This window comes from Aestuariibacter sp. A3R04 (assembly GCF_018860805.1).
Classification (GTDB): Bacteria; Pseudomonadota; Gammaproteobacteria; order Enterobacterales; family Alteromonadaceae; genus Alteromonas.
Genome location: NZ_JAHKQR010000011.1, coordinates 259,341 through 374,683, shown reverse-complemented (window position 1 = coordinate 374,683; position 115,343 = coordinate 259,341). Strand labels below are relative to the sequence as shown.

Genomic DNA, 115,343 nt, shown 5'->3' with positions numbered 1-115,343 from the left:
GTGGTAATGCACTCATGGGTAAGCGCTGATCCCAGCGATGCGGGATGTCCGGTCTGCGCGAGCTTACCATCAGGCTTTATGCGTAAGCCCTCTCGCTCTACACCGTGTTTAATGTCCTTTAATGCTGTCTGAAAGCGTACAGACTTCATCGCCTCCAGGCGATAGCTAAAAGTTGGCTTTGATGAGATCAACATGTTCATCCATAGTGTGGGGAAGCTCCTACAAATGGGGAGCATCCCACTGTTTTCAATAGCGAATTGACTCTGTAATTAGTTCAGCGACAAAATTTCTATCGGCAAGCCCAGAGTTTCCAAAGGTTTCATTAACGTCGTTTTATCACCAACCACGATAATTTGCATCTCATCTGCGTTCAATTGTTCCCTTGCAACGGCACTGAGCTTCTCTACTGTCACCTCATTTATCAGTGCCGTTTGCGCGTCCCGGTAATCTTTAGGTAAATCATAGGCTAATAACTGTCTCAAAAAAGCCACTTTGCTATTGGGTGTTTCATATTCCAGCGCATCACTCAGAGTAAACGCATTCTGCATAAAACGAAGCTCCTCCTGTGTTGGGCCGTTTTCCTGATACTCGCGAATTTCTGAAAGAAACTCTTGTATAGCGTCGACGGTATTTGCCGCAGTGACTTCTGCTTGGGCTTCAAACCATCCTGCGGTTTTTCCCCCAATAAAAGAAGTAGACGCCCCATAGGTATACCCTTTATCTTCACGCAGATTTAAATTTATACGACTGTTAAACGCTCCACCTAATGGAAAGTTCATCAAACGGGCATAAAAGTAGTCTCCGGTAGCGTCAAATGGCATAGCTCGCTTGACAATATGCACAGCAGACTGCACTGCATCGGGGTTATCTATCAGGAACACCCGGCTTCCGTCGTATTGAGGAAAACCGGATAAAACAGGAACGGTATAAGGCTGAGCTGCCCAGTCAGACAGAAATGCCAATGATGACTCCACCTCTTGTTGAGAAAGGTCACTAACAATCACTAAGCTCGCCTTCGCAGGATTGTAGTAACGCTCATAAAACGCTTTGATATCAGCCAGTTCAATATTGGCCAGGGTCTCCAACGACCCATTGGCCGGCAAACTTAAACGGCTGTTTACCCCAAACAATACCTGGTCTTTGGCCCGGTCGGCGAGGTAACCCGGATTACGCAAACTTTGCTGCATACTTTGAGTTAATCTCGATTTCAGTCGCTGAAAATCGTGCTCACTAAATGCAGGGTGAAATAGTTTCTCTTCCAGTAAAGCCAGCGTTTGCGGTAGATTTTTAGTCAGGGATGACACATAAACCTGAGAATACCGACCAGAAGCTCTAAAGCTTATCGAACTCCCCAGCTTGGCCAATGCGTTGGACAAATCTTCATTCGTGTAATTTTCAGTAGACTCATTCATCATTGAGGCGGTTAAAAATGCCACACCGGCTTTATGTGGAGGGTCAAGTAACATGCCACCTTCCAGGTTAAGTGTTAACGTCACCGTCGGCGTTTCGTTGCTGGTAACGCCCAGCATCTCTATACCCGCTGGCAGCGTCGTTTCCCAAAACTCAGGCACATGAACGGTAGGAATCGGACCTGCGGTGGGTACGACGTTGCGATCGAAACTGTCGGTTATCGTTTTTTGTTGAACCGGCTGACTCACCAGTTGAACATCGCCAATAGCTCTCTCGCCTAAAGTGAAGTTTTGTGGCTTTACCGCCATATCTGCTTGTCCGTTTGGCACAACAGAAATGGTGACCGCGTGTTTGTTCTTTATATACTTATTGTAGACGCGCATCACATCTTGTGCTGTAACGCTGTTGTAGCGCGCAATGTCATCAGCGACTAAATCCGGTTGCTCAAAAAACGTTTCTCCACTTGCAAGGGCACTTACCTTTCCACTTACGCTTTGCAAACCAAATATAGTAGATGCTTCTATCCCGGCTTTTGTGCGCGCCAGGTCATCTTCATTAACTCCCCGCTGTTCAAATTCTGCCAATGACTGCATTACCACGTCATTTAACGCCGCGAGGTTGGTCACGACTTGCGGATTAGCCAGTGCAATAAGCTGAAACTCACAAGCCAGCTCACGACAGGGGTGTGACACCCCGGCCTGTACCGCCAGTCCTTCTTTAACGAGGTTTTTATAAAACAATGAGGTTTTGCCCCCCCCTAAAATATCAGACAACACATCTAAGGGCGCCTCGTCTTCGTGTCTTGCATACACTGTGGGATAAGTGATTTGCAGCAAAGGAAGGTGAATTTTGTCTTCCAGGGTAACATAGCGGTTCTCGGGCAGTTCGGCGGGCTGAGGTATTTGTTTCTTCACCTCCGGACCTCTGGGAATAGGTCCAAAATACTTTTCCACCCACTTTTTCGTTTGCGCCACGTCGATATCGCCGCCTATGGTCAATACGGCATTGTTAGGCCCGTACCAACGCTTGAAGAAAGCTTTTAAGTCGTTAACAGTAACCCGGTCCAAATCTTCCATATAGCCAATAGTCGACCACGAATAAGGATGACCAGCCGGATAGAGCGCCTCGCCATTTTTCTCAAAGCGCAGTCCATAGGGCTGGTTGTCCACCCGCTGAGCCCGTTCGTTTTTAACCGTATCTCTCTGATTCTCGAATTTTTTTTGTGTTACTGCTGGAAGTAAAAAACCCATGCGGTCAGCTTCCAACCAAAGCATTTTTTCCAGTTGATTCGCCGGCACAGTTTCGAAATAGTTGGTGCGATCCGTATTTGTCGTGCCGTTTAAGGTACCGCCTGCCTCGGTAATGATTTTAAAGTGTTCTTCGTCATCTACGTGCTCCGAACCCTGAAACATCATGTGTTCAAAAAAGTGAGCAAAACCACTTTTGCCAACTTCTTCCCGGGCACTTCCCACGTGGTAGGTCACGTCAACATGGACCAAGGGGTCGGAGTGATCTTCGTGTAGAATAACGGTCAAACCATTGTTAAGGGTGTACTTTTCATGGGGGATATGTACTTGTTGCGGAGGTAGTTCGAGAGCAGCGATGTCGTTGTTTTGTTGGTTCTGACAACCTGCCAGACTGAAGGTAACGCCCGCGAACAGGAAGATTTTTGCGGCCAGAGATTTCGCCATCAGGCATCCTTTATTGTTTGGGTTGAACTGCAGGTACATCATTTATCAATTTCTACAACCAATTCAAAGAAGGAAGAAATGAAAAGCGCTGTTAATACCTGTGATAAACATTGTTATTCTCAGCCTACCAGAAAAACGAGATAAAAACCTCTCTCTGGCAACCGGCTTTGTATCAATTTATTACATTATGAAATACACTGACAACAAATACGTTTAGGAGTGATTATGGATTCTTCTGACACGCTAATTGATCTCAAGTTCGGTTTGTCACAACTCAGCGGTAACAGCGAACTTTTTCTGCGTTTGTTACAAAAATTTTCCGACGAATACGTCACCGCTGAAGACAAGCTCAGCCTATTTTTCAATCAGCACAACTGGGATTCGGCGCGTACTTATTTGCACACAATAAAGGGCGTCGCAGGTAATCTTGGTATTACTAAACTGCACCATGCAAGCCGACAAGCGGAAAACGAACTCAAGAGTGCATCCGAACCACCGGCTTCATTTCACCTTTTTTGCGATACGCTCCGAGCTACATTAACGTATATTCAGACTTTACAAGCCAGTCCTGTTTTGTTAAATGGCGACATACCCGCCGAGCAAGCAGACGAGTCGGAATTGCAAAGGAGCAGTGAAACCACTGCTCCAGACGATTTTATCCGCGCTCTGGCACAAAATGAGTTTATCGCCCAAGAACAGCTCGACGCCTGGCTTGCCGTATCAACGCCAGATAGCGGGAAGCAACAACAAATTCGCGATGCTATTGATGATCTCGATTACGACAATGCGCTGGCGTTGTTAAAAAACTAGTTAGGTTTGCGACGCGACTCAAAGATGAACAGTTCGAATACATTGCCTGATGTGGTGTTCGACCACCCCGATTTTGTGGTAATAAACAAACCCGTAGGCGTCCCTATGCACGACAGTGAAAACGGCATTGTTGTGCGGGCAAAACACGGCTTGGGCTTACCTTCGCTGTATTTGTGTCACCGCTTAGATACCGTCACGTCCGGTTGCTTGTTGCTGGCAAAACATGCCGAGGCTGCAGCTGAACTCAGTGGTCTGTTTGCAACCCGACAAATACAAAAATTTTATCTGGCTTTTCTTGCTAACAAGCCAGCTAAAAAACAGGGCACGATTTCCGGCGATATGAAAAATCGCCGACGGGGACAACACATCCTGCTTAAAAGTAAAAACAACCCAGCCGTGACCCAATTTTTTTCACATTACATTGAATCTGTAGGACGAATTGCCGTTGTCAAACCGCTAACGGGAAAAACCCACCAAATAAGAGTAGCCATGAAGAGTATTGGCGCCCCCATACACGGCGATACACTCTATGGTGCTTCACCGGCCGACCGCGTGAGTTTACATGCTCATAGTCTATTCTTTGAGTATAAAAAAGAGACCGTTTCTGTTGCAGCCCCTCCCACAGAAGGTTCGCTATTTACCGCAAAGCCATGCCAAAACTGGCTTTCAGCGCAATCGCAAATGACGCGTTTACCCTGGCCTGAATATAAATTCCCCCGGGTCAAGGCCCCCGAAGACGCCAGCCATGGATAGCGCAAAAATTGCGATTATTGGTGACGGAGCCATCGGTTCTCTGGTTGCGTCCGGTGCGCAAAAAACACATATTCCCTTCCGTTTTCTCCTCCGCGGTGACCGCGAAAGCGTGTTACAAGTCACAGGCACTGAACGCCAAACCATACGCCTCACACCAACACATTTTGACCGGCTCAACGATAATGACCTGCTCGTTATTCCGGTAAAACACTATCAACTGGCTGACGCTATTCGTCAATGGCACCCTATTCTATCGAACAGCACTGCGGTGGTACTCCTCCAAAACGGTATGGGGGGAGAAGCAATCTTATCTGAATATCTCAAGAGCCAGCCAGTGTACGTCGCCACAACCAGCCATGGGGCTTTAAAAACGTCCCCTCTACAGGTCCGGCACACTGGTTTGGGAAGCACCTTGTTGGGACGTAGCCAGGAATCGACGAGTGCTGCCTATTCCAGCGCCAAAGACCGCCAAGTAACCGAGTTACTCTGTCAGTGTTTCCCCCCTGTCGCATGGCGTTCCGACATCCGGTTTGCACTGTGGCAAAAGCTCTCAGTTAATCTGGTTATAAACCCCCTCACCGCGCTGTACAATGTACCCAACGGCGCACTCAGCGAGCCTCGTTTTTCAGACTCGATTACCCGAATTTGTGATGAAACTTCACGGGTCATGAATGCCTTGGGATATTCCACTACCCAAGAAGCACTCGAACAAAATGTACGTCATGTGATCTCTGCAACAGCCCACAACTTCTCCAGTATGCATCAGGACATTGCGCACAAGCGCAAAACGGAGATAGACGGTATTACGGGCTATCTCATCAAACAGGCAAAAAAAAGCGGTGTTGATGTTCCCATCAATACCGCTTTGTATCAGCAAGTTACTGCACTTTACGAACCGTAAAATACAGCGGTTGTGTATTTATTCCTGACTGTCTGAAGTCAAGGGTTTCATATGTGGGAACAATATCACATCCTTGATGGTAGAACTGTCGGTGAACAACATAGCCAAACGATCTATACCAATCCCCTGCCCCGCAGTAGGCGGTAAACCAAACTCCAATGCGCGAATATAATCTTCATCGAAGTGCATGGCTTCATCATCACCGGCATCTTTCTCTGCCACTTGTTTGCGGAAACGTTCAGCCTGATCTTCCGGATCGTTTAATTCGCTAAAGCCATTGGCAAGCTCGCGGCCACCCACAAAAAACTCGAAACGATCAGTAATAAATGGGTTGTCATCGTTCCTACGCGCCAAGGGCGATACTTCCCAGGGATATTCAGTAATAAACGTAGGTTGAATGAGTTTTTCCTCTGCAGTGGCTTCAAATATCTCACATAGATATTTACCCGCCCCCCAGATCCCGTCCACTTCAGGCTCTTTGATATGCAGCGCTTTAGCCATGACTTTTAGCTCGTCCAAGTGTGCTTCGGGGTCACGGATAGCCGCTTCATTCGCCTCAGGCCAGTATTTCAGAATGGCTTCACCCATACTCAAGCGGTCAAAAGGCTTGCCAAAGTCATAGTGAGTTTCTTTGGTTACATTGCCTTCACTGTCCCGCTCAGTATTTACCAACTCAGAAGAACCTAAAATGTCCTGCGCCAGAGTGCGCAGCATGTCCTCGGTCAAGTTCATAAGATCGTTGTAATCAGCGTAGGCCTGATAAAATTCCAACATGGTGAACTCTGGGTTGTGACGCGTCGACAAACCTTCGTTACGGAAATTCCGGTTAATTTCAAATACCCGTTCGAAACCGCCAACAACCAAACGTTTGAGATACAATTCTGGTGCGATACGCAGATACATGTCGATATCCAGCGCATTGTGGTGTGTGACAAAAGGTTTGGCCGAGGCACCGCCAGGAATGACCTGCAACATGGGCGTTTCCACTTCGATAAAGTCACGCTGGGTCAGAAACTGACGAATTCCGTTAATAATAGCGCTGCGAATTTTGAAGTTCTTACGGGTTTGTTCGCTGGTGATCAAATCCACATATCGCTGACGATACTTTGTTTCCTGATCACTTAAACCGTGGAATTTCTCGGGCAAGGGGCGCAGCGATTTGGTCAGCAACTGCCAGTTTTCCATATTGACGTACAAATCGCCTTTACCGGATTTATGCAACGCCCCCGCTACACCAATAATATCGCCTATATCCAAGCTACCAAATTTCGCTTTGATTTCCTTCTGCACGTCTTTGCTGGCATAGGCCTGAATTCGCCCCGACATATCCTGAAGCAATAGAAATGGCCCACGCTTAGCCATTATGCGGCCGGCAATAGAAACCTGGTTGTTTTCGCTTTCCAGGGTTTCTTTGTCTTTTTCCCCGAATTGCTTTTGTAATTCTTCAGCGTAGTTTTCGCGGCGGAAGTCGTTCGGAAAGCCATTTGCACGGCAATTTTCCCGAATCGCGCTCAATTTAGCCCGGCGCTCGGCAATTAGTTTATTTTCGTCGAGTTGTTGATCGCTCATAACCTGTTCACTTTTGGGTTTTTTACAAACCAGACTTCAAACTGGCCTGAATAAATTTATCTAAATCACCGTCGAGAACGGCTTGCGTATTACGGGTTTCTACGCCCGTGCGCAAATCTTTAATGCGGGAATCATCCAGTACGTAAGAGCGTATCTGACTGCCCCAACCAATGTCTGATTTGCTGTCTTCCATCGCTTGTTTTTCGGCATTTTGTTTTTGCAGTTCAAACTCATAGAGCTTGGCTTTTAACTGCTTCATTGCCTGATCTTTGTTCTTGTGCTGCGACCGATCATTCTGACATTGCACCACGATACCGGTGGGTTCGTGGGTAATACGTACGGCAGAATCGGTTCTGTTAACATGCTGACCACCTGCGCCTGAAGCCCGATAGGTATCAATGCGCAGGTCGGAAGGATCGATATCAATCTCGATATCATCATCAATTTCGGGGTACACGAATGCTGATGAAAATGACGTGTGTCGTCGGTTACCAGAATCGAAAGGCGATTTTCGCACTAAACGGTGAACACCGGTTTCAGTGCGTAGCCAACCAAACGCATATTCACCTTGAAAGCGAATGGTAGCACTTTTTATGCCCGCCACATCACCGTCTGACAGTTCGATAATTTCCGTTTTAAAACCGTGGGCTTCACCCCACCGCAAGTACATGCGCAGTAACATATTGGCCCAGTCTTGTGCTTCTGTGCCGCCTGAACCAGCCTGTAAATCGATATAGCAATCACTGGCGTCATTGGGACCAGAGAACATACGCCGGAATTCGAGCACTTCCAGATCATCAATGAGTGAGGCCAGTTCGGCTTGTGCTTCTTCGAAGGTTTCTTCATCTTCCGCTTCCACGGCAAGTTCAAGTAAACCCTCTACATCTTCCGCACCTTGTTCAAGTTTGTGAATGGTTTCTACCACCTGCTCCAAGGCAACCTTTTCTTTCCCTAATGCCTGAGCCCGTTCAGGTTCATTCCATACATCAGGGCTTTCCAACTCGCGATTAACTTCTTCTAATCGCTCTGACCTCGTATCGAAGTCAAAGATACCCCCTAAGTGCTTCGGTGCGCACACGGATATCTTCAATGGCATTTTTCACCGGGTTTATTTCAAACATTCTCTCGTCACAGCTAATTGAAAAATAAGACCGCGGATAGTACCGAATTTGATGCAATTTTGATAGCACCTGCAGTGATTTTTGTTCGTTTAACGCCGTGTATCCACAATTGCCAGCGCCACCCTCAATTTAAGCTTGCTAGGTTCATCTTCACCCACACTCAAAAACTGTGACAGACATTTGCTCCCATCACGCGTGACAAACAAAAAAACTAAGTATACAACTGCAGGCCCAATCGTTGTCGCCCCCCTGCTTATACACTTACTTCGCGGAAAGCTTGTCCAATAAAAAAGGCTGACAGTGACGTCAACCTTTCTTCGCTCAATAGTCTTGCAGCCGAGCCCTTACATTTTTTCCAACGTCTCAATACCCAGTAGCGACAAACCGTGCTCCAGGGTTTTGGCAACCAATGCAGATAGCTCAAGACGACTGTTGCGCACCCGCTCATCAATACCATCTTTTAAGATGGGGCAGGCTTCGTAGAATCGCATGAAGGCACTGGCCACATCATACAGATACGTACATAGAACATGGGGGGTTGCTTCGCGGGAAACCACGGCAATCACCTCTTCAAACTGCAGCAACAGAACCGCCAAGGCATGTTCCTGAGTTTCCGTCAGCACCATAGCGCCGGGCAGATCAGTCATGGCAATACCTGATTTGCGAAATATGCTCTTAACCCGGGTGTAAGCATACTGCAGGTAAGGCGCAGTGTTGCCTTCAAAACTCAGCATCGTATCCCAGTTGAATACATAGTCTGTGGTACGGTTTTTACTTAAATCTGCATACTTAACCGCGCCAATGCCAACTTTACGAGCAACTTCTTCGAGCTCACCTTGTGATAAGTCGCTAGCACGTTCCGCGATCAACTTACCTGCGCGCTCTACCGCTTCATCCAGTAATTCCACTAGCTTCACTGTGCCGCCGGTACGGGTTTTAAACGGCTTACCGTCACTGCCCAGCATCATTCCAAAAGGGCAATGCTCATAGGTTTGGGTTTCTTTCATAAAACCGGCTTTGCGGCCAACGATCTCTGTTTGCTTAAAATGCAGTGCCTGACGTGCGTCGGTTAAAATGAGAGTACGATCAGCGTTCAGTTTGCCACTGCGATAACGCATAGCAGCCAGATCCGTGGTGGAGTAAAGGTAACCACCTCCGGATTTTTGTACGATGTACACCGCCGGGTTTCCCTCTTTGTCTGCCAACTCAGAAATGAACACCACCTGGGCACCCTGATCTTCAACTGCAATCCCTTTGTCCTTTAATTCGCGTACCACATTGGCCAAATCGTCGTTATATGCCGATTCGCCCATGATATCTTCACGGGTCAGCGTAACATTTAACTTTTCATACACTTCTTCGCTGTGTTGAATTGAAATGTCTATAAACTGTTTCCACAAGGTTAAACAGTGCGCGTCTCCACCCTGTAACTTCACTACATATTCACGGGCGCGATCTGCAAAACCTTCTTCTTCGTCGAAACGCACCTTGGCTTCGCGATAAAAGTTCTCCAGATCTGACAACGCGGTTTCCGCTACTTCGCTTTCTAGCTTATCGGACAGGTGCGCCAGCAACATACCAAACTGGGTGCCCCAGTCACCCATGTGATTTTGACGAATGACTTTGTGGCCTAAAAATTCCAGCACTTTCACCACGGCATCACCGATAATGGTAGTCCGCAAATGGCCTACGTGCATTTCTTTAGCAAGGTTAGGTGATGAGTAGTCAACTACCACGGTTTTCGGTACGTCTTTCGCCACGCCAATACGGGGGTCGTGCAGGGCCAGCTCGCATTGATTTGCCAACCAATCGTCACTGAGGTGGATATTAATAAAACCGGGGCCTGCCACCTCAAGTTTACCGGCCACATCGCCCAGATTCACCAACTCAAGAATTTTCTCCGCGATATCCCGAGGCTTTTGGCGCAATTGTTTCGCCAACGCCATGGCACCGTTAAACTGATACTCGCCGAACTCGGGACGTGCACTTCGCGCCACAGGTACAGGCGCGTTTTCGACCCCCAGTTTATCTAAAGCTTCGGTAAAGCGGCTAACTAATAAAGCATGTATATTCATTGATCGTCTTTCTTAATGTTCGCGAGTTTCTTTAAATTCTATATCGGGATAGCGCTCTTTCGCCAATTGCAAATTAACCATGGTAGGGGCAATGTAGGCCAAATTATCGCCGCCATCTAATGAAAGATTTTGCTCGGCTTTTCGTCGGAACTCATCCAGTTTTTTGGCATCTTTACTGTATACCCAGCGCGCGGTGCTTACACTTATGTGTTCGTAAATCGCATCAACATTATATTCGGCCTTTAGCCTGGCAACCACTACGTCAAACTGCAGTACACCGACAGCGCCAACGATGAGATCATTGTTTATCAAAGGGCGAAATACCTGAACAGCACCTTCTTCTGACAACTGAATCAGGCCTTTCAAAAGCTGTTTTTGCTTTAATGGATCTTTTAAGCGGATGCGCTTGAATAATTCTGGCGCAAAGTTCGGAATACCAGTAAAACGGAAGTTATTGCCAGAAGTAAAAGTATCACCAATCCGAATGGTACCATGGTTATGTAAACCGATTATATCTCCTGCATAAGCTTCCTCAAGTAATGACCGATCTCCAGCCAGGAACGTCAGCGCGTCAGATATACGAATGTCTTTGTTGATACGACTGTGGCGCATCTTCATGCCTTTTTCGTACTTACCGGAAACAATGCGGCAAAACGCAATACGGTCACGGTGTTTAGGGTCCATGTTGGCTTGAATCTTAAACACAAAGCCACTAAATTCAGCAGCATCGGCTTTCACTTCGCCGTCTTCAGTTTGCCGCCCTTGTGGCGCGGGCGCCCATTTTACAAGGCCATCCAGCATGTGGTCTACACCGAAATTCCCCAACGCCGTACCAAAAAATACCGGGGTTAATTCTCCCTCTAAAAACAACTCTTCGTCAAACTCGTTTGACGCACCCTGAACCAGTTCCAATTCTTCTTGCAGTTGTAATAACAAGCCGCTACCAATGGCAGCTTCAAGTTCCGGGTTATCCAGGCCTTTAATGGTCCTCACGTCCTGGATCATATGTCCCAGGCCAGACTTATAAAGAATGACTTCGTCGCGGTGTAAGTGATAGACACCTTTAAACTCCTTGCCACACCCAATGGGCCAGGTAATCGGTGCACAAAGGATATCAAGCTCAGTTTCCACTTCGTCAAGCAATTCCAGCGGGTCGCGGATATCGCGGTCAAGCTTATTCATAAAGGTGATGATGGGTGTGTCGCGCAACCGCGTAACTTCCATCAGTTTGCGGGTTCTGTCTTCTACACCCTTCGCGGCGTCGATAACCATCAAACAGGAATCAACTGCCGTCAATGTTCTATATGTATCCTCAGAAAAGTCTTCGTGTCCCGGGGTATCCAGCAGATTAACAAGGTTATCGGCATAGGGAAACTGCATCACGGAAGTCGTTACGGAAATCCCCCGCTCCTTTTCCATTTCCATCCAGTCAGATTTCGCGTGTTGACCGGACTTTTTGCCTTTTACTGTACCGGCTTTTTGTAATGCTTGTCCGAAGAGCAAGACCTTTTCCGTAATAGTGGTTTTACCCGCATCCGGGTGCGAGATGATAGCAAAGGTCCTTCGCTTATTGATTTCATTGAGAAAATCTTGGTTTGCCATGTATAAATTCTTTTAGTTTGTACACGGATTTGTACACACTTTTGGAAGTACTCTCTTTTCAGTTCTTCGCTTGTCAAATCCGTCGTGTTAATCGTAATTGGTCGCTATTTTCGCTGATCTTGACTTTATAAACAATCAATGGTTATCTAATCGGTTACCATTTACTCTCAGCGTGCGCCAATGCTCAGTTGTAGCTGTTTGCAATCGTTGCTTCTTCAGCTCATGAACAACTGTGGCTAAACCACAAATTCCTTCGCTACCAAAAATCGATGATAGCTTGTTTAACAACGCCAATAATTGAGCAGTTGCCGTTGATCGGTATTGCTGGATATTGTGGATTGAGAGGCTTCAAATATTTTTGCTCACCATCCAAGACTAATTGTTTAAAGGTTGCTTCTCTTGAATCATCAAGCCGCGCTACAACCAATGAACCAGATGAGTAAGGAGCATCAGGATCTACAACTATAACAGCACCTTCTGGTATTGATTTTTTGCCGCTTGGATTTTCCATACTGTCGCCTTTTACGCGAAGCGCGAAACAACCTTCATGTGCTTTCCCAGTGACTTCACGCCACTCCTCTGCATCTTCAAAGGCAAATCCCTCCGCTATTTCAGTCCAATCCCCAGCCTGAACCCAATTAATAAGAGGAATTCTCCCTTTAATGTCAGGCCCTGCTTCTACATTACCGACCCCTAATCCAATTTCGCCATCACCTGTGGCGAGCCAATGAGCATTCACGCGAAGCGCCTCCGCGATCTGCATGGTGTAACGAGACCTAGCCGATTTACCAGAGCAAATCTGGCTGATCGACTGCTGTTTGATACCAATGCGACGAGCCAACTCAGACTGAGTCACCCCAGTAAGCTGCAAGGCATGGTTTAGTCGTTCGGATAAAGTTTTCATAAGCCCGTATTCTACAAATAAAACTGTAACATTCAATCTTGTAACAGTTATTATTGTAACAGGAGACGGTATGGAAGTGTTCAACACGACACAAAAACATCTCCGCCGTGCCATTGATTTGGTCGGCGGGCAATCAGCATTAGCACGAGCCATCAACTCAAAACAGCAAAACGTCTGGTTTTGGTTGAATAAATCAGGGCGTGTTCCCGCTGAATTCGTTTTACCCATCGAACAAGCTACGCAAGGACAGGTAACCCGATCTCAGTTAAGACCGGACATCTACCCCGAATGCCCAAGCGAGCTGAAAGCCAGTAACCAGTAGGATTAAGGGCAAGAAATGGTCAGCATTTTACGTAAACACAAAAGCGAGTTCCTCCATGCGTGATTATGGCAAGGTCTATACCCGCTTTGGCTAAAGCAAAACGTTTTGTCCTGGAGTGACTCAGCGAAGTTGCTAGGGCTGTATTTGCTTACATGCCCACATTGTAATTTGCTTGGCTGCTTTCGATTGCCGGTTGGTTACGTTGCTTCTGACTTGAACTGGGATGAGCAACAGGTTGCCAAGGCTCTAAATGAGTTAGAACAAGATCAGTTCCTCATTCGTTGCGAGAAATCCGGTTGGACTTTGATTCGGAGCTTTCTGAAGCACAACCCAATCGAAAACCCGAACCAAGGTAAGGCAGCCTTTCGGTTGCTTAAAGATGTACCTGCCGACTTCGTTGGTATGGCATCGCTTTTGAAATCTCTTGCCGCTTTTCAAGCTCGGCTTCCAGAAGAATTTTCATCATTGTTTATGCCTGATGGCAACCCGGTAAGGGACTCTCAACGGTCGGATGACTCTGAGAGAAGCAATAAGCTAACAGTTAAAACTGTTAACCAGATACAGTTCGAAGACTTCTGGGATGTACAAATACGCAAAGAAAAAAAAGCGAAAGCCAAGGAAGAATGGCTGCGCATGGGCCTCAATGAAGACCATGAACTCGCCTTGGAAGTCCTAACACGCTGGAAAGAGCAACGAGACAACCGATTGCAGTATCAAGATCGGACTAAGACCCCAATGCCACATAACTGGCTTTTAAACCGGCAATGGGAAGACGAGTACGTTCGCATTGATGAAATACAGCAATCATCGACGAGCCTAAAGGTCAGCAATCACCAATTGAATATTGAAGAAAGCAATCGCCGCATTGCTGAAAGCTGGGCCGGACCAGGTATTCGGGAGGTTCGTTCAAGTGCAGGAGGTTGATAAACGCGAGTTTGCTGAAGTTTGGGGAGCAGCTTGGGCCATGTATGGCAAAAGCGTATCACCACAATTGCTATCCATCGCATTTGAAGCCCTTCGTGCTTATAGCATTGAAGAAGTGCGAATCGGTCTGACTCGGCATATTCAATCACCGGATACAGGGCAATTTTTTCCAAAGCCCGCTGACGTCATCAAGCATATTGATGGCAACTCTGGCTCAAGAGCCATGGTTGCTTGGAACAAAGTCGACAAGGCTATTCGTCAGGTTGGCGCTTGGACATCCGTGATGTTTGACGATGCGCTTATTCACCGCGTTATTTCAGACATGGGGGGGTGGGTTGAACTCTGCAAGGTTGACGACAGGGAATACCCCTTTAAGCAAAAAGAGTTTTTAGCACGCTACCAGGCTTACTTGCTGCGGGACGAAGTGGGTGAATACCCAAGGCTATTACAGGGTATTGCAGACCATCAGAACCAGCAAAAAGGATTTGATATGCAAGCGCCTGTTGCCGTGGGCGACTGGTCAAACGCGGCACAAGTTTATACGAGAGGCATCGCTGACTTTAGCGCAGTGCCTTTAAAAAGAATAAGCCCGAAAGCCATTCAGACGCTTCTCGGAAATCAATTAGAGGACAACAATGAAAACGATTAAAGCAAAAACCATTGCCCTGGTGATAGCCATGTCCGCAATCACTTCAGTCTATGCGTTTCCGGGCTATCAGTGGGAAAAAGCAGCACAAAGCGTTGGTATTGATCCAGTCATGCTCTACGCCGTTGCCTTAGCTGAGTCGGCCTCACATCGTGGTCTTAACATGACCAGTCCATGGCCATACGCAATTCGCAATGGTTCAAATGCAACCTACGCGAAATCTAAGACAGAAGCTGAGCAACTGTTAAACCAGGCACTTCAAGAGAGTGAAAAATACCAGCTCGATATTGGGCTAATGCAAATCAATTTGCATTGGCATGGGCATCGGGTGAGCTCAGCGACGGAACTGCTAGACCCCATCACCAACCTTACCGTCGGCTCAAGTATTTTGGCCGAAGCAATCAAGTCTTCACCAAACGATTTAGAGCTTGGCATAGGCCGCTATCACAGTTGGAACGAAGAGCGTGCACGCTGGTATGGGCAAAGAGTACTTTCTATCTATCGCAATATTTTACATGAACTGGAGGTCCGTCAATGACAACCAATCAACAAGACTTCTATCAATTAAATTTGGCGTACCTACACGCAGCACGAGAATTAGCGCGAATTGATCCGCAAGAGGCGGTCTTGCGCTTTGGCCTTACACGCGATGTGGTTGATGCTCTGATTAATGCTGGTGTTGACGACCTGCAACGAGTGGCGACCTCATCATTCATGCTGTTTCAACCAAGGGGTAACCAAAGCCAACTGATTGAGATGGTGAAGAGCAAAGGCACAGGTATCCCAAGAATCGCTTATTTATTATCAACCCTAAACAACAAGGGGGATGCATGATTGATAACCTGTCCAAAAGTGAGCTGTTTACCCGAGCCTCGCTACTTATTAAATACGGATTTCGAACAACCATTATCGCGCTCGATACTGGTTTGCCAATCCACATTATCAGAAGGCTTCACAAAGAAGTGACTGGCAAGTCACCTTGCCCTGGTCAATTGCCAGAATCTGATGCCATTGTTAAAAGCAGAAGAGCCTTAGTTGAAGGCTCCCTGCTGATGGCGCTTTATGTCAATATTGGTGGTGATAATGTCTACAAGCAATTAAATATTGATGCTTTGATGAAAGCTTACGATGCGTACTTGGTTGCAAGGGAAGAAGCAGATCTTCCAGCTGAAATCCCCTGGAAAAAACTAACCATCAATGAAGGTTGGGTTCTAGCTCGTGATTTAAGATCACAGCTTGCATCCTTACACCGGTGTCGATGCGGCAGTCTGTATTTGACGGTATCACAACAGCGCATTCAGCTTAAATGCCCTGTGTGTGAGATTATGGCCGAGCAAACCACTAGAGCACTTTTTGAGAACTAACATGCTGATGCATGATTTGATTGTGCACCGCCCGTGCACTTTGAGAGTACTAAGAAGATGACAAACTTACTTAAATCTTTACCAGCACGCTGCTGGTTTATATCACTGGGGCTTTTTCTGGCGACTTTGGCTGCGGCTCATTTTTTTCCATCAGAAATATTAACGACATCTGCCAAGTTAGCGGCTTTGCTATTTCTGTTCTGCACCGTCTTTTTTTTCAGCTACTTGGGATTCAAAGCGACCTGTAATCCCATCGGACTTATAGCCATAATCACTATGCTTGTAGCAATCGCATATTGGCAAGCGAGTTGGACAATTGTTGGTTTGGGACTCTTTTTCTTAGCTATTTGTACTGGAATTAGATTCTTGAGTAGCCAAGTTAAAGATTCGGGTAGAACTTTGAGCATTGAAGAAAAATGGTATTGGTATAAGCTCCATTCGTTTTTTGATGGCTTTTATCCAAGGTATCCCAAAAAGCCAAAAAAATAGCCAGCCAACCACAAGCTGGCTACCTTCTATTTTCAGTTCCTCCCTGATGCCTGGTTATAAGCCCTAATATCGATCAAGTTGTTCTGAGCATAATCTCCCGCAAGCGATGCATTTGAGATCACCGCTATCTGCTTATCCACAAATGCTTTATCTTCTTCGGACACACTGTCAGGAATGTAAGCGCCACTCTCATCCTTTTGACGATACTCATTTAGCATTTGCTCCCTTAGACCTAGCATTTCAGGCGACCAACTCGATGAGTCTTCAGAGTTGAATACGCGCCCCGCCAAACCTTCATTGAAAGCTTGAGCGAACACTTGACTTTGAATCGGGGTCAATCCCATTCTCTGCCCTTCGCTGTATGCTTCCTGTTTAAAATCATCGGCGTACTGTTCTAAGAACTCACCGTATCGATTGTTAACTGCCGCACCGAATGCCCCAGCCAACATGGCTTCAGACTTAGTGCCCCAGTTAACTTCGGAGGCATACTGCGAACTCGATCCACTGTATGCATCATTAAACGCCGTCAAAGGATTTTCCAAAGAGGTTCCGGCATCAACGGCTGCTTTTAACCCATCCCATGTTGATTTGCTGGCCACCGTTGCATTGTGCAAGAAACCTCGTGAGCCAGGTTCTTCAAGCGCTTGCTCCTTGTAACTCTCATAGTCTTCGCCAAAATGATTCAAGGTATGCAGTGCAGCATCAGTATGCTTGCCACTGAAATCACCAATAGCACTGGCGCTGTTGAAGAACATTTCAGCTCCAGAGACTCCGCTATCATCAGCCATAATGCGAGATCGCCACTGAGAGCCAGCTTCACTGTTTAATCCAGATTGATAGGTACTTGTGTCAGAAACTACGGCCTGTTGAGCTTGTTGCTGATGCGCATTCAGCTGTCCATCTACACCAGACAAATTGGTTTGGTAAGCCGATTGAGCTGCGTTGAACTGAGTTTGAACTGTTGCTGCATCCTCGTAGCCGCCCAATACACCCGATTCAACTTGGCTTTGAATACCACCAAAAGTAGGTGCAGTTGATGACATGCCTTCATTAGAGCGCGGCTGAATTGATCGTAAATCGGCTCCGGTAGCCATGGCCATAACAGTCATTGCTGCTTGATAATCATTGTCGCGTTCAGCGGGCGTTGAAGAGTTGCTATAGGTCAAAGACTCCATAGCTGCGGCCACATACGCCTGATTATCATCAGGTAGCAAGCGCTGATACATTGGAAGGTTTTCACGTAATCGGTTACCGGCTTCAACATGCTGGTTCATATAGCGACCTAAAAAATCCATGACTTCAGGATTATCCGCCGCTAATCGGGTTAACGTCGCACCATCAGTATTTCTTTGTCCTGATAGACTGTAGCTGGCCTGATCAAGCTCACTAAAGCGGTTTGATGCCGTGATAACGTCTTGTGCTGAACTCTGAAGTGACTGATAGTCTTGATTAGACAACGACATCTCAACGCCAGAACGTCTTGAATCTGAAAGGTCCTTAACCATTGCATCGCGATACTCAGCACGTCGTGAATCACTTGATGCCAAGCTTTGCATCTCCCCAGTGAGCGTATTTGCGGTCGTTGACCGAGAACTGCCTTCTGACGACTCAACTTGGCCACTAAAGTTACCACCTAAATCCAAGCCTGCTCGTAACCGTGATATTTTTGGCACTCTTGATGATTCAGGCTTATCCACTCCTGGTAGGTTGCCTTGTGGGGAGTCATTCCCCCCTGTACCAAGTAATCTTCCCAAGAACCCTTTATCTGCTACTTCTTTATCACCGGTATTTGTAATGGTTCCATCGCCACCAACCCTTAGTCCGCCAGATAACACGCCCGATACCAAGCCACGTACAGCGTCTTTTTTATCGTCTCCGAAACCATATCGTGTTTGCAGGTCATCAGTGACCTGATTAACAACGGCGCTAGATGCGGAATTAGAAGAACCGATCTGACGTCCAACCGAAGAAAGGTTGTCGTAACTTAGCTTTTCACCAAAAGTTCGACTCATGGTATTGCCAACCTGACGGCTAAAGGCTTGAGTTGCCTGAGTCATGGATTCTTTTGCAGAGCCGACCATTGAACCCACTGCGTTTCCGACAGAGTAACTGCTTAGTAAGTTTGACGCACCGGTCATTGCAGAACCAGTGAGGGCTGAATTTTGGAACATTGACTGTGATTGCATCACCGGTGCATTTTTCGCGACATCTGGACTTGCCATCTTTTCATCAATGGCATCACCGTTTTGAAGACGTCCAGCCAAGTGGGTAGCGGTTATTGCTGAGCCATACACGAGCATGAGCGAAATCGCCGGAACACTCGACGCCAACATGCCACCAGTAGCTATCCAGGTTTGCAGCACTGAATCCATCTGCATCATCCCGGCAAAAGATGGCACTTCTGTACCTGCAAAGGCATCAAGAGCCGACATTTTCCCTGCAACGGTTAAATGAATATACAGGTTAATGATGGCCATGACAGGCATCCAAAGTTGAATCCAAAGCAGGATTAACAAGTACTTCCCGGCCATTCGCATCCCGATTTGGCCAAGGGCTATCACAAAGGCCATCAAAGGGGTGATGGCGTAAATGAACCCCTCAAAAAACGTCATCATCGGACGAACGATACTTTGGAACAGGGTCTGCTCCGCCGCCCATTGCGTATTGCGCTGCTCAATCGCTTGATTAACCATAACGGCTGCGGTGAAAGCTTGATCATCCATATATTTGCCCGTCACGCTTTGCTCATAAATAGGCAAAAGCACCGACGCGGTCATGTACTCTTGGGTGTTTACTGAAGCCAAACCAAGGTTATTCAGTGCATTTCGGATCACGTCATCAGTGTCCGTTGCTGACGAAGTCCCCAATGAGGCTGACAGAACCTGTTTAAGCCTTGGAATGAAGGTTGATTCTGTCATGAGTTTCAGTTGGCTATAGGCATCGGTGCAGTCCAGATCGCTACTGCTACCACTGAGCATGATTCGAGTGCCATAAATGCGCGAATCAAACCTAATCGCAGTCATCGGGTTAGGATCACTCAGCACCTGATCGAGGTTCTTTTGGCCAATGTCGATACCAATCAAGGTGCACTCTTTGATGTAGTTAAACCACGATTGCTCGATGTCCGAGCCGCCGACACGATTTGCATCACCCAACCCAGAGCGATCCATCACCTGTTTTCTCACTTTAATCAGTGACTGTAAACTGGATGCAAAGCCGTATTCCGTCATCGCGGGAGTTGAGAAGGCGGCTTCAAACAATCGCGTGATTTGAAAGCCAACAGTCGAAATCGTACTGCCTGCGGCAGCAACACCGATGGGCACATTATCAACCACTCGAACTTGTCCCGTGTACGCATCCTCAATGCTCACTCGGGTACTGGGTCCAAACATGGTTGCAAAGACTAGCCATGAGACTAAAACGTGTTGAAAGTTAATCCCACGACCGCCTTGCATTAAGGCCTGGACAGAGACCATCAATACCCCAATGAGCAAGCCAATCCGAACCATTGAAGTAAAGTCGCCTGTACCAGTGATCATCGCGACAGCGTTCAGGACCTGCTCTAAAAAAGCCGAATCCCCGATGGAATAGATTTCCCACATGACCTATTTCCCCAGCGCCGTAGATTTAACGGTGTAATAACGCTGTTTGCGAATGGTCTGAATCACCTGATTAAAATGCGCCAGCAACTCTTGCTCTGAGCCGTATCTTCGCTGTAACGCGGCGTATTCCTCATTGATTTGGCGACGTGCACGTTCAAGGTCTTCCGTTAACAACTTCGCATAGGCATGATCTTCTACACCAGAGGTGCTTCTAGCTGCATTGAGCATGTCTTCAACCAATGCTCGGGCCATCTCAACAGCAATAAATGGCGCCGCTCGTGAAGCAAACGACCTAGCAGCCCCTTCATTTAATGCAGAAAGTGTTCGAATCATGCCGCCAATGCTCGCAGGAGCCGATGTCATAAAAGCCTTTTCGGTGGTGCTAGCAGCTCCTGTATTTCGAGCAAACTTAAAAATAATGCCGTTACTGGAACCTGTACCAAGAAGTAAATTTTCTACTTGGGTTGATAACCCCGTCAGGGCCACGTTAGTGATTGTCGGATTCAGACAGCCGTCTTGTGTCACTGTGTCACATCGGTACATAGCGACGTTACCGCCGTGAATTAGATGCTCAATAGTCACTTTATTGCCATTCAGTCTGGTCAGTTTCGGGGCTTTACCTTGGCCATCAGCGGCATTCGCTAAATCACCAACGATGATCGAACCAGTCACCGACATAACCGCTTCAAGAAAACGGTCATCCCCCGATGCAAACCAGCTTGATGCCGAGTGACGTTTCAGTGCTCGCCAGACCAAGTTACCTTTAATCGTTTTGTTCACATCCGATGCTGCGACACTTGAAGCATTCTCATAAGGGTTCTTACCGTTGGACTCACTCCAACTGGTAAAAATGTCACCAGCCCCTTTAAGAGAGCTCAACATGCTGGCCTCTGTTTGCCCCTTCTTACCAAAGGCGGCCAAGGTATCGTTCACGACTCCCTGAGCCATTTGACAGGAATTGCCGAAATACTCGTTCAACTGCTGGATTTTCTTTTGCAGAGTCTCCATGTGCTGGGAGCATTTCTCGCACATAGCACTGAGCGCCAATTGGAATGCATATCCCTTGGCGTTTGCAGCAACAGAGCGAAGTAATTGAACAAACTGATCCGCGTTAACAAATGACAAACTTCCCGCGAACATATCAATGCCGCCACAACCGGCTTGGAATGACGGAGGCACCATAGAGACGAGGTTCTCGTTCATGATTCTGTTACGGACAACAACACTTCCGCCAGATATAACCCCACGCCGCTGACTTTCAAATACGCCAGGCGCAGTGGTGTTGGTCATTGAACCAAACAACTGGTTCATCTCCTGTTGCAAGCTTGCTTGGCTCATAGACGAAAAACCAATCGCACAGGCGATTAGCGATACTCGTAATACTTTTTTCATCGTTATAACCCTCCTTGTGCACGCAGATAGCGAACAAGGAACTCAGGGTCCTGTAATATCTTTTCGTTAAGCTCTTGCGCTGACATCGCAAGTGACACGCCGGGTTGAACAGGCCTGGTGGCATAGTAAGTTTGATCGTCAATCCAACCGGCTTGATAGGCTGCGAGAATGATTCGATTATTGAGCTCATCAAGGCTCATTGCGCCTTGGCCAATCGGAGTGATGACATTAGGCGGATCAACTAAGAACACGGCAGGGACAGTCGTAACGGACAAGGATTGAGCTTGTCCTGAATCGACTTTGTAATTAGGAAACTCTCCACCAGGTAAAGGCAAGCCATCGACAGCAATAGCAAACACCTCGAACCCATAGTTCAAGGCCATAGATTCGATAATTGGCGCTTGAGCATGACAGTAAGGGCAATCTGAACGATAGAAAAAGAACAAACCAACCCGTTTTGCTACTTCACCTAAAGCAATATCTCGTTGAGCGCCAGCTTCTCGATCCATCCGATTGGCAGCATAGGTCGCCAAGGGTCTGCGACTGATTTCATCCAAAACTGGATCGCCCATGACCACCTGCTGACTAACATCAGCAAACTGTGAGCCCTTATCCATCATGACGCGCTGGAGATACAGATAGGCTCTGACGTTCTCATTCGTCGGCTCATCAATTGCCTTGTCCATGAACGACTGCATGTGCTCACGAAACCAGGCAGCACTGAAAGGCTTTAGCCCGATCTGACTCGACTCTGCCGCACCAGATTCCAGCTTAATAAGCTCTTCAGCCTCCGCTGGCTCAGGAATGACCTGATACCAAAACCAGCCTTCCTGACCACGCTGATAGAATGGCTCGTCACTGGCATAGGCGGGTAAGATGAATAGAAAGAAAATAATGATTGGGATGGTCACCCATAGGATAAACCAAGGTAACAAAGGCGTTCTCATTGTCAGCTCCAGAAAATTTCATAGAGCTAACATGCTAAAGATCCCCGTAAGAGCGATTGGCAAGTTAGCTGAATAAATCTTTCGTGTTTCTGACTATCCGCTGTAAAACTGCTAAAACTCATTTGAGTCAAAGATAAAATTGATGCGATGATTTTCTGCTATGAGCTAAAAACTATGCGTATAAGTTATGTACCATGTAGTTGTAAGTAAATAATTTCTTTAAATTTCAAAAGCTACAGCTATCACCTTCAATTAAAAAGTATCTATTCGCACTATCTATAGGTCCAAATACTAATATTTAGTTTATGCATCTTTCCATCCAGAGGCACACGCACTATATTATTGGTTATTTGAATATCCATGCCATCAATCACTGCTCTGATATTTTTTTCCGCTATTAAAGAGTCTTCTACAGAAACTCTAGCGTTAAAGGAATCAACAAGATCAACCACTTGCACGACGGAAATAAAGTATTCGGTCTTGTCTATTTTTACGCTGACTTCAAAGCATGGCCAATCCAACGGAATGCAAGGTTGAATAGTCAGTTCTTTGCCTTCTCGATTAATACCCAGAATACCTTCCATTCCTGCTCGATACATCCATCCAGATGATCCAGTGTACCAAGTCCAACCGCCTCGTCCTGTGTGAGGTGCGACGGCATATACATCCGCTGCAACCACATAAGGTTCGACTTTATAACACTCAGTATCTTCGGCATTCAGGGTGTGATTAATTGGGTTTAGTAAATTAAACAAACTGCTAGCTTTGTTGCCATGACCCAATTTTGCATAGGCTAGAATCGCCCACATAGCGGCATGAGTATATTGCCCGCCGTTTTCTCGCAAACCCGGTGGATAGCCTTTTATATAACCAGGATCTTGGCTGGTTTTATCAAATGGCGGCGTAAACAATAACGCCAGTTTTGACTCTGGTTGAATCAAGTATTGCTCGACCGAATCCATGGCTTTCGCGGCGCGCTCTGGGTCACCCGCTTCGGATAAAACTGCCCAAGATTGCACAATAGAATCAATTCGGCATTCATCATTGTCTTTTGATCCTAACCAGGTGCCGTCGTCGAAACTTGCTCGACGATACCATTCGCCGTCCCACCCTTTCTCTTCAATCGATTCTCGGGCTTTACTGGCATGAGCCACCCACCGCTGTACTCGTTCGTCTTCATTACGAGCTTGCGCCAAGGGTGAGAACAAATGAATGGTACGAATCAGCAACCAGCCTAACCAAATACTTTCCCCTTTACCGCCTTCGCCGACACGGTTCATGCCATCGTTCCAATCGCCTGTGCCCATTAATGGCAGGCCATTTTCACCAGTCAGTTCAAGACATTGATCCAACCCGCGAGCACAATGCTCAAATAAGGTCGCAGACTCATCCGATTTCGTAGGATAAAAATACGCGTCATGCTGATTCGCAGCCAATATTGGCCCTTCTATAAAGGCGATGTTCTCATCCAAGATGGACATATCACCCGAAGTTTTAATGTAAATTGCGGTGGCATAAGCTAGCCAGACTCTATCGTCAGATATATGCGTACGTACGCCCTGTCCTGTGTGAGGCAACCACCAATGCTGTACATCTCCTTCAATGAATTGACGGCCCGCTGCACGTAAAATATGTTCTCGAGTCATATCGGGACGACGAAAAGTCATCGACATACCATCTTGCAATTGATCCCTAAAACCATAAGCCCCACTGGCTTGGTAAAACGCCGAACGAGCCCACATACGGCATGCGACTGTTTGATAAAGCAACCAACCATTGAGCATGATATCCATCGCTCGATCTGGTGTTTTCACCTGAACCGCGCCTAACAAGGTTTCCCAGTACTCGGTTACTTCCGCCAGAACCTGATCCAAATCAGCATTTCGATATTGCTCTATCAACTCCCGAGCTTTGCTGACCGAATCACATTGTCCAAGCAAGATCACCACCTCCACTGATTCATTTGGTTTTAGCTCAACGACACATTGTTGCGCACTACAGGGGTCCTGCCCTCCGCCCGTGCTACCAGATAACGGAGAATCTCTTAGCAAAGCGGCAGGCGCACTCATCCGACCATTACGTCCTAAAAACTCCGAACGATCAGTCGTCCACGACGATTGCATCCCGCTCATATCAGTAAATGCAACACGCCCTGGAAACGCCACACTCCAACGATTGCAAGCGAATAATGCATTTGACCCTGCCGTATCTAAATCTGTGGTAACAAAAGGTGCGGTTGCTCCGCGGGCGGTGCCTAATACCCATTCGATATAGGAAGTCACCGACAAACGACGGTGCTTTCCTGATTGGTTATGTAGCGTTAGGCGAGATATTTTAATAGGGTCTGAGAGCGGTACATATTGTAATAACGTTAAGCCCAAGCCATCGATTTGATGTTCAAAGCGACTGTAACCGTATCCATGATGGGCAATATACGCCTCCTGATCATTCGGATGCGATCGAAGAGGGTCTGCCGTAGTGCTAAACAACGCTAAGCTGTCTTCATCGCGTACGTAAATCGCTTCGCCCGATGCATTAGTAACAGGATCATTGCTCCATGGAGTTAGCTGATTCTCTCGGCTATTTTCTGCCCATGTATAACCCCCTCCTTCCGCAGCCACATGAAAACCAAAGTGTTGGTTAGCAATAACATTAATCCAAGGAACAGGGGTAAACGCGCCTTTTTCGAGAATAACAGTATACTCGCACCCACCTAAACCAAACCCACCTAAACCATTAAAAAACTCGAGCCCTTCTTTCAGCTCAGTTAACTGTTCTTTTACGCTTGATTTACGCGATTCAAGCGACATATTGTCACCATCAATGACGTCATACGGGACTTTCAAAGCAGGCGGCCAAATCGGCGATGAAGGTAGGCGTTGGATATGTTTACTGATGGAACCACGACGTGCAAGAAGCACGACTCGAGCAACAGATTTAAGTAAATCGCAAACCGACACATCCACTAAATCTGCACGCAGAACATGTACATTACCATGCACATGATCGCCATTGAATTTATCAACATGCTGAGGACGAGACTGGCTCCTTCGCACTGCGGCTTCAATGGCGCTTTGCAAGTCTTGTAAATAAGAACACGAGTGCTCGTTGATTATTACAAGGTCCACCGCCAGCCTTTTCATACGCCAGTATTCATAGGCGCGCAATAATTGCTTAACTTGTTCAATGTCTTCGACGTCATCAATACGCAGCAGCACAATGGGTAAATCACCACTAATCGAATGCGGCCACAACAAAGACTGACTCGCCATGCCACGATGAATGAATTCGGGTGAAACACGAAAACGCGGGTCTGCGTAAATAATCGGTGCCGCTAGTCGTTGAAAATCATCCGCCTCGGTTGGACTAATATCCAAATGACGCAATTGCACTTGCGCCTGCGTCCACGCTAAGGTTTTCGCTCGATCATAAGCGCTGCGGTCATGATGTCGATCAACAAGATCCATTAATTCTTCACGAGAAGACGCAACGACTGTCCAAAACGACACTCTCACCACACTGCCTGCTGGCACATGTACGGCATAGCGCAACGAGAAAATAGGGTCTAGAACAGTTCCGATTGAATTATTGAGATCGACACTCTCAACCGAAGAATCGTCACAATCAAACGCCGCCGCAGTGGCAATGGAATTACCTCGCCCAATAAACAAGGCTCGGTTGGTCTCATATTGAGGATCGGCTGTCACTTCCCCTTCGACAATAGCAAAATGCGCAGCCCAAATTGAAGGTTCTTCAGTAGCACGTTTGCGTCGGGTCGCAATTAGCGCATTATATTCAGGGACATAGTCAGTTTGCACAAACAGCTTAGCAAAGGCCGGATGAGCATTGTCAGTCGCTGGCGTTGTTAACACCAATTCAAGATAAGACGTTAGTTCAATGTCATGCGCTATGCGACCATTATTGCTCAATGAGATACGACGCACTTCACAATCGTCTTCACCAGATACCAAAACATCCATCGCAGTGGTGAAATCGCCATCATGGCGCACAAATTCCACATGATCTTCTTCAAACACACCCGCCGGATAATGATCTTCATCTTGCAGAGGCTGGGCAGAGCTCGACCAAAGATGACCTGTATTTTTATCTCGCAAAAAAATGAAACTACCATAATCATCACTTGTGGAGTCCTCCTGCCAGCGCGTTACAGCAATGTCGCCCCAACGACTGTAGCCCGCGCCAGTGGCGGTCAACATCACCACATATCGGCCGTTCGATAACAAATGTGTAATGGGCGAGCCTTCGGCAGTTGGACTTAGGCATCGTACTATCGGCGCAATCAGCACTAGAGAAGACGCGTAGGTTTTCACTTCTTCTGCTCTAGGATGACTAATGCAAACATCCCTTGGCATACGTTCTTGTAATAAGAGCTCACATGCCTGAATCATGGGTTCTTGATGAAAGCGTTGTCTAAACACGCCTTCCAGTAAGGCATTGGCAATGGCGACAATAGTCATGCCCTGATGATGCGCCATGAAACTGCGTACAATGGCAACTTGGCTTTCCGCAGGCAAACGTGCAGGCGTAAAGTCCAACGCCTCGTAAAAACCATAACGGCCACAAGCACCCATGCTGGTTAAACGATCGTAATTATCAACCGCCGCCTGAAGGTCAATCATAGTGGCAAGCCCCGTGGCATAAGGTGCGATCACTCTATTTCCCGCCAAGCCGCGTTTTAGACCAAGTCCCGGCACACCAAAGTTGGAATATTGATAAGTAAACTCGATATCACGCGCATTATAAGAAGATTCCGACACACCCCAAGGGATGCCAAGTTGTTTACCGTATTCCTGCTGACGCCCAACGATCAGCCGATTGGTCTGTTCAAGTAAACTGCCTGTTGGCGCTCGCATAACCAGCGACGGCATCAAATATTCGAACATGGAACCCGACCAAGAAATTAGAACCGAGCCGTTGCCCATGGGTGTTGCTGCGCGACCAAGACGAAACCAATGCTTGGTCGCCACATCGCCTTTGGCGATAGCAACCAAACTCGCCAATCGTGCTTCCGAAGCCAATAAATCGTAGCAATTTGGATCGAGACAGTTTTCGGCAAGAGAATAACCAATCGACAAAAGTTTGCGTTCAGGGTCAATGAGAAAAGCAAAATCCATCGCTAACGCCATGTCACGAGCTATGCTCACGAGCGCATTTAATCTAGCCAGCAAAGAGTCGTTAGATTTGCGTAGCTCAAGAGTATCGCGCTCCTGCTCAACCATCAGCTTATTTGCCGCTTCGATCCAATAAATGAAATCAGCATGACGACCCTGTGCAATTTCTTCGCCAGAACCTAATGGTCGTTCACGTGCAAGCTTGGAAGCTTTATTAGTCAATCGAATTAAAATTGGCGTTAAGGTCTCGATAGTCTGGCGGCTGTTTAATTTACTCGCTATATCGTCCAAAGTCGCAAGCAATGGATGCGAGCTATCCGTTATGGAGATGTTAATATCTCTAATATCTGGACTAACAGGGTTAGTTAGTGGTTTTGATTCAACCACTAAGGATTGTCTAGCCAATGCAATATTGTCCATAAAACCTGAGCGCACCATTGAGTTTGGATTAGCGGTTAAAGTGTCTTGAGATGGCCCAGCCACGAATTCTTCGCACCATTGCTTGCAGCTATTTGCCAGCGTTATCAAATGCCCAGCAAGATTGCCGCTGTCCACCGATGAAATGTATTCCGGCAACAAGGTATGCAAGCTTTGTGTGCCGTACCAATTGAAAAAATGGCCGTTGTGTTTTGGTAATTTTTCCAGTGTGACAAAGGTCGTTTCGAGTCTCTCAATCGTTTCGAATAACCCAGCCCAACCAAAATCTCGCGCCGCCACTGAAGACAACAGATACAAACCAATATTGGTCGGCGAAGTACGATGCGCCACCACAGGTTCTGGGTCTTCTTGGTAATTATCAGGCGGTAAAAAATTGTCTTCCTCTGTCACAAAGGTTTCAAAATAGCGCCACGTTTTGCGCGCAGTAAGACGTAAAGTGACCGCGCCAACATCGAGTTCATCAGGTCGCAACACTTCCGGTGATCGACTAACAAACAGGGCGACCAAAGGCGCAAGACACCAAAGCAAAGCAAACGGGAACAACAGCAGCCACACTGCCGGATTCACAACGATGACAAACAAGCAAACCGCCAAAGCAAGCAAGGTGCCACAGGCCATATTTTGATAAAAACCCGTCACCTTGGGTCGCGGACTCGCATGACTCTGCGCCGCGGTTTCCCATTCCAAACAACGTCGATGCGTCACACCTAAACGCAACAAGGTGCGTGCAATCGCATCCAAGGAGCGCCAGCTTTGATCAGGAAGAAAAGTGATAGACAAAAAAGTCTGACTTAAAGCAAGACGTAAATCCCCTAACCAGAGTTGAAAATGGTTGCTGGTGTCCACGCCAGAACGATGAGGAATCATCGAAAAAACACAAGGCAGCAAAGGCGGAATAGCCATGACAGCCAATAACACAACCGTAAAAAACACCACCGACGACGGAAATAACAGCCAACTTAACACCAAGGATAACAAGGTTGTTGGAGCCACCAGCGACCGCCTTAAATTATCGAGTAGCTTCCAACGCCCCAGACTGGAACCCCCCTGTTCTGTCGGCTTGCTCATAATCCACGGCAATAGCTGCCAATCGCCTCGCATCCAACGATGCTGGCGTTTCGCGGCGACATCGTATCGGGCCGGAAACTCTTCCACCACTTCCACATCTGAGACCAAACCAGCACGAGCAAAAATACCTTCGAACAAATCGTGGCTCAGCATGGTGTTATTCGGCACACGATCCGCCAGCGCGGCTTCGAACATATCGACATCGTAAATGCCTTTGCCAGTAAAAGAACCTTCGCCGAAAAGATCTTGATACACATCTGAAATCGCCGCCGCATATGGGTCTATACCGCCAGGAGCAGAAAAGATACGCTGGAACAAAGAACCTTCCGTACCGACTGATAAAGACGGTGTGACACGAGGTTGAAGAATCCCGTAACCCGCGACAACTCGCTGTTTGACTTTATCCAAACGTGGACGATTCAACGGATGCGCCATTTTGCCGATCAATCGCAACGCTGTTTCTCGTGGCAAACGCGTGTCAGCATCAAGGGTAATCACGTAACGAACATCACTCGGCACACTAGGCGCTTTGCCCTGAATAGCAATAAAAGTGGTGTCCGTTGCGCCGCGTAATAATCGATTAAGCTCATGCAACTTACCGCGTTTTCGCTCCCAACCCATCCATACATTTTCACTCGGATTAAACAGTCGACGGCGATGCAGCAAGATAAAACGTGGACCAGATGGACCCTCTTCGTAGCGCTGGTTTAATTGTTCTATTTCAAATGCCGCCCGTTCCAACCACACCGTATCACTTTCTAATTCTTCCAAATCAGCATCTTTACCATCAGTTAATAAGGCAAAGCTCACATCACCGCCGATGCCGCTAAGATAATGCACTTCTAGGCGTTCAATTTGTTCTAATAAATCCTCTTCTGAAGTGAGCAAAGTCGGCACGGCGATTAAGGTTCGTAACGAGCTCGGTACGCCAGCTTTTAGCTCAAGCCCCGGTAGCATCACCGCACCAAATCGCCATGTCACTAAACGATTGACGATGGCAAACGCCACTTCTGTGGCAGGAATAAAGGCCACCACTGCCCACAGCAACCAAGGTTGTGCGTGAAACGCTAGGAATCCTGCGAATAAAATACTAATGGCAAGAAAAGCCAAGGCGACAATGGCAATCGTACTGCAGTAACCCGCGACGCCTAGGCGTACGTGAAAGCGCCTAACTCTTAACCGCATGGTCGGTGTATAGGCGATGGATTTTTCGAAAGCCAAACGCCCTTGTTCAATCAGATAATAACCCGGGTCACCAAGACGTTTTTTTTCAACATCAGCTTCTTCCGTTAACGTTTCTGTCGCTTCTGCATTGGTTGAATCAGCACTCTTTGACTCAAAAGACTTTACGCTGTCTTTCGCCATTTCTACGGCGCGCTGGGCAATGTCTATTTCCGAATAATCACAGCCTCGTGCTAGTTCCTCTACGGCACTGCGATACAAGTTACGAGTCGGAAAATCCATTTGGGCATAAAGGTCATAACGGTAAAATTCTTGATCGACCAGACTGACTTTCTCAAACATTTCCGACCAATCAATATCAGAAATCAAGCGCATACTGGTGATCACATTGCGAATGGTGACGTTCGATGCACCTTGGCGTTGCTGGGCATGTTGCACAACGTCTTCAACAGAAAGACCTTGTAGCTGCAAACGCTGTTCTAGCCATTCATGCGCGGGCGTAGTTTTCGGGTCTTGGTCACGTAATCTCTTTGCCAGTTGCGCAGCAAACACTTCCGATAAAGGCCCCGATGATCGTGCGGCGATATCTTCTTGTAACGCCGAATAAGCACAACCTTCCACTAAAAGTCGTACTGTTAACTGATCTGCGTCTTGGCGTGCTTTTCGACCAACGGCAATTTGATCGGCTAAACGTCGCAAGTTTTCAATCAATACAATACGCAGCGTGATCGGCACCGCCCATAATTCACCGATGGTAAGCGGTTGCACAGTCTGATAAGCATGAATAAAACGCACGAGAATCTCTGGATCAATATGACTATCTGTGTGAGCTACAAACGCCCAGGCTAGACCAAATACTCGCGGATATCCGACAAAAGGTCCGCTAGCCAATTTGGGTAATTGACGATAATAACTGTCTGGTAGATCGTCTCGAATTTCGCGGATTTGTTCTTCCACTAAATGATAGTTATCTAGTAGCCATTCTGCTGCGGGAACAACACTACGTCCTTGTTCGAGCTCCGTCGCACAGCCTCGATAAGACTTCAACAACGATCTAGCATTATCATCCAACCTCGCTTGTAACGATAAGACAGACGTTTTTTTGTCGAGAACCTGCTGAGCCTTAGCCAAACTTTTTGCATGCTCTTCAAGCCGCGCTATACCAAATAAAGCCTCGCGAACGGGCGAAGTGCTATGCCATATTGTTTGGGAGTGTTGTTGCCCAAGTCGTCCAAATAAGGAAGTAACGGTATGTAACATAAGCATCTGCCCTTTAGGTAGGAAATCTTGTAATCAACCCTCTAGTTATACTAGTCAAGCCTTGGGATAGGTGTCTGTACGCAAGCGAACAGACATACATAAGCAGGAGGATCAAGGCAATGATGAGCTCTACAAAACCGACGCAGAAATAGGACGATGCATTATGTTACTCAGCATGATCGACTAAGAGAAATATGCACAAGCGAAAGCAAAGGAAGCTGAAGTAGAGCAAGCTGCTCCAACAATGGGCCAAAATAACTTCCTGTCACCAGCCCAGCCCCAGCACAGGGGCTAATGAATTGGCTTTATTCTTAGGCGTTAATAATTAACTCGGCTAAGACATGCTGGATTTTTACGGGTAGATATACGCTTAGTAAATAAACGAAGCGCCTTTGCAATGCTTAATGCCCTTTTAAATCTGCATATATGTTCGTTACTGCACAGAGCTGGCTACTGGTTTTTTATTACACTGGTGTCTGTAGTCTCTCATTCCCATTTTTAGAGCAAGGTACATTCGAAACCTATGACATCAGCCCGCTCGTCTAACAATATTGGCACCGTAATTTCGATTAGCGGCAGCGTCGTGGATATTCGCTTTGACGATCATCTACCAGAGATTCGTTCTTTATTGCGTACTGGCAAAGACAACAGCATTGCCATTGAAGTGTTTTCCCAATTGGATAATCAGCGGGTGCGCGGTATTGCGTTAACACCGACGCAAGGTCTCGCCCGTGGTATGAAAGTGGAAGACACTGGCAAACCGCTGCAAACCCCCGTTGGCAAGGGGATTTTGTCGCGCATGTTTGATGTGTTCGGCAATACGATTGATAAAAAAAACGCATCGACCGACGTTGAATGGCGCTCGGTTCATAACGAGCCGCCGCCGTTAGCAAGACGCTCCACCAAGACCGAAGTATTCGAAACCGGCATCAAGGTGATCGATGTCCTAATGCCGCTAGAACGAGGTGGCAAAGCGGGCTTGTTTGGCGGTGCGGGCGTGGGCAAAACCGTCTTGTTGACAGAGATGATTCATAACATGGTTGGCCAACACGCGGGCGTGAGTATCTTTTGCGGCATCGGAGAGCGTTGCCGAGAAGGCGAAGAGCTGTATCGCCAGATGAAAGAAGCGGGCGTGCTGGACAACATGGTGATGATGTTCGGTCAAATGAACGAGCCACCGGGCGCGCGTTTTCGCGTCGGTCATGCGGCTTTGACCATGGCAGAATATTTCCGTGATGACGAACATCGCGATGTCTTACTGCTGATGGACAATATCTTTCGTTTTATTCAGGCGGGCATGGAAGTATCTGGCTTAATGGGGCAAATGCCAGCACGTTTGGGTTATCAACCGACCATGGGCACCGAGTTGTCACAACTCGAAGAGCGCATTGCCAATACCGGCAGTGGCGCGATTACCTCGATTCAGGCGGTGTATGTGCCCGCCGATGATTTCACCGATCCTGCCGCCGTACATACTTTCTCTCACCTTTCCGCTTCCATCGTGTTATCCCGAAAACGCGCCAGCGAAGGGCTTTATCCCGCCATAGATCCTTTGCAATCCAGTTCCAAAATGGCGACGCCAAGTATTATTGGCAAACGCCATTACGATCTCACGCAAGAGATTCGCCGCACCTTGGCGCAATACAGCGAATTGAAAGACATTATTGCCATGCTTGGCATGCAGCAGCTCTCGCCCGAAGACCGCAAGGTCGTCGGGCGTGCTCGTCGTTTAGAGCGGTTTCTCACTCAGCCCTTTTTTACCACCGAACAATTCACAGGCATGTCTGGCAAATTGGTCAGTCTTGATGATGCCTTAGATGGCTGCGAGCGGATTTTGCGAGATGAATTTGAAGATTTTCCCGAAAGCGCGCTTTACATGATTGGCGCGATTGACGAAGCCCATGAGAAAAACAAACAAGCTGCTGTAGACGGCGATAAGGCAGATAAACCACAAGCCGAGGAGGACGAAGGTGCCACAAGCCTACATGACGCTTAAGGTTTTGCTGCCTCATAAAGTATTCAGCGAAGAACAAAACGTGCTGCGAATCGTCGCGACCACACCGCAAGGAGCGTTTGGCATTTTGCCAAATCGATTGGATTGTGTGGCGTCTTTGTCGGCGGGCATTTTAGTGATTGAAGTGGATGGCGAAGAAGAAGCTTACATCGCTGTAGATGAAGGTGTGTTGGTGAAAACCGGAGCCGAGGTGCGGATTTCCGTGCGTAACGCTATGAATGGCATGGGATTAGAAGATTTACGTCACGCCCTAGAAGACGAGTTTATTCAGCTTGATGAGCAAGAACAGAAGTTACGTTCAGCATTAACCAAGATGGAAAGCGGTTTTGTGCAGCGTTTAGTGGCGTTTAAGCAGGATGCGAGTGTGTCATGAAAGACGATGATGAAGACAAAAACCTGACTAAACCAGACCGTAATCTAAATCGCTCTCTCAATCACAAATCGAAAAACAACTACAGCAAGCAAGTAGGCTCGGTCGCGGCGCGTAAGCTAAAAGCGCAGCGACACGTGACCAAAACCGTTTGGTCTGGCTTGGGCATGATGGGGTTGGTTGGCTGGTCGGTTGCGATTCCAACTTTGCTTGGCGCGGCGTTGGGCATTTGGTTGGATGACCATTACCCAAGTGAACGTTCGTGGACGCTGGCCTTGCTGGTCGTTGGCCTGTGTTTGGGCTGCTTTAATGCTTGGCACTGGGTGCAAAAAGAAGACAAAGACATTCACCAACCAGAGGACAACGATGATATTAATTGATTTTAGTGACAACTTTTGGGGTGGTCTGGCTTATGCCATCTTGGTTGGTGTGTTATTAGGCGTTTTTTATTTTGCAGGGCTGTGGTGGACAGTGCGTCGATTGGGTTCTAGTCGTGTGGTCGCACCGTTGTTTTTGTTCAGTATGTTGTTTCGCATCAGCGTGGTGATGGTGAGTTTTTATGTGTTTCTGGGCAATGACTGGCAGAAACTATTGTTAGGTTTGCTTGGCTTTATGATCTTGCGTTTGTTCGCGACGCGGCTGATTCGTTTGAAAGACAATCCCGTCATTATCAAACCGATTCATACCCTTAAAGAAAAACATTCTCACACGGAAGAGCGTTTATGAACCTGACGCCAGATCTCATTGTGTATTGGCAAATGGGCTTTCTAAAGCTCAATGCGACCATCGTCTTTACGTGGTTGGTGATGTTGGTGCTGGTGGTTGGGTCGATTCTAATCACTCGAAACCTGTCCAACAATTTGCAACGCTCGCGCTGGCAAAATGCCCTAGAAGTGGTTGTGATCACCATTAATCAACAAATCGAAGAAGTGGGTTTAAGCCAGCCGCAGAAATACATTGGTTTTCTTGGGTCGCTGTTTTTATTCATCGCGTTATCGGCGCTTGGCACCATTATTCCGGGTTTTGAACCTCCGACAGGTTCGCTTTCCACCACAGCGGCGCTGGCCTTATGTGTGTTAATCGCGGTGCCTTTGTTTGGTATTCAAGAGCAAGGTTTTGGTTCCTATCTGTCTTCCTATACCAAGCCAACCATTATTATGTTGCCGTTTAATATTATCAGCGAAGTATCGCGAACCTTGGCATTGGCGGTGCGATTGTTCGGTAACATGATGAGCGGCGCGATGATCATCGCGATATTGCTGACGATTACGCCGTTCTTATTTCCCATTGTGATGACCTTGCTCGGTTTGTTAACCGGCATGGTTCAGGCTTACATCTTTTTCATTCTCGCTACCGTGTATATCGCCGCGGCGACTCGCTCCTCCAAAGCACGCACGCAGCAAAAAGCCGCTCAACAACCAGAAAACCAAAAAACAAACGAATCAAAACGATGAACATTTACGGAGTAACTATGGACAGCATGACACTGATTGCAATGGTTTCAATTATCACCGCAGGGCTAACAATTGCCATCGGCGTAATCGGGCCATCATTAGGGGAAGGTAAAGCGGTGGCAACGGCGTTAACCTCTTTGGCTCAACAACCGGATGCCTCGGCGACGATTACGCGAACCTTGTTTGTCGGTTTGGCGATGATCGAATCCACGGCGATTTATTGTTTTGTCGTATCGATGATTTTGCTATTCGCCAATCCTTTTTGGAATTACGGCATTGCTCAAGCGGCAGGTCAATAAATCATGCTGATCGATTGGTTTACCGTCATTGCGCAACTGATCAATTTTTTGGTTCTCGTTTGGTTGCTAAAACACTTCTTGTATCGTCCTATTTTGAACACGATTGACGCTCGTGAAAAACGCATTGCCGATGAACTGGCCGACGCCGATAGCAAAAGAGCCGAGGCCGAGCAGCAGCGAGAAGCGTTCCTGCAAAAGAACGCGGAATTCGAGCAACAACGCACTGCGAAGATGAACAAAGTCGGTGAGGAAGCGAAAGCCGAGCGGACGCGATTACTTGAAGAAGTCCGACAAGAGTCCGACGCGCTGCGCAGCAAGCTAGAGCTGGCGCTTAAAAACGAACAACTGAGCTTGAAAGATTCCCTAAGCCAGCGAGCACGAGAAGAAGTGTTCGCCATCGTGCGTAAAGCGCTTAGTGATCTTGCTAGTACCAGTTTGGAAGCCAGTATGGCAGAGGTTTTTGTGACGCGTTTAGACGCATTAGCGGATGCTGAAAAGACCAGTTTGCAAGCGGCTTTTCAAGATTCGACTAAACCTTTAATCGTGCACACGGCGTTTGATCTGCCTAAAAAACAAATCACCCAGATTACCAAGGCGTTACATGGCTTGTTGGGCGATGGCGTGGTGATTGAATTTGCCACGGATGCTCACGTGATCGGCGGGATTGAGGTCCATTCCCACGGCCAGAAAATTGGCTGGAGCATCGCCGATTACTTGACCACGCTGACCAAGCGAGTCAATGATGTGATGCTTTCTCATCGTGCTGTTCAAGATGAAAGCCCTGAGTCTGAGAAAAACCAAGAGCAGGCTTCATGATGTCGATGTTTGACGGATTATTTGCGGATTTTAAACAGGCTCGAGAATCGTTCGAACCCGCTTTGTCACCACGAGAAATTGGCAAGATTACCAGTGTCGCCACGGGAATTGCCAAGGTATCTGGTTTGCCCAATGTTGGTTACGACGAGTTATTGCTTTTTCCCGGTGATATTTATGGCATCGCCTTTAATGTCGATGAAGACGAAATTGGCGTGGTGTTGCTTGGCGAATACTGGCATTTGCAAGCCGGTGATGAAGTCGAACGGCTTGGTCACGTGGTCGATGTGCCGGTTGGCGATGGCTTGATTGGTCGCATTATTAATCCAATCGGTAAACCTTTGGATGGCAAGGGCAATCTGGCGACCACCGAGCGCTTGCCTATCGAACGACCTTCGCCAGTTATTATGGATCGAGCTGGTGTGAGTGTGCCGCTGCAAACGGGCATTAAGGTAATTGATGCCTTGATTCCAGTGGGACGCGGGCAGCGCGAATTGATTCTTGGTGACCGACAAACCGGCAAGACGGCGATTGCCATGGACACGATTCTCAATCAGCGCGGCAAAAACGTCTTATGTGTCTATTGTGCCATTGGTCAGCGCGCGTCTGGTGTTGCTAAAGTTATTGCCACGTTGCGCGAACAAGGCGCGATGGAATACACAGTCGTGGTAGTGACGGAAGGCAACGAGCCGCCGGGCTTGGCTTATGTTGCACCTTATGCCGCGACCAGCATTGCGGAATATTTTATGGAACAGGGCCGTGATGTACTGATTGTCTACGATGATTTGACGCATCACGCTCGTGCGTATCGTGAATTGTCCTTGTTGTTGCGTCGTCCACCAGGGCGAGAAGCCTTTCCCGGCGACATTTTTTATATTCATTCACGTTTGTTAGAAAGAGCGACCCATTTAAGCGACGAGCTGGGCGGCGGTTCGCTCACCGCTTTGCCAATTATTGAAACCGAAGCGCAGGATATTTCGGCGTATATTCCGACCAATCTTATCTCCATTACCGATGGGCAAATTTACCTTTCGCCGGCGTTGTTTGAGCTGGGTATTTTACCCGCGGTTGATGTGGGGAAATCTGTGTCTCGTGTGGGCGGTAAAGCCCAAAGAGCCGCGTATCGCGGCGTCACGGTGGATCTCAAATTGGCTTATGCACAGTTCGAGGAGCTGGAAACCTTCGCCCGTTTTGGCGCGAAGTTAGACGACGATACGCTGAAAATCATTGAACATGGTCGACGCATCCGAGCCTGCTTGAAGCAGCCTGAATTTGCGCCTGTGTCTATGGCAGAACAAATCGCCGTGTTAGTCGCCTTGACCGCAGATTTGTTTGACGACATTGAGTTAGACAATATGCCCGCCGCGGAGCAAGCTGTTCGGGATGCTGCTGCGAACATCCCCGATGAGATTGTTGAGCGTTTAGAAAGCACCGACAAATTAAGCAAAGAAGATAAAGCGGTGATTTTAGAACTTGCACGCCAAGCGCTTGACACCTTCAACACTGACACAGATTCAGGTGAGCCAAGATGACAGACAGTATCGCCAGCTTGCGTCACAAAATTACCAGTGCTCAAGACCTAGAATCAGTAGTGCGCAGTATGAAAACCATCGCGTCGTCGAGCATTGGTCAATATGAAAAAGCCGTGCATTCGCTCGACGATTATTATCAAAACGTGCAGTTGGGATTGTCGGCGTGTTTGTCGCAAAGTACCCAATTAGAACAGGCTGCGGTGATCGTGCATCGATCTCAGAAAGACGCACCCGCCATCGGCGTGATTGTGTTTGGCTCGGATCAAGGTCTAGTCGGCCAATTCAATGAAGTCATGGTCGAGTTTGTGGTCGAATCGTTGGCAACATTGTCGGGCAATAAAATGCTCTGGGCCGTTGGTGAGCGGGTTGAGTCTCGCTTGATAGAGACGGATTTAAAGACCGAAGCAAGCTTTGAATTACCTCATTCGATCAATACCATTACTGGATTAGTCGGTGAGATTTTAATTGAGCTGGAAGCAAAACGAGATCAAGGACGGATTGACCAAGTCTTTTTGTTTCATCATAAACCCGAAGCCAATTCGATTTCTCGACCCGGGAGTCAGCAACTTTTGCCTTTGGACGCGGCTTGGCAACAAGAGCTTGTAGCGATTGATTGGCCAAGTAATAACCTTGTGGAAGTGATGCCATATCAGGATCAAACACGTCATGCTTTTGTACGTGAATATCTGTTTGTCAGCCTGTTTCGAGCCTGTGCCGAATCCCTTGCGAGCGAAAATGCCTGCCGACTTGCCGCCATGCAGCGAGCCGAAAAGAACATTGATGAGATACAAGAAAATCTCAATCAAACTTTTCATAGACTGCGTCAAAGTGATATCGATGAAGAGTTATCCGACGTGTTATCTGGATTTAATGCGTCAAATTAGGATCTAGATCAGGATTTTAGTGAGTAAATTGCCAGATAAAGGTTAGTGTGTTCGTTAGCGCTCGGAACTTTGAATAATTAAGCGATAAATATGCTTTTCTATCGCCTTATTGCAGCATAATTTCCACTTGAAAATATTTAAGGATTATTCTATGTATGATTCTATAGATACGACCTATTCACCATTACAAAACTATCTCTTAGCAGCCTTACCTGAGCAAGTGCAAGCGCGTATATTTCCTTTTATTGAGTTAGAAAAACTGGAATTAGGGCAAGTGATGTATGAAGCAGGCGACAAGATGGCTTATGTGCACTTTCCTGTCGATGCCATTGTGTCTCTGCTTTACGTAATGGAAAGCGGCTCGTCAGCAGAAATTTCTGTTGTTGGCCACGAAGGTTTGGTCGGCGTTGCCTTGTTTATGGGCGGAGAAAGTACGTCTAGTCGAGCCGTAGTGCAAAGCTCGGGACATGCGTATCGCCTAAAGGGTAACAAATTAAAGGAAGAATTTAATCGACACGGTAGGCTACTGGAGTTGATGCTCCGTTATACACAATCCTTGATCACACAAATGTCGCAAACCGCTGTGTGTAATCGTCATCATTCGATTGACCAGCAATTGTGTCGGTGGTTGTTATTATCACTTGATCGCTTGCCAGATAACCATCTCACCATGACTCAAGAATTAATTGCCAATATGTTAGGCGTGCGCCGTGAAGGCGTTACCGAGGCCGCTGGTAAATTACAAAAACTCGGCGTGATTGATTATCACCGTGGTCACATCACCGTGCTAGACAGATCAAAACTCGAAGAATTGAGCTGCGAATGTTACGCCGTGGTGAAGACAGAAACCGATCGTCTGTTGCCTTATGGGTTGCCGAAAAAGTCAGCCTGATTCAATCATTTAAAATGGTGTTTTAACGTGATGACATCATTCATTGACGAGCTTCTGTGAGCCGATTGTTTGTTTGCTAGTTTCAGCGCCGCATAGGCTTCAGTAATTTCTTTGAACAAGGGCTCGCAATTTTCTTGCTCAGAAATATCTGGATGATATTTGTGGGCAAGCTTGCGGTAAGACTCCCTGATTTCTCTTGCTGATGCAGTGAGTTCAACTTCTAACGTTTTGTAATAATCATTGAATGGCATGATCAGTCTCCTATCTATTTAGAAAGATGAACTCAAATATTTTTTAAATCGTTGCGAAATCAATGACCACTCGCGACGGAACATCACCATTTTCTAAACGCTTAAAAACATCGTTAATGGCGGACAATGGCTGTAGCTCAATGTCAGCTTTTACTTTGCCTTCGGCGGCAAAGGCTAATGCTTCGGCCATATCTTGGCGTGTGCCTACAAACGAGCCGCGAATGGTGATGCAGTTAGCAACTACGTCGAATAACGGCACTGGGAATTCACCCGGTGGCAAACCAACCAGTACACAAATGCCACGTTTACGCGTCATGGCAACCCCTTGATTGAAAGCAATCAGCGAAGGTGCGGTGATTAATACGCCATGACCACCGCCGCCTGTTGCCTTGACTACGGCTTCAATCGAGTCTTCGTGTTTGGCATTGACCACAGCGTCGGCGCCAAGTCGCGTCGCGTGATCGAGCTTTTTGTCGTCGATATCCACCGCACAGACATGCAAACCCATGGCTTTAGCGTATTGAACCGCCAAATGTCCAAGGCCACCGATACCGGAAATAACTACCCAATCGCCCGGTTTTGCTTTGGTTTCTTTAAGGCCTTTGTAAGTGGTAATGCCCGCGCAGATCAGCGGCGCTGCTTCTGTGGCAGATAAGCCAGCAGGAATGTGAGCCACGTAATTTGGGTTAGCGAGTATGTATTCAGCAAAACCACCGTTTTTGGTATAGCCGCCGAACTCGGCTTCGCCACACACGGTTTCCCAAGCAGCAAGACAATGTTCACAGTGACCACAGGCAGAATAGAGCCAAGGCACACCGACACGATCGCCTTCTTTGACAGCGGTAACGCCTTCGCCTAATGCCACCACAATACCAATGCCTTCATGGCCTGGAATAAAGGGAAGAGAGGGTTTCACTGGCCAGTCGCCCGCTTCAGCGTGCAAATCTGTGTGACAAACCCCGCAGGCTTCAGTTTTAACCAAGATTTGGCCTGGACCGGGAGTCGGAATATCGACTTCTTTAAGAACGAGACCTTGGCCGAATTGTTCGACAACGGTTGCTTGCATTTGTTTAGTCATAATGAAATCCGTTTTGTTGATTTAGATTTTACCAAAGCCTATGCCTATTAATTTACGTCGTCAGTGCGTTTGCGAACATTGTATCTTCCTACCAATTTTATTTTTTAAACCTATGTTTTTTTGTGAACCATTATTTGTTTGCAGTAACAAATGGCCAGCGGCGCTATTGAGATACATTTTAAGATGGCCTTTATTTTTATTGCTTCGAATTTAATCGTAATGGCTAGGGCTAAGCCGTGATCAAAGACTTGAATGCGTTTCAAAGATCTAAGATCAGGGATGTGTAATTTGTTTTTGGAATCAAAGAAAGCGAGACCTAGCAGGCCTCGCATGGTAAAGTAATCAAAGTCGAGGTATCTCGGAATGCTGTTTCGCTTATGTGAACAGCATTAGGCCAAAGCCCCTTGGATCAGATATGAACTTTCGGAAAGCCCATGGCACCGTAAACATTCAGCACATCATTCCAATCCCAACTTTTCACGCCAAGTGACTTTGGTATCGGAGGGATCAGGACTTGTGTCAGGATGCCTTTCTGCCAGGCTTTTTTCATGAGTTCATTCGCTGCATTCAGGCCAGTCTCAGAGAGATCGTGGTCTGCCCAGATGTACAGCATTTTCACATTACTTGGTGGTTCAAACCTAGCCAGTAGCGTTGCATTCACAACCGACCAACATGTTTGCCCCGTTGCTCTGGTTACCGCTAAAGCCGTCTCTATACCTTCAGAAACGCCTAATACCTCACCAGGCTCACCTATCCTAATGGCACCACCAGTGATTGCTCTGTCACTTGGTATCGGCATCATCTTTTTAGGCTTTTCAACCGGTGCTTTGAATCCATCTTCACTTAGGTAGATCCGATGAAACGTGGCCGAACGCCCTTGCTGAGTAACGATTTTACCTAGCAGCGCTGGGTAGCTATCGATAAACAGGCCATCTTCATCATGGTAAGGCAAGTTTGGATGAAACCTCAGCACCGAATCCCATTCAGGACGAAGCCGAGTAACAATGCCACGACGATGCATGTAGTTCCAAACTGGTTGCGCACGAGTATCTGCAAGAGAAAACGTTTCTCCCCAGGTTTGATTCAAGCGATGGATAATCGCTTTGTCCTCTTCCTGCTTTTTAGCCTTCCAATCAACAGCGTTACTCGGTATTGGCCGAGTAGGCACTTGTATTTGTCCGGGTTGAATACCTAGAACCTGGCCGATTGCTTCAATAGACTGAGCAAAGTTCCATCCATTAATCCAAGACAACAGTTCAAAGCCATCATGAAAGATACCGCAGGTGTTACAAACGCCACCTCCGGTAGATTCAGCATCTTTGAACAGCCTAAAGCCATCACGACCGCCATGAACAGGACAAGCCACATGACGCCCTTTTCGAGCAATAGCGGGATCAAGTTCTGGCACCAATGCCGCCAAGACTTGAAGCCATTGGCCATTAAGATATGGCCTTACTGTTTCAATCTGTAAAGGTAACGCCATATAACCTCCTTAAGTAAAAAGCCGACTCCTACCACAAGTGATAAAAATCAGCTCAGGTCTTGCATTCAGCCGTTTGGTTGATGCAGGAACGTTAGTCAAGCTGGATACCATGTCGTCTTAATAGCCACATGATGGAATCACGAAGCACATCAGGATCGAAAACCGCAGCCATCGCACAAACACGAAAGCAAAATGGCGCTATTTCGTCATTTTGAATCCACGACAACACATCCTTGCGCAACCGAGTACTGACACGACCGTCCAGCAATACACGGATCGCATCCAATAGAATGCCTTCGCGTAACTGCCAGATTTCCGTGTCAGACCAAGTGACTGGGGCATCATCAAACTCAAATAGAAATTCGAGCTATGATGACGTGTGTTGATAGGACTGCTTTTGTGATGAAGGAGAATGGGCAATGCGCCCATTCATTAAAGATAACCGCGTTCGGCAAGCGAAACGCAGCCCTCGGATGCGACCACGACATGGTCAAGCGTTCGAATATCAACAAGTGACAAGGCGTCACGGAGTCGATGAGTAATGCGTTTATTAGCTTCACTGGGCTCAGGATCACCCGATGGATTGTGAACCAGTATCACTGCTGCTGCATTAAGTTCTAGCGCTCGTTTTGTTACTTCCCTTGGATACACGCTCGCCGCATCTAAAGTGCCTTTGAATAACTCTTCAAATCGAATAACGCGATGCTTTGTATCAAGAAACAGTACGCCAAAGACTTCGTGCTCATACTCGTGCATTAGTGTTTGCAGGTATGAGAACGCCGATGATGGATGTTCAATTTTGCGACCTTTACTCAATCGACCACGGGCAAGCTTGAGCGCCATATCTAAGATATCCGCTTCAGTCACTTGCTCAGGAACGATGTAAGTACCGGCTTCTTCGCCAGCTAAGAACTTTTTGTTTTTCATAGGAGTCTCCAAAAAAAAGCGGAGACGAACCCATGCCCTAACAGGGACTGAAGTCCCCGTCGGGTGGTGTGTTGATTGTGGTATGGCTGTGTATGTAAGAGTTCAGCTCGCTCTATCATTCGTACCCAGCATTGGCTACGAGTGAAACTGCTTTCTGATGCACTCGATGTAAGTGCATGAGAAAGGAGCCGAAATCGGCTCCAAGTGAACGTTAAAAATAAAATGAGCTCGGCGAGTCACCTGGCAGAACCAAGTTCTCTTGCTCAAGACTGATTTTGATTGGTGTTTCAACGGGCTGCTCTGGTTTATTGGTGCTGATGCGCAACCGCTCTTGTGGCGTTTTTCGGTAAGCGGCTAAAACCTGTTCATCCAGCTCGCCTAATTTATCGGTGGCCAATTGCTTATAGTCCACCGTACCTGCCATCATGTAGCGGCTGAGTTTGACCCCAGCATAGTCGGCATGAGCGTAGTTACCCATCATAGCGACCAATTTCGACTGAGCTTCTCGCATTTCCTCTTTCAAAGATTTAATGTGGTTTTCCAGTCGGACCACTTCGGCATGTGCTGAGCAATACTGTCGAGACAGCGATGTCCAACGGTATTGGGCTTCACCCTTGGGAACAAAACAATCTTGCTCAGGGCATTTTGACGGTTCTTTTTTGGTCTGTACTAACTCCCAAAACTGAAGCGCCGTTTCTTGCAATTCAGTTAAGAACAATGCGTCTCGTTGTATTTCAAACTCAATCAGTTGATCCTCAAAATAGAAAACCAACCTCGCGTGCTATTGGCGACCAGTATTTGATGCTGTACTTGCACCCAATACAACTGGTACGCCTCGCTTTGTTCTCGGTGAGCTTGCACATCCTCAAAAACTGACTGGCAAGGACATTTCAGTTCAACGGGTTCGCCCGCATCGTTGATGCCATCAAAGCTGGCTCGAAAGATTGCGTTATGATCGGCTTCTGCACATAACGGCAGAAGAAAGTCATTATGCGCATTCTCAAATGTTCGCCTTGCTTGAGGCTCCAACCTTATACCGCGAAGCACATTTGGATTATTCGACAGGTCTTCCGGTAATACGAATCCGGTTTTTTCTGCCCATAATCGCCAAGGTGTTTTGTAGGGTGAACGCCCCATAATAATAGGGGCTTCAGATGCCGTAACCCCTGCAATGCGCCACTGGTGCCATGCAGGAGTACGCTGTGATAGGTCGATAACCTTCATATTGCCTCCTTTGAGGGGAGACTCCCCCGAAGGAGAGAACTCCCCTTCAGGGTTAAGTGGTTACTTTGCAGCTTGTGCTAACGCTGTTTGGTGCTGAACAACACTTGCTTGAACCGAATCAATTGCCGCTTTACCGGCTTGAATCGAACCTACGACAAGGGCAACAACCAATACCAAGCGAAAAAGTGAGGCTGATTTAGTCATGGAAGATCTCCAAAAAAAAAGACGAGACCTTCCCCCTGACGGGAGAATAATCCCGCCAGGGTTCGTAAAATGAATGCGTGGCGCTAAGAAGCTAAAGGCTGTGTGAGCGCTTTGGCTGCTTGTTGCTGTGCATTAAATATTTCTTGTTTCGCAAACGTCAGTTCAACACCTTGAAAATGTTCATTGGCATATTCCAATGCACTATTCCAAGCGTTTGAAGCTTCCGCCCGCTCGATAAGCTTGTAAACAAGCCCTCGGGTTCGATCATCAACTTGCTCGGGTGGAATCAAAGATGGCTCAACAACGTGTGTTGCTTGGCCTTCGATAATTCGCTCCGCTTCGTCTTGATCGAAAATTCCCACAAAGCCAAACGCAATGCGGGAACACTGGATCATGGATTTATGTCTTAGCATTCGCTTCGTGTGCGTTTGCCATGGACCATCTACCCGGTAAGGGCCATTTTTGCCGTTACCTTCAAAAGGCGGTCGATAGACTTCATCCAGATACTCAGTGATTTTGACTGGGTGCGAACGGTCGCGCCGATAGATGATGCATTCCATCCATTCAGGGCACTCTTTTGCGCCATCCAGGGAGACTTTGTTTTCTGAAGCCTTAAACTCCATGCCATCAAACTGGTCGTGTTGATTAATGATGCGAGACCATCCATCGACACCTACCACTGGAATAATTCCAGCTTGTTTATCAGGGAACGCAAAAATCTCTTTGGTGAAAGGGTTCAAGCCGTACTGATCTGCAACCACCAAGAGCGCCATCATCTGCTCATTGGTCGGTGCACTACCGTCACGTTGTTTGAATGCTGTTGCTTTTAGGGTATCGAACAACTTGTTTGGATCGACACTAAAGCGCTCAGCAAAGCGTTGGATTAGCTTTGGTTTTTCCATTGTGGACTCCGACAATCAAAGTGGGAGTCTGCCCCTGACGGGAAAGTACTCCCGGCTGGGTTAAAGCATTTTTGCTCGGTTAAAAATCTGGTTCAGGATAAGTTTGTGCCCAATTAGCTTGGGAGCTCGCATCATCCGCCGGTAATGGCTCAGATGCTTTGTTCACACTATCAAGAAGCAGAAACTCGTCCGCGTCCACTTCGGTCAATCGATGCTTAATGCCATCTTTCTCCCATGAGCGCGTGCGCTGAGGCCCTTGAACAAAAAGCTTCGCTCCTTTTTGGATTAAATCTTTTGCCCTTAGCCCTAACTTAAGTCCACCACGATCTCGAAAAACGACCCGATGCCATTCCGTATGCTCTTTGAGCTCATTGGATTGACGGTCGCGCCATTTCTCAGAAGTGGCCAGTGAAATGCTGGTCACCAAATCACCTGATGGATAGGCTCGCGTCTCTGGCTCAGAGCCAACGTAGCCTATGAGTGTTACTTGGTTTTTCATGATGTTCTCCTCGTCTTAGTTGAACTCTGTGCACACAGTTGCTTCTACCCGGCTGGGCAAAGAAGACTGACGACGCAGATAGGTTGGTATTTCGAGTAAAGCCATGTCGTACTGATGTGGCTCTTTGTAAAACGCAGATGTCAAACGGGGCATACCAGGAGCTTTAGGCACTGCCATTGGACGACGTTTTGGTGTTGGTGTGAGCAATCGCTTGATTTGAGTAAGTACAAATCGAAACGGGCGCACGCTTTGACGAGCAAGCAATCGCAAAAGCGACCAGCTCAGTTTTGCAAGCAACATAATGCCTGCGATTTGGATAATAAATCCGAAGATATATTCCATTGGTGACTCCTTAATTTGGTTGTGAAGGAGTCACCCCCAACTGGGGAGAACTCCCCCAGTTGGGTGGTGAAAAGGCGAACCGTAAGGAACGCATGGTTGAGCATGTAAAAACATGCAGGCTATTTGTTTAAGGAGGCTAGCTACCTCTTAGTACCACTGAGAAAACTCAGCGGCGGGCTTCCTTTGAGCTCATGCTCTTAGGCGCAGATATCACTGAAACAGATCAGCAATATTTGATAGTCAGTGTAACCGTCTTATCCAGACAGGATAGTCAGAAAGATGCTCAATTCTTCCACCTAGCTGAAAGGCCATTACCTCACAGAGGATTAGGCTAGGGACTGATTATTGTCATATCAGGAGCAAACTTATGGCCCAAGCAAAACCCAATTACTCAAAACCCATCTTTGAACAATCATTCACAATTAATAGCTTACAGGCGCAACGTGTCGTTGACCGTGTTTTTAGACGGACGGTCAGTGCGCTCTACGGAATCGATGTCATCCTACGCATCATTGGCGATGAGAACGAAATTGATGAAGTACCTGACTACACCGATCCGATTACCTTCAACGCCAAAATCAGCTCGCCCCAGGTTGGCCAGTTTGTTGGCTTAGTGCGCAAACTCGATGCGTTGATGATCTCAATGGACACACTCTGGTTATCTAGCGTGCTTAGCAACAAGCAACGTGTTGATGGCAACTACGCATGGCAACAGCGCATTATCAAACTTGCACGACGCATTATTGATATCGAAATTCGAGCACGAAAATCAGCCCAAGCTAAGGGTAAAGAAGCAGAAGTTGAGCAAGCGGTGCCTTCAACCGATGACGATATCACTGAAGAGGAAACAGATAACCCCGCCAACTAGCCAACTAGGCTCCCATCAACCAGCCCCTCTCGAAGGGGCTGTTGATTTTAATACAAATTACGCTTAGTCTATTTTTTAGCCAATAGAAAACTAGACTTCGGTACTCGGGTGGCTTTTGAATAAGAACCGGCAAAAAAATAAGCTAATGTCAAAGGCCCGAATAGACCGATAAACATTAAAATTATTATTAACTTACCTATTTCAAAAAGCTCTTATGTAAGACATCTGAACAATCCAACTGTGCCAAAAGCAGATACAGGTTCAAAAACTATATTAAGGAAACTACTTCCGAATTCAGATAATAAGTGCACCACTCAGGGTTAAATGGTGAGAAGAGAGCGATTGTCTGTTGGTACTTTGTAATCGCCAAAAAAACAAGAGTATAACCATGAGTTACAAGTATTTGATCGAAGGGCAACTATTCCAGAACGAAGCCTACTTATGGGAGGATCTCAGCTACCGAGAAATTGGGCAGCATCTGAAGGTGAATCATAGTACGATTAGTCGTGAAGTCCGGCGCAATAGAATTCGAGATAATCACTACCTGCTTGAAGTGCCCCAAGCCAAGATAATTAAACGACGATGTCTGGCAACCAAACATTGTGTTCCTGCACTTACAATCACGTTTGTCGAATTCGGATTGAGCCAAAAATGGAGCTTTGAGCAAATTACAGGTGTAGGTAAGAGCGATAGTCAGTTTATTAGAGCGAAAGAGTAGGCTGTATCTGATACGTAAATTGCATAGAAAAAGTGCGGCAAATGTAAGTAGAGCTATGATAGATATGTTGTGGCGATATCGTAGCCACGTTCGCACTATTACAGCAGATAACGCCATTGAATTCTGTGACCATAAGTTAGTTGCAGCCCAGCTAAACGCGGACTTCTATTTCGAGAACCCTTACTCCTCATGGGAGCGTGGATTGAATGAAAACTTCAATGGCCCTCTGCACCAATACATCCGATAAAGCGCCTATTTGTGAAGGGTAACAGATACGCAGGTTGCTGATGTTGAGAGCGCCCTAAATGCCAAGCAGAGATAATGCCTAGGTTTTAAACAACCAGTAGTTGTGTTTAAAAAGTAACGCAGAGCAGCCTAAAGATTCACGAGTGGTTCACTTCAGACTTGTGTTCGCGCATAATCAACCTCGTAGTTTTTTTAGCTTAAGTAACCCACGAGAAAGCTTATGAATACCGAGCAACTTTTACGCCTAAAAAAACTGGTTGATAACATAATGTAAAACACCTCCAGATAGAAAATAATCCAACTCTCGCGCATTATCTATCCTAAGCTTAACGGGTATAGATTGCACTTTTTTAACTGATGTTTGGTGTAACGTTGGATCAGTAACATTCACAACAAGCATCAACGTTTGTTTGGGTATTAGTAAATGTTTCGTACCATTGACTAGCCATTCAATGGTAATACTCTCGCTTCCCTCCAGGTGCAAGTCAGTCAAGTTGAGATTTGAGGGTAATTGTAAAGGCATGATCCCCATCCCCACTAAATTACTGCGATGGATACGCTCAAATGATTCTGCTATAACCGCTTTAACATTAAGCAATAAGCATCCTTTAGCAGCCCAGTCTCGACTGGAACCCGTGCCATATTCCTTGCCTGCAAATATCACTAACGGAATACGTTTGGCCTGATAATGCTGGCTCGCGCTATAAATAGGAACTGCTTCGGTAGCACCCGACTCGTCATTGCTAAAAAAACGGGTGTAACCGCCTTCCATTGGTTGAACAATTTGATTCTTTAACCGTCTATTAGCGAACGTGCCTCGCATCATTACTTCGTGGTTGCCTCGACGCGAACCATAGCTATTAAACTGCTCTGGCGTAATACCTTGCTTCATAAGATATTCACCAGCTGGGCTAGTCTGGCTGATTTGGCCAGCAGGCGAGATGTGATCGGTGGTAATTGAATCGCCAAAAACACCCAATATTTTTGCGTCTTTAATAGAGGAAGGTTTCTTAATTAACTCAAAAAATGGTGGTTTACGAATATATGTAGATTCTTCGTACCAAGGGAAACAAACCGATTTTTCTATGTTAATTTGCTGCCAATTATCATCTCCATTTAAAATGTTTTCATATGATGATGCATAGAGTTGTTTGGTTATCTGAGTCAAAACGCCATCAACCAATTGCTGTGTGGGCCAGATATCTCTAAGAAAAACCGGTTGACCACTTTGGTCAAAACCCAATGGTTCGGTATCCAAATTGATGCGAGTGTGGCCAACCAGAGCAAAAGCAACCACCAGCGGCGGTGAAGCTAACCAATTCAGTCGTACAAAGGGGTGTATTCGACCTTCAAAATTTCGATTTCCTGACAGTACCGCACTGACTTGTAAATTGCCCTGCTCAATCAAAGCTTCAAGACCATTTTTCAAAGGCCCTGAATTTCCAATACAAGTCGTACAGCCAAAACCAACTCGGTAAAACCCTAATTGGTTAAGATAAGATTGCAAACCCGAATTATCCAGATAGTGAGCAACTACCTGCGAACCAGGGGCGAGGGATGTTTTGACATGGGGTTGTACGGTTAACCCCTTTTCCACCGCTGCCTTAGCCAATAGACCTGCGAGTAACATGACTTGCGGATTAGAAGTGTTGGTGCAAGAGGTAATGGCTGCGATCACTAGATCGCCGTCCATGATGCTTGACGGTTCTTCTAACTCAAGCGGAGCTTGATGACCGGCAAAAGCAATTTCATCCAAAGTTTTCTGTTTAATCGCGGCTATTGGCAAGCGGTCTTGCGGCCTTTTTGGACCAGATACACTGGGGACAATGTTATTCAAATCTATAGATAGCGTTTCTTGATAGACGGGGGAGTAACAAGGTTCGTCTACTCGATAGAATAAGCCTTGCGCAACGGTATAGTCTCTGACTTGCTCAATCAAATCTTCTGAGCGGTTAGTTAGGGTTAAGTAATCGATGACTTTTTCATCAACTGGAAACAAAGCGCAGGTCGCACCATATTCTGGCGCCATATTTGCAATCGTTGCTCGGTCAGCAACGCTCAGATTCAATACACCCGCACCATAAAACTCCACGAATTTCCCAACCACACCATAATTTCTCAATATTTCAGTAATGCTTAACACCAAATCTGTAGCGGTCACACCAGGTGTGAGCTCGCCCTCCAATCTAACGCCCAATATTTGAGGCGCATTTAAGTAGAGCGGTTGACCCAGCATCACCGCTTCAGCTTCAATACCACCTACCCCCCAGCCAAACACACCAAGCCCATTAATCATCGTTGTGTGGCTATCAGTACCTACCAAAGTATCGGGATAAAGCACGTCTTCGGTTTGACGAACAACTTGTGCGAAGTATTCAAGATTTACTTGGTGGCAGATACCTCTGCCAGGGGGAATGACGGTCAGGTTGTGAAATGAACTCTGCGCCCATTTCAAAAATTGATAGCGCTCCTGATTACGCTCCATTTCAGATTGGCGATTATGTTTCAATGCATCATCATTACCGGCCTCATCGACAATAATCGAATGGTCAATTACAAGATCGACAGGACACATCGGATTGACTTTTTCTGCATCACCTCCAGCCGCACGCACTGCATCTCGCATTGCTGCCAGATCAGCAATAGCAGGAACCCCTGTATAGTCTTGCATCAGCACTCGGCTTGGATAGAAAGGAAACTCATAATCATCCAATTGTCCGTTTGAACTTAAACCTTTGATAATAGTTTTGATCTCAGTACTGCTTGTAGTCTCTGTATTTTTTTCATAATGCCGCATAACATTTTCTAAAAACAATTTTACAATGAAAGGCTGCTCGCTTAACGTAAATTCAAAATCTTCTGCCAACTTCTGTAGAGACCAATAAGCTTTTTCACCATAATTCGTCTTTAACATTGTCAAATAGTGTTTATGCCATTGCATTTTATTAATAGGGATCATATATATTCCTTACTAAGGATTGCGGTTATTTTTACTCGGTTTTTGTTGCTTTAAATTATTTAACTTGTACTTTTTACAGCTGTAAAATAGCGTAACAAAGCAATACCGACTAACGCAGAGAAGATGGATGCCAATAAAATACCTAGCTTTGCCGCATTCAATTCCGTAGGGCTATAAGCCAAATTGGCAATAAATAGAGCCATAGTGAAGCCAATACCAGCCAATACCCCCCCACCAAAAATCATGTTCCAACGCAAATTAATTGGAAGTATTGCAATACGTAGCTGAACGGCAATCCAGCTAAACAAGAAAATACCAATGGGTTTGCCTAAGGCAAAACCAAGAAAGACGGCTACCGTTAATGATGAAGTAAAACTTATTCCATTTAATGGAATACCAGCATTAGCAAAAGCAAATAATGGCATGACAACAAATCCCACCCAAGGGTGAAGCAGTATTTCCAAACGCTCAACCGGAGACAGTGCCTCACGCGCCGCAGCTTCTGCAGTTCTCAACGCCTGTCTTTCGTTTATGTCATCGCCACGTTCGGAACCTGAAGGATAAGCTACAACAGAGTCCATAATCGTGTGTAAACGCTCATCACTCACCCATTTTTTCGTTGGTGTCAACAACCCAAGAATGACACCTGTTACAGTCGCGTGAATACCCGAAATATCAACGACAACCCAAATACAGATGCCAACGATATAAAATACAGTGATGCTTCGAATACCTAGAAAAGCCATTACTTTAACAATTGTAAACCCCACCAAGGCAACCCCAATAAAGCCCCAATTAAGTTCACCGCCATAGCCCACAGCGACAACAATAATTGCCCCCAAATCATCGACCACAGCCAACGACAACATAAATACTCGTAAACTTTTGGGTATCCTTTGGCCAAGTAACGCAAGACAGCCAATCACAAACGCCGTATCGGTTGCCATGACCGTTCCCCAACCATGCATACCCATCTCTCCAAACTGTAAGGAAAGATAAATAAGCGCGGGAACCAACATACCACCGAAGGCTCCGAACACAGACAGCATAGCTAATCTAGGATTACGCAACTCACCTAATACCAGTTCTCGCTTTAGCTCTAACGCGATCAAAAAGAAAAACAGGGTCATCACTGCATCATTAACCCAATGGTGCAGTGAGCGCTCATACTCAAATGAACCGACATTTATACCTATTGATAAATGCCAAAAGCTCGCAAAAACCTCACTGAAAGGTGAATTTGCCAATGCTAAGGCGGCCAAGGCCGACAGTAATAAGACAACGCCCGCAGCAGCTTCTATTTTCAGGAAGTGATAAATTGGTTGTAGTATCCAGTCAATATATTCTTTGGGTAATTGAGAGGAACTGCCTCGATTAGATTGCATCGAAGAAGCACTAAAAAGTGCTATTTTGCATCATAGAAAGCATTATTAGACCGTTTATCTGGATCAGCTCCGCCCTCTCCAGAATATTCATCATTATACAGTGTAAAATTGAATGCGCATTGAAGTTTTTTATATTCCCCCTTCAAATACAATAATTTAAAACACACCATCGAGCTAAAATACTTCGTTACAATAACAACGCAGTTGGTTTCCTTCATCAGTATCACTCCATGCCAATAAAATAGGCACTATCTTTAGCGTTAAATGTTGTTTTAATCGAGTTTGATCGCTGACTTTTCGCTCTCTGAGTCTAAGCTATTTAAGTACTGAAATAAGTCACTATTCGTAGACAAAACGAGGGTTGTATTGTTCGCAATAATGTCGGAATAAGCCTGCATCGTTCGGGTAAACTCAAACAGGTTCACAGCTTCTGCACTTTGATTGTAAGCGAGCGTATAAATTTCTGCGGCTTTTGCATCTGCTTGCCCCCTGATATCTTCCACTTGTCGATAAGCTTCTGACTGAATTCTATTTAACTCTCTAACGCGGTCACCCCGAATTCTCGCAGCTTCACCATTGCCTTCAGATAAAAACCGTTCTGCAATTTGGCGACGCTCACTAACCATGCGTTCGTAAATTTTTGGACGAACACTTTCGTTGTAATTGATACGTTTAAAACGTATGTCCAGCAACTCGATACCAAATACTCGCACTTTCTCGGCTGCTGCGGTAAAGATTTCATGTTCCACTCGTTGCCGACCTTTATTAATTGGAACTAACGCTCCAATTTTTGTATCAGTATCTATTTCACTTAAAAGCCCATCACGCAAAGGCTCTCGGCCCTTACTGGTACGTATAATCTCAATCAATTCATGCTTGGCCACAGAATTTCGAGTTTCGCTTCCCAAAATATCGTCCAATCTTGACTGTGCGCTTCGTTCATCTCTAAGCCTTAAAAAATATTGCAGTGGATCTATGATTCGCCATCGGGCAAAAATATTGACTGATATATAAAGTTTATCTTTTGTGGGCATATCTGACGGCTCGCCATCCCATTCCAACACACGCTTATCTATTGCATTGACATCTTGAACGAATGGCACTTTTACATGGAGGCCTGCATCAACTATGGGTTTACCTATGGGTTTACCAAATTGTGTAATAATGACCTGTTCAACTTCATCAACGGTATAGAGAGAGTTATTTAGAGTCAGCACAAGAACCGCAAGCAAAGCCAAGGCGCTTAGTGATTTCGTTACTTTCATGGTCTTTCTCCTGACATTCTATCTAGATTAAGTAAAGGTAATACATTATTGGCTCTCTCATCGATTATTATTTTGGAACGAATACCTGGTAGAACAGATTGCAGAGTTTCCAAATATATACGACGTTTAGTCACCTCCGGTGCTTTAATATACTCTTCATATAGTGCGTTGAATCGAGCGGCATCACCTTCAGCCTCATTAATACGCTTTGACCGATAACCATCAGCCTCTCGAATGCGTTGATCTTTTTCCCCTAATGCTAAAGGTATCACTTTGTTGTAGTCTCTGCGGGCCTCATTAATCAACTTTTCTTTTTGCTGTTGCGCTTGATTCACTTCATTAAAAGATTCCTGAACAGGTTGTGGCGGATTAATATTTTTTAGTTGCACTTGATCAATACTAAGCCCCATCGCATATTTTCTTGAAAGTGCCTGCATTTTAAGGAGTGCTTCAGACTCAATATCTTGTCTGCCTATGGTAATCACCTCATCAACAGTACGATCTCCCACGACCTCTCGCATCACTGACTCGGAGACATAACGTAATGTTTCACTGGGCTCTCTCACTTCAAATAAGAAGTTAACTGGATCGGAAATACGATATTGAACCACCCATTCTACTAAGGCCGCGTTTAAATCACCCGTAACCATCTGTGTTTCTTTAAGTCCTTCATTGATACGCGGATTTTGATAAGGATCGTTAGCACCTTGTGTAGAGAATCCAAATTCTTGTTTAAGCTGTCTTTTAACAGGTACAATTGTGGCACTATCTATATTGAGTGGTAATTTAAAATGTAATCCTGGTTGCTCAAGGGATGAAAACTGTCCAAACCTCTTTACAACAGCGATAGAATCGCTAGGTACTGTATAAAAAGAAGCCCATATTGCAAGTAGAATACTGATAGAAATAATAACTATTATAAAATTAATAGGGCTGCCACCTGGTAACATCGACTTGAAATTAGATAACCTTTTAAAGATATCTTCAAGGTCAGGTGGCGATTTATTCTCACCACTCCAAGGATTTTCTGGTTTACTGTAATGATTCATTATAAGTTTCTCTATTAAGCGTTACCTTACACCTTAATTAAGGCGTGCGTTTCATTTATTATTCCAAAATTAGGGAGTAACTTCAGTGATAAAAATTCTTTTTGATGTATGGAGAGGTCATTGCTGAGAGCAACCCCACGTAGTCAATCCTGAACTTTATTGTCTGACCAACCTTTAAAATATGACCCTCACTTTCAACGACTAAATGATCACTAGTACTCGCTACAATTTTTATCCCTATGGGTGGCCTTAATCCTGACGGATTAACATCTTGACGACCAATTGCTAGAAGGGCTTGATTAACCATCCCTCGCTCAACTATTTCAGGCATATCTCCAAATGCATTTTTATAACGGCACCCCCAAGGTTTAGAAGGTTTGACACTGGACTCAATTACTTCAGCGATTAAAATAATCGCATCTTTATAGGTCCCAGTTATGTGTTGTTTTTTTAAGGCTTCGACTCCAAAATAAATTGACTCACCCAACCTTAACTGATTTATGCGTGATGGGCGTTCTAATTTCAATGCCCACAAAATATTAGCAGAATTACCACCTGATATTATTTTCATTTTAATATCAAATCTTCTTTCAATATCGTTGACTAGATTTGATAATATATCCATATTTTTTCTATCTGGCGCGACACCATAACGACAAGTTAAATTAGCACCGATACCATTGATAATAATATTTGGCAGTTCAAGGACTTTTTTAATGATACTTTCGAGCTGATTTACCATAACGCCTTCCCTTAGATCGCCAAGCTCCACCATAATTATAACCCCATGGTAATAACCTATAGTTCTTGCGGCTTCTGACAAAGCTTTTATTACTACCAACTCTGTATTGAGACTAACCTCGCAACTTGACACAACTCTTTCGACCTGGCTCAACATCGGAGTGCGTATCAACATCATGGGGACTTTAATTCCAGCACATCGCATTCTTTCTATATTTTCAATACGTGAATCTGCGAGCATTACCGCACCAGATTCAACAAGCGTAGCTGCAATTTCTGGATGCCCCATAAAAACTTTTGTTACAGGCAAGATATCGATGCTATGACCTTTTAGCTCACGTATTATGAGTTTGATGTTCACAGCAATCTTACGACAGTCGATTTCTAAACAAGGAAAGCTCATTGTATGGTTGATATGTGTTTTTTAAGCATTGGAAATGCTTTAAACACCATATGGGTTAGAAAATCATTTGAGCGGCTTAATGCATCAGTAATTGGTATAGAAAAATTCTTCGAGTACCGATACATATACTCATCAATCTCGTCATCATTCATATCTTCGTGATTTATGCTTATGCCTATTACTTTTGTTCTAGCAAAGTGTTCGATTAAGTCTATTTCACTTTCGAGTGATGGTATTTCCATACCATGAAAATCAACTCGGTACTTACGATGAGGAGCATGTTGTATAATTACGGCATTAGGTGAACACCCTTTTATAATCATCGCGCTTGTACCAAAAGCTGGATGACTAAGGGCTCCTTGTCCTTCAATAATAATTATATTTGGTTTTTCCTTTGTATACGCTCTAACAATAACAGCTTCCAGTTCACCAGGACAAAATTGTGCAGGGATAGCATCCATCACTAAACCATAAGAAGAGCCTTGCATAATACCGGTTTGTCCTGTAGAGACAAAAACTACATTAAGTCCCAATCGGCTCAAAGCATTTGTAAGTATTGTTGCTGTAGTGCGCTTTCCAATAGCACAATCAGTCCCCATAATAACAATTCTAGGACAATCAACCTTATTAATAGCACCGCTAAAAGTTTTCAATTCGTTTTGTTGTTTAGGCTTACGTATATCAAAAATTTCCACTTTATTATCGAGAGACATTTTAAGGATTTCAGGATCATCATTTAAATATTCATGTAGTCCATTAACTATATTTAGACCAAAACTTATCGCCTCAACAATAACTTCTCTATGAACCTTTGGAAGCAACCCTTTAGAAGGCGCGATTCCGTATATAAATAAATCAGGTTTCTCTTCTGTTTTTTCAATTGCTTCACTTAAGCTATTATATATTGGAATTCCATTTTTCTCTCGCTCTAAAACACACCCTGAATCAAGCCCTGCTTTACTGCTATCAATGACAGATAAAATTCTAAAATTAGGGGAATAGCGAACGAGTCCATTTGCTGTTTTTCCATCTGTTTTCGAAAAGTTTCCTTCACAAAAAATTATGGCGCATGGTTTTTTTTTATTTATATAAGATAAAGAATTCTGTTTAAAATAATGGGCACCATTAAAATTACTATTATCTTCAGAAGTTGTTATTAAGCGTTGTAATGAATTCTTATAAGACATACTGACACCTTTAATTTCAGCACTTAATGGGCAAGTTGCGCATGCCGAGATGTCAGTTCGGGAGAGGTACAAATAGTCCCTACTAAGCAAGTTGGGAGTTTTAACTGTAGTACATTTTTTAATCAATTGATAGCTTATTCTCAATTAGTTGCTCCCCGAAATCTCTTCCGTAGCCTCCTGACGCAGTTTCTGTGCATCCATTCATCCAGATTGACTTGGCTCCAATCTACCTGGTTTAACTGACTCGCGGTCAATCCTTCACAGTTTGGAGATTTCGCACTGCCCCAGCCAAGGCCCAATTGCGGACGCACTTGTTCTTGAATGATCCGTGAAAGCGGCGAAGTAAAGCAGCAATATGACTGCCGTTTTTCAACACAGGCACCTAAGAACTTAGACTTGCAGTAAGAGCCCACGTAGTGGCAACTCTTCAATACCCGCTTGGCATTCATTTCAAACTCACTCTGCTCACATTTCCAGATAAGCTGAATGAGGATCATGCCACGAAATAATCGACCCATTAACAACTTTACACAATGAGCCAACCAAGGTTCCTTTTGGACAGGTCATTTCAGGGTATTTAATGGACGGTTTCGTCTCAGTCACCGTCTCCTTGTTGCCCGTCAATGAGAGTGTCGTTTTCCAGCCATTTGCCTTGGACGGCGACTCGGTGATTTTTATCTCAGTATTTTGATTATCAAACACTCTCAGCGTCGCGTTTCCAGTTTGCATAGTGCTGCTGTGCTGTGGAACAAAGCTGAGCGTTTCAGAGCTAAAGCAATCGCGCTCAATGGACCAGCTTTGTTGATGGGTTTCAGCGGATACACGTCGTTCTAACTGACACTCAGTAAGCGTGCTGATCTTCTCGCACACCTGGTAATCCGGTACATGCTTGGTTTCAGTAAATGGCGTAATCATCTGAGTAGGCTCACAGGCCTCAAAATTACTTGGCATAAGGTTGGATACCACACACTTTGGATCGCTGGTTTGCAATCCACAGTCATAGGTATCGGTAAAACGAATGCATTCACCTTTATCATTGGTTTCGGCACATTCTGACGACATGAATCCACAGGAAGGATTCTCTTCAAGCACTTGGCAGGCCTGATTTTCAATCCCCTTATAGCTTTCGTCATCCACACTGACTTGTACACGCCGACACAAAGGCGATATGCCAGCCACTGGGCTTGGGGCAAAATAGGATTCACAAACTGAAACACCATTGACCACCGTACATCCGTTGGTTGAAGAAGGCTGATCCGTGCATTGAATACTATAATCTGAAAACTTCGCCGGTATATCCGCTGCTTGTTCGATACAGGATTGCGGTGACCAACCATCATTCATCACCACCTTGGTTGGATCAAAGCGCACCTTGATGCGAGCATACCCCTCACCACTACCCGTAACCGATACGCGAATTTTTACCGGCACTTCTAAACCTGGTTCTACCGCTTTTAGCTTGGCAGTGAGATCGGTATTTGGATTGCGCTCCCAACTGGTACTGAGCTCGCAGCGACCTGCCGTTTCTGGTGGAAAGTTATTGTTCGGCCCAGACCAGACTTTCTGGTCGCCAAGCCACACTTGCATGTAGTCATCCCATTTGGCGTACTCAAGAACGGCTGAGGTAATCGCATCGGGGTTCACGACTTTGAGTGTGATGGCCTGTTCGAACACCTTACAACGGCCACTCCAGTAGTTGTCGCCAATTCGTCCTATCCAAACTTCAAGACACCCCTCACCACAAGAGCGAAGGTTCATCGGCCCTGAAACATGCTCAATGATGCCTGCCGTGTAATCGTGAGTAATAGTGCAGCTGTTAACCGCTGTATTGAGCCTGTCACATTGCTGGTAATTTGGGCTGCCTTCACCTTGAGACTCACAGCCGGGGAAGCTTTGTGTTAATAGATTTGGGTCAGTTTGAACCGCATCGGTTAATGCCCAAAGCGGATCATTGACCATATCTGGCCGCGACCTGTCTTTGATTTGCTGTAGCGAACGAAATGCTTCACCCGTAGCGCCACTTTCGGATGCCATGCTCTCTTGGCGCTGCGTCCCCAATTGATTCATACTGGCATCAGAGCCATAAACGCCCGTTAAGACATCCAATGAGCCCTGATCCATACCAGGAAAAAGCTCTTGCAAGTTAATCGTCTCATTTCCACTGCCATTCGGCACCGACAACGTATTGCCGTTAAGTGCGGGCATCGTCCAGTTTTGCAGTAATTGCTTACCTTCTTGTTGTCCGCTTAAGCCGGATTGGCGCTGCACATCAGCGGCGACACCATGTAGGGGCAAGCACGCCATAGTGATAGATAAAATACCCGCTAACACTCGGGTGAAAAGTGTTGGTTTCATGGTTAACCTCCCGAGTTACAGCAGTCTTGCCAGCGCCACAAAATATAGAGCGCATCTTCACCGGCACCTGGGATTGTTCGCCACTCTCCCCATTTCATGGTGCTTTCACCGATGACATGCGCACTTTCAGTTTCTGGTACAGGGAAGAACATACTCATCTTGTATTGGGATTTCGGCAGCATGGGTTCGATAACAGGTCGGCATAGCGCACTGTTCCCCATTGTTCACCTTGCAAGACCACGCCTGTGTTGAGCTGCGATTGCACGCGCCGCTAAATGGCTGGTGTTTTCTGCTAATGAGCCAAAGGCTAAGGTATGGCCAGATAACGGATAGAGATGCCCCCAACTGCCAGCACACCAAAACAACTGGTCGATGGGTTTACCAAGCGTTGATGAGGCAGCGTCAGCGGTACAAGCAGATATAGCCAATGGATTGGCAACGGCAGCCGCTTCAGGCTGAGTAAAAAAGGCCAGTTCATCGTTCAGCCATGTTGGGTCCAATTCCGACAAATACATCAAGTCAAAGTCCATGTAACCATCGGCATTGCAATTGCCATCCATGAACAAATCGAGCATGACCAAAAGCGGAAAGGCGTAATAATGGTAATGGTAGAAAGCGAGATCACCGGTGTCGTATTCACCCTCGCCATGACCACCTTGCAGTCGTCTATCACCTAACGGTAAACGAATCCCTCCCAGGGAAGGCGAACAACCTGGCGTTCTGACCAGTTCAATCAAACGCGCGGGCTCCCACATGCTGGTAACAATACCTGGCCTTGGCACACCTAAGTTGTCTTCACATAAGCAAAATGACTTGTTTGATGCGCCGCTTGGGACATTGCCAGAGCCAAGAGGAAGACCGGCAACCCGGATAGGAAAAATGCATGACCAGCAAACATCCGTCAGCAACTTGCCGGACAATAACCCCGCGTCTGGGCAGGTCAATTCGGCTTTTGCAGGAATAGATGCGCCCAGGACAAACATGACAACGAGAGTCCACAACAGACGATACGTATTATTGAGCTTTTTCATGAACAAGCTCCTTTGCTGGAATTTCTTCTATTTCAAACGCGAGTCCCTTTGCTTGAACAAACGATGGGGTGACTTGCAGATCAAAGCGCTGCCTTAGCGAGGCATTGAGAAGGTAAACCGGACTGCCCAATGTCTTTTCGAGCGCATTGAGACGATTCCAGCCTTGGGCACGGTCGAGCTGCGTGGTGATAAGCGTAATGCGGCGCAGTGTCCTATCTTGGCCCTCAAGCCAATGCGCTACTGCATCCACTTCTTCAGCGTTCGACGCATTAAACACCACGAGCTGCTGAGTAAATGGCAAGGCTTTGAGCGGGTTAATACGCGTTCCTGCTGGGATCAATGTTCGGCCATTGGCATCCAACAGTGGCCGCTGCATGAAGATGGTTGGATCAACCATTCTTATTCGATACTGCGTGGCTTTGGGTAACTCAGTAAATGTTTGGCCAGACCAGAAACGCTCAATGGCTTTTTTCTTTAACGCGCCCAGGTCAATCGACTGTAAACGCTGCATCGCCACTTGCATCAAATCTGGCTCTAAAATCGAATGAATAGGACCGCGTTGACCCAATGAACCGGCATTGCCAGTTTCAATTTGGCGCTGCAACCAGTCCTTGCTGTAAACCCCTAGTGCACTTGCAGTCACCTTGTCATCTTCTATGCGGAAAATGGCAGGCACGCTAGTCACCCGCCAGTGCACAAAGGCTTTCGGATCGATTCGAACCTGAGGAACAGGATCAAGCCCCGTCATCAGGGTATGCCAATCACGGATAGCCGCCCCCAAGGTCTTTCCTTCAGGAATTCCCCGAAACAACACAATAGCGCCGGTAGCACTGGCACAGGGAGTATTTGGAAGGTGTATTCTTTGGTTAACGGTAAAGCTTGTTTCAAAAGCTCATGGCAGTGCGGGCATCGTGGGTCAACAAAGACCACCACTTTCTTTTTGCCTTCACCCAGCGTCAGTGGATTCAAATCATCCATTTTTAAGCCAAGACGACTTAAGTCCAGCGTGTTCCCCGCTTCACGAATTTCTTCAAGGCTGGTAAGCGGCTTTTTCGACCAGGCATCATAGAGCGTGCCATCAATGACGAACCGGCCACTGTCTGACATGAAAACAATACGGCCATTGCTTTCGACCGCTTTCATACCCGTGACAGGTAAAGAAACCATGCCGTCAATTTTGCCAACGGGCGACACTTCAGACACAGGTTCAGCTTGAACCAATGGAGACAGCGCAAGCGCCAGAATAATTGGAGATAGTTTTCGCATGAGGAGTCCTCGTTAATGTAAATCGAGGCTCCAGTCTATGCAGTTGTCCTATGTGGACTCGGTTAGATAGATTGAAGAATTGGGTGCCTTGCTAGGGTGCCACTTGTTGTTACGCACTATTTGTGAAGGTATAGCTTTCATTCTGGCAGCCTTACAGGCTTCCCCCAATTCATCTAGTTTACCTAAACCCGCTTTTTCACACTCTGGGTGTTAAAATTCATCACTGTGTAAACTAACCAAGTCCTTTTAATCCCCCCCTAGAAACCAAGTCAACAAATTTGACACTTTTTGATGTCATTCTTGTAAACTTGTGCCCTACTAAAGTTAAGTCTACACTCATGACATGTTTAAGTGTCATCCTTGACAACTAGAGGCGTATTGTGAGAAAGGCTGAGGCAATTAAAAAGCTCTTAGAATATGACAAGCGTGGTCGCTGTGTTTTTACTAATTCAGATCTGGCCAAAATCTTTCATCAAGATAATGAACGAGCATTGCGTGCAGGAATTAAACGTTTGCAAGACGATGGCTTGCTAACTCGAATGATTAATGGTGTGTACTTATTCAATTTAGCGCAGTCGAAAGGCAGCGACACGTTGGAGCAAATTGCTAAAACTATTCGACGTGGGGAATGTAACTACATTAGCTTGGAGTCTGCTCTTTCTGATTATGGTGTTATTTCGCAAATTCCAGTAGATAGGTTAACTGTTATGACAACGGGACGTTCCGGTGAATTCAAAACACCTTTGGGTACAATTGAATTTACGCATACAAAGCGAAATCCGATAAACATTTTAGAAAATACCAGTTTAGTTGGCAGACCACTTAGGTTAGCAACGAAACAAACTGCATACAGAGACCTAAAACGAGTTGGCAGAAATACCCATCTAGTTAACGACGATGCTTTGCATAATAGTTGAACAACTGCTCTTGGGGCGCTCTGCCAAGCAAATTTCATCCAGCCAACTACAACCGCTTTTCCCTATCACAGACCCCAAAAGATAATGTGTATCTGTTGACTACACGCTAAAACCATTTAAACTGTGTATTAAATAGATATACAGAGGATGGTGTCATGGCTACAAAGACAGCCCCAATCAACATGCGAGTACTGCCATCGGTAAGAGACATCATCGATGCCGCAGCAAGTTTAAAAAAAGTTGATAGAACCGTATTCATTCAGCAAGCAGCGCTCAATGAAGCGCATAGTATACTGGCAGAACAGCGGGATTTTGTTCTTGAAGCAAAGGCTTTTGAAGCGTTTGATAACGAACTTCGTGCAGAGCCACAGACTCTTGAAGGTATGAAAGATCTGTTTAAAAGGAAAGCGCCTTGGGAATAAGTGCACCAACACTACTCGCTGATGAGCACCAGATTAACGCCTTTCAATGTGGCATCGAAGAACTCGATACTTGGTTAAGAAAGCAGGCGTTAAAGAGTCAAAAGCGGGGAACCGCGAGAGTGTATGTGGTCAATGACACTGAAGTCCATCAAGTGATTGGGTACTATGCCATTGCCATGGGATCAGTTTCCAGAGAGCAAGCTTTCAGTTCATTAAGAAGAAATAGTCCAGATCCCATTCCCATGGTGATTCTAGCCAGGCTTGGAGTAGATAACGCCTATCAAGGTCAAGGCATTGCGGCAGGTCTTTTAAAAGATTGTATCATTCGCTCAGTACAAGCAATGAACGCTGTCGGTGGAGCAGGAATCTTAGTCCATGCTATTGATGGTAGTGCGCAAACGTTCTACAAGAAATTTGGCTTCAAAGAATCGACGTTTGATCCTTTAGTACTCATGGCAAGGATCTGCGATATCGAAAAATCATTGTCGATAGACTGAGATGACGGCTCCCCTTGCACAAGAGAAGCCGTCTATATTATCAAGTGCCTAGTAAAACGGCGCTGATTGCTGGAACAGTTGTGCCAATAACTTCTTGAGTGCTGGCAACAACAGGTAAGGTTGCAGACATAACACTTTCAACTACTGTTGGTGTGTTGTAGAGCCCCATACCGCCACCAATGCCCAAGGCAAAAGCCATCAAGCTTTGGCGAGCGATACCGCCCACAATACCCACCAGAACCATGGCTCCCGCTACGATCCGTCCCAAAGTACCTTGGGTCCAATCTTTTAGGGTATCCCACACATCAGTGAAAGCATCACCACCGGTGCCCGCAAATGAGGGTGCATGTTCCGGCCCATTCCGATCACCCATTTCGGTTCAATCCGATCACTGATTTCCCCGACCGATCGGATTCACCGAAATACGCAACATCGAAATCCATAATGACGAACCCTTTAAATTCATAGCCTTACAAACAACAAGCTAGAGATGCTCGCATTTATTCCGCTTTTGTAATGTCGAAACCAAAGTACCAAAAGCAGGAGGTACTTTCTTCATCAAACCCAGTAACCAAAAGGCCTACAGCCAGATTTGTGTCATGGAAATTTCGCCAATGGCCTCTAAAACGGAATTTGTACTCAAGTTTGTACACACTTTCCGAGGTTACGTTTGAACATCATTGAAAAGCAAAGAAACGAGAAAAAGACAAAAAGCCTTTAAATTCAGTACGTAGAGATGTGATTGTGGTGTGCAATGAAAGGTGATTTTAAGCGTTGAAAGGCTGGGCGGCATCAGGGTGAGAGATGATAGCGAACGTACGTCGCTTATTGATTTCGTTCAGAAAATCGGCATTTGCCATGAATCTAATTTCCCATTTTGTACCAGTATTAGTACAAATAAATAAAGTTAACGCTAAGCCCCGATTTCCAAGTTGTCAGCCAAGGCCGGACGTCAGCACAGCCTCTTCTCAAGGCATTAAAAAATTTGAGCGCTATTCTAGCAAATTGGTTAAGTGTTATAAATCAAACCACCAGAACTTCTTTTAGGTTTTCTAGTACTTGTGTTTGCATCGGGGATGTTAGGGAGATTTACATGAGAGGCTGTTGACGAAACAAGCGCAACACTATGTTATTTTTACTCTGCAGGACAGCGCTATTCTTAACGTTTCTAACTAACGCTGTTAGATAGTAAAACGAATAGTGTTCTGATACAACCTCGTACGACGAGCAACACACCCGCCGTACGTAGGTCGTTAGCGTATTAAAATGCGTATTTTACGCTGGCTTTTACTGCCCGTGGTGAACCCGGCATAGTCCAGGCCTCAAAATAAGAGTTCTGGTAGTACTCTTCATCAAGTAAGTTATTGATGTTTAGATTCAGTGACAGTCGCTCTGTTAAATCCACATTCACAAACAGGTTGACCAGGGTATAACTGGGTAAATCAAAATCCTGTTCGAGAAAGTCACCCAACTGTTTGCCCACATATTGAATCACTACTCCGCCATTACCAGTATAATTGCCAAACTCTGCGAACTGACGAAGCATTAAACTGCCGCTGTGTTCTGGCACATTGCCAAGGCGTGCGCCTTCTTCAATCACGTAATAATCCCATAGCGTAATTTCTTTGGCATTTTCGGCATCCACATAGGCATAGGATAGAGAGAGTTGCAGATCAGGGGTAATACTGTATGACATGTCTAACTCAACACCCTGGCTTTGTGCTTCACCAATGGCTTCCGTCGTACCGTCACCAGCAGGGCTACTTGCCAGGATGTTATTTTTCTCTGTCGTAAAAATGGCTGTTGAGCCCTGGAAGCCAAGATCATTTAACTCCCATTTAAGACCAACTTCCCAGGATTTACTCTCCTCCGGCTCATGACCAAGTCCTTCAGCATTTACCCCTGAGTTTGGCCTTGCACCTTCTGAATAGCTAGAATAAATACGGGCTTCATCAGACAGTTCGTATACCAAACCTAATCTAGGGTTCGAGTAGGATTTAGAAATACTTGTTTTCGTGTCGGTGCGACGATTAGTGATGTCTTGCTCAAAGTGATCGAAGCGAATACCGAACATGACTTTCACAGTATCAGTTAAATCAATTTGGTCCTGGAAGTAAACACCTTGCCCACTTTGCTCTTCGAGATCATCTGTATTTGGTCCCATCTCTGGCAATACATCTGTGTAGGTTGGATTATCGTAATCAATGGCGAATGCATCAGCGCCATCTCCCTCTGCTCCTGAGTGACGATAGCGCAGGATTAATCTATCGAGTTCGTATTCGTATAAATCACCGCCGATAAGAAGATTGTGTGACAAACCAAATAACTCAGCACTACCACTAAATTCAAATCGACCAGAATAATCTTCCGCATCAAATTCCCGGTAACGGCGCTGGCGAACCACATAGTTGTTATCAGCGTCATACCAGCGAGGTTCAGAAACACTCCCTTCGAAGGTAGAAGTGCGCACACTCAACCCCGCGTTAAACGCCCAATTATTCGAGAAGTCATGCTGAAGTTCAAACTGATGGCCGATAGCATCAATCTCAACAGGGCCATCGGCTGGCTCTCCGTAAAAATTGGAATAAGAAAATGGCTTGTCTTCTACAAATACAACACCGCGATCCATATCAGCTTCTTGTTTCAAATATTCCAACTCGTAACTCAACAAAGTGTCGTCACTAAGTTGGTAAAGAAACGACGGCGTTATTACCGTTTTTCTCTTGTCTACCGTATCGCGATAGCTTTCTGAATCCTCAAAGGCGCCATTTACTCGGAACGCCAGCTTGTCTGATAGTGAATTTGTGTAGTCACCTTCAGTGCGAAATTGCGCAAAGCTTCCAGCAGTGAAACTAACGTAGCCCGATTCCTCGAATTCCGGTTTTTTGGTGGTGATATTCACCGTTCCACCGGGTTCTCCGCGGCCATAAAGTGCAGAAGTTGGCCCTTTAAGTACCTCTATAAAGGCAACGTTAGAGGTATCGCGATTGCCACTAAATCCACGACCGGCGCTAAACCCGTTGATTAGGTAAGCGGAGGGCAAATTTTCGTCGCCAGCAAAACCACGAATGGCAAACATATCCCACAAACCGCCAAAATCATTTTGTCGGGTTACTCCGCTAACCAGCTCGAGGGAGTCTGTGAGTCCAGTGATTCCAGTGATTTCCAGGGTTTCATTGGAAATGGTGGCAATAGCCTGGGGTAAGTCTTTTGCTTTCACGTTACCGCGGTAGGATTGACGCAAGCTTTTTACTTGAATCACTTCCAGACTATCTTCAGCCGACTCTATACTATCGGCTCCCTGGACGGCAAAAGGTATCTGTATAGCAACAGCAACACAGAAGCTCAGTGGTTTTAGCTGTTGCACAGGTATATGGCATTTCATAAATGCTGATTTCCTCGTAATCGTGGTCATTTTTTATTGAGTCGAATAGTCTGCAAATTTGGGTAATTCAGACATTTTTTCTACGCTGTATTCTGCTCTGGTAAACAGCAACGGGTAATAAAAATGCCGTAAAGCTTTGTGATAGGCACGAATATCCTGCTCGTATTGCATTGCCGCTCGTGTGTCTGTTTTGGCTAATGACGACATCAACCTTTGTATCAGCATAGGCGGCGACAGCAGTGAAAAGCGTCCTGCGAAGACATCTTTTTCCATGGTCGCCTGGCGATAGGCTTCTGAAAGCGCACTGACTTTCTGGTCGCCCACCTGTTGGAAGGCGTAGTACCATTTCCATTCAAAGGTAGGGCCCATCTCAATATGATCTTTCCATTGCGGGTGCGTGGCTAAGAACGCGTCCCAAGTTACTGAATCCGGTAGATCCCATGCGTCATTCACGGCTTCCCTTTGGGTTAGCAGGATCTCGCCGCCACTAGGGCTGGAAACCATGTTATCAATGACAACATCGCTGCCAACAGGGATTAACACACTTACAACTATCCACACAGACAAGAGTACCGACGCAATTTTCGTCGCACTCTGTTTTGTACTCAGTTTGCTCGACGTGTACCAAAGGATCAGCAAGGTCCAAAAAAGTATGTGCGCTACCACGACAATCACTGTCAATGTTGTTTCAACAAAGGGAACGCCAGAAATACATGCTCCAATAATAAACGGAACTAACATGGCCAGCGCCAATGCTGCACTCAACACAAATGCGCGACTAAGCCACAGATACTTTTGTTTAACTGCAGTGGTAATGAGTAAATCGTAACGTCCGGCTTCCCGCTCAGAAGCGCGAAGGTCATGCAGCAAAAGAATGACAAACAGCGGCAATAGAATGCTGACGATAAACGCAAAATCAAAACGTCCTAAGAATGAAAGCTCGGGATTATCAGCATCGGTTTCATATATCTGACCTTCAAGCGCCAGCATGCGAATGCGATGTTTCCACGGATAAACATCTCTTTGCCCAACCGCGGCAAAAGCAAGTGGGGACGGCTCTGAATACGTTAGATTAAACGCGTAATACGCCACCATGCCATAGTCTGATTGATGGGCGATAACGCTATCCCTATCGATTTTATCTTTTTCTTTTAATCGCTCTATGGTGGACAACTGACTTTGCGTTTCACTTATTCCGGACCATACTGCGAAAACAGATAGCGCAGCAACAATGGCCAAGATGCCTAACACGTACTTTTGCCTGAAAAGAAATCGGGCTTCCCGGCTTACATTTGGAAATACCTTCATCGGCGCATTCTCCGTACTGCAATATTAAGAACAAGAAGGACAAGCCCGACCCACAGGAGTAGCTGAAGAAAATAAGGTATGCTATTCGTTAAGCGCACAATTTGAGGGTCTGGCTTAAACGAGAACGTTGACAAGACTTGCCAGTTGTTTGCACTTACACGAGCGGCTTTATCATCGTTGTGACGATTCATATCCGCTTTGTAATCCAGATTATCCTGGTGGACCTGATTCAACGACTGAACAAAATCAAATCTGAGTTTTTCGGCTTCCCGTAAAAATCTATGGTGAGTTTCAAGACTGGTGCCAGCAATCATCATGGACAATGAGCGAATGGCTGTAGTAGGCGTAAGCCAACCAAATTGTCGGGCAATTTTTGCCTGTGACAGCTCTTCATCCATGCGCTTTTCGGCAAACTTGTTGAGAATATTAGTGAGTTGTTCCTCAGAGTATTTTGCAACCGTGCCGCGAAAGTTAATTGGTAATTCGTCAATACTGTCAACGTTATATTTTATCAGCAGGTTTTTCTTTAACTTTTCAAATGCAGGAGATGAAGCATTGTGACCATCGCCGAGCTTACGCACTTCCTCATAAACCGCTAAGTCCGTTTCCAACTTTCCAGGTGACGGTGCCAGCACAGCAGCACTTGAACTGCCAATTCTTGGAATAAGAATACAAAAGACAATCCACATACCAACCAGTGTTGCAAAACTCGCGCTGTTCTTTTTACTCAGCGCTGAAACGGCCAAGACAATGCCACTCCAAACCAGAATATAAAGCATGTACCCAACAACAAAACTCATTGTCAGTAACAGTGATTCACCCTTGGTCATTGCCCACAATGCAGCAAGCACAAGTGGCAACAACATAAGTACACCACTAACAACTAATGCCAGATATTTGCCCATCACTAGATGCCAGAGATTGACTCCCTGCGTTATCATGATATTGAGTGTGCCGGCTTCCCTTTCGCGACTAACACTGGCATACCCGATTAGTATGATAAAAAGCGGAACAAGGACTTGTAGCAAAAACCCCGGTGTTAAACTGCTAAAGCGTGTCATGCCTGAAGCTTGTCTTTGATCGGAGAAAACTGCACTGTTTTGCCTGTGCCCCTCGAGAAAAATCGAGGTACCTGTGTAGGCATCAACACCGGGTTCAATGACGCTGAGCGGCGATGGTGCGCGAAAGACGTAGTGACCATAGTGCACCATTCTGTGCGGATGGCGATCTGGCTGGTCTAAAAACTGCGCTTCTGAAGCAGCCTGGAAGTGCTCCCTTTCATGGCTGGCCTTTTCCATCTGCACACTATTAACCACAGCAGAAATAACAGTTAGCACAATACCGGTGACAAGTATGGTTGTAGCTGTTTTTGTTCGCTTCCAAAAATGCCATTCGTCTTTGGCTATTTGACTGATCACGCTCATCGCTTGTTTCTCGCAGAAAACGCAGTGTGAACGGCTTCAGTGTCGATATGAGATGCCTCACCACGTTCGAACATTCCTACAATTTTGCCTTGATCCAACAAAGCAATGCGGTGGGCAATCTGACAGGCGCCGTAGACATCATGAGTTACCATAAACACAGTCGTGCCTTCAGACGCCAGCGCAGCGATGAGTTGATTAAATTCATCAATCGCATTCGGGTCTAAACCCGATGTGGGTTCATCTAAAAATAACACAGGCGCTTCCCGCAATAGAGCAAGCGCAATGGCAACTTTCTGACGCATTCCCTTGGAATAATGGCTCATCGCACGGTTCCATGCTGCGGATTGCAGGGCGACGCGATTCAGCGCATCAGCTATTTCATCTGACGTGCGGGATATTTGGGCCAGTGAGAGAAAATATTCTATGTTTTCCACACCGGAAAGATGTCCGTAAAGGGTGACTGACTCGGGCAAGTAGGCGACTTTACTTCTAATAGTGCTTATCTCATCAGCAACAGACATACCCAGTACCATTGCGCTACCCGCTGAAGGCTGCACAGTACCAAGAAAGGTTTTTAACGTGGTAGATTTACCCGCTCCATTACCGCCAAGTAGCGCAAAAACCTCGCCTTTTCTAACGGCAAAACTAACATCGTCTAATACGGTTTGCTCGTTAAAACGAACACTCAAAGACGACGCTACAATAATTTCACTTTGCATTTATTCACTCTGTATCTGTTGAGGGGTGAAAACAGGGTCTTGCAGAATAATTATGATACAATATAACATAATGCTTTTACATGCTTTTTTTGTTTATTTTGCGGTTTCCGCATGGGTAATATCATCAGCGATGATTTGAAAGTCTTGGGATAAAATTGTGCGGAACAATCATCTTTCGATGACTAAGACGAAACAGAAACCGAGGGCGTGTTGGAGCAATGTTACGTTTTTTTGCCAGGAAAACGTCTATAGGCACTTTTTCATGATGAGGGCATCTTCCCTGCCCTCAGCGGCAGGATAATAGTGTTTTCTTATTTCGATAATCTCAAAGCCAAACGATTCATACAGGCCAATTGCCACAGTATTTCCAGCCCTGACCTCCAACCAAATTTCCTCGCTTTGCCTGTCGCGACAAGTTGCAATTACCTCATTCATGAGGGCTTTGCCAATCCCCGCCCCCCGTTGTGAAGCGCGAACGGCGATATCCATGAGGGTTGCTTCCACTGAAGCGAACAACAACAAAGCATAACCCGACACGCGGTTTTCCCGCAACGCCACCAAGCCCGCGTAAGGAGGAAGCGTACAATCCTCGAAAGTTGCCCATTGCCAAGGAGAATAAACACTTTGCTTGTGAATGTCGTAAGCATCGGCGAGATGCGAGTTTCCCATTGAAGAAGTCGTTACTGACATTCATTCACCGCACAACGTCATTAATGCCTGCCACAACTGTTTCTTATCACGGGATGTTACTTTCGGCGGAAGAGAAAGTACATCTGCTTTTATTTCCACCCTCTCACCCAGCTGCCACAGTTCAGATATATTGACCTGACAATGCGCAATTGCTCTTGCGATATCCTCAGCCATTGGCCCCAAAGCCGCCTTGTCATAAGGTTTTACTGAGTGACTTTTCTCAGCAACAACTTGTCGGTTTGGCGCTTTTGAAGACGACGTTAACTTCGTCGTAGTTCCCAATGTGGCTCGTAACTGTGCAATGCGCTCTGTTCCAGATATTTCCGATGGCGAGGTCACTACGCGCTGGGATGACGCTTCAGTGTCAGGTGTACTTCGAACACTCTCAACTCGCTGTTGCTCGAGCCACACTGGAATACCCATTTCCTGAAGCACTGCCTGCTGATATGGAGTTAGAAAAGAAGACATGGCCAATTCTATTGCAAATGATGGCAATACTATAAAGTAAAAAGGCAAGAAAATCACACAGAGGATAGCTCCAAAATTGTCACCTTGAGAAAGGGCGGTTTAAAAAGCACGCATTGCTTTTACTACGTCAATATAGGCTAAATTCCGCTACCGGACCAATCTGTGTGCCCGCTTATGGGTGCGATTCATTTAAAATCGTGAACAGCATATCTATCATGGCCTGCTGCTCTGCCACGTGATTATCACCGAATCCGTCTTCAGTGCGTCTTTCTGCTTCTACATTCACATATCGACGCCCTTGCTTTTCTGCCAGTACAGACAACGAGCCATCATCTTCAGCGGGATCCAGCGCAACGTCAGGATTTTGTAAAACCACGTTAAAAGATGCCTTTTTCATCGCCTCATAATCCGTGCTTTCGGTGATAAAAAACAAATCATCTTCATCTTTACCAGCATCATGCACACGGATCAGGTAGCTGGCACCGCTATCAAGTTTTTTCTGGTAACGTTTAATAGAAATAGTGCCACGTCCTTTGTGACCATCGTCGTCATATCCCTGGGTATTATTGTGAATAGCAACCCAACTGGATGCTTCATTCGCATTAATTGAGTGAAGGATAAATTCGGCTAGGGCCTGAGCACGCTTTTCAGCCATTGCCAGCAGCTGTGTTTGGGCGGCCAAATCAGGGTTCAGTTTCGTAAGGGTACTCATGCGTCCGCGCTTAGTAAATATTCGGTTTGGATCTGCTTGTAGCGCATTCCCGTCTACGGAAAGCGTGACATGACGTTGCCCGTGCTGTTTCAGTATCGCGAATACACCACCGAACTTCTCTACCTGTTGTTTTAGGTAAGCATTTCCCACATGTTCGTTTTCATGGGGGGCAACGAACGCCCACGGGCGCGATGCCTCTGATTTAGTCACATCAAGCTTAATATCAGGTTGCTGAGGAAAGCTCAGCAACTGACTCATCAACAAGACATAGGGGGTCACAATTGCTCCTTCGGGTACCGTAAAGATCGTCTGAAACTATCGTAAAAAACCTGAGGGAACAAACCTTATTCCAAGAGAATTTACAACGCCAGCGCCAAGGCTGGAATCAAATAAATGAAATAAGATAAAGATTACGCGCATGAGAAAAATAAGAGATGAAAAGTGGCAGGGGTGGAGGGACTCGAACCCCCAACCATCGGTTTTGGAGACCGCTGTTCTACCAATTCGAACTACACCCCTAGCGCGCAGTGCATTATACGTATGAGATAAGAAAGGTAAAGCCTTTTTGTGGGCATTTTATTTCCTTTGTCTAGCAATCACTCAAAGTGAGCAAAAAGCCGACAATTACATACTACGGTGGTACTCAATCGCTGCTTGCCACAGCATGGCAGTCATCTCAACCACTGGCACATGTTCCTTACACGCCTCCAGCACATCATCTTTTGGTAGCTGCGCAAGATCTGCATACTGACTAAACAAACTGTGTTGCGCTGATGCAGACAACCCATTTATGTGTGCACTAGCAGCTAGGTCAAAGTAGCGATTGCCTAACGCTGCGTATTCCCAGTCTGTGATCAGCGGTGTTTTCGCGTCGAGTATATGAGAAAAAGACAGATCGTTGTGACACAGTACCCAAGCAGGATTATTATCGTCAGCGAGATTGTGACGAACAATCAACCGCTCGGCTTGTCTCAGGATCTGAGCGGGTAATACAGGCTTAGCCAATTGAATATGTCGTCGCCACCGTTTTGCTAGATTGAGCGCTGGTGCCCGTACTCTGCATTGATGGATCTGACAAAGCCCGTATGCCAAAGCGGAAACAAGTGCATCGTCAGATAGCTTGTTAGGATCAGATACCCATTGCTCAACCCAAATGTCACGGCCAGGACTAAGCCAAACAGGTGTGGGGGCCAGCTTTTTATCGGCTACACGCTTTTGTAGTGCAAATTGCACTTCATGGTCAACGCCTGTCACACCTCCATCACCCATCACTTTTACTGCAAAAAAGCGGGCCCCGTCGGACAACTTGTATACGGTATTCACCGCACCATGGCGCAAGGACAGTAAGGTGGCTTGATCTGATAGCCCCAAAGGCCGGGTAAGTACGTCAAGAAGTAACTTGCGCGATGGCACTCTGCTCCCTCCATTGCTTTTGCCATTGCAAGTAGCCGTATATGGCAAACCCTACATACCCAAAGAACAAAAAGCCGGACAAGGCTAACCCACTTTGAAAATAGAGGTAAGACGACAATAAGTTGATGACAAACCAGTACAACCAGTTCTGCAATACTTTGTGCGCTACCATTACTGTGGTTACAACGCTGACAACCTGAATACTGGCATCCAACAACAGATGTTCACTGTTAAACTGCCCTTGTGCCCATCGTGACACCCCCCACGCTATCACCAACAAGCCTGGTACTAAAAAAAGATGATAGTACCAGGGCCATGAAATCACGCGACTATGACTATCGTCCCGCCTGTTCCATTGGTAATAGCCATAAACGGCCATTACCATGTAGTAAAGGTTAAGTGCAGCCTGAAAAGGCAATGTTACTTGCCAAAACAACCAGGTGTAAATTGCCGTGCTAACAAATGCGCACAACCAGCACCAGCGGTTTTGTCGAGCGGCCAGTACCACATAAGCCAACGCCAATATCACCGCGCAACCTTCAGCCCAAGAGGTATCACTTAATTGCGTTACGAGCGCAGTGAGAAAATCAGCCATCGTTTGACTTTCTAGCCTGCATGGCGTCGAAATTTAAAAACTTGGCAACGAATATAGCTTGCCCAACTTCTTCGTGAGTTCGCTGCATTTCCTCGCCCAATATGCGCATTACTGTTTGATAGTCACCACTGACCTGAGTACTCGTAGAGCAGGTAGTTACAGTAATATTTTCATAGCTGTTTAAGCGGTCTATAAACGTTTGTATAGGTGGAATATACGCATTAACCAACGGGTACAAAGAAAGTTCAACCATTACCTGCATTGTCGCTACTCCTTAAAAATGTATGCGGGTTGTAACACCTACCTGCCGACCGTCACCCCACTGAAAGTAAGGTTCGTTAAAGGCATATTCGTCCCTGGGGTCATTGCTAAAACCGCCAAACCCTCGCACATAGTACACTTTGTCAAAAACATTTTTTATCCACAACGTCGTTGTCCATGGCCCTTTCTGCCAACTGATGTCGGTATTAAATACTGTAGCTGTGGGCGCGACTTCATCATGGCCGTCAGACAGGCCGTAGCTGTCTTTATAATCCATTTCTACTCGCCAGGAAATTGATTCGGTGAACCAGTACTGGCTGAACAGGTTAGCGGTGAAATCGGGTGATTGTGCTTGCTTGCGCTTTGCAATGACAGAACCATCGGTTCTTTCATAATCCTCGAAAGTCGCATCCAGATAACCCAAAGCAACTTGTAGTTGCCATTGTTTGGTAGCCTGCCAGTTCAGTTCAGCCTCCGCTCCTCGGTTTGTACCAATATCAGCATTGGCGATAACATCGACAAAAGCTGCAGAACCATCATCGCGGTTTTGTACTTCAAAATCACTAATTTGAGTATTTTCACGGTCCATGTAGAACACCGCAGCTCGCAGAGAAATCGCATCAGAGAAGTTGCCTTTAAAACCTAATTCATAGTTCCAGTTGTATTCGGCATCAAAAAAGCGACGATTGTCACTGACCCGCTCATCGTAGTTGATGCCCGGCCCCTTAAAGCCTCTCGATACACTGGCGTAATAAAAATGCTCACCTTGTTGATAAGTCAGCGCCAGTTTACCGCCTGTCATCAGCGTATCTTCGTCGTGAGATACGCCGGCGTTGTCTTCGTAGTCATAGGCATATTGCTCAAAACGCAACGCACTGGTAAGGGTGAACGCATCCGTCAGACGGGTGTCGAGCTGCCCGTACATCGCCGAAGTAACCGGGTCGAAGGCACTGTAAAAATCACTGTCCTGATAGGTATACTGACGGATTAAATCCTGCTCACTTTGACTCACCCGTGCACCTATCACCCATGATGTCGTGTTGTTAAATAAAGTATTGTTGTCTGCGCTGCTGAATCTGACCTCTGCACTTTGCTGCCTGACGTCGCGGTAGTAGGCATCAAATGAGGTATATCCCCAAGGGTGAAAACCGTTGAAGGTCCAGTCTTCGTCATAGCCATATTCAATATTATGGCTGGCATGAGTCAAAATGACTTCAAGCAATCCCGCGTTGGTGCTGTGATATACATGCCCACTTACCCCGTGAGTCTGCTGGCGGTCAAACCCGGGTTCGTCAGAACGGGTTTTATTGTCATTGTCCAAGGAGAATGCATCGAAACCGTTGTCAATGTCGTACCAGCGGTAGTTGAATGCAAAACGAGTGTTGTCGGACACTGCCCAATCAAGAGCCAAACGCGCCGCATCTTCTGACAAACCATTGGTATCGTCACGGTCTAAATACGTGTTTTCTACAAAGCCATCGCTGCTGTTGTGAACCGCTGCTACGCGAACGTTTAATACATCATTTACTGCCGTACCGTAACCGCCTTCAACGCGAAAAGACGATTGACTAGCAATATTAACCTCCAGGTGATTGTCAGCTTCATCTCCAGGCCGGTTGCTCACCACTTTTATCGCCCCGGCCAAGGCACCAGTGCCAAAATTGCTAGCTTGGGGACCGCGATACACTTCAACCTGACGAGTGTCAAATAACACGCCCGCAGCGGCTAACCCCGAAAAGTCGAAATCGTCCACGAGAAAAGAAACAGAAGGATTAATCGGTTCCGCAAACTGGCTGCGCTCGCCAATACCGCGAATCTGTACGAAACGCCCTCTCGACGCGCCACGGGTAAAATTAACATTAGGCGCAACATTCAACATGTTCTCGATATGCGTGGCTTGACGGCTGTCTAAGCGCGCAGCTCCAATGACAGACGCACTACTACTGAGTTGATCCAGAGTAAGTTGGCGGAAATCGCCGGTTACAGTAATGCGTTCGATATCGTTGGCAGTATCTGCCAAAGCTGGCAGCGAGAGTAACGCGAGGAGTACAGCATTTTTTTTCATTGAGGATCTCTTTAGCAATAAAAAGATCCGGCATGTCGGCAGGTATAAGGGTACAAAATTTGTAATGTCACCATCCCTACGCCGGTATTATCCGGATCAGGTTAAAGGGTTTCCAGTGTATGGATCTCAGCCGGACAATACCGGCACCCCTTGGCCTTGGATTAGTCGTCAGAGCAAAACGCTCTTTGGAAATATCGCCGTGCAGTCTACCAACTATGACGGTTGAGTCAAGCTGGCAAAATGCCCACAGAGATGTAAAAAAAGCCCGCATGTGACGTTGCGGGCGAGGTGGGCGGTTTGGCCCTTACTTTTGGCGTCTTGCGCGCCATCCCATAAAGCCCATTCCAAGAAGGATCAGTGACATGGCGGTAGGTTCACTGACTTCTGAAATCGAGGCATTGCGGAATCGGACGTTCATATCACTACAGCCAACACTTGCATCACAATCGTTGATGAAGACAATGTCGGTGATAATGCCGGCCATGTAGTCGTCAAGCTTGATGGTAAAAGTCTGCCAACTCTCTCCATTGGTGTATGCAATGTCATCTAAGCCAAAGTTCTGTGTACCATCTAAATTAAACGTTCTACCGGCGTCGTAGTTTTGCTCACCACCGGAAAAGTCAGCCAACCAGATACCTGCAATTTCTGAATAAGAACCGGCGCTATTGGCCTTCACTCTAAAATCAAATGACAACTCAATATTGGTACTGGCATTGTCAATATCTAAGCTGGCAATACCAAACGCGTCATTTACGTTAAGCGTAAACCACGCATCTTCCTTCAGGTTTAATACGCTGCCATTAAAATCCCACGTGGAGTATGAACCACTGTTTTGTTGGTGCGCAGTAAGAGGTAGAGCAGAAAAATCTATATCGTAACTGTTAATGATGCCTGCATGAGCGGTTGAGGCGAAAATAGTCGTCAGCAGAACCGCGGCTTTCGTGCTAAATTTCATTTGTATTCCTTAAGCAGTGTTGCCTTTAAAATGGTAAAAACATGCACTGCAACCCGGCTGTCTCAATGGCGATGGTAAGACCCGTGGCTTTCCGTCCTTGCTTCACAGCAAGTTTGGCTGTACGTACTTCTGGCGTGACGACCAGATAATGTATTGACAGTTGAAAGAATAAGAGGATTGACGCAAGGTAAACAGGACAGTTCTGTTTTTTAAATGCTACAGATCTGTGCAAACAAGAGAATTTCTATAGCACTGTCATCCCCTTTAGAATTCTTATATTCTTGTAAATAAAGGGATTGAAGCGGAATGAAAGGAGTATTTGTGCAGTATCAAGGTTTGTTTTGGTCAGCAATCATTCGCGCGTTGTTAAGCCAACGGCGTGATCTCGGAATCAGCGACGAACGCGACGCCACCTTTTTGGAGACCGTCAATCAACTCGAGCAAGGGCAATTTTCTGAAGCTGTGCTGGCTAAGCTATTGCTCACTCTCTGCCCGCAGGCACACCAAGCCCAATTTGGCCGTTCTCTCATAGGTTACTTCGACTTCAACAAAATGAGTAACCTGGTCGTTTTGCTTACAGCTAGCAAACATATCGACGATGCTCTGCATGTGCTGGGCAAACAATATAAACATATACTCGGTTCTCAGGCCGACTTTTCTGTGACTGCAAACTCCGACACCACAGTACTTGAGTTTGTCCCGGGACAACACACTATTGTTTCGGAATTCAGGTGTTATTTCCTGCTGGCACTGTTTCGCCATCTTGCCGGCAGAAAGTTCGACTTCACGACGATTGAAATTCCTCACTTAAAACATTCCCGCCTTCTTGATGAACTTAGTCAGTCAAAGTGGAAAACCAGCAAGGGCACTATTAAACTCGCCTTCGAAACCAAGTGGTGCAGGCAACCGTCTTTCTATTTTTCCCTGTCGATTAAGAAGATGTTGCAAGCTACACTGGAAACAAACGAGGAAACGCCGCTTAAACAGCGAGTCAAAGAAGTATTCCAGCGAACCGCGTACCCTGCCAAAATTCGGTCAGAGTGGGTTGCTAGACAATTAGGTCAGTCAGAGTCGGCATTTCGCCGTCAACTTCGCCAAGGATCTATCTCATTTAGTGGGATGTTAAAAGAGCACATTCACGACAACTCCTGCCACCTCTTACTAAGTGGTGTCAAAACGGATGATGCCGCCGAGCAACTGGGTTTTTCTGATCGCCGTTCTTTTGAAAGAAGTTTTAAAGAACACGCAGGTATCAGCGCAGGTCAACTGCGACAGCTGGGTAACAGACTCCGCTTTCAAAAGGGAAACAGCAATCTGATTGACGTCGTGGAAAACCTTCCCCCTTTGCCCCACTCGATTCAAACTTTACTAGACACTGACGAAGACAACATAACGCTGGAATATGTGGTTAGTCTGATTGAAAAAGATCCGATTTTCCAAGCTCATGTAATGAGTAAAGCCAGTCGCGCCATTTACGGCAGTCCACCAAAGAACCTCGAACAAGCCATTGGCCGCAACCTCGGCATCGGCAATATTCGTCATTTGGCCGTTATCTTTGCTGCCCAACAACTTCTCTCGGCTCAGTGCCGCTTTGGCGATGTGAGTTTCCTTACCGATGCAATGTTGCTCAGTGCAACGCTATTCCAGCAAGTCTTTAGTTTTCGATCGTTGAATGAAGATCAAACTGAACAGATTAAACAACTCCTTCTGTTTGGCACGCTATCACTTTTTCTAATTTTTCACGATGAGTGTCTGTTTGCCGATGGCGCACTTACTGTATGGGACGAGGCCCAGACATTTGAAGATTTCCTCCAGCAAATCAACGATAAATACGGTATTTGCCTTTATGGGGCAACATCGCTAATGCTCCTCCGCTGGGGGTTTCAAAGTGCAGTTAATCAACAATTGTGGAAACTTTGTCAACCAGACGACAATGAAACTGGAAGCCACAGTTGGTCGGAAAAGATCAAACTGTGCCACAACGTAGCATTTACCGCTTCGTCCCGTGAACAAAACCTGGAAGCCATCCAGGGGACAACCTCGCTCACTGCTTCCCAAATTGAGATATTGGAAGAAACTATAAGCAAATGGAATCGGTCTGTGGCGTAGAACTTTCGCGCTATTTCTGACTGTTGCTGATCAAATTCAAACTACGCAATTCTTCCTCTGTTTGCGCTTTTAGTGTTTCTAACGTTTTTCCGTGAGGTGTGGGTTTTCTGCTATCGGGATCTAATGTAACGAAAACAATATCGTCCGCCAGGCAAATGCTTTTCTTGGTTGCTTTATTTCGAACCAAACAGGTTACGGTAATCGAAGTCCGACCCACAGATTTCGTTTCCAAACCAAACTCTACAATATCCCCCTGCAACGCTGGCGACTCAAATGTAATTTCCCCAATATGTTTGGTTACCAGGCAGTTAGTTTCCAATTGGCAAATGGCAAAAATGGCTGCTTCCTCATCAATCCACTGCATCGCCCTGCCACCAAATAATGAATTGCCATAGTTCAAATCTCCAGGCATAACTAATCGTCGGGATAAAAACCGCATTCGAATTCCTCGTTAACTCAGGATAAAATCAGCGTAGTATTATACGTAACTTATGTAGGATTAGCTTTGACAACTGTGCCTGATTGGCTATTTTCTCCCCTTTCAGCGTCATTTTCAGCCTATCACAGGCAAATTCTGTTGGTAAGCGGCGAGAATGATTGGGTATTTAACGCGTTACAAGCGTTCATGGCGGAAAAACCACCATCAGCAACGGTAGCCTGGGTAGGGACAGAAGCATACGATGCAGCCCCGGACTGGCTGACGCAAATAAAACCACTTGCACAATATAAACAATTGCTGGGCAGTGAATTTGATTTCGTGATCTTAAATTGCCTTGATAGCTTTAGGCTTAATGCGATGGCAGCTATCGCAGGAACCATACACGCAGGGGGAACATTTATTCTACTCGTACCCCCAATTGCCTCCTGGCCTTCACATCCGAGCGTAATACAGCCTCATTTTCTCAGCCATGGCTGGTCTATTGAACAAAGTCATTACATTAGGTTTATGCTATCGACGCTCTTAAACTCTCCACATGTTGGGTTATTGACAGCGTCCCGTCATACGTTACCAGTGCCAACAAAAGCCAATGACGCTGACCGCCCCAATACTCAGTTCACTACCCCATGCCAACAACTGGCGTTTACACAGGTTGTTAAAGCCCAAGATGCGGGCACGCGTTGCATAGCTTTGCTGGCAAAACGAGGGCGGGGAAAGTCAACGACACTGGGTTTTTTAGCTGCGCATTTTGCCAATCGCGCAATGCGCATCGCTGTCACATCATCCAGCCGCGCCCAGACAACGAACTTGTTTGTCGCAGCTGGTCACTACCTCAATGACGATGCAACCGACATTGTTTGGTACGCACTAGACAATCCAAGTCTCGATAGCGCAGACATCGATGTACTCATTATCGACGAAGCAGCCAGCGTCCCAGTGCCTTTGCTTATTCGACTCATCAGCAAGCATCCGTTTGTTATTCTTGCTTCCACCACTGATGGTTATGAGGGCTCTGGCCAGGGTTTTCGAGAGAAAGTAATGACAAAGCAAGCCATTTTGGCATTTACACTAGAGACGCCTGTGCGTTGGCACAATCACGACCCACTGGAACACGTCATCGATTCCCTGCTATTTCAAAGCACTCCCCTTACGCCGCTTCCTAAAGACATTTTTAACACTAACACACAAATTAGCTATGCTATTACCCCCCTCGATAACACAACCGAGGAGCTGTATTCACAGATAATGGCATTGCTACGCCATGCTCACTACCAAACCACACCAGATGATATTGTGCGTTTCATTGATACTCCAAATAACAAAGTGTGTCTGGCATTCGCAAACAACACCCTTGTTGCCGCAGCCATTTTGGAATATGAAGGAGGGCCTGTACTGGGGGAGCTAAGCCATGATATAGCCAGTGGAAAACGGAGAGTAAAAGGGCACCTCACTGCGCAAGCGCTAGCTCTCATGACCGCGAACCCACAATTTGCAACCTTGTGCAGCCTTAGAATAAACAGAATAGCCGTACATCCGAACGCGCGAAGACAAGGTATAGGTCAAGGGCTGATCGCTCATACTCGACAATCATGTGCTATTGAAAAAACCGACCTTATTACCGTGTCATTTGGTGCCACCGATGAACTTAGGCGATTCTGGGAAAAGAGTGGTTTCACACGGCTAAAACAAGGAACCAAAATAGACAAATCATCAGGGCTAGCAAGTGATATCTATGCAATGGCAGTCTCACCTTTAGGTAAAGACACGTTGGGCATGTTATTTCAGACCACTTCTGTAAACACCCATTTAGCACGTATAAGGCAATTCTGCGAAGGAACAAGGGGAATCTCCCACCTCTATGATACCCCTTTGTGGCTCGTCGGTCGCATTTCCGATGAGCTTCTGTCAACGGTTCTCAATGGTTTGCTGGCAAAGCAAAATCTAACGGAGATATCTGAAAACGCTGGTTTTAGAAACAAAAAAGAAATGATTGGCTATACGAAAACATCACTTGAGGTTTTTATCACTGAAAACAAAGCATAAAAAAACCCCGCTCAGAGCGGGGTTTTCACTTATAGATCCATTGTGCTAAATCTTGATACCGCGATTTTTCGCCTTATCTTTAATATAAGGTTCCCACGCGATAGCGTTTCTTCGTAAAGACTTATCTTTCTTAGCGATCTGTACGTGCTCGAAAGCTTTTTTATAGTTGCCGAGATAAAAGTTCGCTTCCATTAAAGAAAAATGGATTTTAGCTTCATCCTCAACACCACGCTCCAATGCTTTGTTTAACGCAGTGATCGCGCCTCGGTAATCCTCGGCGACAAGTAGCAAGGTACCCTGCTTACGATAATACTCTGGGTCAGAATCGACTTGAGCTGCTTTGCCGTAAAACTTGGCTGCATCTTTGTAATCTTTCGCCTGGTGGAAAGAGTTTGCAACACTTGCATACATCTCAGCGTCTTTCTTCAACAAACCACTATTCAGATACTTTTCCAATACCTTTGCCGCTTTGTGCGGATTACCAGCATTCGCATACAAAGATGCGAGTTGCTTAATGTGGCTGTCTTTGTCTAAAAAGCCCGCCATATAAGCAATATCGAAGGTCTGTACAGCTTTGTCAAAACGCTCAACCAGCATGTAAAAACTTGCCAGTTGTATCCAGTAGGTGGCATTGTCAGGGAACAAATTAACCAGTTCCTCGGCAACCGAAACCGTTTGCGGAAACTTTTTGCTTTCATAGAAAGCAGATAATTTCAGCAAGTACGGGTTTTTGTCCGGCTTACCTGCCTGCTTGTTTAAAGCAATCGCTTTATCAGCAGTAGGAACTACCTCGTCAAATTTCTTCTGCTCGTACAAGGCCTGTGCTTTACGGGTATAAACCTGCGCATCTTCCTTACACGTGAAGTCCATCCACTTGTCATAATAGTTAACCGCTTCGGTATACTTTTGCTCCTGCATGCTTAAATCACCCAGTAATTTAAGCGTTTGCGAGTGCTCAGTATCATTCAAAACCTTTGGATTAACTGACTTTTCAAGGTAACCGAATGCTTCCATTCCCTTACCTTCCTGAGACGCAATCAGGTTGCCTACAAAGCGGTTCACATAGGCTTTATCGAAGTCATCACTGGGATCGACATCTTTCAGAATAGCAATTGCTTCGTCAACGCGATCTTCGTTATAAGCTTCAAAAGCCTGTTGTACTTTTTTACCGGTACGCTCGCCTACCAGCGTGGTTTTTCCCTTGACATAGCCAGGGCATACAACCGGGCCGGACGGAGCAGCAGACTTAGTCTGCGCAGCGGCCATCGGTGCTGCAACAACAGCACCAAAACCCATGACTAAAGCAACGGCGGACATTTTAAATGTACGTAGTTTCATAATCATTGCTCCAGTTTAAAGTCAAGTTGTACAAACATATCGGGTTGTTTAACTGCTTTACCGTCTACGATTTTAGGCTTGTATTTCCACTTGCTCAGTGCACGACGCGCTTCGCGGTCGAAAATACGCTTGGGATCAGCATCAATAACACTGATGTCTTCAACACCGCCCTGTTCGTTGATAGTAAATTGCAGTTTTACCCAACCTTCACGGCCATCACGAGCCGCATCAGGCGGATATTTAGGGTCGATACGAACGATTGGTGTAGCATCACCATCCCGCTGCATCGCACCTACGCCGCCGATATCAACACCTACGCCGCCTGTGTCTACATTTGGAATAGCCAAGCTAAATCCATCTGTGTCTGGCTCCGCAGCGTCTGGTTCAACAGGTTGAACCTTAGGCGGCTGCTGAGGGGGCGGAGGCGGTGGAGGCGGCTTACGATTACGGGTCTGCGTCTCGTCTTCCGGCTCCTGCATCACGATATCAATGATTGGCGCCTCTGGTACTTCGTCTGCAGGTCTGGCTGAGTTCTCAATGAGTTTAGCCATAACCACAAACAAACCAAATGCAACAGCTGCACCTAATATTATAGAAACGATTATCCTTACCATCTTAACCCCTTGCTGCAACCGAAATACGGTCAATGCCTGCAGCTTTAACCTGGTCCATAACCTTAACTACGATACCATGCTTGGCTTTGACGTCAGCCTGAATGAATACGTAATCAGTAGGCTGTTCTGTAAGCAATCTTTCTAAATTAGCCCTAACGGTGTCCACAGCGACTTCACGTTTATCTAACCATACACTGCCATCCTCAGTCACAGCGATGAATATGTTGGCATTCTTGTGAAGAAACGCTTGGCTCGCCTCAGGCTTATTAACTTCTATGCCTGCTTCTTTAACGAAAACAGTAGTAACAATGAAGAAGATAAGCATGATAAACACGATGTCCAACATCGGCGTCATGTCGATCGCTGCATCTTCCTCTTCAGTTCTGACTTTTCGAGCCATAATCGTTCTCTCTAGTGATGTGGCAGGCTATCAACTAAGCCTTCTTTTGCCATCTTCGCTTTGGCTTCGAGACGAGAACTGATGAATAGTCCTGATAACGCTGCAACCATACCCGCCATTGTCGGAATCGTTGCCATTGAAATACCAGATGCCATCAATCGGGCGTTGCTGGTGCCTTGCGTTGCCATTGTCTCGAATACGCTAATCATACCGGTCACTGTTCCCAGCAGACCAATTAGCGGACACATTGCCACTAATGTGCGAATAATTAGCATCCTAGCGTCTAAATCATCTGACGCTTGAGAAATCCATGCGTCACGGATTCTATGCGCATACCAAGAGGTAGTATCACTTCGAGCATCCCATTTAGCGATTATATCTTTCTTCACTTTTGGAAATACTGCAGTCATATACCAGTAGCGCTCAATCATAAGTACCCACATGAGAAAGAGCGCGGCAGCAACGAAGTATAAAACGTCACCGCCGGTAGCGATAAACTCCCTGACAGATTCCAATAATCCAATCAGGTAAATCATATTACGCCTTCTCCGCCTCAGAGTGAGCAGCAATGATACCCGCTGTCTGCTCGTCTAAGATATGAACGATAGATTTGCTGCGTGATGCAACGATGCTGTGTGTCAGAATCAGAGGCAATGCAGCGATGATACCCTGAGCTGTTGTTACCAACGCCATAGAGATACTTCCTGCCATCATACGCGGGTCGCCTGTACCAAACAGAGTAATTGTCTGGAACGTCGCGATCATACCAAGTACGGTACCCAACAGACCTAACAGCGGTGCGATAGCTGCAAAAATCTTGATGACGTTAATACCGCTTTCAATTGTCGGCAGTTCTTTAAGAATCGCTTCATCCAATTTCAGTTCAAGATTTTCTGCATCCGCATTTTTGTTGTCTCTGTAGACCATCAAAATACGGCCAAGCGGGTTGCTGGAAGAAGGATTGCCTGGGTTCTTAAGCTGAGACTTAATTTTAGTACCAGTAAGGAACAGTTGAATGAGCTTGAACAAACCAATTAACAGGCCAATTGCCAGCATACCAGTAATTGTGTAACCCACTACACCACCAGCGTGATAACGCTCAGACATAGTTGCTTTTTGCTTCAACAAACCAAGAATTGCCCCTTGTGAAGGGTCAGCATAGAAAGGTACGAAACCACTGGTCGCATCTTTCATGTCTTGCGCTGAAGATACCAAATAGCCATCGGGCTGACGACCTAGGGGCTGAACCACTTCGTTGTCTTGGTCATATGACAGGTAACCTTGATCACCGACCAGGTTAAAAGTACCTACACGAACAACTTCCTGCTCTGAAGAACCACCTTCGAGGTTAACAACTTCAGTGTTGAAACGAACCACTTTACCAGATTGTGTCATTTCAGTTTGCAGGGCGAACCACAAGTCTTCAAGTTCGTTGATGTTAGGCAAGCCACGAGACTCTTCTGACATCTCTGCCAGGAAGTCGTCGCGACCTGGGAACTGAGCACTAACGATAGAGGTTGAAATACGACCAAATGCTTCAGAAGACGCCTGACGTACCACACCAAACATTTCGCCCAGTGTACCTGTTGCCTGATCAAGCTCTGCAGCTTTTTCATTCAACGTGGTTTCGTTGTCAGAGAATTGCTGTGACAGACGGTCACCGCGGCTTTGTTCTGCTTTAAGTTCGGCTTGCGCCTTTCTCAATAGTGCTTGCTTATCCGCACGAGCAGACTGGAACTCAGCCTCGCGCTGCTGGTTAATCCGTGCTTCGGAAACACGATTCTGTTTCACCTGCTCGAGCAGATCTTCCAGGCTTGTTGCTTGCTGTGCTTGTGCACCAGAAGCGACCACTGCCAATGTCGCAGCGGCTACAAGTGATTTGAATAATGGTTTCATTAACGCTTACTCCGCTGCTTTAATTGGTAACTTGAGCAATTCAGGTGGAATGGTACCCTGCGCCATCTTCACTGCATCAACAGTAGAGGCGAGGTATTCGTCACCCAACTCTTCCCATGCACGGGCGTCATTGTTCCATACCCAAGCGTGAGCCTGGTCAAGAGACAGCGCTAATAAAGCAGTACGACCAAGGTTGAAGAAATCTACAGATACTTCAGTACCACCGTTGTCGATGGTGCCCTGGTAAGAAGACATCTTCGTGCCGTATTCCACTTCTACCAAATAGGCTTCGATAACCTGACGGAACTGCTCAGAAACCGTTACGTTTGAGTTAGCCATCAAATCCCGTAGGCGCTGAACGCGTTCACGACGCTCTTCAAGGTGGATTGGCGTATCCAGCTCGATAAAGCTCTCCAGACTGTCAATCATGCGGAACATCAACGGGACAATACCCTGTTTTGTTGCTTCTATACTGTCAATTTGACGCTGAAGTGAATCGATACCACGCTGCTGGTCTGCAACCAAGCTGGCAATGTAATCGTTGTAGATTTTCAGATTCTCTGTTTGATCCACAACCTGACGGTATTCAACAAGTAGTTCTTGAGACTGTTCGAACAGCGTGTTGATTTTTTCTTGAGATTTCGCTGCAGCAGCCTGAATCTTCGCATCTTCTTTTTGAAGATCGGATAGCTCCACTGCAGAGACAGCTGCACTACCTGCAAGTGCGAATGCACCGATCACAGTAGAAGCAATAAGAGTTCTCTTGCTCATCTTGGACATAGTTCCCAACCAAATTTCTTATTTGAATCCTCGCACGCAACACAAACGTCGCTGCCAGGGGCGTAAAAACTTTTATCAATGTTTTTAAAGGAAGGTAGTGATTGTCGCTAAAACGCCAACACTACGAATTGCTAATACTCACACGGATTCATGGAATGAGTCAAGTAACACAGTCTTAACACCGCAACACTTTTTATCCGAACGATTACGCAATAACCAATATTGAAGTGGTCATACCAAATGTTTTGCCTTAAAACCGTGTTATTCTCCGTTAAAAGTCGACAAAATTCGCTAATATTGCGACAAATAGATGTTCAAAGTTTTTTTTCGCGATGAAATTTTATCTAAAGCCAATCGATTAATGTCATGCACCAGGGCTACATTGGTTAATAAAAAATATATGAAATATTGTATTTATCTCAGTTTTGTAACATTTTTATCTCAAGAACTATGTTTTTGCTCATTTTTGTTGATGCTAATCGTGTCGCAATTTTTGCACACCCCGGCGCGAATATTCTTTTTTCGTTTTTATTATTGACCGTATTCACCCACGTCAAATGCAACTGTCATCCTCTGTGTCTTTTCCCTAAATGGAATCGTCCCATGCCACACGAACGAACGAAATAATACACAATGCAACAAAGCAGGCTCTACAAATACATCAGGCGACATATTTTCTTCCTCGTAACGAAATGGTTGCCCCAATGCCAGCCACCCTTCCCGCTTAGTTTTGTCAGCAGCGACCCGCGGAAGTGCGAGATAGACTACACCAGAAATCCGCCCATGTGAGTGAATATGGTTGTGATGATAGCCCTCCCCGTCCAATCTTACTGACCACGATCCTTTGTAATGTGGACAACCCGAGCCGTCTGTTAATCGATCGCGATCCAAACCTTGTGTTTCCATAAACTGCAGTACGACGTTGTCGATGGCCGCTTTGAGGGTTTTGATCAACGGGTTCTCAGAAGTCAATAAATGTCCCCGCGTTTGCGTTCCATTTTCGAGAGTCTGATTAATGGGTTGTTCTATAGCACTGTGAAGCGATGCTAAGTGAGCAGTTAATGCCGATAAATACGAGGCTTTCTCTGCGGCATTCCAATGAGGGAAAATATCGTATTTCCCTGTATATTTATCAATGGGATAGCCATCCTGCCCGGCAGATTTTTTCACCGCGTGCCAGTAAGCCTTAGCAAGTTGATTGTCTGGCTCCCGGTCTAATACCTTCTCCACCGCATTTTCCGCGGCCTTTAACTCACCTGCTTCAATTGCTGAGATACAGGTTTCTATTAGTACCTCGTTTGAATTGTCTTTTTCGACTATTTGACGCAAGGCACAATAGGACTCGGTAAAGAGTCCAAGGCCTCTTAACGCCTTGGCGTAAAGCAACTGGCCGGAAATCTGATTTTTAACTTCCGGTGCTTCATTTAAACTGGTAATCGCCTTGTCGTATGCCTTTGCATTTAACAGCACATTAATATAAGCACAGCGCTTTGGCGGGGAACGCAAAACGTCGTCTTTCTCAAAATGTGTTAAGTAACGCTGCTTTTCCCCCATCTCCCATAAAATAAGACTGAGATTCACGTAAGCATCAATATAATCGGGGTTTAATCTTATCGCTTTTTCGTAATGCTCCGCTGCTTCACTTAGTGCGCCGATATCCGAATAAGCGTTGGCCAGGTTTTGATGTACCGCAAAGTGTTCAGTCGTGCTAAGTATGCGCCTAAGTAGTGTAATAGCTTCACTTGCCTTTCCATTCAGGCGAAGTAATACCGCATGCTCATGGGCTATAGATACATTGGTGGAAATCAACCGCATTAAAGCGGAACTTTCCTCTAGTGCCCTATCCAACCACCCCCGCTGTCTGTAATAAAATACTTTGAGTTTCAAAAAATTGATGTCGTTTTTTGCCGCATAGTTGCCATATTGTTGTAGCGAAGCCTGGGCTTTTTCCCAATCTGCCTTTTGAATGGCCAACTTGATGTATCGGTTTAACATACCAAGGTTGTCTGGCTGCGCAGACAACAATACCGCCAGTTGAGACATTTCTGCTGGTACGTCACCTCTGTGCTGAAACAACATTGCCTTTAACTGAATGGGCCAGATAGCTGATGGGAAAAGCCGTTCTGCCGCTCTCAGCGCAGTTTCTGCATTGTTCCACTGATTTGTTCGAATATAGCTCTGAATAAGCCACTGATGTGCTTCTGAACTAAGAGGGGAAGCGCTTAAAATACGCTTACAAAGCGGAATGACCTGGTTAAATTCTTTACGGTTAAAATACCTTGCGGTTTGTTGCAATTCTTGTTGTAGCAAAGCTGACATCCTCTCTCTTCGTCTCTCCCTATAGATAACAAAAAACCGGCGCAAGCGCCGGTTTTTTTAACTGAGATTAATCAGATTAGAAGCTAACAGTTACATTAGTGAACAAGTAACGACCCAATGTGTCGTAGAAACCTGCTACAGTGTTAGCGTTAGTTGCTAAGGAGCTGCCTACCATTGGTGGCTCTTTATCCAGAATGTTGTTAACACCCATAGATACTTGTACGTGCTCGTTAACTACATAGCTGCCGGAAATGTCGAAGAAAGAGTATGATGCAATTTCACCAGTCTTCTCTTCACCATCAGAACCTTGCGCTACAATATCAACGCCACCGTAGTATCTCCAACGACCGATAAGGTTCCAGTCGCCCATTCTGTAGTTAGCAGATACCGTGTGACGCCAGTCAGGCTGAGCGAAACAGTCTGTAGATACTTTACCGGAACAGTCGTAATCCAGAGAAGAGTCAGACAGTAAAGGCTTGTAAGTCTTCTCTAAGTTCAATGAACCAATCATCTTCAGACCCAGCGTACCTTCGCCGATGTCCATTGAATAGTTGGCATCAACGTCAAGACCACGCCATGTACGTCCACCGATGTTATCAGACAGGTTGATAACATACGCGTCCTGGCTTAACCACAGTGAACCTGATGGGCTACGAACGATGTTGTCACAGAATTGACCTGTAGTACCACACACGTTAAGGATACGCTCAGCACCGACAGTGCCGATAACTTTCTCCATGTCTACAATCCAGTAGTCAAGTGAGAAGTTGAAACCTTCAACAGGTGAAGCAACCAAACCTAACGTGTAAGTATCGGCTTCTTCTGGGTCAAGATTCGGGTTACCACCAGAGAACTGGTTGTATTGATCAGCTGGGTTTGCGCCAATGTTGCCGTACTGTGCAGATGTAACGCCAGTCAGAGCACACTGAGCTTCAGTCAATGTAGGTGTATCACTTGCACAAGGTTCTGTACCCTGCCACAGACCTACACTTTGCGCGGCAAACAATTCAGCCACGTTTGGCGCACGGATTGCACGGTTGTAGCTTCCGCGAATCATGTAGTTTTCTGTGATTTCCCAGTTGATACCCAACTTATACGCATTTGCACGACCAGACGTGGTGTAGTCAGACAAACGAATACCTAAGTCAAAGCTCAGCATATCAACGCCTTCAACGCCTTCTAACACAGGCACGCTAGCTTCAGCGAATACTTCGTTTACGTCGAAGCTACCAACCAAACTAGGCGTTGGGCCACCTTGACCGACCAAGGTACCTTCCTGATAAACGGTATCAGACAAACGCTCGAAGTCTGTTTCACGACGTTCGAAACCTACCGATACTGCGATTGGGGTTTCTGCAGAAGGCAATGCATAGTCAAGCTCACCAGAGACATAACCTTGGAATACCTGTAAAGAGGTATTACCTGTTAATATTGCAGTACCTGAAAGTTGTGCAGCCATTTCAGAAGTTACACCACCTGGCGTAAACACTTGGTAGTACAAACAGTCACCTGAACATTCCTCGGCGTCAATATCACCCACACGTGGTGCGATCAGAGGCAGGTTCAAGTCGTTTACGTATGCAGACGAGGAAGAAGTAGATGCGTACATGTAGCTAATGTCATAGCTCCACGTGTCATTCAGATAGCCGTCAACCCCTGTTACAATGCGGAAAGAGTTGTTTTCCAGGTTGTCAGCACGAGGACCACCTTCTACGTTACGCTTACCAATGTATGCGCCGTAACCTAACAGCGCACCGTCGTTGTCGTCACTTGGATCAACTGCTGGGAACAGAGCTGCAAGTTCAGCCAACTGAGAATCGCTCAACACTGGGCTGCTTTCAGCACTCAACCAATATTCTGCACCGTAGAAAGTACCAGATTCCGCAATCTGACCTGCAGTACGGTTATGCATAAACGACGTTTCTACATAAACTCGAGCGTTGTCACTTACTTCATACTCGGCAAAAGCACCAATAGAGAAGCGCTCATTCGGACGCATGAAGTGGTTAACAGGCGCGTAGTTATAGTTGTTCGTACCATATTCTGAGAAGGTACCATCTGGATTTAGCGTTAACCACTCTTCCTGACCATAGTCAATGATGTCATCAGAACGCGACAAAATACCGTCGCCGTTTCCATCATACAGTGGGTAGAAGAAAGTGTTAGGCGAAATCGCAGTAGAAGAGCCACCACACGCTGTTGCAGACGTATTCAGTGCACATGAGCTGTAATCGCGCTCACCCTGCAGCATTTCATCATTACGACGCCAAACTGCGTATACTGTAGCGTGGCCTTTACCACCGTCAAAATCACCACCTGCGGTGATGCTCAGGTTGTAGTCTTTACCGCCAATACCATTGCTGCCATTTGGATAGTCGTAGCCACGCTCGTCCATCAGGCTTTGAATGTAATCGTTGTCGTTGTTGTGTTGATAACCACCTGCACCCGCCTGAATTTCCAGACCAGTGAAATCATTATCCATTACGAAGTTGACAACACCCGCAACCGCATCTGCACCGTATGCGGTAGAAGCACCACCAGTCAGCACATCAACGCGCTTGATAAGCGCTGTAGGGATTTGGTTAACGTCAGGTGCCTGGCTGTATACACCGCCTGGCTGCAGACGACGGCCATTTACCAACACCAACGTACGGTTAGCACCCAGACCACGAAGGTCAAGGGTTGCAGTACCGGTCGCGCCGTTTGCGTTAAAAGAAGTTTCTGCCGCTTCGATTTGTGGCAACGTGTTCATCACGTCTTCGATACGGGTGAAGCCCGTTGAACGGATAACTTGTGCATCGATAGCCAGAACCGGACTGGATGTCTCGATGTCTGAACGCTTGATACGAGAACCTGTAATTTCGATTTTCTCTACTTTATCAGCAGAGTCGTCTTCTTGCGCGAGTACTGAGAAAGGAGTGGTCAGTGCTGCTGTAGCTGCACCAAAGGCACAGGCCAGCTTAACTGACTTGGCCAGTCTTGAATTTTCAAACATGTATTGTCTCCCTGGACCACTAATTGAATAGTGTGTGTTATTTAAATCGTTTGGAACCGACTTATTATTAAAAGGTATAACACCTCGTGAATGATAATAACCACAGAGTGACAATACGGTCAACTGCCTTTACAGGGGTGAGTTCTAAAAGTTCAATATTTTTTTTAATTTTTACATTATTAGGAAATCACTCACCCAAACCAGCTAAAAAATCGCCTATATGAAAAACGCAACACCCAAAAACCCCATTGCACGAAACTTTCATCTCAAAAGAACCCGCTTTTTATGACAAATTTCGTCGATTTTTTAAAAAAAGCCCGACTGCATCCTTCTAAGTCAGGTCGCCAGTTGGGAGTTTGTCGTATTTGACCCCGTATGACCAATATAAAACCCACAGTACTTTTTAATGGCTTCCGGTAAGGGCGGCAAGCTGTCTTTGGGCAGCAGAAAACTGGCCATATTAAAAAAATCCAAAAATATTCTGTTGGACTCCGTGGTTTTCTTTAAATACTGATGTCCTGACGATCCGCCCGTCCCGATTTTAGTCCCCAACATGCGCTGTACCATCATGGCGTGGCGATATCGCCAAAGCGTAAGCTTTTCATCCATATCGATGAGGGTGGTAATAACCTGAAAAGGTAAGTTGAATATAGGTTCTTCTGCGTATTGTTTGATAAAAAGCGCTGCCAGGATACCATCGTGAGACAGTCTGAATTTCCCTTCGCTTCTCATTTCCTCGTACTCCACTTTATTGAAAAGTGCGTGAAAATTATCCCAGTTGTTTTGCCATTCCTTTAGCTCTCCCCTGCGCTCACTGTCAGAAAGTGCTGTATTATTTACAATGATTTGCTTGTCTGCTTCGAGGAGCTGTTCTGCTGTGTGCTGATAGTGTTGCCAAAACACAAATTCGTCTTTTTTTAATAAAGGCAAACGAGAAAGCCACTTGTCGACCAGTTCAAACAAGCTTTGTTTTTGTTCCAGATCTTCGAGGTAAGCCCGATCTTCGTCGTTAAGCCGCTTGTAAAAGCTCTGCTTGTCAAAATCAATGCGGTACTCACGCTTTAAGCCAAGTGATATTTCCAATTGTTTAAACTGAATACTCTGGAAACCTGACGCGGGCACCAGATAATCGCGAAACGCCAGAAAATCCTGAGGAGTCATTGTTTCCATCACTGAGATTTGGTCGTTCATCAGATCCTGTATGTGCACCATTCGCTGCAACCGGTGAACCACCGTAATGAGTTGATTGTCCTTGACGGTATCAGCAGAGAAAATGTCAATAACCGAACTGAGTTCGTGAAGCAGTTGCCTGAACCAGAGCTCGTATACTTGGTGAACAATAATAAAAAGGGTCTCATCGTGCGCCCCTGCACCGTATTTTTCACTTTGTAATGATTGCGCACTGAGAATTTTATCCAGTTGCAAATAGTCACCATAATAAACGGGCGTAATATTTTTCTTCATTTTGTTTCCTGACCACGCGGTTTAATACAAAATATTAACATCAGAAACTCGACATCTACAGCAAACACGCTATAACAATGAAAGTGTCCACGGACGCAGTAATTTACACAGCGCAATGCTGAGGTACCGCAACCATGCCAGTAATAAGGAGACAAGATGAAATTAGACGACGACATTCATAATTATTATGAGCACCTCGTCCTGGAGCGTATCGAAAAACTCGGACTGAATAAAAGCAAATCGCCGGATTATTTGGCAGATTTGTGTTGTCTTTCACTCAACCAGGTACCACCCCGTTACATTCGGTACGAAGTGGATATGGCCTTTTATCTGCCACAAAGCGAACGCCAGCAAATGGAAATGAACGTCGAGCACGCCGTGGACAAGGCCATACGTTTTTTAGATCAAGCCGGTGATAAAAAAGAGAAAGATTGATTGGGTGGCAGGCCCCAGCCACATCCCGGCACATGAGTCGTCTGCTGCGGCTGCTCCCTTCCAGGCCTGACCGGGTTCACAGAGTATCATTGCGAGAGGACCAGGGCCCACCATTGAACTTTGCGTCACACTTTTTATGTCGCCGCAGGTACAGCAACGAAAGCGCGGCGCATTATGACGATTTGAAGACTAAGTTTCAACCCTTGTTTTGAAATCGTTCTTCGGCAATCGCATTGGCAACGCGATTCGTAGCGCAGGATTCACTACTGGCTCTTGTGTAGATTTCACACAGCGTTGTACCTATCTGCTCAATATGCTTGCGCAATGCGGTATTCGAAGAGACCATTTTCTGATGGAATATATCAATAACGCCGCCGGCGTTTATCACATAATCGGGCGCGTATAATATTCCCCGTTGTCGAAGTACTTCTCCCATTTCTTCTCTAGCCAATTGATTGTTTGCGGCTCCGGCAATAACTTTGGCTTTAATTTGTGGAATAGTTTCATCGTTGATTGATGCTCCCAGAGCACAAGGCGCGATAACATCAACGTCCAACGAGTAAATCGCCTCTGGTGAAACCGCCGTCGCGCCAAAATCAGCGACTGCCCGATTAACACCATCAGGGAAAATATCAGTGACATACAGCTCTGCCCCGCTGTCGTATAAATGCTTTGCCAGCCTGTATCCAACATGTCCCACTCCCTGAATAGCGACGCGAATACCTTTTAGATCTGTGTTAAGCGCATATTTCACTGACGCTTGTAGCCCCACGAACACACCATAAGCCGTAGACGGAGCAGGGTTGCCATCGGGCACCTCGCTATTGTAATGATACTGAGCATCTACGCCAGCGATGTACTGGGATTGCTTCGCCATGGCACGCAAGTCATCCACCGAAATACCTGAATCTTCAGCGGTGTAATAGGTGCCGGCAAAAGACTCTACAAAACGTCCCATAGCTTGCATGAAATCATCCGTTTTATGTTTGCGCGGATCGCCGATGATCACAGACTTTCCGCCACCGAGTTTCAAGTTCGCCATTGCTGATTTGTACGTCATGCCCTTTGACAGCCGGAGCACATCGGTCAGGGCTTCCTGGCTGCTAATATACGGCCACATACGGCAGCCACCTAACGCAGGTCCCAGGTTGGTATTGTGTACAGCTATAATTGCTTTCAGCCCGGTAGGCTTGTCGTGATAGTAGGCTACGTGTTCGTGGCCATCAAACTCAGGATGTTCGAATACTGACATGGACTCTTCTTCATTTTAGCCAAATTTACGCTATATTATCTGACATGAAAGAGGACATATTTTGCATTGTTTGCCACGGAATTTTACAAGCCGCAATGACGTTGATCGCAAGTACTATAGACTAGGATATATATCCTAGTATTATGGGAGCCTTATAATAATTATCATACACCTAACGAGACGTTCATAAATGAAACTAGATAAATTTGACCGCGAGATATTAAGGGTTCTGCAACAGGATGCCACAGTGTCAATGGCAGATCTGAGCCAGAAAGTCGGTTTGTCGCACACGCCTTGCTGGCGCCGGGTTAAACGCATGGAGTCAGAAGGTATAATTTTACGTAAAGTTACCCTGCTCAACAGTAAAAAACTCAATCTCGGCGTGTCAGTATTTATATTTGTCACCCTGAAAAACCACGATGGTGACTCACTCACCGATTTTGAGAATGCAGTACAGTCAATTAACGAAATTGTTGAATGCCATACCACCAGCGGCGAAAAAGACTATTTGTTGAAAGTTGTTGTAGAAAGCATTGAAGAATACGAATATTTGTTAAAAACCAAACTGACTCACCTTCCGCTGGTAGACCACCTGAGCTCGACATTTGCTTTAAAACAAGTCAAAAACACAACGGAACTACCTATCAAGAGCCAATAATTTGCTACGGTAACTGCCCCCCGACAAGCTCTTGACACCAACTGAGTGCAGAGCTTGTCAACACCAATTCAAACTATTCGGGGCAATCCGGCTGATTCTCCGGGCGAGCATCCACAAAAGCTTGTATCTGCTGACAGTGATCATAAATCCTCATTACCAAAGGATAAGCTGACATATCCAGTCCAAAGCGCTTGGCAATGTATACTTGTGGCACTAAACACACATCTGCCAGTGTAACGTCGAAATCAAAACAAAATTTGCCAGCCTGGGTTTGCAGACGCTGTTCAATAGCCGTAAAGCCTTTTTCAGACCACTTGCGAACCCAACTTGCCACCATTTCGTCATCCGCACCGAAGGTTTCCCGAAGCTCATTGAGAACACGTAAGTTTCCCAAGGGCTGCATTTCCATGGCGATATCATAGGCCAGGCCTCTCACCCTTGCCCGCTCAAGGCTGTGCTGAGGCAGAAGACGATAGGGTTCAGGGTGCTTTTCATCCAAATACTCGATAATACTGAGTGACTGATTCAGTACAAAATCTTCATCATCATCGACTAATGCAGGTACAAGTTGTGCCGGGTTCAAGCGCTTGAATGTAGCGTGGGTTTGTTCTCCACCCTCTTTTACCAAGTGAACAGGAACATATTCATAGCTGAGCCCTTTCAAATTCATTGCTATCCGCACGCGGTACGTGGCCGATGAACGCCAGTAGCCATATAACTTTAAACGCATACTCAACTCCTCAGATTATCAGTTTAAAGGCTTCACCTGTTGATCGATGGCACCGAAAATACTATGACCTTGTTCGTCAAACATTTCCATACGAATTTTATCACCGAATTGCATAAAGGGGGTGTAAGGCTTGCCGTCGCGGATAGTCTCAATCATACGAATTTCAGCAATACATGAATACCCCACGCCGCCAGCTTTCACATCTGCGCCGAAGTCTGTACCCTGTTTATTTGATACTGTGCCTGAGCCAATAATGGTTCCAGCCCCTAAATTTCGTGATTTAGCCGCGTGGGCAATGAGCTGCGCAAAATTAAAGGTCATGTCAGTGCCAGCGTGGGGTTTGCCGAATAACGTTCCGTTATATACCGAATGAAGCGGTAAATTCACCTTACAGTGAGCCCATGCGGACCCAAGTTCATCCGGTGTTACTGCCACAGGAGAAAAGCTGGTTGCAGGTTTTGACTGAAAAAAACCAAAACCTTTTGCCAGCTCACCGGGGATTAGGCCGCGCAGGGAAACATCGTTCACCAGCATGATCAGACGAATTCTCTTTGCTGCGGTAACTTCAGAGCATCCCATGGGCACATCATCGGTGACTACGGCAACTTCCCCCTCAAAGTCAATTCCCCATTCTTCGGCGGGCAGTATGATATCGTCATGGGGTCCAATAAAATCATCTGATCCACCCTGGTACATCAAAGGGTCGGTCCAAAAACTATCCGGCATTTCGGCGCCTCTTGCCCGCCGCACTAATTCCACGTGATTCACGTAAGCACTGCCATCAGCCCACTGGTATGCTCGAGGTAAAGGTGCTTCACAGCGAGTTTGTTTAAAAGGATCACCCTGTAGCATACCTTCGTTGAGCAATTCATATCTGTGTTTTAATGGCTCACAAACTGCTTGCCAGTTATCCAGTGCATACTGCAACGTTGGCGCAATATCCGCAACCGCTATTGTTTGAGTTAAGTCACGGGATACCAGCATCAATACACCGTCTCGACTTCCATTTTTGTAAGTGGCAAATTTCATTCGTTGTTCTCCTCATCGCGGTTACACCAGCTGTACACATACCCGGGATCCTCTACACTGCTCCCCGCATCTGTTACTTCCAGTGCATCTCTGGTATCCAACATAACAGCTACTTCATCGGTGAATGCTTTTTGATGTGTCATACCAGCTTTGAGCGCCTTAGGGTGAGGGCCATGGGTGAATCCCGCAGGGTGAAACGTCACCATGCCCCGTTCAATGTTGTCGCGACTAAAGAAATCTCCCTCGTGATAAAACAGCACTTCGTCGTAATCGTCGTTATTGTGGTAGAAGGGTACTTTCAATGCGCCAGGATCACTCTCTATTGGGCGGGGCACGAAAGTACATATGACAAACCTGGGAGCCACAAAGGTGGTGTGTGCTGATGGCGGCAAGTGATAGCGATGACTCATTAGCGGCCTAATATCACGCCAGTTGAGTTTAACTACGCACACTTCACCGTGCCAGCCTATGGCATCTAAGGGATTAAACGGATACGTGACTACCGACAGCTTGTTGTGTCGCTTAATGATCACTTGCCATTTTTCTTCGTCCTGCTGAGCGATAAATGCCGCATTAATTTGCGGCGTTTGTAACACCGCCGGGTCAAAGATAGCCTGCGCCCCCACAATGCCTTTTTCGGGGAGTTGATAGGCCTCATTCGTTGCCTCAATCATCAATATGGTCATGGGTGAATCGGGTACTAGGCGCCACATGGTAGAACGAGGAAGCAGAACATAGTCCCCTTTTCCTACTACCAGATGACCATAATCGCAAAAAAGCTCACCGCCACCGTCGTGTATAAATAGTAAATCATCACCGTCAGCGTTGCGGGCGAGGGATAACATGGGCTCACAGCATCGCCATAACCGATATTGGCAATGGGCATTCTTTAAAATTATCGGCGCTTGAAACGGATTTGCAGTAGCTGTACCGCCCAACTGATTAAGATCGAATGCGCGAGGGCGTAACTCGCCCTCCCACGCAATCCAACTGGTGGGAGGATGCTTGTGATGTAAGTGTGTTGCCGGCCCAAAAAAGCCGCTGCGACCAATTTCCCGCTCGTACACACCTTCAGGCGGAAAATCGGCGTGGGCTTGTTTAGAATGTGTTCCCTGCGCTGCTGGGAAGCGAATCCAGTTACGCATTGTGATCTTCTTGAATCACACCGCGACGGATTTGATCAAGCTCGATTGACTCAAACAGGGCTTTAAAATTTCCTTCGCCAAAGCCTTCATTACCCTTGCGTTGAATGATTTCAAAAAACACCGGCCCAATCACTGTATCGGTGAATATTTGCAATAAAATACCGTCTTTCATCGGTGCGCCATCAATGAGAATGTTAAGAGCTTTCAAGCGGCTGAGATCTTCTCCATGGCCGCTAACTCTGCTATCGACGGCTTCGTAGTATGTATCCGGCGTCTCCATAAAACGCATCCCTCGCGCTCTTAAATCTGCCACCGTCTGGTAAATATTATCTGTTGAAAGGGCAATATGCTGAATACCTTCACCATTGTACTCGCGAATAAACTCTTCAATCTGTGATTTGTCATCCGAAGATTCGTTGATAGGGATGCGAATTTTGCCGCATGGAGAAGTCATCGCTTTGCTAACCAGTCCAGTGAGCTTACCTTCAATGTCAAAATATCGAATTTCCCGAAAGTTACCAATATTCTCATAGAAATTAGCCCAGACCGACATGTTTCCGCGCTTCACATTGTGCGTAAGGTGGTCGACGAAGCGCAAACCGGCATTGGCTTTTTCCATGTGAATTTGCCAATCGTCGTAGAAGGCAAAATCCACGTCGTAAATACTGTCGTTGCCATAGCGATCAACAAAATAAAGGGTGCTTTCCCCGATTCCGTAAACGGCAGGAATATTGAGCTCCATGGGGCCCAGATTACCTTTGAACTGCCTGGCGCCATTTGCAACAGCGTGGTGAAGAGCAATACCCGCATCTTTTACTCGAAAAGCCATTCCACAAACACTGGGCCCCCGCAATTTTGCGAACTCCTCAGCCTGAGAGGCCGGCTCTGCATTTATAATGAAGTTGATATCACCTTGCCGGTACAACCATACCTGCTTCGAGCGATGCCGCGCTATTTCGGCAAAGCCGAGCGACACAAAGAGTGCTTTGAGATCACCAATACCCCTCTCATCTGCGGCCGTGTATTCCACAAATTCAAAACCATCACACCCTAATGGGTTGTAAGAATAGTCAATATCACTCATTTTCTTATCACTTTATTTACAAAATGTTTACTCAATAAACATCAAAAGCGCAAAAAGAGAAAGAGGACGTTTAACTTTACCAACACTGCTTTTACGGCGAAAATCCGTAACGTTACGTTGACACAAAGCCGAAAGTATTTTTCGCTCGATAAACACTCAGCTACTGTCGAAGAAAAAATCCGCGACCACGCACATCTGTGCGTCTTGGGTAAAGACAAAAAAAAACCGCTAAGTATAGCGGCCTTTTTTTAACACATCACATTTTGTAAAGAGCAATATACACTGTGTAACTACAGCTTTACAGTGCCCTTATTAATACCGTATTCCCGAAGCTTGTTGGCAATCGCAGTATGACTAAGGCCAAGCTTTTTGGCCAGTTGACGAGTACTCGGATAAGAAGGATACAGCCGTTTTAATAAATCCCGCTCGAATTTCTTCACCTCTTCATCAAGGGTGCCATCAAAATTTTCATCAATATAAGTCACACTAGGCGCACAACTTGGAAGCTGTATGTCTTCTTTGGATATTTCATTACCATCGAGCAGGGAAAGCGCTCGAAAAAGCGCATTTTGTAACTGCCTTACGTTGCCAGGCCAGGGGTATTGCTGCAAAAACTCAACACAGGATTTACTGAGTTTAGCAGGGCGACGCCCCAGTTTACCACTGTGTTGCACGATAAATGACTCGGCCAAGGGTAAGATGTCCTTGCGGCGCTCCTTCAGAGAAGGCAACACCAAATTGAGTACGTTTAGGCGGTAGTAGAGATCTTTTCTAAAGGCCCTTTCTTCAACCAGTTGCCCCAAATCCCGGCATGTAGTACAAATAAATCGCACGTCTACTGCTACCGGTTTCGTGTCTCCTACCCGCCTAAACTCATTGTGCTCCAATACCCGTAATAACTTAGCCTGCAACTGCGCGGACATATCGGCAATTTCGTCGAGCAAAATAGTGCCCCCTGCTGCCAACTCCAGCAACCCAGCCTTACCCTCTGGTTGATTGAACGCACCGGCAGCGTAACCGAATAGCTCGGTTTCAGCCACGCTGTCTGGCAGAGAAGCGCAATTGAGCACTAAAAACTCACGATCACCACGGCGACTGGCCTGATGGCAAGCTTTCGCAATCATTTCTTTGCCGGTGCCTGTCTCACCAAAAATGAGTACTGGGGCATCTAAATCCGCAATTTGCTTTGCCTCTTTCACCACCTTACTCATAGTGGGCGATTCTGTAATAAAATGATTAAAGCAATCTGTATCTGCCTGGTGAAAGGCAGAAAACTGTTGACCCAGACGAATTTCGGATTTTAGGATCACAACGCCGCCGGCAAAAATAGACTTGTTGTCACCATCAGGTACCACGACGGGCAAAATGTCAGCGAGGTAATCCTGCTGAATAAACTTAACCTTCGAAGAGACGGCTTGATTATCTTTAGCCCCCATCCAACGAGAAAAATTAAAGCCTTTAACGAATTCGGCGATTTCCAAACCTTCCAACGCATTAAATGACATTTCTAATCCACTGAGTACAGCCTCATTACACATCAGAATACGACAGCGATCATCAATAGAAAACACTGGGTCAGGCAGGGTGCGTAAAATGGCAGAGAGCTGATTGCGTTCACGTTCTCCAGGCATAAAAGCCGTCGTTTTCACGTCATCAATTCCTGGAATACGGCGAATCTTTGGCATTAAGTGCCGAAAATCTTCAAACTCTATCGTCGGAAAATTGAGAAAGATTTTACCCACTTCATCAATTTCAATCCCCCGTAAATCAATCTCGTGAGTGACCAAAATATCGAGGATATCCTGGGTAATACCAAGCCGATCCTGGCAACTGATTTCTAAGCGCATAGTGTTATCTGTCTGGTTATTTTTGTTGTAAATATATATTTACAGCATATCACAAACCAATAACATTGAAACGGTAAATTACTTTAGCCGACTTGCGCTGACTTAGGCGTGAACAAAGGCTCAAATAAACCCAGTTTTCTGGCGTGTTTCACCAGGCCCATAATATCCGACTCGGCCATGGTAAAGAGATCGTCGAAATCACTGAGTACATAGTACAGAGGCTGCATGATATCAATGCGATAGGGAGTTCTGAGCGCGTCCAGAGTATTCATGGGAACCCTCACAGGGACTTGACTCTCAAGTGCTTCAAGGGTTTCGCCGGGGGAAGAAAGTATGCCGCCCCCATAAATGCGCGTGCCCGCCGGGGTATTAACCAGTCCAAATTCCACCGTGAACCAATACAACCGTGCCAGATAGATGCGGTCTTCTTTACTCGCGGCCAGACCCAGCTTGCCATAAGTATGGGTAAAATGCGCAAACGATGTATTAGTCAGCAGAGGGCAATGACCAAACACTTCGTGGAATATATCGGGCTCCTGCAGATAATCAAACTCTTCCCTGCTTCTTATAAACGTCGCAACAGGAAATTGCTTATTTGCCAGGAGCTCGAAAAAAGAGGAAAAATTAATAAGTGCCGGAACAGGGGCAGTGCGCCAACCGGTGTGCTTTTCAAGCACTGCATCAATTTCGCATAGTTGAGGGATACGGTGGGAAGGCAAATCCAATAACGAAAGACCGTGTAGATACTGTTCGCAGGCCCTGCCGGGCAGCAATCTGACTTGTCGCCCGAACAGTTCTTTCCAGATTTTATGCTCATCTAAACCCCAGCTTATTTGACCGTCCGGCCCGGGGTTTTTAGCGTGATACTTTGATGTTTTCGCCATGATAGCCTCTTCGTCATACAACACTAATCAGTCTAAAGGCTTTGTTCTGTGAAGGAAGGCTCGACGAGTGTTTGTTCTAGCCACAAGGCGTAACATTTTTTTTACATACTTCTATAGTATGCTGATTTTATAGATAAAAAAACCAGCTTAGAGCTGGTTTTTTTATCTATAGTTCATTGAAGTTGACTGATTTCTCTGTTGAGTTGAAACTCTCGGGACGTGACGTATTTTTCAACCTTTCTCAATCTCAGTTCCGCTTCTCGGAATCTACTGGAAATATCATGGAAAGCCTGTTTAGGCGGTTCACCCGCTTGCCAAACTTTGGTTTTCACCGATACTTTATGCGATTTGTCGTCACTGACATCCGGGTTCTTCCACCCTTTGCCTCTGTGGTTGCTTCCGGCCGTATATATAGTGTCTTGAGGAGTATTTTCCCCCTCAGTGGGTTGCTTGTCCAAAATAAACCAACATGCAATATAAGCGATAAACATAAACGGTCCAGCCAGAAGGAAGAACGCCGTTACAGCCAGAATACGTACCAACCATCTCTCAAGTCCAAAATAGTTCGCAATTCCTGCACACACACCAGCTATGCGGGCATTGTGCGTGTCGCGGTACATTTGACCTCTCATGCTCTGTCCCTCCATTGTGGCGCTTCGCTATCAAGTATCGATTCAAGTGTTTTGATGCGGTCAGTCATTTGTTCCGCTTTTTCCGCCAGTTCTTTAAGTGACGCATATTCCTCTGCACTTAAACCCTGACTCACCTGCTTTTTGCTGCGATAGTGCAATATTAGCCATATCGGCGCGACAAAAATGATAAACAGAATTAATGGCGCCAGTATTAAAGCGATGATTCCCTCGTCCATTACCCTTACCTCCAACAATCAGTGAGAATGCTCACAAAAGCCGGGTTCAAGCCGCCTGTGAGCAGCACAGCCTGAACCTGGACACGCATTAATCAGCGCTTTTACCTTGTTTTATTTTAGCTTTTAACGCCGCTAATTCTTCGTCAATTTTATCACCGGCTTCCAACTCGGCAAATTCATCGTTCAGCGTTTTCTTGCCTAAATCGTAGGCTTCAACCTGCGATTCCAAATCGTCTATTTTGCGTTCGTACTGTTCAAAGCGCCCCATTGCTGCATCCACTTTACCGCTGTCCAGGGTGCGTTTAACTTCCAGTCGCGAACTCGCCGTTTTCTGACGCATGATGATGGTTTTCTGACGGCTCTTCGCATCAGCAAGTTTGTCCTGAAGCTGTGAAACTTCATCCTGTAGTTTGGCAATCTGCTCATCAACCACAGCCAATTCGTCTTTCAACGTTGACGCAGCCTCAGCAGCTTTTTTGCGCTCTTGCAATGCGGCACGTGCGAGATCATCCCGATCTTTACTCAAAGCCAATTCCGCTTTGGCACCCCAATCTTCGGCATCCTTTTCATATTTGCTGATTTGCGCAACAATCTCTTTTTTACTGGCGATAGTTTTTGCCGAAGCAGAACGAACTTCTACCAGTGTGTCTTCCATTTCCTGGATGATAAGACGAACCATTTTTTCAGGGTCTTCAGCCTTGTCCAGTAATGCATTAATATTCGAATTCACTATATCGGTGAAACGCGAGAAGATTCCCATAATAATTACCTCTAGCTCGTGTTAATAAACATGCTGTGGCAGCATGGATGCGTTTAACTCTAATACTTACTATACAAATAGCTTGCCACATTGGTAAATTTTATAATCTATTGAAATTATGGTTGTTTTATTCTCTACAAATAGTTCTCGTAACTCGCACCTTTTTCTTCTACACTAATTATTAGTCGAATTGACTAACAATTGAGGGGTTACATGAGTAGATTTCGCCAACAAGATAATTTGCTGGGTCAGGCCAACAGTTTTCTTGAGACACTGGAGCAAATTTCCCAGATAGCTCCGCTCAATAAACCCGTACTCGTCATTGGTGAGCGAGGTACGGGTAAAGAACTTATAGCTGCGCGTCTGCACTTTTTATCACAACGCTGGGATCAAAACTACGTTAAACTCAATTGTGCGGCCCTTAACGAAAACCTGCTTGAAAGTGAATTATTCGGTTACGAAGCCGGGGCATTTACCGGCGCGGCAAAACGTCGGGAAGGCCGTTTTGAAGTCGCACATAATGGCACTCTTTTTCTCGATGAACTGGCAAATACCTCAGGTCTCATTCAGGAAAAACTATTAAGAGTCATTGAATACGGGGAGTTCGAAAGGGTTGGTGGAACCAAAACCCTAAAAACCGACGTAAGACTTATTGCTGCAACCAATGAAGATCTTCCAGCGCTAGCTGACAGCGGTGAATTTCGCGCCGACCTGTTAGACAGACTCGCCTTCGATGTTATTACGATTCCGCCACTGCGGGAGAGAAAAGAAGATATTCTTCTGCTAGCAGAGCACTTTGCCATTAATATGGCACGAGAACTGGAAATGGAGCTATTTAGTGGATTTACAGAAAAAGCGCGCCGTACTCTGCTTGACTACCCCTGGCCGGGCAACATCCGGGAACTCAAGAACGTGGTAGAGCGCGCGGTATACCGATGTAACAACCCACACCTGCCGGTTCACGAAATCATTATGGATCCGTTTGAATCACCCTTCAGGCCAAAGGGTCGAATTAAAACCCAAGACCGGATAGCAACGCCAAATAGCGATAGTGTCCTGTCTGATAGCCAGCCTGAGAGCCCACCTGTAATTCCTCAGGCAGTGGAAAAACCCGCGCAGATAACAGAATACCCTATTGATTTAAAAGAGCGTTCACAGCAATATGAAATTGATATGATTCGACAGGCTTTGGAAGACAGTCAATTTAATCAGAAAAAGACTGCAGAAAAACTAAGCCTGACATATCATCAGCTTCGCGGATATCTTAAAAAGTACAACCTACTCGATTCTTCAACAGAGTCAGCGGAGGCGTAATACATTGCAAACAGGGCTTCGGTGGCTGTGGGGACTGGCCGGCATGATGTTACTGCAAGGATGTGACAAAGCAGAAAGAGAGGCTTTTTACCAGTCTGGGATCATCTATTGCTCCGAGAGTAATCCGGTGAATTTTAATCCGCAGACAGACACATCCAGCACCACTGCCGACGCCACTGCACATCAGCTATACAACCGTCTGCTTAACTTCGACCCGGATACCGGTCAGGTTATCCCGAGCCTAGCAAGTAGTTGGAAAGTCTCTGACGACGGTTTAGTTTATACTTTTCAGCTCGAAAAAAATGTTGCCTTTCACGAAACCGCCTATTTTACGCCCAGCCGTCCGTTCAACGCCGACGATGTTATTTTTAGTATCGATCGATGGCGCAACGACAGCAATCCGTATCACCCGGTTTCAGGGGGCCGCTATCCTTACTTTGAAAGCCTCGGTATTGCCGATAATATCTTTGAAGTGCGGCGTATTAATGGCTATCGCGTAGAAATTATCCTAAAACGTGAAGACAGTTCTTTTCTCGCCAATTTAGCCACAGATTTTTCCGTTATTCTGTCTGCCGAATATGCAGATTACCTGCTTAGCAGGGGCACCCCCGAGCGCATCGATCACTATCCCATAGGGACTGGGCCATTTAAGTTTGTCAGTTATCGCAAGGACCATTTCATTCGTTTTGATAAACATGAGAACTACTGGCATGGAGCTGAGGGTAATAGTGAGCATCTGATTTACGATATTACCCCGAAGAGCTCTATCCGTCTGGCAAAACTAATCACAGGTGAATGCGACGCCATCGCCTTTCCAGCACAAACTGAACTAGATATAATCGTTAACCGGGAAGAACTCACATTGTCTGAAAAGCCAGGGCTGAACGTGGGTTTTTGGGCCTTTAACACTAACAGACCACCATTTAATGACCCTAGTGTAAGAAGAGCGTTGGCTCTTGCTATCGACAAAAATACGTTGCTCGAAGCGGTTTACTTTGAAAGTGCCACGCGGGCTAAAACGCTTTTACCCGCAGCTAGTTGGGCATTTCAAAGTGACGCAGAAGACACCGGCTACAACCCGGTGTTAGCACGAAAACTCCTTGATGAAGCCGGAATAGAACCTGGTTTTACTATGACCATTTGGGCAATGCCCGTAGAACGAGCCTACAACCCCAACGCAGTAAAAATGGCGGAGCTTATTCAGCGCTATCTCTCTGCCGTTGATATCCAAGTCGACATTGTTACCTATGACTGGACAACCTTTCGTCGCCACCTCCGCGAAGGTCTGCACGACTCCGTACTTATTGGCTGGTCTGCAGACAATGGCGATCCGGACAACTTCTATCGCCCGTTACTTAGTTGCGGGGCGATTCCGTCGGGTACGAATCGAGCGAGATGGTGCAACAGAGAATACGACCAACTCATTGACGAGGCGCTGCAAACCCAGGATCTGGTTCGCAGAAAAGCCATTTATGCCGAAGTCAACCGGCTACTATACAACGAACTCCCCTTAGTACCCATTGCTCACGCTTATCGGTATCAGGCTTATCGAAATAACCTTAAAGGCATGACCATCAATCCGTACGGCGGCGTGCGGTTTGCAGGAGTGACAAAATCGCTGTGATGCAAATCCTCATTCGCTACTCAACCCTGTTTGTTCTCACGCTACTGGTACTGGCGGCATTGTCGTTTGCTCTGGCGTATTTGTTTCCCGGCGACGTGCTGGTCAACCTTACAGGCATTACCCCTCACAACGAAATTCAGCGTGAAGCCCTTATCCGACAATATCAACTGGATGAACCCTACTTGTTCCAATTTTTATATTATGTGCAGCAATTGTTGCAGGGCAATTGGGGTTACAGTTTTATTTCAGGATTGCCTTTGCGTGATGAAATTGCCGTTGCCATGCCAGCGACCATTGAACTGAGTACCTATGCATTGCTTACAGCACTGTTTTTAGGCGTGCCAATAGGATGTTATGCGGGGTTGAAAAGCTACACTAAAACGGATTACACCATTAATTCGCTAAGCATGGTCAGCTACTCGTTTCCGGTGTTTTGGATAGCCTTAGTGTTTATTCTAATTTTCAGTCTGGAACTGGGTATAGCGCCTTTGTCCGGCCGGGTAAGCTTGTTATTTGACGTCCCGAATGTATCTGGCTTTGTGTTAATCGACATACTACTTGCCGACAATATTGATAGTGGTCTGGCGTTTGTCGATGCTCTGCATCACTTAATCCTGCCAACGGCTTCTATTGCGTTAATCAGTACCGCTTCAATGATAAGAATCACCCGTCGTTCGGTAATTGATGTGCTAAAAAGCCCATATATCGCCGCTGCAGAATCCAGGGGACTATCGAAAAGGAAAATTTTCTTCCAACATATCCTGCGCAATGCGCTTTTGCCCATTCTTCCTCTTATGGCTATCCAAATCACCACGCTTATCACCAATGCAATGATCGTGGAAACCCTTTTTTCATGGCCGGGAATTGGCAACTGGCTTATTCAGGCTATTTATCAACGCGATTACCCGGCGCTAAGGGTGGGAATGCTCGCAGTTGCCACCGTGGTGATCAGTTTTACTATACTAATTGATTTATTTAATCGGCTAATTGATCCAAGCAGGGAAAAATACGAACGTGGCGCAATTTAACCTCTATCAAGAAGAGTCACAGCCTACTCCCTGGCAGCGCACCTGGCAGGAATTCCGTGCTAGTCACATTGCTTTCACAGGCTTCATTGTACTGGGTTTGTTTTTCTTCATTTCTGTATTTGGTCCCTTGGTCGCTCCCTATGATCCGTTGCAGCAAAATATCGACGCGTTATTGGTTCCCCCTAGTTGGGAGGCCAACGGCACGATTTCTCACCTGTTCGGTACGGATGCCCTGGGACGCGATGTTTTTTCCCGTATTCTGGCAGGATGTCAAGTGACGTTCGGTTCGGCCATATTACTGGTACTTATCGCCATGCTCATAGGTGTATCTATTGGCACAGTTGCCGGCATGACCAGTGGTGTCAGATCCAGTGTTATCAATCACACCCTTGATGCGTTGATGGCCATTCCAACTTTACTAATTGCAATAATAATTGTCGCAATATTGGGCACCGGCTTGGTGAACAGTATGTGGGCTATAACCTTGGCACTCATTCCCCAGTTCATTCACCACACCCGTTCGTTTGTACGAACTGAAATGAAGAAAGAATATGTGCTGGCATCTAAACTTGACGGCGCAAACCCTCAACAATTGTTTTTTCACTCTATCCTGCCAAACATGATCGAAATGTTGGTGGTTCAGGGGTCTCTGGCGCTGTCTATTGCTGTGATAGACATCTCTGCACTGGGATTTCTCAACTTAGGTGCTCAGCCTCCCCTGCCCGAACTTGGCGTTATTCTCGCTGATGGTCTGGATGTCGCCTATATTGCGCCGTGGAATGTTGCACTGCCTGGACTCACTATTTTTCTTATGGTACTCGCCATCAATGTCGTTGGTGATGGTTTGCGTTCGGCACTAAGAAAGAGGTTAACCCACTAATGCCCATGCTCGATATCAAAAATTTAACGCTGGAAATCGACAACGGTGGCAACCGGGTGAAAGCCCTCGATAAGGTTAACCTAACGGTGAACAGTGGAGAAATTCGTGCATTGGTGGGTGAATCTGGTTCGGGTAAAAGTCTGATGGTTCAAGCCATATCAGGGTCTTTACCTGCCCAATGGCACGTTACTGCTGACAGAATGAGCTGGAACGGCAAAAGCATGTTGTCGATGAGCGAAAAAGAACGGCGAGAACTAATGCGTCGGGATATCGGTGTGGTATTTCAGGATCCAACGTCAGCCATGGATCCATCGGCCACGCTAGGAGAGCAGCTAGAAGAGGCAGTTCCGCGGGAATTAGTTGAGGGAAAGTGGTTTTGGCAACGCAGTCAGTCGCGGAAAAAAACTGCTGTAAGTACGGTTCACAAAGTCGGTATCAAACACCACAAGCATTATCTCAATGCCTATCCCCATCAGGTTCCTACCGATATTGGGCAAAAGTTTATGATTGCCATGGCACTCATTTCACAGCCCAAATTATTGATTGCCGATGATCCGACCCGCGGCATGGAAACCACAACAAAAACAAAAGTATTGAAGCTTCTAACACGCTTAAATCAAACCAAGTCTTTGTCCATTCTTTTTGTCAGCCATGATTTGTTAGCCATTGCCAGTATGTCCCATACCATGACAGTACTGTATTGTGGTCAAACGGTTGAATCCGGGCGTATGAAGCACATCCGCAAACGTCCATTGCACCCCTATACGAAGGCTCTGTTGGACAGCGCGCCAAGCTTTAGAAACGATTTACCGCCTAAGTCAGTACTGCCAGCCCTCGATGGCACAATCCCCTCGTTACAACACGTCCCCATCGGCTGTCGTCTGGGACCGCGATGTCCTCGAGCTCAACGTGCCTGTGTCACCACACCCAGTGTTCGCCGGATCCACGATCATACTTACAGTTGTCACTTTCCTTTGCACATGGATAAATTATGAGTGAGATCATGCATGTCAGCGGCCTGACATTTAAGCACAGTGACCAGAAACGGTGGCTAAAGAAACCGGAAGTGTTCTCCCTTGGTCCCATAGAGCTAAGTGTAAAACGCGGCGAAACCATAGCGATTATTGGAGAAAACCGCTCGGGAAAATCCCTTTTAGCCAAACTTTTAGTGGGTGCGGTAAAAGCGGACGCCGGAGAAATTTTTCTCAGCAATGTTACCTATAATGCGGCGAAAAAAAAATCGACAAAAACCTATAACAGCAGCAACGATATAAGGATGATTTTTCAGCATAGCACAGAGGCAATGAACCCCGGAATTCCGGTGGGAAAAATACTGGATGAGCCCCTAAAGTTAAATACCGCACTCCCTGAAGCGCAACGAAAACGGCTGATAGAAGAAACCTTGGTAAAAGTGGGCCTGCTGCGAGATCACTACTATTTTTACCGGCATATGCTCTCTGACGGTCAGCAACAACGGGTAGCTATTGCTCGGGCAATGATCTTACAGCCAAAAATACTGGTGGCCGATGAACCCTTTGCAGCCCTCGATCCATCGGTGCGTTCCCAAACCGTAAACCTCATATTGTCTTTACAACGGGAATTTGGCTTGGCTTTTATTTTTATTTCACATAATTTGGGCATTGTCAGGCACATTGCCGATCGCATCATCGTTATGGAAAATGGGTATATCGTTGAATCTGGGAAAACCGAAACACTGTTTCGCTGGCCTCAGCATGAAATGACTAAAAAACTGATCCAGGCGTACCAATCGCTGGTGCCGCAACAAACCATTACGTCTGTAGAGTAAAAAAGGTAGCTCAAAGCTACCTTTCTACCATTGTTACGCATTGGCAAACTGTATTTATCTAAGCTGTATCACCCAACCAGCGCCAACAGGATACCCGCGGCAACTGCCGAACCTAAAACCCCTGCAACGTTTGGTCCCATGGCATGCATGAGCAAAAAGTTATGCGGGTTACTTTGCAAACCAACCTTGTTTACGACCCTAGCAGCCATGGGGACTGCGCTCACGCCGGCAGCCCCTATGAGGGGATTGATGCCACCGCCACTGAGTTTGTTCATCAACTTAGCCATTAACACACCCGCAGCGGTGCCGATGGCAAACGCAATGGCACCTAAACCGAGGATACCCAATGTTTCCAACGTGAGAAATTTATCCGCTGACAGCTTAGAACCAACTGCCAGTCCAAGGAAAATAGTTACGATGTTTATCAATTCGTTTTGTGCTGTTTTCGACAATCTATCAACCACACCACACTCGCGCATGAGATTACCAAAACAGAACATACCCACCAAAGGTGTAGCCGACGGTAAAAATAAAATAGTTAAGATCAGCACAGCTAAGGGAAAGATGATTTTTTCCCGTTGCGACACCGGACGCAATTGGGCCATTTCGATTTTTCTTTCTTCCTCAGATGTCAGAGCTTTCATTATAGGTGGCTGAATAATCGGCACCAATGCCATATATGAATACGCTGCCACCGCGATTGCTCCGAGTAAATCCGGCGACAGTCTGGATGCCAAGAAGATTGCAGTGGGTCCATCAGCGCCCCCAATAATGGCAATGGCGCTGGCGTCTTTGAGGGTAAAATCGAAGCCCGGTAAGAAATTGAGAGAAATCGCGCCGAACAGGGTAGCAAAGATACCAAATTGCGCGGCGGCACCTAGCAATAGCATACGCGGGTTGGCAATAAGAGCACCGAAATCCGTCATTGCCCCTACCCCCATGAAAATAAGCAGAGGAAAAACACCAGAATGAATACCCACCTCATAGATGTAATAAAGCAATCCGCCGGGTTCATTGAATCCGGCCAGCGGAATATTCGTCAACAAAGCACCAAAGCCAATGGGCAAGAGTAATAGCGGTTCAAACCTCTTTACGATTGCCAAGTAAAGTAACAGTAAACCCACACCCATCATAATGAGCTGACCACTCTGAAAATGAGCCAGCGCGGTGCTGTCCCACAAGATAGACAGTTTATCCATTAGTTAAGCCCAATTAACTGTTGACCACTGGAAACCGCATCACCTTCTTTCACGGCTATACGGCCTACTACACCATCGAATGCCGAGCGGATTTCCGTTTCCATTTTCATTGCTTCGAGAATAATCACAACATCGCCGTTCTCAACAGTGTCACCTTCTGCCACCAGCACCTTAAATACATTGCCGGATAGCGGTGCATCGATACTTGCGCCTGTTGCGGCAGGCGCGGTGTCTGATGCTGATTTTGGTGATGTCAACACCGGTGTAACGCTACTTAACGCGCCGGATTCTGCCACTTCCACATGGTAAATTTTGCCATCAACTTTCACATCATATGCTGCGTTTTGCGGTGTGTTTGCGGTAGGTTGCCGCGATTGTGATAAAACTTCCGATTCGGCGGTTTCACTGCCCGGAGCGGGTTCAAATGCCTCCGGGTTTCCTCTGTTCTCAAGGAATTTAAGACCGATCTGAGGAAACAGCGCGTAGGTCAGAACGTCATCAACGCTTTCGTTAGCCAGAGTAAAGCCCTTGTCTTGAGCAAGTTCACGCAGCTCTTCGCTAAGCTTTTCCATTTCTGATTCAATCAGATCAGCAGGACGGCAAGTAATGGGTTCTCCACCGTCGAGAACCCGGGCCTGCAAGGCCTCATTAACGGGCGCAGCTGTTGCGCCGTACTCTCCCTTTAAGACGCCAGCAGTTTCTTTTGAAATACTTTTATAGCGCTCGCCCGTTAATACGTTCAGTACTGCCTGGGTTCCCACGATTTGCGACGTGGGGGTAACTAAGGGGATAAAACCGAGATCTTCACGAACCCGCGGAATTTCTTTCAGTACTTCATCAAACTTATCTGCAGCGCCTTGCTCCTTTAGCTGACTCTCCATATTAGTTAGCATGCCGCCCGGAACCTGTGCCAATAAAATGCGCGCATCCACGCCTTTTAAGCTGCCCTCAAACTGGGCATACTTTTTACGAACATCGCGAAAATAAGCAGCAATTTCTTCCAAGCCCTCCAATGACAACCCGGTATCACGAGGCGTATTTTCCAGCGTTGAAACCACGGTCTCAGTTGCGGTGTGTCCATAGGTCATGCTCATCGAAGAAATAGCCGTATCGAGCATATCAATACCTGCATCAATGGCTTTTTGGTAAGTCGCCGTACTCAGCCCAGTGGTGGCATGACACTGCATGGCAAGGGGTACGTCTACGGTCTGTTTCAACCGAGTAATGAGAGTCTCGCATTCATATGGCTTAAGAAGCCCGGCCATATCTTTAATACAAATGGAATGAACGCCCATGTCTTCCAATTGTTTCGCCATATCCACCCAGCCATCAATGGTGTGCACCGGACTGATAGTGTAAGAAATGGTACCTTGTGCATGGGCACCGCATGCAATGGCCGCTTTAACGGCTGTGCTGAGATTGCGCACGTCGTTCATAGCGTCGAAAATACGGAAAACGTCTACGCCGTTGTCGTGGGCTCGCTCTACAAATTTAGTCACCACGTCATCGGCATAGTGACGATACCCCAAGAGATTCTGACCGCGCAGTAACATTTGTTGCTTCGTCTTCGGCATTGCTTGTTTCAAAGCCCGGATACGCTCCCAAGGGTCTTCACCGAGATACCGAATACATGCATCAAAAGTTGCGCCTCCCCAAGACTCTACCGACCAAAAGCCTGCATCATCGAGTTTACTAGCAATGGGAAGCATATCTTCCAATCGCAGACGGGTCGCAAGTAGCGACTGATGCGCATCCCGCAAAACTAATTCCGTGAGAGCCAACGGCTTAGACATGACAATTCCTCTTTCCAATTTTATTTATTCGTTCGGTGCTGATGAATAGCTGCGGTTATCGCCGCCAACGTAGGTTGATCGACGCCATCATTCACCACAGACGCCGATTTCCTCAATGGCGCTGTCGGCGCCTCAGGCCCGGGAAAGCGCGTACAAAACCATGCTATACCTTTGACCCCACCAATCAGCAGCGCGAGAAATGCAAACACGAACCCCATTCCCGTGAGCATCAGTGAAGCAGCTTCCGTGAGGGGCCCGGCCAATGAAGTTGAATCCATAACACGTACCTTTTTAATCGAGTTGTGAATAAGTAACACGATAAAAAGCCAAAGACAATGAATAAAAGGTAGTAATTATGCATAAATAGACAAAAATATTGAATTGTAATTCACTGAATTCAGTGCAGGCAGGGACAATTCATCGCCCCAAATACAGGGTAAAGAGGAATGAATAAAAGAAAATGAAAATGCTTGAAACGGAAACAAAAAAGCCCACCAAATGGTGGGCTTTCAATATGGCGCGTGTGGAAGGATTC

Annotated in this window: 96 protein-coding genes, 1 tRNA gene, 1 other RNA gene, 7 pseudogenes and 2 riboswitches (1 of these 107 only partly in view); of the genes and pseudogenes, 36 read left to right on the top strand and 69 right to left on the bottom strand. The window is 46.2% G+C overall.

The window, feature by feature from the left end; translation table 11 throughout:
• Together gshA and KO518_RS11030 are read right to left on the bottom strand one after the other, a co-directional pair.
• On the bottom strand, window positions 1-194 hold the 5' portion of the coding sequence (gshA, locus tag KO518_RS11035) for a glutamate--cysteine ligase (RefSeq protein WP_216025891.1). The gene continues 1,411 nt to the left of window position 1, outside the view; only the first 194 of its 1,605 coding nucleotides appear in the window; its start codon is at window positions 192-194; its stop codon lies off the left edge, out of view.
• Between the two features lie 75 nt (window positions 195-269).
• A complete protein-coding gene (locus KO518_RS11030) occupies window positions 270-3,101 on the bottom strand; it encodes a pitrilysin family protein (protein ID WP_216025890.1) in 2,832 nt (943 codons plus the stop codon).
• 225 nt (window positions 3,102-3,326) lie between these two features.
• Here KO518_RS11030 and KO518_RS11025 point away from each other — a divergent pair, with 225 nt between their 5' ends.
• The 3 genes from KO518_RS11025 to KO518_RS11015 are packed head-to-tail and all read left to right on the top strand — an operon-like array spanning window position 3,327 to window position 5,565.
• Window positions 3,327-3,911, top strand: coding sequence for an Hpt domain-containing protein (locus KO518_RS11025; protein WP_216025889.1), 585 nt, complete (start codon window positions 3,327-3,329; stop codon window positions 3,909-3,911).
• A 24-nt stretch (window positions 3,912-3,935) separates the two neighbouring features.
• Window positions 3,936-4,664 carry a TIGR01621 family pseudouridine synthase gene (locus KO518_RS11020; protein WP_216025888.1) on the top strand — a complete coding sequence of 243 codons (729 nt, stop codon included), beginning with the start codon at window positions 3,936-3,938 and terminating at the stop codon, window positions 4,662-4,664.
• On the top strand, window positions 4,657-5,565 hold the full coding sequence (locus KO518_RS11015; RefSeq protein WP_216025887.1) for a ketopantoate reductase family protein: 909 nt from the start codon (window positions 4,657-4,659) through the stop codon (window positions 5,563-5,565). Before KO518_RS11020 ends, KO518_RS11015 begins: the two co-directional genes overlap by 8 nt.
• 18 nt (window positions 5,566-5,583) lie before the next feature.
• Here KO518_RS11015 and lysS read toward each other — a convergent pair whose 3' ends face one another.
• The 5 genes from lysS to KO518_RS10990 form a co-directional block, all read right to left on the bottom strand.
• Window positions 5,584-7,134: a lysine--tRNA ligase gene (gene lysS / locus KO518_RS11010; protein WP_216025886.1), complete on the bottom strand. Its 1,551-nt coding sequence runs from the start codon at window positions 7,132-7,134 to the stop codon at window positions 5,584-5,586.
• 22 nt (window positions 7,135-7,156) lie between these two features.
• Window positions 7,157-8,255, bottom strand: a protein-coding gene (prfB, locus tag KO518_RS11005) for a peptide chain release factor 2 (protein WP_216025885.1) whose coding sequence is annotated in 2 segments (ribosomal slippage) — window positions 7,157-8,179 and window positions 8,181-8,255 — 1,098 coding nt in all. Because the reading frame shifts where the segments join, the coding sequence is not laid out codon by codon here.
• A gap of 344 nt (window positions 8,256-8,599) precedes the next feature.
• Complete coding sequence (gene argS / locus KO518_RS11000; protein WP_216025884.1) at window positions 8,600-10,330, bottom strand: arginine--tRNA ligase; 1,731 nt, start codon at window positions 10,328-10,330, stop codon at window positions 8,600-8,602.
• A 12-nt stretch (window positions 10,331-10,342) separates the two neighbouring features.
• Entirely contained in the window at window positions 10,343-11,932 is a 1,590-nt protein-coding gene (gene prfC, locus KO518_RS10995; RefSeq protein WP_216025883.1) for a peptide chain release factor 3, read from the bottom strand.
• A 256-nt stretch (window positions 11,933-12,188) separates the two neighbouring features.
• A complete protein-coding gene (locus tag KO518_RS10990) occupies window positions 12,189-12,836 on the bottom strand; it encodes a LexA family transcriptional regulator (protein WP_216025882.1) in 648 nt (215 codons plus the stop codon).
• Window positions 12,837-12,906: 70 nt separating this feature from the next.
• Between KO518_RS10990 and KO518_RS10985 the strand changes: the two genes are divergently transcribed.
• From KO518_RS10985 to eexS, 7 genes and pseudogenes are all read left to right on the top strand, one after another.
• A complete protein-coding gene (locus tag KO518_RS10985; RefSeq protein WP_000451746.1) occupies window positions 12,907-13,158 on the top strand; it encodes a helix-turn-helix domain-containing protein in 252 nt (83 codons plus the stop codon).
• A 55-nt stretch (window positions 13,159-13,213) separates the two neighbouring features.
• Window positions 13,214-14,082: pseudogene (locus KO518_RS10980) on the top strand (hypothetical protein).
• Window positions 14,069-14,731, top strand: coding sequence for a DUF6475 domain-containing protein (locus KO518_RS10975; RefSeq protein ID WP_371742300.1), 663 nt, complete (start codon window positions 14,069-14,071; stop codon window positions 14,729-14,731). The pseudogene KO518_RS10980 and the gene KO518_RS10975 overlap by 14 nt, the downstream one beginning before the upstream one ends.
• Window positions 14,718-15,266, top strand: coding sequence for a lytic transglycosylase domain-containing protein (locus KO518_RS10970; RefSeq protein WP_216025881.1), 549 nt, complete (start codon window positions 14,718-14,720; stop codon window positions 15,264-15,266). The genes KO518_RS10975 and KO518_RS10970 overlap by 14 nt, the downstream gene beginning before the upstream one ends.
• A complete protein-coding gene (locus KO518_RS10965; protein ID WP_000210563.1) occupies window positions 15,263-15,562 on the top strand; it encodes a flagellar transcriptional regulator FlhD in 300 nt (99 codons plus the stop codon). The genes KO518_RS10970 and KO518_RS10965 overlap by 4 nt, the downstream gene beginning before the upstream one ends.
• Window positions 15,559-16,092, top strand: a complete 534-nt coding sequence (locus KO518_RS10960; protein ID WP_000566753.1) for a FlhC family transcriptional regulator — start codon at window positions 15,559-15,561, stop codon at window positions 16,090-16,092. Before KO518_RS10965 ends, KO518_RS10960 begins: the two co-directional genes overlap by 4 nt.
• Before the next feature lie 57 nt (window positions 16,093-16,149).
• On the top strand, window positions 16,150-16,581 hold the full coding sequence (gene eexS / locus KO518_RS10955; RefSeq protein ID WP_216025880.1) for an entry exclusion protein EexS: 432 nt from the start codon (window positions 16,150-16,152) through the stop codon (window positions 16,579-16,581).
• Between the two features lie 32 nt (window positions 16,582-16,613).
• On the opposite strand, the gene KO518_RS10950 is transcribed toward eexS, so the two are convergent.
• The 4 genes from KO518_RS10950 to KO518_RS10935 all read right to left on the bottom strand — a co-directional run bounded on the left by KO518_RS10950 (window position 16,614) and on the right by KO518_RS10935 (window position 31,602).
• Window positions 16,614-20,183 carry a conjugal transfer protein TraG N-terminal domain-containing protein gene (locus tag KO518_RS10950; RefSeq protein ID WP_216025879.1) on the bottom strand — a complete coding sequence of 1,190 codons (3,570 nt, stop codon included), beginning with the start codon at window positions 20,181-20,183 and terminating at the stop codon, window positions 16,614-16,616.
• Between the two features lie 3 nt (window positions 20,184-20,186).
• On the bottom strand, window positions 20,187-21,575 hold the full coding sequence (locus tag KO518_RS10945; RefSeq protein WP_216025878.1) for a conjugal transfer protein TraH: 1,389 nt from the start codon (window positions 21,573-21,575) through the stop codon (window positions 20,187-20,189).
• Between the two features lie 2 nt (window positions 21,576-21,577).
• Window positions 21,578-22,522: a thioredoxin family protein gene (locus KO518_RS10940; protein ID WP_216025877.1), complete on the bottom strand. Its 945-nt coding sequence runs from the start codon at window positions 22,520-22,522 to the stop codon at window positions 21,578-21,580.
• Window positions 22,523-22,794: 272 nt separating this feature from the next.
• Window positions 22,795-31,602: a GH36-type glycosyl hydrolase domain-containing protein gene (locus KO518_RS10935; RefSeq protein WP_216025876.1), complete on the bottom strand. Its 8,808-nt coding sequence runs from the start codon at window positions 31,600-31,602 to the stop codon at window positions 22,795-22,797.
• A gap of 523 nt (window positions 31,603-32,125) precedes the next feature.
• On the opposite strand from KO518_RS10935, the gene atpD reads away from it, so the two are divergent.
• From atpD to KO518_RS10885, 10 genes are all read left to right on the top strand, one after another.
• On the top strand, window positions 32,126-33,598 hold the full coding sequence (atpD, locus tag KO518_RS10930; protein WP_216025875.1) for a F0F1 ATP synthase subunit beta: 1,473 nt from the start codon (window positions 32,126-32,128) through the stop codon (window positions 33,596-33,598).
• Window positions 33,588-33,989 (top strand): F0F1 ATP synthase subunit epsilon, encoded by a 402-nt coding sequence (locus tag KO518_RS10925; protein ID WP_252736095.1) that lies wholly within the window; start codon window positions 33,588-33,590, stop codon window positions 33,987-33,989. The genes atpD and KO518_RS10925 overlap by 11 nt, the downstream gene beginning before the upstream one ends.
• The gene (locus tag KO518_RS10920) at window positions 33,986-34,366 is read left to right on the top strand and encodes an AtpZ/AtpI family protein (RefSeq protein ID WP_216025873.1); all 381 of its coding nucleotides are present in this window, start codon (window positions 33,986-33,988) and stop codon (window positions 34,364-34,366) included. Before KO518_RS10925 ends, KO518_RS10920 begins: the two co-directional genes overlap by 4 nt.
• On the top strand, window positions 34,353-34,712 hold the full coding sequence (locus KO518_RS10915) for an ATP synthase subunit I (protein WP_216025872.1): 360 nt from the start codon (window positions 34,353-34,355) through the stop codon (window positions 34,710-34,712). The genes KO518_RS10920 and KO518_RS10915 overlap by 14 nt, the downstream gene beginning before the upstream one ends.
• On the top strand, window positions 34,709-35,440 hold the full coding sequence (locus tag KO518_RS10910) for a F0F1 ATP synthase subunit A (RefSeq protein WP_216025871.1): 732 nt from the start codon (window positions 34,709-34,711) through the stop codon (window positions 35,438-35,440). Before KO518_RS10915 ends, KO518_RS10910 begins: the two co-directional genes overlap by 4 nt.
• Before the next feature lie 17 nt (window positions 35,441-35,457).
• Window positions 35,458-35,739 (top strand): F0F1 ATP synthase subunit C, encoded by a 282-nt coding sequence (locus KO518_RS10905; RefSeq protein ID WP_216025870.1) that lies wholly within the window; start codon window positions 35,458-35,460, stop codon window positions 35,737-35,739.
• A gap of 3 nt (window positions 35,740-35,742) precedes the next feature.
• Window positions 35,743-36,555, top strand: a complete 813-nt coding sequence (locus tag KO518_RS10900) for a F0F1 ATP synthase subunit delta (RefSeq protein ID WP_216025869.1) — start codon at window positions 35,743-35,745, stop codon at window positions 36,553-36,555.
• A complete protein-coding gene (locus KO518_RS10895) occupies window positions 36,552-38,084 on the top strand; it encodes an alternate F1F0 ATPase, F1 subunit alpha (protein WP_216025868.1) in 1,533 nt (510 codons plus the stop codon). Before KO518_RS10900 ends, KO518_RS10895 begins: the two co-directional genes overlap by 4 nt.
• A complete protein-coding gene (locus KO518_RS10890; RefSeq protein ID WP_216025867.1) occupies window positions 38,081-38,968 on the top strand; it encodes a F0F1 ATP synthase subunit gamma in 888 nt (295 codons plus the stop codon). The genes KO518_RS10895 and KO518_RS10890 overlap by 4 nt, the downstream gene beginning before the upstream one ends.
• A gap of 151 nt (window positions 38,969-39,119) precedes the next feature.
• A complete protein-coding gene (locus KO518_RS10885; RefSeq protein ID WP_216025866.1) occupies window positions 39,120-39,860 on the top strand; it encodes a Crp/Fnr family transcriptional regulator in 741 nt (246 codons plus the stop codon).
• Window positions 39,861-39,865: 5 nt separating this feature from the next.
• Here the strand turns inward: KO518_RS10885 and KO518_RS10880 are convergent, their stop codons facing one another.
• The 10 genes and pseudogenes from KO518_RS10880 to KO518_RS10835 form a co-directional block, all read right to left on the bottom strand.
• Entirely contained in the window at window positions 39,866-40,111 is a 246-nt protein-coding gene (locus KO518_RS10880) for a DnaJ domain-containing protein (RefSeq protein WP_216025865.1), read from the bottom strand.
• 43 nt (window positions 40,112-40,154) lie between these two features.
• A complete protein-coding gene (gene adhP, locus KO518_RS10875) occupies window positions 40,155-41,177 on the bottom strand; it encodes an alcohol dehydrogenase AdhP (RefSeq protein WP_216026870.1) in 1,023 nt (340 codons plus the stop codon).
• Window positions 41,178-41,598: 421 nt separating this feature from the next.
• Complete coding sequence (locus KO518_RS10870) at window positions 41,599-42,672, bottom strand: primase-helicase zinc-binding domain-containing protein (RefSeq protein ID WP_216025864.1); 1,074 nt, start codon at window positions 42,670-42,672, stop codon at window positions 41,599-41,601.
• A gap of 91 nt (window positions 42,673-42,763) precedes the next feature.
• Window positions 42,764-43,105 (bottom strand): annotated as a pseudogene (locus KO518_RS10865) (plasmid-related protein).
• Window positions 43,105-43,599, bottom strand: coding sequence for a DNA repair protein RadC (gene radC / locus KO518_RS10860; protein ID WP_216025863.1), 495 nt, complete (start codon window positions 43,597-43,599; stop codon window positions 43,105-43,107). The pseudogene KO518_RS10865 and the gene radC overlap by 1 nt, the downstream one beginning before the upstream one ends.
• Before the next feature lie 211 nt (window positions 43,600-43,810).
• Window positions 43,811-44,823, bottom strand: a pseudogene (locus KO518_RS10855) (YqaJ viral recombinase family protein).
• Window positions 44,824-44,883: 60 nt separating this feature from the next.
• Window positions 44,884-45,027: a hypothetical protein gene (locus tag KO518_RS10850; protein WP_000167275.1), complete on the bottom strand. Its 144-nt coding sequence runs from the start codon at window positions 45,025-45,027 to the stop codon at window positions 44,884-44,886.
• Window positions 45,028-45,110: 83 nt separating this feature from the next.
• The gene (gene bet / locus KO518_RS10845; RefSeq protein WP_216025862.1) at window positions 45,111-45,929 is read right to left on the bottom strand and encodes a phage recombination protein Bet; all 819 of its coding nucleotides are present in this window, start codon (window positions 45,927-45,929) and stop codon (window positions 45,111-45,113) included.
• Between the two features lie 79 nt (window positions 45,930-46,008).
• Entirely contained in the window at window positions 46,009-46,428 is a 420-nt protein-coding gene (locus KO518_RS10840; RefSeq protein ID WP_216025861.1) for a single-stranded DNA-binding protein, read from the bottom strand.
• Between the two features lie 15 nt (window positions 46,429-46,443).
• On the bottom strand, window positions 46,444-46,770 hold the full coding sequence (locus KO518_RS10835; protein ID WP_000455722.1) for a hypothetical protein: 327 nt from the start codon (window positions 46,768-46,770) through the stop codon (window positions 46,444-46,446).
• Window positions 46,771-47,137: 367 nt separating this feature from the next.
• Here KO518_RS10835 and KO518_RS10830 point away from each other — a divergent pair, with 367 nt between their 5' ends.
• The 3 genes from KO518_RS10830 to KO518_RS19940 all read left to right on the top strand — a co-directional run bounded on the left by KO518_RS10830 (window position 47,138) and on the right by KO518_RS19940 (window position 48,603).
• Window positions 47,138-47,638, top strand: coding sequence for a hypothetical protein (locus KO518_RS10830; protein ID WP_216025860.1), 501 nt, complete (start codon window positions 47,138-47,140; stop codon window positions 47,636-47,638).
• A gap of 388 nt (window positions 47,639-48,026) precedes the next feature.
• Window positions 48,027-48,356, top strand: coding sequence for a helix-turn-helix domain-containing protein (locus KO518_RS19945; RefSeq protein WP_252736094.1), 330 nt, complete (start codon window positions 48,027-48,029; stop codon window positions 48,354-48,356).
• 19 nt (window positions 48,357-48,375) lie between these two features.
• Entirely contained in the window at window positions 48,376-48,603 is a 228-nt protein-coding gene (locus KO518_RS19940; protein ID WP_252736093.1) for a hypothetical protein, read from the top strand.
• Between the two features lie 243 nt (window positions 48,604-48,846).
• On the opposite strand, the gene acnA is transcribed toward KO518_RS19940, so the two are convergent.
• The 10 genes and pseudogenes from acnA to KO518_RS10775 all read right to left on the bottom strand — a co-directional run.
• Window positions 48,847-51,561, bottom strand: coding sequence for an aconitate hydratase AcnA (acnA, locus tag KO518_RS10820; protein WP_252736092.1), 2,715 nt, complete (start codon window positions 51,559-51,561; stop codon window positions 48,847-48,849).
• 59 nt (window positions 51,562-51,620) lie between these two features.
• Window positions 51,621-52,946, bottom strand: coding sequence for a Na+/H+ antiporter NhaA (gene nhaA, locus KO518_RS10815; RefSeq protein WP_216025859.1), 1,326 nt, complete (start codon window positions 52,944-52,946; stop codon window positions 51,621-51,623).
• Between the two features lie 272 nt (window positions 52,947-53,218).
• Window positions 53,219-54,211 carry a protease modulator HflC gene (gene hflC, locus KO518_RS10810; protein WP_216025858.1) on the bottom strand — a complete coding sequence of 331 codons (993 nt, stop codon included), beginning with the start codon at window positions 54,209-54,211 and terminating at the stop codon, window positions 53,219-53,221.
• On the bottom strand, window positions 54,208-55,260 hold the full coding sequence (hflK, locus tag KO518_RS10805; protein ID WP_216025857.1) for an FtsH protease activity modulator HflK: 1,053 nt from the start codon (window positions 55,258-55,260) through the stop codon (window positions 54,208-54,210). The genes hflC and hflK overlap by 4 nt, the downstream gene beginning before the upstream one ends.
• Window positions 55,261-55,342: 82 nt before the next feature.
• On the bottom strand, window positions 55,343-56,404 hold the full coding sequence (locus KO518_RS10800) for an alanine/ornithine racemase family PLP-dependent enzyme (RefSeq protein WP_216025856.1): 1,062 nt from the start codon (window positions 56,402-56,404) through the stop codon (window positions 55,343-55,345).
• A complete protein-coding gene (locus KO518_RS10795; RefSeq protein WP_216025855.1) occupies window positions 56,401-57,591 on the bottom strand; it encodes a DUF1611 domain-containing protein in 1,191 nt (396 codons plus the stop codon). The genes KO518_RS10800 and KO518_RS10795 overlap by 4 nt, the downstream gene beginning before the upstream one ends.
• A 194-nt stretch (window positions 57,592-57,785) precedes the next feature.
• A pseudogene (gene traN / locus KO518_RS10790) lies at window positions 57,786-59,946 on the bottom strand (conjugal transfer protein TraN); the annotation flags it as partial.
• Between the two features lie 2 nt (window positions 59,947-59,948).
• Window positions 59,949-60,977, bottom strand: a pseudogene (locus tag KO518_RS10785) (TraU family protein).
• Window positions 60,961-61,812 (bottom strand): annotated as a pseudogene (locus KO518_RS10780) (TrbC family F-type conjugative pilus assembly protein); the annotation flags it as partial. The pseudogenes KO518_RS10780 and KO518_RS10785, both read right to left, overlap by 17 nt.
• Window positions 61,803-62,243, bottom strand: a pseudogene (locus tag KO518_RS10775) (DsbC family protein); the annotation flags it as partial. The pseudogenes KO518_RS10780 and KO518_RS10775, both read right to left, overlap by 10 nt.
• Window positions 62,244-62,623: 380 nt before the next feature.
• Between KO518_RS10775 and abiEi the strand changes: the two are divergent.
• The 3 genes from abiEi to KO518_RS10760 all read left to right on the top strand — a co-directional run bounded on the left by abiEi (window position 62,624) and on the right by KO518_RS10760 (window position 64,079).
• Entirely contained in the window at window positions 62,624-63,160 is a 537-nt protein-coding gene (gene abiEi / locus KO518_RS10770) for a type IV toxin-antitoxin system AbiEi family antitoxin (protein ID WP_216025854.1), read from the top strand.
• A gap of 155 nt (window positions 63,161-63,315) precedes the next feature.
• Window positions 63,316-63,582, top strand: coding sequence for a DUF1778 domain-containing protein (locus KO518_RS10765; RefSeq protein WP_000212004.1), 267 nt, complete (start codon window positions 63,316-63,318; stop codon window positions 63,580-63,582).
• The gene (locus KO518_RS10760) at window positions 63,573-64,079 is read left to right on the top strand and encodes a GNAT family N-acetyltransferase (RefSeq protein ID WP_216025853.1); all 507 of its coding nucleotides are present in this window, start codon (window positions 63,573-63,575) and stop codon (window positions 64,077-64,079) included. Before KO518_RS10765 ends, KO518_RS10760 begins: the two co-directional genes overlap by 10 nt.
• Before the next feature lie 40 nt (window positions 64,080-64,119).
• Here KO518_RS10760 and traA read toward each other — a convergent pair whose 3' ends face one another.
• From traA to KO518_RS10690, 14 genes are all read right to left on the bottom strand, one after another.
• A complete protein-coding gene (gene traA, locus KO518_RS10755; protein ID WP_371742299.1) occupies window positions 64,120-64,452 on the bottom strand; it encodes a TraA family conjugative transfer protein in 333 nt (110 codons plus the stop codon).
• Window positions 64,453-65,340: 888 nt separating this feature from the next.
• Window positions 65,341-67,464, bottom strand: coding sequence for a TonB-dependent siderophore receptor (locus tag KO518_RS10750; RefSeq protein WP_216025852.1), 2,124 nt, complete (start codon window positions 67,462-67,464; stop codon window positions 65,341-65,343).
• A gap of 33 nt (window positions 67,465-67,497) precedes the next feature.
• Window positions 67,498-68,772, bottom strand: a complete 1,275-nt coding sequence (locus KO518_RS10745) for a DUF3526 domain-containing protein (RefSeq protein WP_216025851.1) — start codon at window positions 68,770-68,772, stop codon at window positions 67,498-67,500.
• On the bottom strand, window positions 68,769-70,196 hold the full coding sequence (locus tag KO518_RS10740; RefSeq protein WP_216025850.1) for a DUF3526 domain-containing protein: 1,428 nt from the start codon (window positions 70,194-70,196) through the stop codon (window positions 68,769-68,771). Before KO518_RS10740 ends, KO518_RS10745 begins: the two co-directional genes overlap by 4 nt.
• Complete coding sequence (locus tag KO518_RS10735; protein WP_216025849.1) at window positions 70,193-70,915, bottom strand: ABC transporter ATP-binding protein; 723 nt, start codon at window positions 70,913-70,915, stop codon at window positions 70,193-70,195. The genes KO518_RS10740 and KO518_RS10735 overlap by 4 nt, the downstream gene beginning before the upstream one ends.
• A gap of 246 nt (window positions 70,916-71,161) precedes the next feature.
• Entirely contained in the window at window positions 71,162-71,605 is a 444-nt protein-coding gene (gene rimI / locus KO518_RS10730; RefSeq protein WP_216025848.1) for a ribosomal protein S18-alanine N-acetyltransferase, read from the bottom strand.
• Window positions 71,606-72,073, bottom strand: a complete 468-nt coding sequence (locus KO518_RS10725; RefSeq protein WP_216025847.1) for a hypothetical protein — start codon at window positions 72,071-72,073, stop codon at window positions 71,606-71,608.
• Window positions 72,074-72,245: 172 nt separating this feature from the next.
• Window positions 72,246-73,064: a hypothetical protein gene (locus KO518_RS10720; protein WP_216025846.1), complete on the bottom strand. Its 819-nt coding sequence runs from the start codon at window positions 73,062-73,064 to the stop codon at window positions 72,246-72,248.
• A 163-nt stretch (window positions 73,065-73,227) separates the two neighbouring features.
• Window positions 73,228-73,304 (bottom strand) — tRNA-Trp (locus KO518_RS10715).
• 105 nt (window positions 73,305-73,409) lie between these two features.
• Window positions 73,410-74,198, bottom strand: a complete 789-nt coding sequence (locus tag KO518_RS10710) for a phosphotransferase (protein ID WP_216025845.1) — start codon at window positions 74,196-74,198, stop codon at window positions 73,410-73,412.
• Window positions 74,173-74,793, bottom strand: a complete 621-nt coding sequence (gene pnuC, locus KO518_RS10705; protein WP_216025844.1) for a nicotinamide riboside transporter PnuC — start codon at window positions 74,791-74,793, stop codon at window positions 74,173-74,175. Before pnuC ends, KO518_RS10710 begins: the two co-directional genes overlap by 26 nt.
• On the bottom strand, window positions 74,786-75,055 hold the full coding sequence (locus tag KO518_RS10700) for a hypothetical protein (RefSeq protein WP_216025843.1): 270 nt from the start codon (window positions 75,053-75,055) through the stop codon (window positions 74,786-74,788). The genes pnuC and KO518_RS10700 overlap by 8 nt, the downstream gene beginning before the upstream one ends.
• A gap of 12 nt (window positions 75,056-75,067) precedes the next feature.
• Window positions 75,068-77,119 (bottom strand): TonB-dependent receptor, encoded by a 2,052-nt coding sequence (locus tag KO518_RS10695; RefSeq protein WP_216025842.1) that lies wholly within the window; start codon window positions 77,117-77,119, stop codon window positions 75,068-75,070.
• A gap of 56 nt (window positions 77,120-77,175) precedes the next feature.
• Window positions 77,176-77,280, bottom strand: a riboswitch (TPP riboswitch).
• Window positions 77,281-77,423: 143 nt separating this feature from the next.
• Window positions 77,424-78,074: a PEP-CTERM sorting domain-containing protein gene (locus KO518_RS10690; RefSeq protein WP_216025841.1), complete on the bottom strand. Its 651-nt coding sequence runs from the start codon at window positions 78,072-78,074 to the stop codon at window positions 77,424-77,426.
• A 44-nt stretch (window positions 78,075-78,118) separates the two neighbouring features.
• Window positions 78,119-78,202, bottom strand: a riboswitch (cyclic di-GMP riboswitch).
• 178 nt (window positions 78,203-78,380) lie between these two features.
• Here KO518_RS10690 and KO518_RS10685 point away from each other — a divergent pair.
• Window positions 78,381-80,183, top strand: coding sequence for a helix-turn-helix domain-containing protein (locus KO518_RS10685; protein ID WP_216025840.1), 1,803 nt, complete (start codon window positions 78,381-78,383; stop codon window positions 80,181-80,183).
• Between the two features lie 10 nt (window positions 80,184-80,193).
• On the opposite strand, the gene KO518_RS10680 is transcribed toward KO518_RS10685, so the two are convergent.
• Entirely contained in the window at window positions 80,194-80,622 is a 429-nt protein-coding gene (locus KO518_RS10680; RefSeq protein WP_216025839.1) for an acyl-CoA thioesterase, read from the bottom strand.
• A 75-nt stretch (window positions 80,623-80,697) separates the two neighbouring features.
• On the opposite strand from KO518_RS10680, the gene KO518_RS10675 reads away from it, so the two are divergent.
• Entirely contained in the window at window positions 80,698-82,665 is a 1,968-nt protein-coding gene (locus KO518_RS10675) for a GNAT family N-acetyltransferase (RefSeq protein ID WP_371742345.1), read from the top strand.
• Between the two features lie 45 nt (window positions 82,666-82,710).
• Here KO518_RS10675 and KO518_RS10670 read toward each other — a convergent pair whose 3' ends face one another.
• From KO518_RS10670 to KO518_RS10630, 9 genes are all read right to left on the bottom strand, one after another.
• Window positions 82,711-84,003, bottom strand: a complete 1,293-nt coding sequence (locus KO518_RS10670) for a lipopolysaccharide assembly protein LapB (RefSeq protein ID WP_216025837.1) — start codon at window positions 84,001-84,003, stop codon at window positions 82,711-82,713.
• 2 nt (window positions 84,004-84,005) lie between these two features.
• Window positions 84,006-84,617, bottom strand: coding sequence for an energy transducer TonB (locus KO518_RS10665; RefSeq protein WP_216025836.1), 612 nt, complete (start codon window positions 84,615-84,617; stop codon window positions 84,006-84,008).
• 1 nt (window position 84,618) lies between these two features.
• The gene (locus KO518_RS10660; RefSeq protein ID WP_216025835.1) at window positions 84,619-85,017 is read right to left on the bottom strand and encodes a biopolymer transporter ExbD; all 399 of its coding nucleotides are present in this window, start codon (window positions 85,015-85,017) and stop codon (window positions 84,619-84,621) included.
• A gap of 11 nt (window positions 85,018-85,028) precedes the next feature.
• Window positions 85,029-85,553, bottom strand: a complete 525-nt coding sequence (locus KO518_RS10655; RefSeq protein WP_216025834.1) for a MotA/TolQ/ExbB proton channel family protein — start codon at window positions 85,551-85,553, stop codon at window positions 85,029-85,031.
• A gap of 1 nt (window position 85,554) precedes the next feature.
• Window positions 85,555-86,913 carry a MotA/TolQ/ExbB proton channel family protein gene (locus KO518_RS10650; protein WP_216025833.1) on the bottom strand — a complete coding sequence of 453 codons (1,359 nt, stop codon included), beginning with the start codon at window positions 86,911-86,913 and terminating at the stop codon, window positions 85,555-85,557.
• A gap of 6 nt (window positions 86,914-86,919) precedes the next feature.
• The gene (locus KO518_RS10645; protein WP_216025832.1) at window positions 86,920-87,684 is read right to left on the bottom strand and encodes a DUF3450 domain-containing protein; all 765 of its coding nucleotides are present in this window, start codon (window positions 87,682-87,684) and stop codon (window positions 86,920-86,922) included.
• 540 nt (window positions 87,685-88,224) lie between these two features.
• The gene (locus KO518_RS10640) at window positions 88,225-90,012 is read right to left on the bottom strand and encodes a putative 2OG-Fe(II) oxygenase (RefSeq protein ID WP_216025831.1); all 1,788 of its coding nucleotides are present in this window, start codon (window positions 90,010-90,012) and stop codon (window positions 88,225-88,227) included.
• A 76-nt stretch (window positions 90,013-90,088) separates the two neighbouring features.
• Window positions 90,089-93,007, bottom strand: a complete 2,919-nt coding sequence (locus tag KO518_RS10635) for a TonB-dependent receptor domain-containing protein (protein WP_216025830.1) — start codon at window positions 93,005-93,007, stop codon at window positions 90,089-90,091.
• Between the two features lie 336 nt (window positions 93,008-93,343).
• Window positions 93,344-94,471, bottom strand: coding sequence for a tryptophan 2,3-dioxygenase family protein (locus tag KO518_RS10630; protein WP_216025829.1), 1,128 nt, complete (start codon window positions 94,469-94,471; stop codon window positions 93,344-93,346).
• A gap of 156 nt (window positions 94,472-94,627) precedes the next feature.
• On the opposite strand from KO518_RS10630, the gene KO518_RS10625 reads away from it, so the two are divergent.
• A complete protein-coding gene (locus KO518_RS10625) occupies window positions 94,628-94,906 on the top strand; it encodes a late competence development ComFB family protein (protein WP_216025828.1) in 279 nt (92 codons plus the stop codon).
• Window positions 94,907-94,915: 9 nt separating this feature from the next.
• On the opposite strand, the gene ffs is transcribed toward KO518_RS10625, so the two are convergent.
• Window positions 94,916-95,012, bottom strand: an RNA gene (gene ffs, locus KO518_RS10620) — signal recognition particle sRNA small type.
• Window positions 95,013-95,102: 90 nt separating this feature from the next.
• On the bottom strand, window positions 95,103-96,158 hold the full coding sequence (locus KO518_RS10615; protein WP_216025827.1) for a Glu/Leu/Phe/Val dehydrogenase dimerization domain-containing protein: 1,056 nt from the start codon (window positions 96,156-96,158) through the stop codon (window positions 95,103-95,105).
• A 190-nt stretch (window positions 96,159-96,348) separates the two neighbouring features.
• On the opposite strand from KO518_RS10615, the gene KO518_RS10610 reads away from it, so the two are divergent.
• Window positions 96,349-96,816, top strand: a complete 468-nt coding sequence (locus tag KO518_RS10610) for an Lrp/AsnC family transcriptional regulator (protein ID WP_216025826.1) — start codon at window positions 96,349-96,351, stop codon at window positions 96,814-96,816.
• Window positions 96,817-96,889: 73 nt separating this feature from the next.
• Here KO518_RS10610 and maiA read toward each other — a convergent pair whose 3' ends face one another.
• The 9 genes from maiA to pspA form a co-directional block, all read right to left on the bottom strand.
• On the bottom strand, window positions 96,890-97,546 hold the full coding sequence (maiA, locus tag KO518_RS10605) for a maleylacetoacetate isomerase (RefSeq protein ID WP_216025825.1): 657 nt from the start codon (window positions 97,544-97,546) through the stop codon (window positions 96,890-96,892).
• An 18-nt stretch (window positions 97,547-97,564) separates the two neighbouring features.
• Window positions 97,565-98,575 (bottom strand): fumarylacetoacetate hydrolase family protein, encoded by a 1,011-nt coding sequence (locus tag KO518_RS10600; protein ID WP_216025824.1) that lies wholly within the window; start codon window positions 98,573-98,575, stop codon window positions 97,565-97,567.
• Window positions 98,572-99,720: a homogentisate 1,2-dioxygenase gene (locus tag KO518_RS10595; protein ID WP_216025823.1), complete on the bottom strand. Its 1,149-nt coding sequence runs from the start codon at window positions 99,718-99,720 to the stop codon at window positions 98,572-98,574. The genes KO518_RS10600 and KO518_RS10595 overlap by 4 nt, the downstream gene beginning before the upstream one ends.
• Window positions 99,713-100,804 carry a 4-hydroxyphenylpyruvate dioxygenase gene (gene hppD / locus KO518_RS10590; RefSeq protein ID WP_216025822.1) on the bottom strand — a complete coding sequence of 364 codons (1,092 nt, stop codon included), beginning with the start codon at window positions 100,802-100,804 and terminating at the stop codon, window positions 99,713-99,715. The genes KO518_RS10595 and hppD overlap by 8 nt, the downstream gene beginning before the upstream one ends.
• Window positions 100,805-101,094: 290 nt before the next feature.
• Window positions 101,095-102,651 (bottom strand): transcriptional regulator TyrR, encoded by a 1,557-nt coding sequence (tyrR, locus tag KO518_RS10585; RefSeq protein ID WP_216025821.1) that lies wholly within the window; start codon window positions 102,649-102,651, stop codon window positions 101,095-101,097.
• Window positions 102,652-102,734: 83 nt separating this feature from the next.
• A complete protein-coding gene (phhA, locus tag KO518_RS10580) occupies window positions 102,735-103,535 on the bottom strand; it encodes a phenylalanine 4-monooxygenase (RefSeq protein ID WP_216025820.1) in 801 nt (266 codons plus the stop codon).
• Window positions 103,536-103,708: 173 nt separating this feature from the next.
• Window positions 103,709-104,167: an envelope stress response membrane protein PspC gene (gene pspC / locus KO518_RS10575; RefSeq protein ID WP_216025819.1), complete on the bottom strand. Its 459-nt coding sequence runs from the start codon at window positions 104,165-104,167 to the stop codon at window positions 103,709-103,711.
• Window positions 104,164-104,403, bottom strand: a complete 240-nt coding sequence (gene pspB, locus KO518_RS10570; protein ID WP_216025818.1) for an envelope stress response membrane protein PspB — start codon at window positions 104,401-104,403, stop codon at window positions 104,164-104,166. The genes pspC and pspB overlap by 4 nt, the downstream gene beginning before the upstream one ends.
• An 88-nt stretch (window positions 104,404-104,491) precedes the next feature.
• On the bottom strand, window positions 104,492-105,163 hold the full coding sequence (gene pspA, locus KO518_RS10565; RefSeq protein ID WP_216025817.1) for a phage shock protein PspA: 672 nt from the start codon (window positions 105,161-105,163) through the stop codon (window positions 104,492-104,494).
• A 213-nt stretch (window positions 105,164-105,376) separates the two neighbouring features.
• Between pspA and pspF the strand changes: the two genes are divergently transcribed.
• The 6 genes from pspF to KO518_RS10535 are packed head-to-tail and all read left to right on the top strand — an operon-like array spanning window position 105,377 to window position 111,816.
• Window positions 105,377-106,477 carry a phage shock protein operon transcriptional activator gene (gene pspF, locus KO518_RS10560; RefSeq protein ID WP_216025816.1) on the top strand — a complete coding sequence of 367 codons (1,101 nt, stop codon included), beginning with the start codon at window positions 105,377-105,379 and terminating at the stop codon, window positions 106,475-106,477.
• 43 nt (window positions 106,478-106,520) lie between these two features.
• Window positions 106,521-108,101: an ABC transporter substrate-binding protein gene (locus KO518_RS10555; protein WP_216026868.1), complete on the top strand. Its 1,581-nt coding sequence runs from the start codon at window positions 106,521-106,523 to the stop codon at window positions 108,099-108,101.
• A complete protein-coding gene (locus KO518_RS10550; protein ID WP_371742297.1) occupies window positions 108,098-109,129 on the top strand; it encodes an ABC transporter permease subunit in 1,032 nt (343 codons plus the stop codon). The genes KO518_RS10555 and KO518_RS10550 overlap by 4 nt, the downstream gene beginning before the upstream one ends.
• Window positions 109,116-110,009 carry an ABC transporter permease subunit gene (locus KO518_RS10545; protein ID WP_216025815.1) on the top strand — a complete coding sequence of 298 codons (894 nt, stop codon included), beginning with the start codon at window positions 109,116-109,118 and terminating at the stop codon, window positions 110,007-110,009. Before KO518_RS10550 ends, KO518_RS10545 begins: the two co-directional genes overlap by 14 nt.
• Window positions 110,009-111,004 carry an oligopeptide/dipeptide ABC transporter ATP-binding protein gene (locus KO518_RS10540; RefSeq protein ID WP_216025814.1) on the top strand — a complete coding sequence of 332 codons (996 nt, stop codon included), beginning with the start codon at window positions 110,009-110,011 and terminating at the stop codon, window positions 111,002-111,004. Before KO518_RS10545 ends, KO518_RS10540 begins: the two co-directional genes overlap by 1 nt.
• Entirely contained in the window at window positions 111,001-111,816 is an 816-nt protein-coding gene (locus KO518_RS10535) for an ATP-binding cassette domain-containing protein (RefSeq protein WP_216025813.1), read from the top strand. Before KO518_RS10540 ends, KO518_RS10535 begins: the two co-directional genes overlap by 4 nt.
• A 68-nt stretch (window positions 111,817-111,884) precedes the next feature.
• Here the strand turns inward: KO518_RS10535 and KO518_RS10530 are convergent, their stop codons facing one another.
• The 3 genes from KO518_RS10530 to KO518_RS10520 are packed head-to-tail and all read right to left on the bottom strand — an operon-like array spanning window position 111,885 to window position 115,086.
• Complete coding sequence (locus KO518_RS10530; protein ID WP_216025812.1) at window positions 111,885-113,015, bottom strand: sodium ion-translocating decarboxylase subunit beta; 1,131 nt, start codon at window positions 113,013-113,015, stop codon at window positions 111,885-111,887.
• Window positions 113,015-114,808: a sodium-extruding oxaloacetate decarboxylase subunit alpha gene (gene oadA, locus KO518_RS10525; RefSeq protein WP_216025811.1), complete on the bottom strand. Its 1,794-nt coding sequence runs from the start codon at window positions 114,806-114,808 to the stop codon at window positions 113,015-113,017. Before oadA ends, KO518_RS10530 begins: the two co-directional genes overlap by 1 nt.
• A 20-nt stretch (window positions 114,809-114,828) precedes the next feature.
• Window positions 114,829-115,086: an OadG family protein gene (locus KO518_RS10520; protein WP_216025810.1), complete on the bottom strand. Its 258-nt coding sequence runs from the start codon at window positions 115,084-115,086 to the stop codon at window positions 114,829-114,831.
• Window positions 115,087-115,343 lie beyond the last annotated feature (257 nt).

Coding starts and splice junctions, on each gene's coding strand:
- KO518_RS11030 (WP_216025890.1), bottom strand. CDS start 3,101: ATGGCGAAATCTCTGGCCGCAAAAATCTTCCTGTTCGCGGGCGTTACC.
- KO518_RS11025 (WP_216025889.1), top strand. CDS start 3,327: ATGGATTCTTCTGACACGCTAATTGATCTCAAGTTCGGTTTGTCACAA.
- KO518_RS11020 (WP_216025888.1), top strand. CDS start 3,936: ATGAACAGTTCGAATACATTGCCTGATGTGGTGTTCGACCACCCCGAT.
- KO518_RS11015 (WP_216025887.1), top strand. CDS start 4,657: ATGGATAGCGCAAAAATTGCGATTATTGGTGACGGAGCCATCGGTTCT.
- lysS (WP_216025886.1), bottom strand. CDS start 7,134: ATGAGCGATCAACAACTCGACGAAAATAAACTAATTGCCGAGCGCCGG.
- argS (WP_216025884.1), bottom strand. CDS start 10,330: ATGAATATACATGCTTTATTAGTTAGCCGCTTTACCGAAGCTTTAGAT.
- prfC (WP_216025883.1), bottom strand. CDS start 11,932: ATGGCAAACCAAGATTTTCTCAATGAAATCAATAAGCGAAGGACCTTT.
- KO518_RS10990 (WP_216025882.1), bottom strand. CDS start 12,836: ATGAAAACTTTATCCGAACGACTAAACCATGCCTTGCAGCTTACTGGG.
- KO518_RS10985 (WP_000451746.1), top strand. CDS start 12,907: ATGGAAGTGTTCAACACGACACAAAAACATCTCCGCCGTGCCATTGAT.
- KO518_RS10970 (WP_216025881.1), top strand. CDS start 14,718: ATGAAAACGATTAAAGCAAAAACCATTGCCCTGGTGATAGCCATGTCC.
- KO518_RS10965 (WP_000210563.1), top strand. CDS start 15,263: ATGACAACCAATCAACAAGACTTCTATCAATTAAATTTGGCGTACCTA.
- KO518_RS10960 (WP_000566753.1), top strand. CDS start 15,559: ATGATTGATAACCTGTCCAAAAGTGAGCTGTTTACCCGAGCCTCGCTA.
- eexS (WP_216025880.1), top strand. CDS start 16,150: ATGACAAACTTACTTAAATCTTTACCAGCACGCTGCTGGTTTATATCA.
- KO518_RS10950 (WP_216025879.1), bottom strand. CDS start 20,183: ATGTGGGAAATCTATTCCATCGGGGATTCGGCTTTTTTAGAGCAGGTC.
- KO518_RS10945 (WP_216025878.1), bottom strand. CDS start 21,575: ATGAAAAAAGTATTACGAGTATCGCTAATCGCCTGTGCGATTGGTTTT.
- KO518_RS10940 (WP_216025877.1), bottom strand. CDS start 22,522: ATGAGAACGCCTTTGTTACCTTGGTTTATCCTATGGGTGACCATCCCA.
- KO518_RS10935 (WP_216025876.1), bottom strand. CDS start 31,602: ATGTTACATACCGTTACTTCCTTATTTGGACGACTTGGGCAACAACAC.
- atpD (WP_216025875.1), top strand. CDS start 32,126: ATGACATCAGCCCGCTCGTCTAACAATATTGGCACCGTAATTTCGATT.
- KO518_RS10925 (WP_252736095.1), top strand. CDS start 33,588: ATGACGCTTAAGGTTTTGCTGCCTCATAAAGTATTCAGCGAAGAACAA.
- KO518_RS10920 (WP_216025873.1), top strand. CDS start 33,986: ATGAAAGACGATGATGAAGACAAAAACCTGACTAAACCAGACCGTAAT.
- KO518_RS10915 (WP_216025872.1), top strand. CDS start 34,353: ATGATATTAATTGATTTTAGTGACAACTTTTGGGGTGGTCTGGCTTAT.
- KO518_RS10910 (WP_216025871.1), top strand. CDS start 34,709: ATGAACCTGACGCCAGATCTCATTGTGTATTGGCAAATGGGCTTTCTA.
- KO518_RS10905 (WP_216025870.1), top strand. CDS start 35,458: ATGGACAGCATGACACTGATTGCAATGGTTTCAATTATCACCGCAGGG.
- KO518_RS10900 (WP_216025869.1), top strand. CDS start 35,743: ATGCTGATCGATTGGTTTACCGTCATTGCGCAACTGATCAATTTTTTG.
- KO518_RS10895 (WP_216025868.1), top strand. CDS start 36,552: ATGATGTCGATGTTTGACGGATTATTTGCGGATTTTAAACAGGCTCGA.
- KO518_RS10890 (WP_216025867.1), top strand. CDS start 38,081: ATGACAGACAGTATCGCCAGCTTGCGTCACAAAATTACCAGTGCTCAA.
- KO518_RS10885 (WP_216025866.1), top strand. CDS start 39,120: ATGTATGATTCTATAGATACGACCTATTCACCATTACAAAACTATCTC.
- KO518_RS10880 (WP_216025865.1), bottom strand. CDS start 40,111: ATGCCATTCAATGATTATTACAAAACGTTAGAAGTTGAACTCACTGCA.
- adhP (WP_216026870.1), bottom strand. CDS start 41,177: ATGCAAGCAACCGTTGTCGAACAATTCGGCCAAGGTCTCGTTCTTAAA.
- KO518_RS10870 (WP_216025864.1), bottom strand. CDS start 42,672: ATGGCGTTACCTTTACAGATTGAAACAGTAAGGCCATATCTTAATGGC.
- radC (WP_216025863.1), bottom strand. CDS start 43,599: ATGAAAAACAAAAAGTTCTTAGCTGGCGAAGAAGCCGGTACTTACATC.
- KO518_RS10850 (WP_000167275.1), bottom strand. CDS start 45,027: ATGACTAAATCAGCCTCACTTTTTCGCTTGGTATTGGTTGTTGCCCTT.
- bet (WP_216025862.1), bottom strand. CDS start 45,929: ATGGAAAAACCAAAGCTAATCCAACGCTTTGCTGAGCGCTTTAGTGTC.
- KO518_RS10840 (WP_216025861.1), bottom strand. CDS start 46,428: ATGAAAAACCAAGTAACACTCATAGGCTACGTTGGCTCTGAGCCAGAG.
- KO518_RS10835 (WP_000455722.1), bottom strand. CDS start 46,770: ATGGAATATATCTTCGGATTTATTATCCAAATCGCAGGCATTATGTTG.
- KO518_RS10830 (WP_216025860.1), top strand. CDS start 47,138: ATGGCCCAAGCAAAACCCAATTACTCAAAACCCATCTTTGAACAATCA.
- KO518_RS19945 (WP_252736094.1), top strand. CDS start 48,027: ATGAGTTACAAGTATTTGATCGAAGGGCAACTATTCCAGAACGAAGCC.
- acnA (WP_252736092.1), bottom strand. CDS start 51,561: ATGATCCCTATTAATAAAATGCAATGGCATAAACACTATTTGACAATG.
- nhaA (WP_216025859.1), bottom strand. CDS start 52,946: ATGCAATCTAATCGAGGCAGTTCCTCTCAATTACCCAAAGAATATATT.
- hflC (WP_216025858.1), bottom strand. CDS start 54,211: ATGAAAGTAACGAAATCACTAAGCGCCTTGGCTTTGCTTGCGGTTCTT.
- hflK (WP_216025857.1), bottom strand. CDS start 55,260: ATGAATCATTACAGTAAACCAGAAAATCCTTGGAGTGGTGAGAATAAA.
- KO518_RS10800 (WP_216025856.1), bottom strand. CDS start 56,404: ATGAGCTTTCCTTGTTTAGAAATCGACTGTCGTAAGATTGCTGTGAAC.
- KO518_RS10795 (WP_216025855.1), bottom strand. CDS start 57,591: ATGTCTTATAAGAATTCATTACAACGCTTAATAACAACTTCTGAAGAT.
- KO518_RS10765 (WP_000212004.1), top strand. CDS start 63,316: ATGGCTACAAAGACAGCCCCAATCAACATGCGAGTACTGCCATCGGTA.
- traA (WP_371742299.1), bottom strand. CDS start 64,452: ATGGGTGATCGGAATGGGCCGGAACATGCACCCTCATTTGCGGGCACC.
- KO518_RS10750 (WP_216025852.1), bottom strand. CDS start 67,464: ATGAAATGCCATATACCTGTGCAACAGCTAAAACCACTGAGCTTCTGT.
- KO518_RS10745 (WP_216025851.1), bottom strand. CDS start 68,772: ATGAAGGTATTTCCAAATGTAAGCCGGGAAGCCCGATTTCTTTTCAGG.
- KO518_RS10740 (WP_216025850.1), bottom strand. CDS start 70,196: ATGAGCGTGATCAGTCAAATAGCCAAAGACGAATGGCATTTTTGGAAG.
- KO518_RS10735 (WP_216025849.1), bottom strand. CDS start 70,915: ATGCAAAGTGAAATTATTGTAGCGTCGTCTTTGAGTGTTCGTTTTAAC.
- rimI (WP_216025848.1), bottom strand. CDS start 71,605: ATGTCAGTAACGACTTCTTCAATGGGAAACTCGCATCTCGCCGATGCT.
- KO518_RS10725 (WP_216025847.1), bottom strand. CDS start 72,073: ATGTCTTCTTTTCTAACTCCATATCAGCAGGCAGTGCTTCAGGAAATG.
- pnuC (WP_216025844.1), bottom strand. CDS start 74,793: ATGGCTGATTTTCTCACTGCGCTCGTAACGCAATTAAGTGATACCTCT.
- KO518_RS10700 (WP_216025843.1), bottom strand. CDS start 75,055: ATGCAGGTAATGGTTGAACTTTCTTTGTACCCGTTGGTTAATGCGTAT.
- KO518_RS10695 (WP_216025842.1), bottom strand. CDS start 77,119: ATGAAAAAAAATGCTGTACTCCTCGCGTTACTCTCGCTGCCAGCTTTG.
- KO518_RS10690 (WP_216025841.1), bottom strand. CDS start 78,074: ATGAAATTTAGCACGAAAGCCGCGGTTCTGCTGACGACTATTTTCGCC.
- KO518_RS10685 (WP_216025840.1), top strand. CDS start 78,381: ATGAAAGGAGTATTTGTGCAGTATCAAGGTTTGTTTTGGTCAGCAATC.
- KO518_RS10680 (WP_216025839.1), bottom strand. CDS start 80,622: ATGCGGTTTTTATCCCGACGATTAGTTATGCCTGGAGATTTGAACTAT.
- KO518_RS10670 (WP_216025837.1), bottom strand. CDS start 84,003: ATGAAACTACGTACATTTAAAATGTCCGCCGTTGCTTTAGTCATGGGT.
- KO518_RS10665 (WP_216025836.1), bottom strand. CDS start 84,617: ATGGTAAGGATAATCGTTTCTATAATATTAGGTGCAGCTGTTGCATTT.
- KO518_RS10660 (WP_216025835.1), bottom strand. CDS start 85,017: ATGGCTCGAAAAGTCAGAACTGAAGAGGAAGATGCAGCGATCGACATG.
- KO518_RS10655 (WP_216025834.1), bottom strand. CDS start 85,553: ATGATTTACCTGATTGGATTATTGGAATCTGTCAGGGAGTTTATCGCT.
- KO518_RS10650 (WP_216025833.1), bottom strand. CDS start 86,913: ATGAAACCATTATTCAAATCACTTGTAGCCGCTGCGACATTGGCAGTG.
- KO518_RS10645 (WP_216025832.1), bottom strand. CDS start 87,684: ATGAGCAAGAGAACTCTTATTGCTTCTACTGTGATCGGTGCATTCGCA.
- KO518_RS10640 (WP_216025831.1), bottom strand. CDS start 90,012: ATGTCAGCTTTGCTACAACAAGAATTGCAACAAACCGCAAGGTATTTT.
- KO518_RS10635 (WP_216025830.1), bottom strand. CDS start 93,007: ATGTTTGAAAATTCAAGACTGGCCAAGTCAGTTAAGCTGGCCTGTGCC.
- KO518_RS10630 (WP_216025829.1), bottom strand. CDS start 94,471: ATGAAGAAAAATATTACGCCCGTTTATTATGGTGACTATTTGCAACTG.
- KO518_RS10625 (WP_216025828.1), top strand. CDS start 94,628: ATGAAATTAGACGACGACATTCATAATTATTATGAGCACCTCGTCCTG.
- KO518_RS10615 (WP_216025827.1), bottom strand. CDS start 96,158: ATGTCAGTATTCGAACATCCTGAGTTTGATGGCCACGAACACGTAGCC.
- KO518_RS10610 (WP_216025826.1), top strand. CDS start 96,349: ATGAAACTAGATAAATTTGACCGCGAGATATTAAGGGTTCTGCAACAG.
- maiA (WP_216025825.1), bottom strand. CDS start 97,546: ATGCGTTTAAAGTTATATGGCTACTGGCGTTCATCGGCCACGTACCGC.
- KO518_RS10600 (WP_216025824.1), bottom strand. CDS start 98,575: ATGAAATTTGCCACTTACAAAAATGGAAGTCGAGACGGTGTATTGATG.
- KO518_RS10595 (WP_216025823.1), bottom strand. CDS start 99,720: ATGCGTAACTGGATTCGCTTCCCAGCAGCGCAGGGAACACATTCTAAA.
- hppD (WP_216025822.1), bottom strand. CDS start 100,804: ATGAGTGATATTGACTATTCTTACAACCCATTAGGGTGTGATGGTTTT.
- tyrR (WP_216025821.1), bottom strand. CDS start 102,651: ATGCGCTTAGAAATCAGTTGCCAGGATCGGCTTGGTATTACCCAGGAT.
- phhA (WP_216025820.1), bottom strand. CDS start 103,535: ATGGCGAAAACATCAAAGTATCACGCTAAAAACCCCGGGCCGGACGGT.
- pspC (WP_216025819.1), bottom strand. CDS start 104,167: ATGAGAGGTCAAATGTACCGCGACACGCACAATGCCCGCATAGCTGGT.
- pspB (WP_216025818.1), bottom strand. CDS start 104,403: ATGGACGAGGGAATCATCGCTTTAATACTGGCGCCATTAATTCTGTTT.
- pspA (WP_216025817.1), bottom strand. CDS start 105,163: ATGGGAATCTTCTCGCGTTTCACCGATATAGTGAATTCGAATATTAAT.
- pspF (WP_216025816.1), top strand. CDS start 105,377: ATGAGTAGATTTCGCCAACAAGATAATTTGCTGGGTCAGGCCAACAGT.
- KO518_RS10555 (WP_216026868.1), top strand. CDS start 106,521: ATGATGTTACTGCAAGGATGTGACAAAGCAGAAAGAGAGGCTTTTTAC.
- KO518_RS10540 (WP_216025814.1), top strand. CDS start 110,009: ATGCCCATGCTCGATATCAAAAATTTAACGCTGGAAATCGACAACGGT.
- KO518_RS10535 (WP_216025813.1), top strand. CDS start 111,001: ATGAGTGAGATCATGCATGTCAGCGGCCTGACATTTAAGCACAGTGAC.
- KO518_RS10530 (WP_216025812.1), bottom strand. CDS start 113,015: ATGGATAAACTGTCTATCTTGTGGGACAGCACCGCGCTGGCTCATTTT.
- oadA (WP_216025811.1), bottom strand. CDS start 114,808: ATGTCTAAGCCGTTGGCTCTCACGGAATTAGTTTTGCGGGATGCGCAT.
- KO518_RS10520 (WP_216025810.1), bottom strand. CDS start 115,086: ATGGATTCAACTTCATTGGCCGGGCCCCTCACGGAAGCTGCTTCACTG.